The sequence below is a fragment of the Methylobacterium sp. J-118 genome, assembly GCF_057836565.1.
The window spans coordinates 280,222-380,000 of record NZ_JBYQFA010000001.1 but is presented as its reverse complement, the minus strand read 5'-3'; the positions used below and the strand labels follow the sequence as shown (position 1 = coordinate 380,000).

Annotated in this window: 83 protein-coding genes, 1 other RNA gene and 1 pseudogene (2 of these 85 only partly in view); 50 read left to right on the top strand and 35 right to left on the bottom strand. The window is 71.3% G+C overall.

Annotated elements, in window-relative coordinates; all coding sequences use genetic code 11:
• From AC3IF3_RS01775 to AC3IF3_RS01765, 3 genes are all read left to right on the top strand, one after another.
• A protein-coding gene (locus tag AC3IF3_RS01775) for an autotransporter assembly complex protein TamA (RefSeq protein WP_489226975.1) crosses the window boundary here: on the top strand, nucleotides 1-1,718 show its 3' portion. The gene continues 199 nt to the left of window position 1, outside the view; 1,718 of the gene's 1,917 nt are visible here — the last part of the coding sequence; the start codon falls outside the window, past its left edge; it ends in the stop codon at nucleotides 1,716-1,718.
• Entirely contained in the window at nucleotides 1,719-6,074 is a 4,356-nt protein-coding gene (locus AC3IF3_RS01770; RefSeq protein ID WP_489226973.1) for a translocation/assembly module TamB domain-containing protein, read from the top strand.
• Between the two features lie 220 nt (nucleotides 6,075-6,294).
• A complete protein-coding gene (locus AC3IF3_RS01765; protein WP_243968046.1) occupies nucleotides 6,295-6,612 on the top strand; it encodes an HPr family phosphocarrier protein in 318 nt (105 codons plus the stop codon).
• A 6-nt stretch (nucleotides 6,613-6,618) separates the two neighbouring features.
• Here the strand turns inward: AC3IF3_RS01765 and AC3IF3_RS01760 are convergent, their stop codons facing one another.
• The 4 genes from AC3IF3_RS01760 to AC3IF3_RS01745 all read right to left on the bottom strand — a co-directional run bounded on the left by AC3IF3_RS01760 (nucleotide 6,619) and on the right by AC3IF3_RS01745 (nucleotide 10,991).
• Complete coding sequence (locus tag AC3IF3_RS01760) at nucleotides 6,619-7,329, bottom strand: endonuclease III domain-containing protein (RefSeq protein ID WP_489219486.1); 711 nt, start codon at nucleotides 7,327-7,329, stop codon at nucleotides 6,619-6,621.
• Between the two features lie 64 nt (nucleotides 7,330-7,393).
• Nucleotides 7,394-8,242, bottom strand: coding sequence for a hypothetical protein (locus AC3IF3_RS01755; RefSeq protein ID WP_489226971.1), 849 nt, complete (start codon nucleotides 8,240-8,242; stop codon nucleotides 7,394-7,396).
• Nucleotides 8,243-8,348: 106 nt separating this feature from the next.
• Nucleotides 8,349-9,443 carry a CobW family GTP-binding protein gene (locus tag AC3IF3_RS01750; RefSeq protein WP_489226969.1) on the bottom strand — a complete coding sequence of 365 codons (1,095 nt, stop codon included), beginning with the start codon at nucleotides 9,441-9,443 and terminating at the stop codon, nucleotides 8,349-8,351.
• Between the two features lie 60 nt (nucleotides 9,444-9,503).
• Nucleotides 9,504-10,991, bottom strand: a complete 1,488-nt coding sequence (locus AC3IF3_RS01745; RefSeq protein ID WP_489226967.1) for a D-alanyl-D-alanine carboxypeptidase family protein — start codon at nucleotides 10,989-10,991, stop codon at nucleotides 9,504-9,506.
• 256 nt (nucleotides 10,992-11,247) lie between these two features.
• Between AC3IF3_RS01745 and queE the strand changes: the two genes are divergently transcribed.
• The gene (queE, locus tag AC3IF3_RS01740; protein WP_489226966.1) at nucleotides 11,248-11,880 is read left to right on the top strand and encodes a 7-carboxy-7-deazaguanine synthase; all 633 of its coding nucleotides are present in this window, start codon (nucleotides 11,248-11,250) and stop codon (nucleotides 11,878-11,880) included.
• Nucleotides 11,881-11,948: 68 nt separating this feature from the next.
• Here queE and AC3IF3_RS01735 read toward each other — a convergent pair whose 3' ends face one another.
• Nucleotides 11,949-12,863, bottom strand: a complete 915-nt coding sequence (locus AC3IF3_RS01735) for a DUF6925 family protein (protein WP_489226964.1) — start codon at nucleotides 12,861-12,863, stop codon at nucleotides 11,949-11,951.
• A 170-nt stretch (nucleotides 12,864-13,033) separates the two neighbouring features.
• On the opposite strand from AC3IF3_RS01735, the gene rfbC reads away from it, so the two are divergent.
• From rfbC to AC3IF3_RS01695, 8 genes are all read left to right on the top strand, one after another.
• Nucleotides 13,034-13,585: a dTDP-4-dehydrorhamnose 3,5-epimerase gene (gene rfbC / locus AC3IF3_RS01730; protein ID WP_489226963.1), complete on the top strand. Its 552-nt coding sequence runs from the start codon at nucleotides 13,034-13,036 to the stop codon at nucleotides 13,583-13,585.
• Between the two features lie 86 nt (nucleotides 13,586-13,671).
• Entirely contained in the window at nucleotides 13,672-14,721 is a 1,050-nt protein-coding gene (rfbB, locus tag AC3IF3_RS01725; RefSeq protein ID WP_489226961.1) for a dTDP-glucose 4,6-dehydratase, read from the top strand.
• Nucleotides 14,721-15,626, top strand: coding sequence for a dTDP-4-dehydrorhamnose reductase (gene rfbD / locus AC3IF3_RS01720; protein WP_489226959.1), 906 nt, complete (start codon nucleotides 14,721-14,723; stop codon nucleotides 15,624-15,626). The genes rfbB and rfbD overlap by 1 nt, the downstream gene beginning before the upstream one ends.
• Complete coding sequence (gene rfbA / locus AC3IF3_RS01715) at nucleotides 15,623-16,513, top strand: glucose-1-phosphate thymidylyltransferase RfbA (RefSeq protein ID WP_489226957.1); 891 nt, start codon at nucleotides 15,623-15,625, stop codon at nucleotides 16,511-16,513. The genes rfbD and rfbA overlap by 4 nt, the downstream gene beginning before the upstream one ends.
• A gap of 290 nt (nucleotides 16,514-16,803) precedes the next feature.
• Entirely contained in the window at nucleotides 16,804-17,901 is a 1,098-nt protein-coding gene (locus AC3IF3_RS01710; protein ID WP_243968031.1) for an OpgC family protein, read from the top strand.
• Nucleotides 17,862-18,746, top strand: coding sequence for an SGNH/GDSL hydrolase family protein (locus AC3IF3_RS01705; RefSeq protein WP_489226955.1), 885 nt, complete (start codon nucleotides 17,862-17,864; stop codon nucleotides 18,744-18,746). The genes AC3IF3_RS01710 and AC3IF3_RS01705 overlap by 40 nt, the downstream gene beginning before the upstream one ends.
• Nucleotides 18,747-18,800: 54 nt before the next feature.
• The gene (locus AC3IF3_RS01700) at nucleotides 18,801-20,141 is read left to right on the top strand and encodes a lipopolysaccharide biosynthesis protein (RefSeq protein WP_489226953.1); all 1,341 of its coding nucleotides are present in this window, start codon (nucleotides 18,801-18,803) and stop codon (nucleotides 20,139-20,141) included.
• Nucleotides 20,138-21,274, top strand: coding sequence for a GNAT family N-acetyltransferase (locus tag AC3IF3_RS01695; protein WP_489226951.1), 1,137 nt, complete (start codon nucleotides 20,138-20,140; stop codon nucleotides 21,272-21,274). Before AC3IF3_RS01700 ends, AC3IF3_RS01695 begins: the two co-directional genes overlap by 4 nt.
• A 67-nt stretch (nucleotides 21,275-21,341) precedes the next feature.
• Here the strand turns inward: AC3IF3_RS01695 and AC3IF3_RS01690 are convergent, their stop codons facing one another.
• Complete coding sequence (locus AC3IF3_RS01690; RefSeq protein ID WP_489226950.1) at nucleotides 21,342-21,620, bottom strand: hypothetical protein; 279 nt, start codon at nucleotides 21,618-21,620, stop codon at nucleotides 21,342-21,344.
• 110 nt (nucleotides 21,621-21,730) lie between these two features.
• On the opposite strand from AC3IF3_RS01690, the gene AC3IF3_RS01685 reads away from it, so the two are divergent.
• The gene (locus tag AC3IF3_RS01685; protein WP_489226949.1) at nucleotides 21,731-21,985 is read left to right on the top strand and encodes a hypothetical protein; all 255 of its coding nucleotides are present in this window, start codon (nucleotides 21,731-21,733) and stop codon (nucleotides 21,983-21,985) included.
• Nucleotides 21,986-22,044: 59 nt separating this feature from the next.
• Here AC3IF3_RS01685 and AC3IF3_RS01680 read toward each other — a convergent pair whose 3' ends face one another.
• Together AC3IF3_RS01680 and pepN are read right to left on the bottom strand one after the other, a co-directional pair.
• Nucleotides 22,045-24,390, bottom strand: coding sequence for a PAS domain-containing sensor histidine kinase (locus tag AC3IF3_RS01680; RefSeq protein WP_489226947.1), 2,346 nt, complete (start codon nucleotides 24,388-24,390; stop codon nucleotides 22,045-22,047).
• Between the two features lie 175 nt (nucleotides 24,391-24,565).
• On the bottom strand, nucleotides 24,566-27,178 hold the full coding sequence (pepN, locus tag AC3IF3_RS01675) for an aminopeptidase N (RefSeq protein WP_489226945.1): 2,613 nt from the start codon (nucleotides 27,176-27,178) through the stop codon (nucleotides 24,566-24,568).
• A 240-nt stretch (nucleotides 27,179-27,418) separates the two neighbouring features.
• On the opposite strand from pepN, the gene AC3IF3_RS01670 reads away from it, so the two are divergent.
• From AC3IF3_RS01670 to murD, 9 genes are all read left to right on the top strand, one after another.
• A complete protein-coding gene (locus AC3IF3_RS01670; protein ID WP_489219469.1) occupies nucleotides 27,419-27,859 on the top strand; it encodes a VOC family protein in 441 nt (146 codons plus the stop codon).
• Between the two features lie 44 nt (nucleotides 27,860-27,903).
• Nucleotides 27,904-28,302, top strand: an RNA gene (gene rnpB, locus AC3IF3_RS01665) — RNase P RNA component class A.
• 431 nt (nucleotides 28,303-28,733) lie between these two features.
• Nucleotides 28,734-29,810 carry a 16S rRNA (cytosine(1402)-N(4))-methyltransferase RsmH gene (gene rsmH, locus AC3IF3_RS01660; RefSeq protein ID WP_243968020.1) on the top strand — a complete coding sequence of 359 codons (1,077 nt, stop codon included), beginning with the start codon at nucleotides 28,734-28,736 and terminating at the stop codon, nucleotides 29,808-29,810.
• Entirely contained in the window at nucleotides 29,807-30,220 is a 414-nt protein-coding gene (gene ftsL / locus AC3IF3_RS01655) for a cell division protein FtsL (protein ID WP_243968019.1), read from the top strand. Before rsmH ends, ftsL begins: the two co-directional genes overlap by 4 nt.
• 66 nt (nucleotides 30,221-30,286) lie before the next feature.
• Nucleotides 30,287-32,107 carry a peptidoglycan D,D-transpeptidase FtsI family protein gene (locus tag AC3IF3_RS01650; RefSeq protein ID WP_279598332.1) on the top strand — a complete coding sequence of 607 codons (1,821 nt, stop codon included), beginning with the start codon at nucleotides 30,287-30,289 and terminating at the stop codon, nucleotides 32,105-32,107.
• Between the two features lie 10 nt (nucleotides 32,108-32,117).
• Nucleotides 32,118-33,578, top strand: coding sequence for a UDP-N-acetylmuramoyl-L-alanyl-D-glutamate--2,6-diaminopimelate ligase (locus tag AC3IF3_RS01645; RefSeq protein ID WP_489226943.1), 1,461 nt, complete (start codon nucleotides 32,118-32,120; stop codon nucleotides 33,576-33,578).
• 16 nt (nucleotides 33,579-33,594) lie between these two features.
• Nucleotides 33,595-35,061 (top strand): UDP-N-acetylmuramoylalanyl-D-glutamyl-2,6-diaminopimelate--D-alanyl-D-alanine ligase, encoded by a 1,467-nt coding sequence (locus AC3IF3_RS01640; RefSeq protein ID WP_489226941.1) that lies wholly within the window; start codon nucleotides 33,595-33,597, stop codon nucleotides 35,059-35,061.
• A gap of 77 nt (nucleotides 35,062-35,138) precedes the next feature.
• A complete protein-coding gene (gene mraY / locus AC3IF3_RS01635) occupies nucleotides 35,139-36,224 on the top strand; it encodes a phospho-N-acetylmuramoyl-pentapeptide-transferase (RefSeq protein WP_243968016.1) in 1,086 nt (361 codons plus the stop codon).
• A 134-nt stretch (nucleotides 36,225-36,358) separates the two neighbouring features.
• Nucleotides 36,359-37,723, top strand: a complete 1,365-nt coding sequence (murD, locus tag AC3IF3_RS01630) for a UDP-N-acetylmuramoyl-L-alanine--D-glutamate ligase (protein WP_489226939.1) — start codon at nucleotides 36,359-36,361, stop codon at nucleotides 37,721-37,723.
• A 22-nt stretch (nucleotides 37,724-37,745) separates the two neighbouring features.
• Here the strand turns inward: murD and AC3IF3_RS01625 are convergent, their stop codons facing one another.
• Complete coding sequence (locus tag AC3IF3_RS01625; RefSeq protein ID WP_489226937.1) at nucleotides 37,746-39,344, bottom strand: gamma-glutamyltransferase family protein; 1,599 nt, start codon at nucleotides 39,342-39,344, stop codon at nucleotides 37,746-37,748.
• A gap of 170 nt (nucleotides 39,345-39,514) precedes the next feature.
• Between AC3IF3_RS01625 and AC3IF3_RS01620 the strand changes: the two genes are divergently transcribed.
• Entirely contained in the window at nucleotides 39,515-41,050 is a 1,536-nt protein-coding gene (locus AC3IF3_RS01620) for a cation:proton antiporter (protein ID WP_489226935.1), read from the top strand.
• 407 nt (nucleotides 41,051-41,457) lie between these two features.
• Here AC3IF3_RS01620 and gshB read toward each other — a convergent pair whose 3' ends face one another.
• Nucleotides 41,458-42,414, bottom strand: coding sequence for a glutathione synthase (gene gshB, locus AC3IF3_RS01615; RefSeq protein WP_489226933.1), 957 nt, complete (start codon nucleotides 42,412-42,414; stop codon nucleotides 41,458-41,460).
• Nucleotides 42,415-42,460: 46 nt separating this feature from the next.
• Nucleotides 42,461-42,748: a hypothetical protein gene (locus AC3IF3_RS01610; protein ID WP_243968011.1), complete on the bottom strand. Its 288-nt coding sequence runs from the start codon at nucleotides 42,746-42,748 to the stop codon at nucleotides 42,461-42,463.
• A 442-nt stretch (nucleotides 42,749-43,190) separates the two neighbouring features.
• On the opposite strand from AC3IF3_RS01610, the gene AC3IF3_RS01605 reads away from it, so the two are divergent.
• The 3 genes from AC3IF3_RS01605 (at nucleotide 43,191) to AC3IF3_RS01595 (ending at nucleotide 46,302) form a co-directional block, all read left to right on the top strand.
• Nucleotides 43,191-43,400, top strand: coding sequence for a hypothetical protein (locus AC3IF3_RS01605; protein WP_243968010.1), 210 nt, complete (start codon nucleotides 43,191-43,193; stop codon nucleotides 43,398-43,400).
• A 118-nt stretch (nucleotides 43,401-43,518) separates the two neighbouring features.
• Nucleotides 43,519-44,268: a hypothetical protein gene (locus tag AC3IF3_RS01600; protein ID WP_489231212.1), complete on the top strand. Its 750-nt coding sequence runs from the start codon at nucleotides 43,519-43,521 to the stop codon at nucleotides 44,266-44,268.
• Between the two features lie 1,074 nt (nucleotides 44,269-45,342).
• Nucleotides 45,343-46,302: a helix-turn-helix domain-containing protein gene (locus AC3IF3_RS01595; RefSeq protein WP_489226931.1), complete on the top strand. Its 960-nt coding sequence runs from the start codon at nucleotides 45,343-45,345 to the stop codon at nucleotides 46,300-46,302.
• 244 nt (nucleotides 46,303-46,546) lie between these two features.
• On the opposite strand, the gene AC3IF3_RS01590 is transcribed toward AC3IF3_RS01595, so the two are convergent.
• Genes AC3IF3_RS01590 through AC3IF3_RS01580 form a run of 3 tightly spaced genes read right to left on the bottom strand, consistent with a single transcriptional unit; the run spans nucleotide 46,547 to nucleotide 50,146 of the window.
• Nucleotides 46,547-47,173 carry a DUF1254 domain-containing protein gene (locus AC3IF3_RS01590; RefSeq protein ID WP_489226930.1) on the bottom strand — a complete coding sequence of 209 codons (627 nt, stop codon included), beginning with the start codon at nucleotides 47,171-47,173 and terminating at the stop codon, nucleotides 46,547-46,549.
• Nucleotides 47,161-47,844 (bottom strand): DUF1214 domain-containing protein, encoded by a 684-nt coding sequence (locus AC3IF3_RS01585; RefSeq protein WP_489226928.1) that lies wholly within the window; start codon nucleotides 47,842-47,844, stop codon nucleotides 47,161-47,163. The genes AC3IF3_RS01590 and AC3IF3_RS01585 overlap by 13 nt, the downstream gene beginning before the upstream one ends.
• Before the next feature lie 4 nt (nucleotides 47,845-47,848).
• Nucleotides 47,849-50,146: a transglycosylase domain-containing protein gene (locus AC3IF3_RS01580; protein ID WP_489226926.1), complete on the bottom strand. Its 2,298-nt coding sequence runs from the start codon at nucleotides 50,144-50,146 to the stop codon at nucleotides 47,849-47,851.
• 248 nt (nucleotides 50,147-50,394) lie between these two features.
• On the opposite strand from AC3IF3_RS01580, the gene AC3IF3_RS01575 reads away from it, so the two are divergent.
• The gene (locus AC3IF3_RS01575) at nucleotides 50,395-50,886 is read left to right on the top strand and encodes a YcgN family cysteine cluster protein (RefSeq protein ID WP_243968055.1); all 492 of its coding nucleotides are present in this window, start codon (nucleotides 50,395-50,397) and stop codon (nucleotides 50,884-50,886) included.
• Nucleotides 50,887-50,899: 13 nt separating this feature from the next.
• Here AC3IF3_RS01575 and AC3IF3_RS01570 read toward each other — a convergent pair whose 3' ends face one another.
• The 6 genes from AC3IF3_RS01570 to AC3IF3_RS01545 all read right to left on the bottom strand — a co-directional run bounded on the left by AC3IF3_RS01570 (nucleotide 50,900) and on the right by AC3IF3_RS01545 (nucleotide 54,961).
• Nucleotides 50,900-51,577: an NrsF family protein gene (locus AC3IF3_RS01570; RefSeq protein WP_489219457.1), complete on the bottom strand. Its 678-nt coding sequence runs from the start codon at nucleotides 51,575-51,577 to the stop codon at nucleotides 50,900-50,902.
• Nucleotides 51,577-52,134, bottom strand: coding sequence for a sigma-70 family RNA polymerase sigma factor (locus tag AC3IF3_RS01565; protein ID WP_243968054.1), 558 nt, complete (start codon nucleotides 52,132-52,134; stop codon nucleotides 51,577-51,579). Before AC3IF3_RS01565 ends, AC3IF3_RS01570 begins: the two co-directional genes overlap by 1 nt.
• A gap of 110 nt (nucleotides 52,135-52,244) precedes the next feature.
• On the bottom strand, nucleotides 52,245-52,964 hold the full coding sequence (locus AC3IF3_RS01560; RefSeq protein ID WP_489226925.1) for a DUF1223 domain-containing protein: 720 nt from the start codon (nucleotides 52,962-52,964) through the stop codon (nucleotides 52,245-52,247).
• Nucleotides 52,965-53,032: 68 nt separating this feature from the next.
• Nucleotides 53,033-53,827, bottom strand: a complete 795-nt coding sequence (locus AC3IF3_RS01555) for a creatininase family protein (protein WP_489226923.1) — start codon at nucleotides 53,825-53,827, stop codon at nucleotides 53,033-53,035.
• A 105-nt stretch (nucleotides 53,828-53,932) separates the two neighbouring features.
• On the bottom strand, nucleotides 53,933-54,466 hold the full coding sequence (locus AC3IF3_RS01550) for a protein phosphatase CheZ (RefSeq protein WP_243967998.1): 534 nt from the start codon (nucleotides 54,464-54,466) through the stop codon (nucleotides 53,933-53,935).
• A 111-nt stretch (nucleotides 54,467-54,577) separates the two neighbouring features.
• Nucleotides 54,578-54,961, bottom strand: coding sequence for a response regulator (locus tag AC3IF3_RS01545; protein WP_091719055.1), 384 nt, complete (start codon nucleotides 54,959-54,961; stop codon nucleotides 54,578-54,580).
• A gap of 300 nt (nucleotides 54,962-55,261) precedes the next feature.
• On the opposite strand from AC3IF3_RS01545, the gene AC3IF3_RS01540 reads away from it, so the two are divergent.
• Nucleotides 55,262-56,248, top strand: coding sequence for a bifunctional riboflavin kinase/FAD synthetase (locus AC3IF3_RS01540; RefSeq protein WP_489226922.1), 987 nt, complete (start codon nucleotides 55,262-55,264; stop codon nucleotides 56,246-56,248).
• Nucleotides 56,249-56,311: 63 nt separating this feature from the next.
• Nucleotides 56,312-56,530, top strand: coding sequence for a DUF2093 domain-containing protein (locus AC3IF3_RS01535; protein ID WP_161393655.1), 219 nt, complete (start codon nucleotides 56,312-56,314; stop codon nucleotides 56,528-56,530).
• 3 nt (nucleotides 56,531-56,533) lie between these two features.
• Here AC3IF3_RS01535 and lpxK read toward each other — a convergent pair whose 3' ends face one another.
• From lpxK to AC3IF3_RS01520, 3 genes are read right to left on the bottom strand one after another with little or no spacing between them, the layout of a single operon-like run.
• On the bottom strand, nucleotides 56,534-57,517 hold the full coding sequence (gene lpxK, locus AC3IF3_RS01530; RefSeq protein ID WP_489219452.1) for a tetraacyldisaccharide 4'-kinase: 984 nt from the start codon (nucleotides 57,515-57,517) through the stop codon (nucleotides 56,534-56,536).
• Nucleotides 57,517-58,848 carry a 3-deoxy-D-manno-octulosonic acid transferase gene (locus tag AC3IF3_RS01525; RefSeq protein ID WP_489219451.1) on the bottom strand — a complete coding sequence of 444 codons (1,332 nt, stop codon included), beginning with the start codon at nucleotides 58,846-58,848 and terminating at the stop codon, nucleotides 57,517-57,519. Before AC3IF3_RS01525 ends, lpxK begins: the two co-directional genes overlap by 1 nt.
• Nucleotides 58,845-59,630 carry a lysophospholipid acyltransferase family protein gene (locus AC3IF3_RS01520; protein WP_489226921.1) on the bottom strand — a complete coding sequence of 262 codons (786 nt, stop codon included), beginning with the start codon at nucleotides 59,628-59,630 and terminating at the stop codon, nucleotides 58,845-58,847. The genes AC3IF3_RS01525 and AC3IF3_RS01520 overlap by 4 nt, the downstream gene beginning before the upstream one ends.
• 289 nt (nucleotides 59,631-59,919) lie before the next feature.
• Here AC3IF3_RS01520 and AC3IF3_RS01515 point away from each other — a divergent pair.
• Nucleotides 59,920-60,417 (top strand): annotated as a pseudogene (locus AC3IF3_RS01515) (VIT1/CCC1 transporter family protein); the annotation flags it as partial.
• A 77-nt stretch (nucleotides 60,418-60,494) separates the two neighbouring features.
• Nucleotides 60,495-61,403, top strand: a complete 909-nt coding sequence (locus AC3IF3_RS01510) for a metallophosphoesterase family protein (RefSeq protein WP_489226919.1) — start codon at nucleotides 60,495-60,497, stop codon at nucleotides 61,401-61,403.
• Nucleotides 61,404-61,454: 51 nt separating this feature from the next.
• Here the strand turns inward: AC3IF3_RS01510 and AC3IF3_RS01505 are convergent, their stop codons facing one another.
• Nucleotides 61,455-61,616 carry a hypothetical protein gene (locus AC3IF3_RS01505; RefSeq protein ID WP_243967991.1) on the bottom strand — a complete coding sequence of 54 codons (162 nt, stop codon included), beginning with the start codon at nucleotides 61,614-61,616 and terminating at the stop codon, nucleotides 61,455-61,457.
• 307 nt (nucleotides 61,617-61,923) lie between these two features.
• Here AC3IF3_RS01505 and AC3IF3_RS01500 point away from each other — a divergent pair, with 307 nt between their 5' ends.
• On the top strand, nucleotides 61,924-63,318 hold the full coding sequence (locus AC3IF3_RS01500) for an amidase family protein (protein ID WP_489226917.1): 1,395 nt from the start codon (nucleotides 61,924-61,926) through the stop codon (nucleotides 63,316-63,318).
• A 22-nt stretch (nucleotides 63,319-63,340) separates the two neighbouring features.
• On the opposite strand, the gene AC3IF3_RS01495 is transcribed toward AC3IF3_RS01500, so the two are convergent.
• The 4 genes from AC3IF3_RS01495 to AC3IF3_RS01480 are packed head-to-tail and all read right to left on the bottom strand — an operon-like array spanning nucleotide 63,341 to nucleotide 70,116.
• On the bottom strand, nucleotides 63,341-64,483 hold the full coding sequence (locus AC3IF3_RS01495) for a M20/M25/M40 family metallo-hydrolase (protein WP_489226915.1): 1,143 nt from the start codon (nucleotides 64,481-64,483) through the stop codon (nucleotides 63,341-63,343).
• The gene (locus tag AC3IF3_RS01490) at nucleotides 64,480-65,952 is read right to left on the bottom strand and encodes a M81 family metallopeptidase (protein WP_489226914.1); all 1,473 of its coding nucleotides are present in this window, start codon (nucleotides 65,950-65,952) and stop codon (nucleotides 64,480-64,482) included. Before AC3IF3_RS01490 ends, AC3IF3_RS01495 begins: the two co-directional genes overlap by 4 nt.
• Before the next feature lie 31 nt (nucleotides 65,953-65,983).
• The gene (locus tag AC3IF3_RS01485; RefSeq protein WP_489226913.1) at nucleotides 65,984-68,575 is read right to left on the bottom strand and encodes a penicillin acylase family protein; all 2,592 of its coding nucleotides are present in this window, start codon (nucleotides 68,573-68,575) and stop codon (nucleotides 65,984-65,986) included.
• On the bottom strand, nucleotides 68,572-70,116 hold the full coding sequence (locus tag AC3IF3_RS01480) for an acetolactate synthase large subunit (RefSeq protein ID WP_489231211.1): 1,545 nt from the start codon (nucleotides 70,114-70,116) through the stop codon (nucleotides 68,572-68,574). The genes AC3IF3_RS01485 and AC3IF3_RS01480 overlap by 4 nt, the downstream gene beginning before the upstream one ends.
• A 207-nt stretch (nucleotides 70,117-70,323) precedes the next feature.
• Between AC3IF3_RS01480 and AC3IF3_RS01475 the strand changes: the two genes are divergently transcribed.
• Together AC3IF3_RS01475 and AC3IF3_RS01470 are read left to right on the top strand one after the other, a co-directional pair.
• Nucleotides 70,324-71,925 carry an ABC transporter substrate-binding protein gene (locus tag AC3IF3_RS01475; RefSeq protein ID WP_243967985.1) on the top strand — a complete coding sequence of 534 codons (1,602 nt, stop codon included), beginning with the start codon at nucleotides 70,324-70,326 and terminating at the stop codon, nucleotides 71,923-71,925.
• 5 nt (nucleotides 71,926-71,930) lie between these two features.
• Nucleotides 71,931-73,322: an amidase gene (locus AC3IF3_RS01470; RefSeq protein ID WP_489226911.1), complete on the top strand. Its 1,392-nt coding sequence runs from the start codon at nucleotides 71,931-71,933 to the stop codon at nucleotides 73,320-73,322.
• A gap of 103 nt (nucleotides 73,323-73,425) precedes the next feature.
• Here the strand turns inward: AC3IF3_RS01470 and AC3IF3_RS01465 are convergent, their stop codons facing one another.
• Complete coding sequence (locus tag AC3IF3_RS01465) at nucleotides 73,426-74,130, bottom strand: sigma-70 family RNA polymerase sigma factor (RefSeq protein WP_489219444.1); 705 nt, start codon at nucleotides 74,128-74,130, stop codon at nucleotides 73,426-73,428.
• A 316-nt stretch (nucleotides 74,131-74,446) separates the two neighbouring features.
• On the opposite strand from AC3IF3_RS01465, the gene nthA reads away from it, so the two are divergent.
• The 3 genes from nthA to AC3IF3_RS01450 are packed head-to-tail and all read left to right on the top strand — an operon-like array spanning nucleotide 74,447 to nucleotide 76,070.
• Nucleotides 74,447-75,094: a nitrile hydratase subunit alpha gene (gene nthA, locus AC3IF3_RS01460; RefSeq protein WP_489219443.1), complete on the top strand. Its 648-nt coding sequence runs from the start codon at nucleotides 74,447-74,449 to the stop codon at nucleotides 75,092-75,094.
• Nucleotides 75,091-75,750, top strand: a complete 660-nt coding sequence (gene nthB / locus AC3IF3_RS01455; protein ID WP_489219442.1) for a nitrile hydratase subunit beta — start codon at nucleotides 75,091-75,093, stop codon at nucleotides 75,748-75,750. The genes nthA and nthB overlap by 4 nt, the downstream gene beginning before the upstream one ends.
• Complete coding sequence (locus AC3IF3_RS01450; protein WP_243967979.1) at nucleotides 75,747-76,070, top strand: nitrile hydratase accessory protein; 324 nt, start codon at nucleotides 75,747-75,749, stop codon at nucleotides 76,068-76,070. Before nthB ends, AC3IF3_RS01450 begins: the two co-directional genes overlap by 4 nt.
• Here the strand turns inward: AC3IF3_RS01450 and AC3IF3_RS01445 are convergent.
• Both AC3IF3_RS01445 and AC3IF3_RS01440 read right to left on the bottom strand, forming a co-directional pair.
• Nucleotides 76,058-76,933 carry an MBL fold metallo-hydrolase gene (locus AC3IF3_RS01445; RefSeq protein WP_489219441.1) on the bottom strand — a complete coding sequence of 292 codons (876 nt, stop codon included), beginning with the start codon at nucleotides 76,931-76,933 and terminating at the stop codon, nucleotides 76,058-76,060. The genes AC3IF3_RS01450 and AC3IF3_RS01445 overlap by 13 nt on opposite strands.
• A gap of 57 nt (nucleotides 76,934-76,990) precedes the next feature.
• Nucleotides 76,991-78,001 (bottom strand): SDR family oxidoreductase, encoded by a 1,011-nt coding sequence (locus AC3IF3_RS01440; protein ID WP_489219440.1) that lies wholly within the window; start codon nucleotides 77,999-78,001, stop codon nucleotides 76,991-76,993.
• 181 nt (nucleotides 78,002-78,182) lie between these two features.
• On the opposite strand from AC3IF3_RS01440, the gene AC3IF3_RS01435 reads away from it, so the two are divergent.
• From AC3IF3_RS01435 to AC3IF3_RS01415, 5 genes are all read left to right on the top strand, one after another.
• The gene (locus AC3IF3_RS01435) at nucleotides 78,183-78,434 is read left to right on the top strand and encodes a hypothetical protein (RefSeq protein WP_243967975.1); all 252 of its coding nucleotides are present in this window, start codon (nucleotides 78,183-78,185) and stop codon (nucleotides 78,432-78,434) included.
• A gap of 149 nt (nucleotides 78,435-78,583) precedes the next feature.
• Entirely contained in the window at nucleotides 78,584-81,997 is a 3,414-nt protein-coding gene (locus AC3IF3_RS01430; protein WP_489226910.1) for an acyl-[ACP]--phospholipid O-acyltransferase, read from the top strand.
• A 152-nt stretch (nucleotides 81,998-82,149) separates the two neighbouring features.
• Nucleotides 82,150-82,365 carry a hypothetical protein gene (locus tag AC3IF3_RS01425; protein WP_489226909.1) on the top strand — a complete coding sequence of 72 codons (216 nt, stop codon included), beginning with the start codon at nucleotides 82,150-82,152 and terminating at the stop codon, nucleotides 82,363-82,365.
• A 90-nt stretch (nucleotides 82,366-82,455) separates the two neighbouring features.
• On the top strand, nucleotides 82,456-84,642 hold the full coding sequence (gene pbpC, locus AC3IF3_RS01420; RefSeq protein WP_489226908.1) for a penicillin-binding protein 1C: 2,187 nt from the start codon (nucleotides 82,456-82,458) through the stop codon (nucleotides 84,640-84,642).
• Nucleotides 84,643-84,784: 142 nt separating this feature from the next.
• A complete protein-coding gene (locus AC3IF3_RS01415; RefSeq protein WP_489231210.1) occupies nucleotides 84,785-85,828 on the top strand; it encodes a cytochrome-c peroxidase in 1,044 nt (347 codons plus the stop codon).
• 19 nt (nucleotides 85,829-85,847) lie between these two features.
• Here the strand turns inward: AC3IF3_RS01415 and AC3IF3_RS01410 are convergent, their stop codons facing one another.
• A complete protein-coding gene (locus AC3IF3_RS01410; protein WP_489226907.1) occupies nucleotides 85,848-86,291 on the bottom strand; it encodes a hypothetical protein in 444 nt (147 codons plus the stop codon).
• Nucleotides 86,288-87,121: a nucleotide-binding protein gene (locus tag AC3IF3_RS01405; RefSeq protein WP_489226905.1), complete on the bottom strand. Its 834-nt coding sequence runs from the start codon at nucleotides 87,119-87,121 to the stop codon at nucleotides 86,288-86,290. Before AC3IF3_RS01405 ends, AC3IF3_RS01410 begins: the two co-directional genes overlap by 4 nt.
• Before the next feature lie 1,056 nt (nucleotides 87,122-88,177).
• On the opposite strand from AC3IF3_RS01405, the gene AC3IF3_RS01400 reads away from it, so the two are divergent.
• Complete coding sequence (locus AC3IF3_RS01400) at nucleotides 88,178-89,230, top strand: hypothetical protein (RefSeq protein WP_243967968.1); 1,053 nt, start codon at nucleotides 88,178-88,180, stop codon at nucleotides 89,228-89,230.
• 25 nt (nucleotides 89,231-89,255) lie between these two features.
• Here the strand turns inward: AC3IF3_RS01400 and AC3IF3_RS01395 are convergent, their stop codons facing one another.
• A complete protein-coding gene (locus tag AC3IF3_RS01395) occupies nucleotides 89,256-89,969 on the bottom strand; it encodes a MarC family protein (RefSeq protein ID WP_489226904.1) in 714 nt (237 codons plus the stop codon).
• 107 nt (nucleotides 89,970-90,076) lie between these two features.
• A complete protein-coding gene (locus AC3IF3_RS01390) occupies nucleotides 90,077-90,811 on the bottom strand; it encodes a class I SAM-dependent methyltransferase (RefSeq protein WP_243967964.1) in 735 nt (244 codons plus the stop codon).
• A gap of 140 nt (nucleotides 90,812-90,951) precedes the next feature.
• On the opposite strand from AC3IF3_RS01390, the gene gloB reads away from it, so the two are divergent.
• The 7 genes from gloB to odhB all read left to right on the top strand — a co-directional run.
• Entirely contained in the window at nucleotides 90,952-91,728 is a 777-nt protein-coding gene (gene gloB, locus AC3IF3_RS01385; RefSeq protein ID WP_489226902.1) for a hydroxyacylglutathione hydrolase, read from the top strand.
• Nucleotides 91,729-92,022: 294 nt separating this feature from the next.
• Entirely contained in the window at nucleotides 92,023-92,655 is a 633-nt protein-coding gene (locus AC3IF3_RS01380; protein ID WP_489231209.1) for a TetR family transcriptional regulator, read from the top strand.
• A gap of 404 nt (nucleotides 92,656-93,059) precedes the next feature.
• A complete protein-coding gene (gene mdh / locus AC3IF3_RS01375) occupies nucleotides 93,060-94,022 on the top strand; it encodes a malate dehydrogenase (RefSeq protein WP_489226900.1) in 963 nt (320 codons plus the stop codon).
• Between the two features lie 114 nt (nucleotides 94,023-94,136).
• Entirely contained in the window at nucleotides 94,137-95,333 is a 1,197-nt protein-coding gene (sucC, locus tag AC3IF3_RS01370; RefSeq protein WP_489226899.1) for an ADP-forming succinate--CoA ligase subunit beta, read from the top strand.
• A gap of 2 nt (nucleotides 95,334-95,335) precedes the next feature.
• Complete coding sequence (gene sucD / locus AC3IF3_RS01365; RefSeq protein WP_489226897.1) at nucleotides 95,336-96,220, top strand: succinate--CoA ligase subunit alpha; 885 nt, start codon at nucleotides 95,336-95,338, stop codon at nucleotides 96,218-96,220.
• Between the two features lie 170 nt (nucleotides 96,221-96,390).
• On the top strand, nucleotides 96,391-99,381 hold the full coding sequence (locus AC3IF3_RS01360; RefSeq protein WP_243967957.1) for a 2-oxoglutarate dehydrogenase E1 component: 2,991 nt from the start codon (nucleotides 96,391-96,393) through the stop codon (nucleotides 99,379-99,381).
• A gap of 92 nt (nucleotides 99,382-99,473) precedes the next feature.
• Nucleotides 99,474-99,779: the 5' portion of a 2-oxoglutarate dehydrogenase complex dihydrolipoyllysine-residue succinyltransferase gene (odhB, locus tag AC3IF3_RS01355; protein WP_489226895.1), read on the top strand. Its footprint extends 1,014 nt past the window's final position; 306 of the gene's 1,320 nt are visible here — the first part of the coding sequence; it begins with the start codon at nucleotides 99,474-99,476; its stop codon lies off the right edge, out of view.

The window sequence follows — 99,779 nt, the reverse complement described above, 5'->3', positions numbered from 1 at the left end:
CGGACGGGGAGGGGCTCCTGCGCCGGGCCGAGACGGACCGACCCAAGCTCACCGACGTCCTGTCGGGCTACGGCTATTACCAGGGCACCGTGGCGATCCGGATCGACAGCGCTCCGGTGACCGATCAGGCCGCCCCGGCGGTTCGCGCCGCCGAGGCGTGGCGCAACCGCGGGCTCGTGCCGGTCCGGATCGCCGTGGATCTCGGCCCCCTCTATCACGTGCGTCGGATCGTGGTCCGCGACCCCGCGGGACGACCCTTCCCCGAGGACGTACTGCCCGCGCGGATCACGCGCGTCGACGCGGACGGTCCGGCGCGTTCGGCCACGATCCTGGCGCGCGAAGCCCGGATCGTCGATCAGTTCCGGGGCCGGGGGCATCCCTTCGCCAAGGCGATCGCCCGCGACCCGGTGGTCGACGACACGGCCCACGTCATGGACGTGACCTTCACGATCGATCCCGGCCCGGTGGCCGGCCTCGGTCCGGTGGCTGTGAGCGGTGCCCCCGGTATCGATCCGGCCACGATCCGCTCCTTCATCTATGCCGAGCCGGGCGACCCGTATTCACCGCAGGCGGTGGCGGCGATCCGCCGGTCGGTCGCCCGCATCGAGGGGATCGGCGGCGTGCGCGTCCGGGAAGCCGCCGCCCTCGACCCCGACGGCAACCTGCCGCTGTTCGTCGAGCTGAGCGAGCGGGAGCGCAACCTCATCGGCGTGTCGGCGCGCTACTCCACGGTCGATGGGCCGGGGGTGCGGGCCTATTACGCCAACCGCAACCTGTTCGGCGGCGGCGAGACCTTCCGCCTCGATGCCGACATCTACTATCTCGGCCTCGGCAACGACCCGTTCGCCACCCAGCGCAAGATCGCCGGGATCGGAACCAACGGCTTCGGCGGCCGCCTCTCGGCCACCTACGTGCAGCCGGCCCTGTGGGGCAGCCGCAACGATCTGCTGGCCAACGCCTTCGTCACCCGCGAGGTGCAGCAGAGCTATCTGGTCGATGGCGGCGGCGCCTCGGTGGCGATCCGGCACCGGTTCTCCGACACGTTCGCGGCCCAGATCGGGCTCGACGGGCAGGCGGGTCGCTCGAAGGATGCGCTCGGAACCGTCAACTACCGGCTGATCGGCGTGCCGGCTTCGGTGACCTACGATTCCACCGACAGCCTCCTCGATCCAACCCGCGGGGTGCGGGCGATCGCGTCGCTCGCCGCCTATCCCGGGGCGATCTCATCCCCCGGCATCCTCGTCGCCAAGGCGCAGGGCTCGACCTACTACGCCTTCGACGACGAGGCCCGGTACATCCTGGCCGGGCGGGTCGGATTCGGTTCGGTCTCCGGGGCGCCGCTCGGCGAGATCCCGGACAATTTCCGGTTCTTCGCCGGCGGCGGCGGCTCCGTGCGCGGCTATCCCTATCGCACCCTCGGGCCGATCGGGCCGTACAACCTGCCGATCGGCGGCCGCAGCCTGCTGGAGGCGTCCGTCGAAGCCCGCATCAAGGTCACCGACACGATCGGCGTGGTGCCGTTCTTCGACGCGGGGACCGCCTTCGCCTCCGCGCTGCCGGATTTCAAGGAGACAATCCGGAAATCGGTCGGCATCGGCCTGCGCTACTACACCGGGATCGGCCCGATCCGCGCGGATCTCGCGTTCCCGCTCGATCCCTACAAGGGCGGCCACGTGCGTCCGGCGGTCCTGTATCTCAGCCTGGGGCAGGCATTCTGAATGGCGGATTGCAGCGGGCGGGACGGAGCGCGGCGGCCGGTCTTCGCCCTCGGGCAGGGGCTGGGCGTCATCGGCGCGCTGGTCTGGCTCGCCGTCCTGCTCGCCGGAACCGTGACGCGCACGCACGCCGACGCGGGCGACAAGTCCGTGCTCGGCGGCCTCCTGTCCCGGGCGCTGTCCACGCCGTCGTCGCGGGTGGCGATCGGCGCGGTCGACGGCGCCCTGTCGTCTGACGCCACCATCCGGGACGTCGCCCTGAGCGACCGCGACGGCGTCTGGCTGAAGCTCGACAAGGCGCGCATCGTCTGGCGCCGCCTGGCCCTGCTCTCGGGACGGCTGGAGGTGGACAGCCTGGAGATCGGGCGCCTGGAGGTGCTGCGGCGGCCGATCCCCGGACCGACCCCGCCGGAGGCCAAGCCGGACGGCAAGCTCCTGCCGGATTTCCCCGTGAAGGTCGAGATCAAGGGCTTCCGGCTCGCGGAACTGGTCCTCGGTGAACCGGTCGCCGGGCAGGCTGCCCGCCTGTCCACAGAGGGGCGCGCCCGGCTCGGCGCGGCGAGCGAGGGGCTGGACCTCACGGCCCGGGCGCAGCGCCTCGACGCCGCCGGGCGCTTCCTGCTCAGCCTGCTCTACGTGCCGGCTGGCGACCGCCTGGAGCTGAAGGCGAACCTCGTGGAGCCCGCCGGGGGCCTGCTCTCGAAGGCCGCCAACATTCCCGGCACGCCGCCGATCGATTTCGACCTCGACGGGACGGGCACGCTCGACGCGTGGGCCGCCAAGCTCGATTTCGCCGCCGGTCCGGAGATCGGCGCGAAGGGCGGTGCCAAGATCTCGCGGATCGGCGCCGAACGGCGGCTCGCCCTCGACCTCGCGGCGCGCATTGAGGGCCTGGTGCCCGGTCCGGCCGCCGCGGTATTCGCGGGCACCACGCAGCTCGCGGGCGGGTTCGCCTTCGCTGATAGCGGCGCCTTCCGGATCGACCGGCTGGACCTGACCTCCCGGACCGCCAAGCTCACCGCCGGGGGCAGCCTCACCGCGGACCGGGTCGCGGACCTCATCCTCCAGGCCCGCGCCCTGCCCACCGAGGGCGGCATGACCCGGGCGGGCGAAGCCGAGATCGCCAAGCTCACCTTCGACGGCAGCCTCAAGGGACCCATCGCGGCGCCGACCATCCGCGGCGGCCTCGACGCGGCCGGCCTGCGCGGCCGCGACTCCGCCCTGGATCGGATCGAGGCACGCCTGGACGTGGCGCCGCAGGGCGATCCGACTGCGCGGCGCTTCGCCATCGCCGCGGACGGGAAGGTCGAGGGCCTGCGGCTGGCCGATCCGGCCCTGCGGCGGGCCGTCGGAAGCCGGGCACAGCTCACGCTCCGGGCGGCGGCCGGGCCGGATGGGGTGATCGATGTCGCGACGCTCCGGCTCGACTCCGAGACCGCCCGGGCCGGCTATGCCGGCCGTATCGGGCAGAACACGCTGACCGGTACGCTGGATGCGGTTGTCCCGGATCTCGCGGTGTTCTCCGGCCTCGCCGGGCGCGGGCTCGCGGGTTCCCTCGACGCCAAGGCGCGGCTGAGTGGCGACCCGGCCCGGAAGGCCGTCGCCGCCGATCTCACCGTCGCCACGACCGGCCTCGCGACCGGGATCGCGGCGGCCGACCGGGTCCTCGGCCGAACGCCTTCGCTGCAGGGGCGGGTGTCGCGCTCCTACGACGGGTATGGGTTCGATCATCTGCGCCTGGAGGGGCAGGGCCTCTCCGCCACCCTCCAGGGCGAAGCGACCTCGGAGTTGGCCGATGTCGGCGGCCGCCTCGAGCTCCGGAGCCTCGCGGATCTGGACAATCGCCTCACCGGGCGCGCCGGCATCGACGCGCGCCTCACCGGTTCCCTCGAGCATCCGGACCTCGCGGCGACGCTCACGGCGCCCGCCGCCACGGCCGACGGCAAGCCGATCCGCGACCTGCGGGTCGAGGCCCTCGTCAAGGATGCGCTTCTGGCGCCGGACGGCAGCGTTCGGCTCTCCGGCACCGTGGCCGGCAAGGCCCTGACCGGCGATGCCCATGGCGCGCGCGTGGGACCCGACTGGGCGCTCGACCGGCTCGCACTGAACCTCGGCTCGGTGGCGGTGGCGGGCAGTGCTACGGTTGCGGCCGAGACCTGGCTTTCGGCCGGATCGCTCACGGTGCGGGCTGCCAGCCTTGAGGATATCGCGCCCCTCGCCCCGGAACCGATGGCCGGCCGCCTCGACGCGGCCGTGACCCTCGCCCGCGACGGCGGTCGCCAGGATGCGGCGATCCGGGCGACCGGCGCGGGCCTGCGCTACGGCACCTACGCCCTGGCGCGGCTCGATGCCGACCTGAGGGGCCGCGACCTGCGCGCCCATCCGATCCTCGACGGGCGCCTGGAGGCCGACCGGCTGCTCGCCGCCGGCCAGCAGATCGACGCCCTCCGCCTCGTCGCCGACGGCAGCCCCGCCTTCAGCGACGTCACGCTGACCGCCAGGGCCCGCGGCTTCGGCCTCGACGGGGCGGCCCGCATCGTTCCGGCCGACGACACCCGCATCGAGCTCAAGGCTCTCTCGGCCGCCCGCGGAAGCGACCGCTTCGCCCTGGCCGGACCGGCCGTCATCACCCTCAGGGACGGCGGCGCGGTGATCGACGGGTTGACTGTCGCGGCGGGCTCCGGCCGGATCTGGGTGACGGGCCGGGCCGGGCGCGACCTCGACCTGCGCGTGGCGATCCGGGCGCTGCCGCTGTCCCTCGCCCGGATCGCCGCACCGGATCTCGCCCTGTCGGGGAGTCTCGACGGGGAGGCGGACCTGCACGGGCCGGCGGACATGCCGGAGGGCCGCTACGCCCTCACGGTCTCGAAGCTCACGGCGCCGCAGACCCGGCAGGCGAGCCTGCCGCCGGTGGATGCCAGCGCCCGGGGCACGTTGGCCGATGGGCAGGCGAGCCTCGACGGCCGGGTAACGGCGGGGCGGGGCGTCGCCCTGACGGTGGCCGGCCGGATCCCGGTCGAGGCCGGTGGCGCGCTCGACCTCCGTGCCAAGGGCATTCTCGACGCGGCGCTCGCCAACTCCCTGCTCAGCGTCGGGGGCCAGAGCGTCGCCGGGAAGGTCGCCATCGATGGCGGCGTCACCGGCACGCTCGCGGCCCCGCGGGCGCAGGGCGCGGCAACCCTGACCGCCGGCAGCTTCACCGATCCGCTCAACGGCATCCGGCTCACCGAAATCGAGGGGCGGGTGACCGGCCGGGGCGACAGCCTCGTGGTCGAGCACCTGACCGCGGCGACCCGCAACGGCGGCCGCGTCTCGGTGACGGGCCGCGTGGCGCTGGAGCCGGATTTCCCCGGGCAGTTCCGCGTCCTCGCCGACAGGGCCGAACTGGTGTCGAGCCCGCTGATGACCGCCGTGTCGAGCCTCGACCTCACCCTCGCCGGCCCGCTGGCGCGGACGCCGCGGATCTCCGGCCGGGTCGACATCGCGTCAATCGATGTCGCCGTGCCGGACCGGCTGCCCGCGACCGTGCGGCCCCTGCCGGGGGTGCGCCACGTCAACACGCCGCCGGAGGCGCGCGCACGCCTGGCGCAGCGGGCCGGACCGCGGGTCGCGGCTGCGCCCGGGCGGAGACCGAAGAAACCCGTTGTGCCGTTCGACGCCACACTCGACGTCGCGGTCGATGCCCCGAGCCGCATCTTCGTGCGCGGGCGCGGCATCGATGCCGAGCTCGGCGGCGCCCTCCGGGTGACCGGCACCTCGCTGGCCCCCAACGCGGTCGGCGCCTTCGCGATGCGGCGCGGTCGCCTCGACCTCGTCGGGCAACGTCTCGACTTCAGCCGCGGACGGGTCAGCTTCGCGGGCAGCCTGACGACCCCGGACCTCGATTTCGCCGCCGAGACCAAGGCCGGCGACGTGACCGCCCGCGTCGCGGTGACCGGGCCGGCGGACGCGCCGCAATTCGCCCTGACCTCCGATCCGGTGCTGCCGCAGGACGAGATCCTGTCGCGTCTGCTGTTCAAGAAGGCGGCGGGCGGATTGTCGCCGTTCCAGGCCCTGCAGCTCGCGCAGGCCGTTGCCCAGCTCTCCGGCGGCGCCGCCGGTCCGGACGTGTTCGAGCAGGCGCGCAAGGGCCTCGGCCTCGACAGCCTCGACGTCTCCACGGGGTCCAGCGGCGGCCCGGCGCTCGGCGCCTCGCGCTACATCTCGGACCGGGTCAGCGTCGGCGTGAAGGCCGGCGCCAAACCCGCCGACACCGCGGTCGGGGTGGATTTCGACGTTACCCGGCGGATCAAGCTGAAGGGCGAGGCGGGCAGCGACGGCCGAACCAGCCTCGGCGTCGGCGCCGAATACGAGTGGTGAACGGCCGCCGACACCGCACCGCGCCTCATCGGCGGCGCTGATCCCGCGGTCCTGGCGCATCCGGACTTATCGGCCCGGAGCGCGGTCCGCCGTCTCCAGCAAAACGCGATGCGAATCAAAACGGTAGCGCCCCGTGCCGGTTCCGCTATCCGGAGCGATGCGCTAGCGTGGTCACAAGCGGCTTCGACGACCGCGGATCGGGCGGGACATATTACGGGCGATGGACGACCTTTTCGAGACGGATGACGATCCCCCGGTTCCGGAGGGCGGGATCCTGCGCAGGCTGCCGATCATCAACCGGCGCGGCCTGCACGCCCGGGCCTCCGCCAAGTTCGTGCAGACCGTGGAGCGCTACGATGCCGCGGTTACGGTGACCCGGGCGGGCGAGACCGTGGGCGGGCGCTCGATCATGGGGCTCCTGACCCTGGGCGCCGCCATGGGGACGCAGATCGCCGTCACTGCCGTGGGGCAGGACGCCGAAGCCTGCCTCGACGCCATCGCGGCACTGGTCGCCAACCGGTTCGGCGAGGACGAGTAGGCGCGCTCAGGTCGTCTTGCCCGGCCAGGTGCACAGGTCCGAGACCGGGCATCGTGGGCAGGCGGGTTTCCGGGCCGTGCAGGTATCGCGGCCGTGACGGAACAGCCAGACATGGGCGCCGTCCTTGAACCGCTCCGGCACGATCCGGGCGAGACCGTCGGCGACCGCATCGACGGTAGCACCGGGGGCGAGCGGGATCCGGTTCGAAACCCGGAACACATGGGTGTCGACCGCGATCACCGGCTCGTGGAAGGCGAAGTTCGCCGTGACCTCGGCGCTCTTGCGGCCGATGCCCGGGAGGCGGCGCATGTCGATGGACCTGGGCGGCACGGCGCCGCCGAACTCCGCGATCAGGGCCGCCGACAGCTTGACGATGTTGCGCGCCTTCGAGGGCCCGAGCCCGACCGGCCGGATGATCTCGGTGATCCGGGCCTCGCCCAAAGCCACCATGCCGGCGGGATCCCGGACTTCCGTGAACAGCGCCTCCGCGATCCGGGCGACCGTCGGGCCGGTGGACTGGGCGGAGAGCAGGACGGTCACGAGGAGGCGATACGGGTCGCTGCGGTCGAAGCCGGCTTTCGGATCCGGGTCGGCCTCCGCCAGCCGCGCCATCACGGCCGCGACCCGATCGGCATCATGGCCGTCGGACGATCCCTCCGGCGCGGCGCCGACGCGGCGCGGGGTCGATCGGAGGCCGTGAAGGGTGTCGCGCGCCATGCCGGGCAGCTAGCGTTCGGATCGGTGCCCCGACAGGCCCGGCCGTCCGCGGCCGATTGACCGTTCAGGCCCGCCGCCAGGGCACGGAGGCCGCGCCGGTCCCGAGATGGAGCGTGCCGGCGACGATCGCGCCGGCCCGGCGCAGGAACTCGACCCGCAGGGCGCCCCGCCGGGCGAAGAGGCGGCTGACCACACGGACCAGGGACGCCTCCGCCGGATCGGCGATGATCGGCCGCTCCGCCGTGCGGGCGTCGAGCGTGAGAAAGGTCTCGACCGCGTCGCGCACGGCGTCCGGCGCGGTCACCGCGTGCATCTCCGAGGCGGGTGCCTGCCAGCCCACGGGGCGGACACCCATGAGGCGCTCCGACGGAACCGGCCGGGACCACGCCCGACGGCTCGCCGCGAGGGCGGGACGGTTCGCCACCGGGATCCCAACGGGCTCGACCGCGCCGACGAGGCGGATCGAGCGGCGCAGCGCCGCGAGCCGGGCCCGCAACGCCCGATCGACGGCCTCCGCGGCGGCCTGCTCGACCAGGGCGGCGGCTTCGGATTCGACCGGCTGCCAGGGACGGGCGCCACCGCCCCAGACCGGATGCGGCATTGCCAGCGGCACCACGCCGTGCAGTGCCTCGCGCCCGGTTTCGACGTCGCGGCTCCACGCGAGGGCGACCGCGACCCGACGGCCCGCGGGACGGTGCTGGGCGAGCGGCAGCAGATGATCGGGGTCGCGGAGCGGATCGATCACCGCGTTCCGGACCAGCATGGCCCGCCACGCGGAAATTGCGTCCGCATCCACGCCACCGGGGCGGTGGAGATCGACCCGCATCACCGACGGCCGATCCGGGGCCTGCGCGGGACGCGGCTCGGGCCTCCCGGACAGGCCGCCCTGTATCACGGTGAAGCGTGGCGCCATCGCGTGTCCTGCCTCTCGACGCTTCGTCCCATATCGGGACGCATCGGCGCCTCCGAAGCGCCGCTCGGGGCGCACGCTTCAAAGCCGATGCCGCGCCGGTGCGGCGTCAGGGACCGGGGATCGCCAGGGGATTGTCGGTGAGCGCGGCGGCATCCGGGGCATCGACGCGCGGGCGGCCGAGGAACGCGTCCCACAGCCGCTGGACGAAGGCGGGGTCGAGGTCCCGCAGGATCAGCACGAGCCGGGACGTGTGGTCGGGATCCGGCCAGGCCGGGAGGGTCAGGGGGGCGTGGAACACGTGCTGGACGCCGTGGACCACCAGCGGCCGTTCGGGATCGTCGGCGAGCGCCACGATGCCCTTGAGCCGCAACAGCTTCGGCCCGTGGCCCGAGCGCAGCAGGTCCATGAACATCTCGAAGGCGGGACGCGGTACGGGCGCCGCGCTCGTCAGGCAGACGGCCTGGATCGACGCATCGTGCCGGTTGACCTCGGGATCCCGGTGATCCGCCTCGGCCCGGATTGCGTCGCCGAGCCATGCCCGCACGTCCGCGCCCTTGCCGTCGAGGCCGAACAGCCCGCCGAGCAGCACCTCGGCGGGGGCGTCCGGCGCGACGATCGGGGCCGCGGGGTTGAGCGCGGCGAGGCGGGCGCGGATCCCGGACACGTCGTCCGCGAGATCGGCCTTGGAGAGGACGATGCGGTCCGCGACCGCCGCCTGCCGCACGGCCTCGGGATGGGCGTAGAGGGTTGCCGAACCCGTGACTGCATCGACCACGGTCACCACGGCCTGAAGCCGGTACCGGAGCACGAGATAGGGATGGTAGATCAGCGCGTGCAGGATCGGCGCCGGATCGGCGAGGCCGGTGGTCTCGATGATCACGCGGCGGAACGGCCGGATCCGGCCGTTGTCGCGCTTGCGCAGCAGATCCTCCAGGGTCGCGATCAGGTCGCCCCGCACCGTGCAGCACAGGCAGCCGGCGCCCAGGAGGATCATGTCCTCGTCGACGGTCTCGATCAGCAGGTGATCGAGACCGATCGCGCCGAACTCGTTGACGATCACCACCGTGTCGGCGAGCGCCGGATCGCGCAGCAGCCGGTTCAGCAGCGTGGTCTTGCCGGCGCCGAGGAAGCCGGTGAGCACCGTGAGCGGGATCGGCTCCGGGCGTCGCGGATCGGGGACGGGCGCAGGGCTGGATGACATGAGCGTCGAGGTGGGGTTTCCCGGCACCCGCGGCAACGCGGCGGGGCAGGACAGGGGCGCCTATTCGTCGGACGCGGCCTTCTTGGCGGCCGGCTTCTTGGCTGCGGCCTTGGCGGGAGCGGCCTTATGGGCGGCGGCTTTCGGCGCAGGCTTCGACAGGCCCTTGCCGGGTTTGGCCTCCGGCATCGTCGGTGTCTCCACGGCGGTGTAGGCGCTCGCCGCGTGGGGGAGGGGATGGGCCGCCTTCGCGGCGACCTTGGCGGCCGGGGTCTTGGCCGTGGCCTTGGCCGCCTGCGCCTGTTCCGCGCGCGCCGCGCGGGCCTGCTTGGCCGCCTCCAGCGCCGCGAGGCGCCTGGCCTTGGCGGCTTCGAGCTTGGCGGCCCGGCTGTTGGCGACGGCGGCCTTCTGCTCGGCCTCCTGCGCGTCTATGATCTGCTGACCCTCGGCCGGGTTGCGGCCGATCCAGACGGCGATCGGCTGCAGGGGCGCCCGCGGCGGCAGGCTGCGCGCACGCAGGGCCGGGTTGGAGAAGGCGGCGAGCGCCAGGGCCGGCGAGTTCGCCGCGGCCCCGCCGATCAGCTGTGCCGCGGAGCCGGGGGCATTGAGCGCGCCGGGCCCGTCCTCGATCGCCGGGGGCTTCTTGCCGCCGCAGACGAAGGGACGCATGTCCGGCGGCGCGGAGAGCGCTGAGGCCGGCAGCGCGTCCAGCGTCGGGCTGGTCCAGCCGGCACTCTGGGCGAAGGCGTAGTCGAACAGGTCGGCGGCCTTCACGTCGCGCTCGCGCGGGCTCGGCTGCCCCATCACGATGGTGACGATCCGCCGGCCGTTGCGGGTGGCTGTGGCCACAACGTTGAAGCCGCCCGAGCAGATGAAGCCGGTCTTCATCCCGTCGGTGCCGGGATAGCGCCCGAGCAGGCCGTTGTGGTTCGCCATCACCGCACGGCCGAACTGGATCGCCGAGATCGAGAACAGGTCGTGGGACTCCGGGAAGTCGCGGATCAGCGCCCGGGCCAGCACCGCCATGTCGCGGGCCGAGGTCCACTGGCGCGGATCAGGCAGGCCGTTGGGATTGTACCAATGGCTGTCGTGCATACCGATCCGCTGGGCGGTCTCGTTCATCAGGGTGGCGAAGTTGTCGATCGAGCCGCCGAGGTTCTCGCCGATCGCGTAGGCGATGTCGTTGGCCGACTTGACCATGATGATCTTGAGGGCGTTGTCGAGGGTGAGCTGTGTCCCGGGCTTGAAGCCCATCTTGGAGGGCGGCTCGGCGGTGGCGGCGGCCGAGATGGTGATCATCGAATCGAGCGAGACCTTGCCCTGCCGCACGAGGTCGAGGGCGACGTAGGTGGTCATCAGCTTCGTGATCGAGGCCGGATACCAGGGGTCGGTCGGCGCTTGCGCGTAGAGCACCTTGCCCGAATCCACGTCGGCGACGAGGATCGGTACCGTCACCGCATCCGCCGCGCGGATTCCGGCCAGGCTCGCTCCGAGCACACCTGTCAGCGCCGCAAGCCCGACGGCGAGACGCCGGAAGAGAGAAGAGGACATTCAGGCCCGACTCGTCAGAGGATCGCCAGGATCGACGCCGCCAGGCGCCGCTATTCCGGCCGCGGGCCGGAGGGAGGCGCAACCCGGGCAGCCGAATTCGACCGCCGCGCTGCATCTCGGCATCAACGAGGGCACCGTGGCAAGAGCAAGGCGAGAGCGCACCGGGACCCTGCGCGGCGTGGTTGTCAGTGGTCCGGGACGCGCGCACCGCCTATCTGCGGAGCGTGCGGCGCGCGAGACGGTGGCTGGAACGGCAGTGAGTTACGCGGTCAAGGAAATCTTCCACACCCTTCAGGGGGAGGGCGCCCAGGCGGGTCGCGCGGCGGTGTTCTGCCGCTTCGCCGGGTGCAACCTCTGGTCCGGGCGCGAGGCGGACCGGGCCGCGGCGGCCTGCCGATTCTGCGACACGGATTTCGTCGGTCTCGACGGGGAGGGCGGCGGGCGCTTCGCCGACGCGGCCGCCCTCGCCGCCTCCGTCGCGGCGACCTGGCTGGGCGGTCCCGAGAACCGCTACGTCGTCTTCACCGGCGGTGAACCGCTGCTCCAGCTCGACGCGCCCCTGATCGAGGCGGTGCACGCGCAGGGCTTCGAGATCGCCATCGAGACCAACGGCACGCTGCCGGCCCCCCCCGGCATCGACTGGATCTGCGTCAGCCCGAAGGGAGCCAACCCCCTCGTGCAGCGGACCGGCCACGAGTTGAAGCTCGTCTATCCGCAGGTGGATGCCGACCCCGCGGACTTCGTCGGCCTCGATTTCCGCCACCGCTTCCTCCAGCCCCTGGACGGGCCGGGCCGGATCGCCAGCACCGAGGCCGCGATCGCGTATTGCCGGAGCGACGCCCGCTGGCGCCTCTCGCTCCAGACCCACAAGATGATCGGGATTCCCTGAGCTTCGGCGGTGCATCGGGCCGTCCGGCCACGCCATGCCAGCCGGAGCCCCGGACGAATCTCGGGACATCAATCGCCCATGGCCGCGCGCTGGGCCGAGGCGGCCCGGATCGCCGAGCGCGCGAACCGTCCGTTTGCCGCAGCCGGGTCGGGGGTCTCGCCGGACAGGACAGCGGTCCGGAGGGCGGTGAGCCCGGGATCGCCCCAGTCCGCAAGGAGGCCCCCGAACGCCCGGTGACGCGCCGCGTCGAACGGGATCGGCCGGCCGGTCCCGTCCTTGGCGGGATGGGCCGGGTGCAGCGCCCCGATGGGCACCCAGCCTTTCGGGATCGGCGCAGTGGCGGCGTGCGTGCGCCGCAGTCGAAGCAGCTTCGGCAGGATATGGCTGTGCGGCCCGGGAACGGCGATCCCGCCGGGCGGCGGGATCGCCGTGTAGACCTCGATCCGCCCGGCGCGGGCGAGGAAGACCCGGTGCGGGCTCGATGCGGCGAGGGCCGCGACGACCGGATTGTCCGGCAGCAAGATCGGCCGACCGGCCCCGGCGCGGAGCCGGTCGATCAGGGCCGGATCGGTCACGCGCACACAGGCATCGGCCGCCGCAAGTCCGAGGCCGAGATCGAACAGGATCCCATCGCGATCCTGCGGACGGACTGCGGCGGCGTCGGGCCCCAGCTCGGTCAGCACCGCGCGCTGCCCCATCGCGCAGGCCGCCGCCGGCAGGCAGAGCGCGACCGCCTGGCTCCATCCGCTCGCGAAGCCGGTCTCGTAGGCGACGGGCCTGAGATCCGATGGCGGAGCGAGCGCGACCGCGCCGCGGTCCGTTGCGCACCCGAGGCGGCCGTCATCGAGGGGCCGCGCCGGCTCGCCGGGATCCCGGCGGAAGACCGCGATGGCGCCGTAGCTGCCGAGACTCCAAGTGCAATCCGGGTCGGCAAGCTGCAACCGCAACAGGGTCGGCAGGGATTGCCCCGATCGGCCCCTCATCGGTTTCCCCGCGTTCGGCATCGTAGGCGCTACGCCTTGACATGGCCCGCGAATGACCGGAAGTCGCGGGTCGATCGTCGCGGTAGAGTTCGGCGACGCGGGCGCCCGGCTGGGAACGAGCAGCGCGAAGACGCCCGCCGCGCCACGGGACCCGCGGGAAGGGCGCTGGTATGGACGTCATCGAGACCGAGATCCCGGACGTGAAGCGCATCGTGCCCAAGCGCCTGGGCGATGCGCGCGGCTGGTTCTCCGAGACGTTCCGGGTGGACGCGCTGGGGCGGGCCGGCATCGCCAACACCTTCGTTCAGGACAACCAATCCTTCTCGGCCCCGCAGGGCACGATCCGCGGCCTTCACTTCCAGATCGCCCCGCGCGCCCAAGCCAAGCTCATCCGCGTGCTGCAGGGCGCGATCCTGGACGTGGCGGTCGATATCCGCAGCGCCTCGCCGACCTTCGGCAGGTTCGTAGCCGTGACCCTCGACGCCAAGACGGGCACGCAGCTCTTCATCCCGCACGGCTTCGCCCACGGCTTCTGCACCCTCACGCCCGACGTGATGGTCGCCTACAAGGTCGACGACTATTACAGCCCCGAGCACGACCGGTCGCTCGCCTGGAACGATCCCGAGATCGGGATCCCGTGGCCGGTCTCGGGCGATGGTGCGATCCTGTCCGACAAGGACCGCCGCGCCCCCCGGCTCACCGAGCTCGGGCGCGCCTTTTGACCGGCCAAGCCGTAATTTTGTCACGGCGCGCAGCCTTCTGCTGCCCCGCCATCCCGTTTCCGACCCGTCCGAGGAGGTAATCCGCCATGCGCATCCTGGTGACCGGAGGCTGCGGCTTCATCGGCTCGGCGCTGGTGCTGCACCTCGTCGAGGATCTCGGCCACGAGGTCTGCACCTTCGACGCGATGACCTATGCGGCCAATCCAATCTCCCTGGCGCCGCTCGCCGACAACCCGCGCCACCGCCGGGTCGAGGCCGATATCTGCGACCGCGCCGCCGTGCAGACGGCGTTGGCCGAGTTCCGCCCCCAGGCCGTGATGCACCTCGCCGCCGAGAGCCACGTCGACCGCTCGATCACCGATCCGGGCGCCTTCGTGCGCACCAACGTGATCGGCACCCAGACGATGCTGGACGGGGCCCGCGGGTATTATGAATCCCTGCCGGAGGCGGACAAAAAGAGCTTCCGGTTCCTCCACGTCTCCACCGACGAGGTCTACGGCTCGCTGCCGCCGGATGCGTTCTTCACCGAGGAGAGCCGCTACGACCCGCGCTCGCCGTACTCGGCCTCGAAGGCGGCCTCCGATCACCTGGCGCGGGCCTGGCACGAGACCTACGGCCTGCCGGTGCTGGTGACCAACTGCTCCAACAATTACGGGCCGCGTCACTTCCCCGAGAAGCTGATCCCGCTGATGATCCTCAATGCCCTGGAGGGCAAGGCGCTGCCGGTCTACGGCGACGGCCAGAACGAGCGCGACTGGATCCACGTCGAGGACCACGCCAAGGGCCTCGTCGCCGTGCTGGAGCGCGGCCGGGTCGGCCAGACCTACCTGCTCGGCGGCCGGGCGGTGCGCAACAACCTGGCGGTGGTGAAGGCGCTCTGCGCGGCCTTCGACCGTCTGCGCCCGGAGAACGCCCCGCACGAGAAGCTGATCAGCTTCGTCGCCGACCGCCCGGGCCATGACCGGCGCTATGCCATCGACTGCACCAAGGCCGAGACCGAGCTCGGCTGGCGCCCGCAGAAGACCTTCGAGCAGGCGCTCGAGGCGACCGTCGCCTGGTACCTCGACAACGAGAGCTGGTGGCGCCCGATCCGCGAGGGCCGCTACAAGGGCGAGCGCCTGGGGCTGAACACCTGATGGAGGTCCTCGTCCTCGGCGGCGGCGGCCAGGTCGGCACCGAGCTGCAGGCCCTGGCCTGGCCGGACGGCATGTCGGTGCACGCGCCGAGCCGCACCGCGCTCGACATCACCGACCCGGCGGCCGTGGCGGCGGCGCTCGATAGCCGCGCGTACCGGGTGGTGATCAACACCGCTGCCTACACCGCGGTCGACAAGGCCGAGTCCGAGGTTGTGGCGGCGTGGCGCCTCAACGCGCTGGCCCCGGCGATCCTGGCGGCGGCGACGGCCGAGCGCAAGATCCCCCTCGTCCACGTCTCGACCGACTACGTCTTCGCCGGCACGAAGCCGGACGGGGCCTACGCCCCCGACGCCCCCATCGACCCGCAGAGCGTCTACGGGGCCAGCAAGGCCGCGGGCGAACTCGCGGTGCGCACCGCCAACCCGCGCCACGCCATCGTCCGGACCGCCTGGGTGGTGAGCCCGCACCGGGGCAACTTCGTCAAGACGATGCTCCGGCTCGCCGGCGAGCGCGACGCCCTGACGGTGGTCGACGACCAGCACGGCTGCCCGACCTCCGCGGCCGACCTCGCCACCGCCCTGGCCACGATCGCGCAGCGCATGGCGACCGACGCGCAGGCGCCCATCGGCACGTTCCACTGCGTCAACGCGGGCGACACGACGTGGCGCGGCTTCGCCGAGGCGATCGTCGCCGGCGGGGCCCGGCGCGGCGGCCGCTCCATCCCGGTCGAGGGCATCCCGACCGCCGCCTATCCGACCCCGGCCCGGCGGCCGGCCAATTCGCGCCTGTCCACCGACAGCCTCACGGCCGCCTACGGCATCGCCCCGCGGCCCTGGCAGGCGGCGCTCGACGACATCCTGAACCGGCTCGTCGGGCCGGTTCGCGAGGGAGTATCCAAGCCATGAAGGGCATCGTTCTGGCCGGCGGCTCCGGTACGCGGCTGCACCCGGCCACGCTGTCGATCAACAAGCAGCTCCTGCCGGTCTACGACAAGCCGATGATCTACTATCCGGTCTCGGTGCTGATGCTTACCGGCATCCGCGAGATCCTGATCATCTCGTCGCCGGAACACCTCGACAATTACAAGCGCCTGTTCGGCACCGGCGAGCAGTTCGGCCTGCGATTCTCCTATGCCCTGCAGCCCCGGCCGGAGGGCCTCGCCCAGGCCTTCGTGATCGGCCGCGACTTCGTCGGCACCGACGACGTGGCGCTGATCCTCGGCGACAACCTGTTCTTCGGCGCCGGCATGGGCGCGTTGCTGGCGCGGGCCGCGGCGCGCAAGCAGGGGGCCACGGTCTTCGCCTACCACGTGGACAATCCCCAGGCCTACGGCGTGGTCAGCCTCGACAAGACCGGGCGCCCGACCCGGATCGTCGAGAAGCCGCAGAACCCGGATTCGACCTGGGCGGTGACCGGCCTGTATTTCTACGACAACCAGGTCCTCGACATCGCCGCCGACGTGAAGCCCTCGCCCCGCGGCGAGCTGGAGATCACCAGCGTCAACGAGGTCTATCTCGAGCGCGGGCAGCTGCACGTGGAGCGCATGTCCCGCGGCTATGCCTGGCTCGACACGGGGACCCACGACAGCCTCCTGGAGGCGAGCGAGTTCGTCCGCACCCTCCAGCACCGCCAGGGGCTTCAGGTCGCCTGCCTGGAGGAGATCGCCTATCTCCAGAACTTCATCACCCGCGAGCAGCTGGTGGCCCGCGGCGAGATGTTCGCCAAGACCAATTACGGCCAGAACCTGCTGCGCCTCGCCCGGGAGAGCGACGACGAGCGCGCCCTGCGCTGATCCCGCCCGTCCGGTCGGCACAACCCGCGGGCGCGCGTTGTGACATGGGGAAGGGACGTCTGACCCAGCGCCCGGCGAGCGGGCCTGTCGTGAGAGCGACCCCCGCACCGTGACCCGGCGGACCCTTTGTCCCCGATGGCGGCGCGTCACGCGGGTGTGACCGCCCCGCTTGGACCCGCCGCGCGGTCTCCCGCTTTGTTCGCCTTTGCAGACCCGACGCGGCGCCGTATCAGGGTCCGCGAACCCGCCGCCGCCGCGCGGACGCGTCGAACCCCGGAGCCGCCGCCCCGATGCGGGACCCCAACGCGATCGACTTCTGGCGCGGTTTCGCCCTGGTGACGATCTTCATCAACCACATCCCGGGCAACACCTTCGAGCGCTACACCTTCTCACAATACGGCATCTCGGACGCCGCCGAGCTGTTCGTGTTCCTGGCGGGCTGGTCGATCGGCATCGCCACCCGGGGCCGCGACGGGGTTCCGGAGCCCCCCGGCAAGAGCGTGGTGCGGCTGCTGGCCCGGACCGTCGAGGTCTACCGGGCGCAGCTCACCGTCATGCTCCTGGCGCTGGCCATCATCGCGGGGGCAGCCCTCCTGCTCGACAATCCGCTGATCCTCGAATGGCACAATGCCGGCGGCTTCTTCGCGGATCCGATCCAGTCGGTCTGCGGCATGGCGCTGCTGACCTACCAGCTCGGTTTTTTCAACATCCTGCCGCTCTACGTGCTGCTGATCGGCGTCGCGCCGGTCTTCGTGCTGGTCGGCCGCGTCAGCCTCGTCGCGGCCCTGGTCCTGTCCGGGGGACTCTACGCCGCCAGCCTCGTCTTCGAGTGGAACCTGCCCTCCTGGCCCGGGGAGGGGGACTGGTTCTTCGATCCCCTCTGCTGGCAGGTGCTTCTGGTGCTGGGCTTCGTGCTGCAGCGCTGGAACCTCCGCTCCGACGTGCTGCGCCGCTGGTCGCGCCGCTTGTTCCCGGCCGGCATCGCCATCGTCGTCGCGGGGATTGTGCTTTCCGTGGCGGAGATTCGGCCGGATCCGATGCTGGTGCCGTCGCCGCGCCTGCTGTTCACCTTCGAGAAAACCTACCTGACCCCGGCGCGGCTGGTGCATTTCCTGGGGGTATTGTTGGCGTTTGCCCCCCTGTACGCATTGCTCGCCCCCCGCCTTGGCCACATCGTGGGCTATCTCACGCAGCTGGGACGAAACTCCCTGGCTGTCTTCTCAATGGGCTCGATCCTGAGTCTGATCGGACAGCTCGTGCGTTTTCAGACCGGCGGCGGCCTGCTGATCGACATGCTGGTCGCCGGCACGGGTGTGATCGGGCTGGGTTTCACGGCATGGTTCGTCGAATGGCGTACCCGCAACAGGTCTCCGAGGCCGCGCCCGTGAGCCCGGCCGCGCGCGCCGGGCGCGCCGCCCGTCCGAGGCTGTCCCTGATCCTAAGCCTGCTCCTCGCCGGCCCGGCGCAGGCGGAGCAGGTCGCCGATCCCGGGGCGGGCGAGCCCGGACTGTCCCAGGAATGCCGGGTGCCGGGCGCGCAGCTCTACGCGGCGGCGCAACTGGGGGCCGTCAAGGCGGCCCTGGCCGAGAACCGGCCCCTGAAGCTGCTGGCGATCGGCGGCTCCGCGGCACCGGGAGCGTCGGCCTCCTATCCGGCCAAGCTGGAGGCTGCCCTGGAACGGGCGCTGCCGAAGGTCGACGTGGTGATCGATCATCGCGGCCTCCCGGGCGAGGTCGCCTCCGGGGCCGCCGAGCGCCTGCGCACCATGGTGGTCGAGGCCGAGCCCGATCTCGTGATCTGGCAGGTGGGCACCCACGACGCCATCGCCCGCGTCGATGCCGAGGCCTTCGAGGGGGCGCTCACCGAAGCCGTCGCCTGGATCCGGTCCCACGGGATCGACGTGGTCCTGGTCGACCCGATCTACACCGCCAGCATGGCCGCGGACGTGGATTACAACCGGATCGTCGAGGCGGTGCGGACTGTGGCGACCCAGCAGCAGGTGCCCCTGGTGCGGCGCTACGAGGCGCTGCACTACCTGTCGAGCCGCAGCGACCGGGGCGAGGGCCACATGCTCGGTCGCCAGTTCCGGCTCAACGATCTCGGCCTGCGCTGCATGGCCGAGCACGTGGCCCTGACCATCGTCACCTCGCTGGCGCGGACCGAGGCGCCCCCGGAGCCCAAGCCCGATCCGGCCGCACCGCCCTTAACCGGGCCGCAAGGCGCGCCGGGCTAGACCGACAACCAGAGGTCGGCCTCCCGCCGTCCGAGGCCCGGCGCGGAGCGCGTAGTGTCAGCCATGGCTCTCCCCGCCCGCGCGGTCCGGCGCCTGCGGGCCCTGCGCGGCGGCCCGCAGCGGATGGCGCTCACGGTTTTCGCGATCCGGGTCGGTTCGGCCGGCTTCGCCTACGTCTCCCAGGTCCTGGCGGCGCGGCTGATGGGCTGGGAAGCCTACGGCATCTTCGCCTCCGTGTGGGTCTGGACCGCGATGCTCGGCCACACCCTGACCCTCGGCCTGTCGCAGGGCGCCTGCCGATTCGTGCCGGCCGACCAGGCGCAGGGGGATCTCGACCTCGCCCGCGGCTACATCCGCGCCGGCGCGCTGGTGACCGGCGGGGCGGCGCTGGCCGTCGCCGGGCTGGGCGCGGCCCTCCTCCTGCTCGAACCGGGCCTGTTCGCGCCGGCCTATCGCGCCCCGATCGCGGTCGCCGTCTGCGTGATGCCGCTCTTCGCGCTCCAGGATTATCTGGAGGGCGTGGCGCGCAGCCAGAACTGGATCGGCCTCGCCATCGCGCCCCCCTATCTCCTGCGCCAGACCCTGATGATGGCCGGCATGATCGCGGCGATCCTGCTCGGAGCGCCGCCGCGCGCGGAGGTGGCGATGGCCTGCATGCTCGCCGCCGCCGCTGCCGCGACCGCCCTTCAGGCCGGCCTGCTCGCGGCGCGGCTGCGCCGGGACTTGTCGTCCGGACCGCACCGCTATCGCTGGCGCTCCTGGCTCGGCACGAGCCTGCCGATCGCCGCCATCGATCTGGCCAATGCCGGCTTCACCTTCGTCGACGTGATCGTGCTGGGCGCCCTGGTAAGCCCGGCCGAGGTCGGGATCTACTTCGCCGCGACGCGGATCCAGCAATTCGTGGTGTTCGTGCATTTCGCCGTCAGCGCCGCCACGCTCCAGCGCTACAGCGCGGCGCAGGCCGGGGCGAACCGCCTCCTCCTCGCCGAACTCGTGCGGCGGCAAGCGCGGGTGACCGCGGCCGCGACCGTGGCGGTCGGCGGCGCGATCCTGGCCGCCAGCCCGTTTCTGCTCGCGCTGTTCGGCGCGGGACTCGCGGGCAGCGTCCCGATCCTGTGCGTCCTCGTGTCCGGCAGCGTCGCGGCGACCCTGTTCGGTCCCGGCGAGGACCTCCTCACCATGCTGGGCGGCGAGCGGCTCTGTGCCGGAATCACCGCGGCGTCCCTCATCGCCGCCGCGGGCCTGTGCCTGATCCTGGTGCCGCCCCTCGGGGCGCTCGGCGCCGCCGTGGCGGTGGCGCTCGCCTCCGTCGTGCGGTCCGGCCTGCTGGCCCGCGCCGCCGGGCGGATCCACGGCCTTCCGACGCCGGTCTGGATCGCGGGAGCCGTCCGATGAACCGGACCAGCGCCGTTCCCGCGACGTCCGACCTGTCGATCGCCTGCTCGACGGCCCCCGAGGCCGAGGCTTGGGACGCGCTGTTCGAGGCCGCCACCGCCCCACATCCGCATTTCTCGCGGCACGTCATGGCGGCCCACGCGACCGCCGGCCTGCTGCCGGCCGCTCTGCGCTACGTCACCGTCCGGCGGGCAAACCGCCTCGTCGCGCTCCTGCCCTGCGTGCCGACCCGCGACCTCTCCGGTCTCGGCGGCCGGGTGCTGCGGCCGTTCCTCTCGCCCTTCGTCACCGCCACGGCACCCCTGGTGGCTGACGGGCCTGAGCGCGCCGCCGACGTCGATGCCCTGGTGACCGGCCTCGCGGCGGCCTCCGGCGGACGGGCCTGGCGCTGGCCGCTGCTGCCAACCGGGGAGGGCGCGGTGCCGGAGCTGCTGGCGGCCATGCGCGCGCGCGGCTGGGCGATCGGCACGGTGGCGGCCTTCGAGCGCCCGGTCATGGACCGCCGGGCCGATCACGACGCCTTCCTGGCAGGCCATCCGAACCGGTCCCGGTTCAAGGATCTGCGCCGCCGCGCCCGGCGGCTCGCCGAGGCCGGCGTCGTCGCCTATGAGAGCGCGACGGCCGGCGCCGACCTGGACCGCCTCCGCGCGGCGTTCCTCGACCTCGAACGCGATGGCTGGAAGGGTCGGGCCGGCACCGCCATGGCCTGCCGCCCCGAGACCGCCACGCTGGCCCACGCCCTATTCGCGGACGCGGCGGGCCCGGTCGGCATCCGGGCCGACGCGCTGACCCTCGACGGGCGTCCCGTGGCGGTCAGCCTCGCCCTGACCGGCAAGGGGACCGCGACCCTGCTGAAGACCGCCTACGACGAGGCCCTGCGCAGCCACGCCCCGGGGCTGCTCCTGGAGGACGAGATCGTGCGCGCCTGCCACGCGACCGGCTTCGCCGACCGCCTGGATTCGGCGACCCTGGACGGATCGGCGCTGGAGAGCCTCTATCGCGACCGGACCCCGGTGGCCGAGATCATCGCGCTCCCGCCGGGCAACCACGCGCTCTCCCTGGAGCGGCGCCTGCGCCTGGCCCGGTTCGAGCAGGAGGCGCGCGTCGCTGCCAAGCGCGTCCTGAAGCGCTGAGCGGCGGTACCGGATCGTCCGCCGCGGTCGTCGCCAGTCCGCCCGAAAGCCCCACGCGGATCTGCGCCTACCAGGCCCTGTTGGGACCCTCGACCCGGTCGTACACCCCATGGCCGGTCCGGGCGCGGTAGGCGCGGCCGGCGATCTCACCGGGGGTCGGCGGCGTGCCGGGCTGGGCGAAGGTCGTCTCCGGCCGGTAGGCCGGCCCCCAGCCGATCTCCTCATCGCCCGCCGGATCCTTGCCGGGGAACCCGGTCACGTAGCCGGTGCTCTGCGCGAGCGCCGGGGCGGCGGCGAGGGCGAGCAGGGTCGCGAGGGTGAAGCGCAGCGCTGTCCTGGATCGCATCGATCGACATCTCCGTGCATGATCCGCGGAACGGATCGTCTGCGGGGTCAACCCCGCTCCGACGCGCGGGTTGTCGAGGCGCGCAGTCATTTCGCGGAGGCGCGGGCGTCATGGAAGACTGGAAGGCGGCCCTCAGGGCCGAATTGCGGGCCATGGAGATCGCCACCGGCGAGGCCGCTTCGGCCCAACTCCCGGAGCTGCTCCGTCGCCTGCGCCGGCATCAGGCGGGGCTCGACGGCAATCCGATCCTCGCCCTGTACAGGCGCTGGCGCATCCGGCGGCTCGCCCGCGCCGTGGCCGATGCGCGCTGGCACATGGAGCAGGGGCGCGCCGCGCGCCTCGGAGGCCTCGATCCGCGGCCCTGAATCGGCGTCCCGAATGGTCCGCGCGGCGTTTGCGAAGACGCGAGGCGCGGGCCCCGGCATTACGCCGCGACGGGCGATCCCGCGCGCCGGCCCGTCCGCGGAGCCTCGGGTGCGCGCGCGCTCGGCCTGGTCGATGCCGTTCGATCGGCGATCACGGCGGGCAGGCGCACGAGGACGATGGTGCCGACCGTCTCCTCGGAGCGGATGCGGAGTGATCCGCCATGCAGCTCGACCATCGAGCGCGTGATGGCGAGCCCCAGGCCCGATCCCTTGTGGCTCCGGGTCATCTGCGCCTCGACCTGCGTGAACGGCCGGCCGAGCCGGGCGAGGTCCGAGCGCGGGATGCCGATGCCGTTATCCTCGATGAACAGATGCGTGCTGGCGCCCGCTCGCCGTACGCGCAGGGCGACGCGGCCCCCGATCGGGGTGAACTTCACGGCGTTCTGGACGAGGTTGGCGAGGATCTGCTGCATGGCGCTCGGATCGGCCAGCAGGTCGAGCCCGGGCGGCACGTCCACGCTCACGGTGATCGCCTTCTCCCGGGCGGCCGCCGCCATCGGCGCCAGGGCGGACGACACCGCATCCTCGGCCGAGATCGCCCGGGGGCTCAGCCGCACGCGGCGCGCCTCCAGTCGGGCCATGTCGAGGATGTCGTCGATCATCGAGAGGAGATGCGATCCGCTCTCGCGGATGTCCCGGCAATATTCGGTGTAGCGGGGGGTGCCGAGCGGGCCGAGCACGGCGTTCTCCATCACGTCGGCGAAGCCGATGATGGCGTTGAGCGGCGTACGCAGCTCGTGGCTCATATTGGCCAGGAACTCGGACTTGGCCTGGTTCGCCGCCTCGGCGACGGCCTTCTGGTCGAGGTAGCGCTCGGCGAGGTCGGCGAGCTGCTGGGTCTGGAGTTCCAGCGTCCGGCGGGAGCGCTTGAGATCCTTCACGGTCTCGATCAGCTCGCGCTCGGAGGCCTGGAGCTGCTCCTGGTGGCGCTTCAGGCTGGTGATGTCGGTCCCGACCGAGACGTAGCCGCCGTCCTTGGTGCGCCGCTCGCTGATCTGGAGCCAGCGGCCATCCGCCAGCTCGGCCTCGAAGGTCCGGGCCGCCATGCCGCCGAGCGCCATGCCGACCTCCGGCGATTCGCGCCGGACCTGGGGCAGCACGCCCCGCCCCATCACATCCGTGTAACTCTGGCCGGACCTGGCATCCTCCGGGCTCAGGGCGTGCAGGTGACGAAATTTCGAATTGCACAGGACCAGCCGGTTGCCGGTATCCCAGAGGACGAAGGCCTCCGAGATGGCCTCGACGGCATCGCGCAGGCGCATGTCGGCCGCCGCGTTCGTCTCCTCCAGGGCCCGCTGCTCGCTGATGTCGGTGGTGATGCCCACCAAGTGCTGGCTGCCGTCGGCGGCGTTGACCACGACCTCGGCGCGGGCGCGGAACCAGACATAGGCCCCGTCGGCGCCGCGCATGCGGAACGCGTGGTCGATATGGGTCTGGTTGGCCGCGACGCCCCGGGCGAGGCTGTAGAGATCCCCGTCGTCGGGATGGACCAGGCCGTTGACGTCGCCGAAGGAGAGGTACTCGTTCTGCCGCTGGTAGCCGAGCAGGCCGTACATCGAATCGGACCAGTAGATCCGGCCCCGGGCCACGTCCCAATCCCAGAGGCCGCAGGCGCCGCGGCGCAGGGCCGTCTCGAGGCGGCCGTGGATCTTCTCCCGGGCGCGGTCGGCCCGGGTCGCCTGCCGGGTCTGCAATCCGTAGGCGAGGCTGACGCCGAGGATCACGAGGGCCGCGGCGGCGATCAGGACGATCTGATCGCGGGTGCGGGCGCTCCAGCCGCGCAGCAGCGGCTCGATCGGCTGGACCACGGCCACCTGTCCGAGACCGCCGGGCAGGCTGTGCATGGCGGCCAGCACGGTCTCGCCCCCCGGGAGGTCCAGGGCGATGGTCCCGGCGCGCTCGCCGAGCCCGGACAGGGGCTCGCTCGCGCCGAGCACCTGGGACAGCGTCTGAAGGTCGGCCGGGAGGGGCGGATGGGACGCGACGATGCGGGTATCGGGCCGAACCAGCAGGAGGCGCCGCCCGGAATGCCGCGCGCTCTCCGGCATCAGACTGCGCAGGTCCGTCGCGAGGATCCCCGCGGGACCGACGGCCCGGGCGGCCAGGCGCGCGAATTCCTCGACCTCGACCTTGGCGACCGCCAGGATCTCGGCACGCTGGCCGCGGATGTGCAGCGCCGCCAGCCCGATCAGGCAGGCCAGGAACACCGCCAGCGTCCCCGGCACGGCGAAGCGCAACCAGCGCTCGGGCTGACCGAACCGCGACTCCGGTGCGCGGGCCGGCCAGGAGACGGCCAGAGTCGAGTCCGCACGCGCGGAGAAGGAAGCGGAAGCCGCCTCCGGCATGGCCGAACCTCGTCCGTGGGAACAACGACCCGAACGGAGCCCCGCTCCCCGAATCTATGTGAATACAATCACCCTGGGGGGCGGTTTGTCCACGGCTTTTTTACCATACGGCCTTGACGAACACCCCGTGTTGCAGCCGTGCCGGAGAATCGATTTCTACCGCAGGTTCAAGTGCTTAGCCATCTTCCAGGCTACGCGCGAGGATGTCGGCGCTGTCCCGGGACAGGCCGGGGATCGCCTTGATCCCGTTGAGCATTTCGACGGCTTTGGCGGCGCGCGATTTTTCCAGCCGGCGCCACGATCCGAAGGCCGTGAGCAGGCGCGCGGCAACCTGTGGGTTGGTGGAATCGAGTGCCGCGACGGTCCGGGCCACGCAGGAAAATCCCGCTCCGTCGCGCCGCGCGAACTGCGTCGGGTTGCCGAACGCGAAGCTGCCGATCAGGGCGCGCACCCGATTCGGGTTGGTTAGGGTGAAGGCCGGGTGATCCTGCAGCCGGATCATTCGGTCCAGCGTTCCGGCTTCGGGGATCTGGGCCTGGATGGCGAACCACTTGTCGAGGACGAGGGGCTCGTCGGCGTAGCGCGCGGCGAAATCCGCCAGCGCCGCCTCGCGCTCCGCCCCGGGGATCAGCGCCAGGGTCGCGAGGGCGGCGAGGCGGTCGGTCATGTTGGTGGCGCTCGCCAGGCGCTCCGCGGCGCGCGCGGCGCCCGCCGGCGGATCGCCCGCCGCGATCAGGTCGAGGGCGGTGTTGCGGAGCGAGCGGCGCCCCGCCGAGGCGGCGTCGGGGCTGTAGGGCGCTCCCGCGACCGGCGCCAGGGCGGCGTCGATCCGTTCGAGGCGGGGTCGAAGCGTCCGGCCGAGATACACCCGCAGGTCGGTGCGGGCCCGGTGGATCGCGTCGGGGTCGACATCGGCCGGGAGGGCGTCGGCAGCCTCGCCCTCGCTCGGCAAGGCCAGGACGAGGGCCGCGAAGGCCGGATCGGCCAGGGCCTCGCCGTCGAGGAAGCGACCCAGGGCCTCCGCGAAGGCCTCCATCCGGCCGGTGTCGGCGTCGAGGATCAGGCGCAGGGCGACATCCTGCGCCGCCTGCCAGCGGTTGAACGGGTCGCTGTCCTGCGCCAGCAGCCGCATGCGCTGCGCGTCGGTGAGGGCGAGATCGAGGCGCACCGGCGCCGAGAAGTCCCGCAGCACCGACGGCACCGGCTCCTCGGTGACGGCCTCGTAGACGATCTCGGCCTCCGGGCGGTCGAGGACGTAGACGCCGTCCTGCACCTGCGCGCAGGTGGCGCCGGACAGCGGCCCGGCCGCGCCGACGAGGCCGAGCGCCACCGGGATCACCAGGGGCGGTCCGTCCGCGCCGGGCAGGCTCTGCGCCAGCCGCAGGGTGTAGCGCGCCGCCTCGGGATCATACCGGCCGGAGACCGACAGGCGGGGCGTGCCGGGGCGCTCGTACCAGCGGGCGAAGGCCGCGAGATCGCGCCCGGTCACCGACGCGAAGGCGGCCAGAAAGTCCTCGACGGTGGCGGCGCGCCCGTCATTGTCGGCGAAGTAGCGGTCCATGCCGGCCCGGAACGCCGCCGGGCCGATCAGGGTGCGCAGCATCCGGACGATTTCCGCGCCCTTGTCGTAGACGGTTGCCGTGTAGAAGTTGTTGATCTCCGCGTAGGCCCGCGGCCGTACCGGGTGGCGCAGCGGCCCGGCATCCTCGGGGAACTGGCGCGCGCGCAGGGACCGGACCTCGGCGATCCGGTGCACCGGCCGGGACCGCATGTCGGAGGAGAATTCCTGGTCGCGAAAGACCGTCAGGCCCTCCTTCAGGCAAAGCTGGAACCAGTCCCGGCAGGTGACGCGGTTGCCCGACCAGTTGTGGAAATACTCGTGGGCGATGATCGCCTCGATGGCCGCGTAATCCCCGTCGGTCGCCGTCTCGGGGCTCGCCAGAACGTATTTGTCGTTGAAGATGTTGAGGCCCTTGTTCTCCATCGCGCCCATGTTGAAGTCGGACACGGCGACGACGTTGAACAGGTCGAGGTCGTAGGCGCGGCCGAAGGCGGCCTCGTCCCAGGCCATGGAGCGGATCACGGCATCGAGGGCGTAGTCCGCCCGAAGCTCCTTGCCGGGCTCGACATAGACCGCGCAGGTGACGGCGCGTCCCTCGGCGGTGGTGAACCGGGTCTCGACCATCCCGAGGCGGCCGCCGACCAGGGCGAACAGGTAGGCGGGCTTCGGGTGCGGGTCGTGCCAGACGGCGAAGTGCCGGTCGGCGCCGACCGGGCCGGCGTCGATCCGGTTGCCGTTGCCCAGCAGCACCGGCGCCTCGGCCCGGTCCGCCTCGATCCGCGTGGTGTAGACCGCCATGACGTCGGGGCGATCGAGGAAGTAGGTGATGCGGCGGAAGCCGTCGGCCTCGCATTGCGTGCAATAGACGCCGTTCGAGCGGTAGAGGCCCATCAGCCGGGTGTTGGCCGTGGGGTCGACCTCGGTGACGAGGCGCAGGGTGAAGGGCCGCCGGGGCGGAGCGAGCAGGCTGAGGCCCGACGGGGACACCGTGTAGGCGTCGCTCGCGGGTTCCGCGCCGTCCAGGGCAAGGGACACCAGCCGCAGGTCATCGCCGTCGAGGATCAGCGGCGCCCCCGGGACACCCTCCGGGTTCGGGCGCAGCGCCAGCGTCGCGTCGATCCGGGTGGCGTGCGGGTCGAGGCGGATGTCGAGGTCGACCCGGTCGATCAGGTAGTCGCTCGGCCGGTATTCCTCGAGGCGGATCAGCGGCGGCGTCTCGGTGCGCATGCGTCTCTCACTCCGGGTCTGGATCGGGTCCGTTCTGGTCCCTCGCGGCGCCCGGCGCAACGCGGTCGCACGGGCGTCCACCCGGCGCCCCCGGTCACGGCGGGCTGCGGGCCCGGTCTACCCGTGCGCCGGCCCGCGCTCTAGCTAGCAGCGCGACCGGCCGCCGCGGGCGCGCCCGGTCGTGTCCGTTTCTCGGGGGGCGTCGCGACGGCCCCCGCCGCAACAGAGGCAGTGCCGCCGATGGAATACCTGCACACCATGGTCCGGGTGGCCGATCTCGACCGGGCGCTCGCCTTCTACGTGGATACGTTCGGCCTCCAGGAGGTGCGCCGGATCGACAACGAGAAGGGCCGCTTCACCCTCGTCTTCCTGGCAGCGCCGGGGGATGCCGCCCGGGCGACGGAGACGAAGTCGCCGCTCGTCGAACTCACCTACAACTGGGATCCGGAAACCTACTCGGGCGGGCGCAATTTCGGGCACCTCGCCTATCAGGTCGACGACATCTACGCCTTCTGCGCGCGGCTCCGGGACAAGGGCGTGACCATCAACCGGCCCCCGCGCGACGGCCACATGGCCTTCGTGAAGTCGCCGGACGGCATCTCCATCGAGATCCTCCAGAAGGGCGGCGCGAAGGAGCCGCAGGAGCCCTGGGCCTCCATGGAGAACACCGGCTCCTGGTAACCCACCTTGACCCGGGCGGCGGCGCGGGCGCATCTGCCCGCGGATCAGCCGGCCGGGCGGCCGCTCCGGGTGCTTCGGCGTCCGGGGAGGAAAGTCCGGGCTCCATGGAGAGACGGTGCCGGATAACGTCCGGCGGGGGCGACCCCAGGGACAGTGCCACAGAGAGCAGACCGCCCCGGACGCGTCCGGGGTCAGGGTGAAAGGGTGCGGTAAGAGCGCACCGCGGACGCGGCAACGCGGACGGCATGGCAAACCCCACCGGGAGCAAGACCGAATAGGGGCGGCGCGCCCTTCGCGAGAAGGGCAGGCCGGCTCTCCAGGCCAGTCGCCCGGGTTGGTTGCTCGAGGCGGTCGGCGACGACCGTCCCAGAGGAATGGCCGCCACGTCGGGGCGCTCCGGCGCTCCGGCCCTACAGAACCCGGCTTATAGGCCGGCTGATCCACCACCGACAAAAAGCGACGCGGCTGCAAGGCCTTGTCGCGGGTCGGCGGCCCGGCTGCGGGACCGCCCGGACCGGATGGCGCGGAGGCCGAATTTCCCGCGCGGCAAAAACCTTCGGTTAACCTTGGCGGGGTCAGATCGGTCCGCGCGGCAGCGCCAAGCGCGTGCGTTGACGATCCTCCGAGGCCCATGATACCCGGCATCCTCCCGTCAACGGCGCGTATCGGATCGCCGGGCGCAACTTGCCTTCGAGCAGGTCCCGTCCGTGCGCGGCGTTTTGCGCATGTCGCATCCGGTGCCGTTCCCGTCACGCGCGCCGCCCTCGGGCGGCCCGGTACAGGGCACCATGAGACGCACGAGCCGCATCAGCGCCCGGAGTTCCGGAGCGCTCCGCCATCCCGCCCCCGATCGCGCCGCCGCGCCGAGGCGCCCATGAACCGGCGACGTCCCTCGACCGCTTTGCTGACCGCGGCGCGCCAGGGCTGCGCGGAGCGGGAACCCACAGCCCCGCCGCACATCCCGGTCCTGCTCGACGCGGTGACGGACGCCCTGCGGACCGAGGGCGGCCTCGCGGTCGACGGCACCTTCGGAGCCGGCGGCTATACCCGCGCGCTGCTGGAGCGCGATCCGGCCCTGCAGATCCTCGCCATCGACCGCGACCCGACCGCGATCGCGGCCGGCCAGGCGATGGCGGCCGCGTTCCCCGGACGTCTCCGGCTGATGAACGGGCGCTTCGGCGATCTCGACGCCCTCCTGGTCGAGGGGGGCGAGGCGCGGGCGGATCACGTCGTGCTCGACATCGGCGTCTCGTCGATGCAGCTCGACCTGCCCGAGCGCGGTTTCTCGTTCCGCCACGACGGCCCCCTCGACATGCGCATGGGTGGCGATGGCCCGAGCGCCGCGGACCTCGTCAATGAGGCCGAGGAGGTGGTTCTGGCCGACATCATATATCATTACGGCGAGGAGCGGCGCTCGCGGGCCGTGGCGCGGGCGATCCACGAGGCCCGCCGCCGCGGCCGGATCGAGACGACCGCGCAGCTCGCTGAGTTGGTCGCTGGCGTCGTCCGGGTCGAGCCCGGGAGCCACATCCATCCGGCGACGCGGACCTTCCAGGGCCTCAGGATCGCCGTGAACGACGAACTCGGCGAGCTGGTGCGCGCACTGCACGCGGCGGAGCGGGTGCTCAGGCCCGGCGGGCGGCTCGCCGTCGTGACGTTCCATTCCCTGGAGGATCGGATCGTCAAGCAGTTCTTCGCCGCCCGTAGCGGTCGCGCCGGACAGGGCTCGCGGCACCTGCCGGGCACGCCCGTGGAGACGGTGCGCAGTTTCGATCTCGTGACCAAGGGCCCGGTCCTGCCGGGCGAGGCCGAGACCGCGCGCAACCCGCGCGCCCGCTCGGCCAAGCTCCGTGCCGCCGCGCGCACGGAATCCGAGGTGCCGGAGCCGCTCGCGGCCCTGACCGCCCTGGCGAGCCTTCCCGAAGCCGCCCGCGGGGGCCACCGTCGATGATCCGCCTCCTGAACCTCCTGGCGGTGGCCGGGCTCGTCGCCTCGGCGATCTACGCCTACTCGATCAAGTACGACACGCTCTACCAGGGCGCCCAGGTCTCGAAGCTGCAGAGCGCGCTGCATTCCGAGCGCCAGGCGATCGCGGTGCTGCGCGCCGAGTGGCAGCTCCTGACCCGGCCGGACCGGCTTCAGGCGGCCGTCGACAAGCATCTCGACCTCGTGCCGATCGGCACGAGCCACCTGGCGCGCCTCGCGGACCTGCCCGCCCGGCAGGAGCGGGGCGACGAGATCGGCCGGCTGCTCGCAGCGACGGCGACGCCCAAGGACAAGGGTGCCGTCGAGCCGCGCACCACCGGTGCGATCACCCGCACCGTCACCACGACCCGCACCCCGACGACGGCTTCGAGGTAGTCTCCCGTGTCCGATGACGCCGACCTGATTCCCGACGAGGCCGCCGTGTCGACGCACGAGGCCGCCTTGCTCGAGGCCGCCGCCCTCGCGCTCGCCGCCACCGCCCCGCGCGCGCTCCCCGAGGAGGCGCTCGCCCCGGAGCCGCGCGCCGACCGCACGAAGGCCTTCGTGCGCAGCATGTTCCGGCTGGCCATCGAGCGGTCGCACATGCGCGTAGCCCTGGTCGGGCTGGTCTTCGTCGCCGTGTTCGGGACGATCTCGGCCAAGCTCCTGATGATGGCGATCTTCGGGGATCCGCCGAGCCAGGAGCACCGGGTCGCGGCGGCGTCGTCCACGGCCTTCCGGCCCGACATCGTCGACCGCAACGGCGAGATCCTGGCCACCGACATCCGCACGGTCTCGGTCTTCGCCGAGCCCGGCAACATCTACGATAAGGACGAGGCGGTGGAACTCCTCACCGCCGTGCTGCCGGAGCTCAACGCCTCCGAGCTGCGCGCGAAGCTGTCCTCGCGGAAAGGCCGCAGCGGCGCGGGCTTCGTCTGGGTGAAGCGCGAGTTGACGCCGAAGCAGCAGGCCGAAGTCCACCGGCTCGGGATTCCCGGCATCGGCTTCCTGCCCGACCACAAGCGCGTCTACCCGAACGGCGTCGCCGCCGCCCATATCCTGGGCGCGACCAACCTCGACGGCATCGGCATCGCCGGCATGGAGAAGTACATCGACTCCACCGGCCTCCAGGCGCTCAACAGCTTCGGTCTGGTGAGCAAGCAGGCCGACCTGAAGCCGGTGCAGCTCTCCCTCGACCTGCGCGCCCAGTTCGCGGTGCGCGACGAGCTCGCCTGGGGCATCGACCACTTCAAGGCCAAGGCCGGCGCCTCGATGATCCTCGACGTGAAGACCGGCGAGGTCATTGCCCTGGTCTCGATGCCGGATTTCGACCCGAACGACCCGAAGGACGCGCTCTCCCCCGACCGGATCAACCGGATGAATGTCGGCGTCTACGAGATGGGCTCGACCTTCAAGGCGATGACCCTCGCCATGGCGCTGGATTCCGGCAAGTACAACGTCAACTCGACCTTCGACACCCGCGGCGGCGTGCTGAACTGGGGCCGCCAGAAGATCCACGAGTATCACGGCACCAACCGGCTGATCACGATGCCGGAGGTGTTCACCCACTCGTCGAACATCGGCTCGGCCAAAATGGCTCTGGGCGTGGGCGTGCCCGGCCACAAGGCGTTCCTGAAGAAGATGGGCCTGCTCGACCGGCTGCGCACTGAGTTGCCCGAGAGCGCGGCCCCGATCGTCCCGTCGCGCTGGAGCGAGATCAACACGATCACCATCGCCTTCGGCCACGGCATCGCGGTGGCGCCGATCCAGGCCGCGGCCGCGGTGGCGGCGATCGCCAACGGCGGCGACCTGATCACCCCGACCTTCCTGAAGGCGAACCCCGACGACAAGGCGCGGTCCACGCACGTCCTGTCGAGCCAGACCTCCGAGGCCATGCGCTACATCATGCGGCTGAACGCCTCCGAGGGCTCGGCCAAGAAGGCCGCGATCCCGTACTACTTCGTCGGCGGCAAGACCGGCACGGCCGAGAAGGTGATCGGCGGCCGCTACATCCACAACCGCCTCTTCACCACCTTCATGGCGGCGGCGCCGATGAACGACCCGAAATACCTGTTCGTCACGATCATGGACGAGCCGCAGGGTCTGCCCGAATCCGGCGGCTACGCCACCGCGGCCTGGAACGCGGGCGTCGTCACCGGCAAGGTGATCGAGCGCGTGGCGCCGATCCTCGGCCTGCCGCCGCAATTCGAGCCTCCGGTGAGACCGTTCCCGCAGATGGTCAAGCTCAACGCCTACCACGTCAACCAGCTCGGCGGCCCGTGATGGTGGTGTCGTGAGCGCCCGGCTCGCCGAGCTCTTCCCGGAAGCCTCCGGCGCCGCAAGCGACCTGGCCGTGTCGGGACTGACCGCCGACAGCCGGCAGGTCGCCTCCGGCACGGTGTTCGTCGCCGTGCCGGGCACCAGGGCCGATGGGCGCCGCTTCGCCGCGCAGGCGGCCAATCGCGGCGCGATGGCGGTGGTCGGGGAGGGCGGACGCCCCGCGGATCTACCTGATTCAGTCGCCTGGGTCGCCGTATCGGATGCGCGACGGGCGCTGGCGCTCGCCGCCGCTCGGCTCGCCGGGGTGCAGCCGGAGACCGTGGTGGCGGTCACCGGCACCGCGGGGAAGAGTTCGGTCGCCGATTTCGTGCGCCAGATCCTGGCGCGGCTCGGGCGCGACGCGGCGAGCCTGGGCACCGTCGGGATCGTCACCAACCGCGGCGCGCACTACGGCTCGCTGACCACCCCGGACCCGGTGACCCTGCACGAGACCCTGGCGCGCCTGGCCCGCGAGGGCGTCACCGACCTCGCCATGGAGGCCTCCTCGCACGGGATCGAGCAGCGCCGCCTGGACGGCGTGCGGCTCGCCGCGGCGGGGTTCACCAATCTCGGCCGCGACCACCTCGACTATCACGCGAGCATCGAGGAATATCTCGCTGCGAAGATGCGGCTTTTCACCGAACTTCTACCCCCGGGCCGTCCGGTGGTGGTCAACGCCGACGGGGCCTATGCCGACCGGGTGATCGCCGCCGCGCAGCGCGTCGGGCGGCCCGTCCGCACGGTCGGCCGCAACGGTCGGGACCTGCGGGTCGAATCGGTCCGGACGGAGGGATTCGCCCAGACGGTCCGCATCGCCTTCGACGGCCGTGACCACACCCTCCGGCTACCGCTCGTCGGCGAGTTCCAGGTCGAGAACGCCCTGGTGGCGGCCGGCCTCGCGCTGGCCACCCCGGCCGGCGCGGCCGATCCCGCCGGCGTCTTCGCGGCCCTGGACCATCTCACCGGCGTGCCCGGCCGCATGGAACGGATCGGGGAGGCGCGGGGCGGCCTGTGTCTCGTCGATTACGCCCACAAGCCCGAGGCCCTGGAGAGCGTTCTGACGGCCCTGCGTCCCTTTGCGTCCGGCCGCCTGGTGGTGGTGTTCGGCTGCGGCGGCGACCGCGACCGCGGCAAGCGCCCGCTCATGGGTGCCATCGCCCATCGGCTGGCCGACACGGTCATCGTCACCGACGACAACCCGCGCACCGAGGAGCCCGCCTCAATCCGCGGGGCGATCCTGGCGGCGGCCCCGGGCGCCGAGGAGATCGGCGACCGGGCCGAGGCGATCCGGAATGCCGTTCGCCGGCTCGGACCCGGAGACGTGCTGGTCGTCGCCGGCAAGGGTCATGAAACCGGCCAGATCGTGGGGGATCGCACCCTGCCGTTCTCGGATCACGCGGTCCTGCGCGCCGCCATCGCCGACGCGGCCGCTTGACGGCGACGGGGGGATCATGACCGCACTCTGGACCTGCGAGGAGCTGGAAGCCGCCACCGGCGGGCGCCTGATGGGCGCGGTCCGGCCGATCGGCGGTGCGTCGATCGATACCCGGACGCTCCAGCCCGGCGACCTGTTCTTCGCCATCCGGGGCGAGGCGCGCGACGGCCACGACTTCGTCGCCGGAGCAATCGGGCGCGGCGCCGGCGCCGCGGTGGTGCGCGCGGACCGCGCCGCGGATCTCGCGACGCACGGCCCCCTGCTGGCGGTGCCGGAGGCGGGCGACGATCCGGTCCTGACGGCGATGGCCCGCCTCGGGGCCGCGGCCCGCGCCCGGACGAGCGCGCACGTGGTCGCGGTGACCGGCTCCGTCGGCAAGACCGGCACCAAGGAGGCCCTGCGCCACGTCCTGGCCGATCAGGGCGAGACCCACGCCTCGGCGGCCTCCTACAACAACCACTGGGGCGTGCCGCTGACGCTCGCCCGGATGCCGGCCCCCACGCGCTACGGCGTGTTCGAGATCGGGATGAACCACGCGGCCGAGATCGTACCGCTCGCCGCCCAGGTCCGGCCCGACATCGCGCTGATCACCACGGTCGAGCCCGTGCATATCGAGCATTTCGCCTCGCTCGCCGCCATCGCGGACGCCAAGGGCGAGATCTTCTCCGGGCTCCGGCCGGGCGGCGTGGCGATCATCAACCGCGATGCCCAGCATTTCGAGCGGCTCGTGGCACACGCGCTTGCCTCCCGGGCCGGTCGGGTGATCAGCTTCGGCGAGCACCCGCAGGCCGACGTCCGGGCCCAGCGGATCGTGCTCCGCCCCGACCTGTCGGTGGTGGACGCGGTGGTGATGGGCCAACCGGTCACCTACAGGCTCGGCACCGCGGGCCGGCACACGGCGCTGAATTCGCTGGGCGTCATGGCGGTGATCCACGCGCTGGGCGCCGATCTGGCCCGGGCCGCCCTCGCCCTCGGGGCGCTGACGCCGCCGGTCGGGCGCGGCGAGCGCACCGCGCTGGCGATCGGCGGCGGCACCGCCTACCTGGTCGACGAGAGCTACAACGCCAACCCCGCCTCGGTGCGGGCGGCGCTGGCGACGCTCGCCGGCATCGAGACCGGCCCGCGCGGGCGCCGCATCGCGGTGCTCGGCGACATGCTGGAACTCGGGCCCGCCGCCCCCGACCTCCATCGCGGCCTGGCGGAGGCGATCGAGGCGGCACGCATCGACCTCGTCTTCGCGGCCGGTCCGCTGATGCGCCACCTGTTCGAGGCCCTGCCGGTGAGCCGGCGCGGCGGCGTGGCCGACGCCGCCATCGATCTGATCGAGCCCCTCGCCGGGGTCCTGCGCCCCGGCGACGCCGTCATGGTCAAGGGATCGAACGGCAGCCGCATGGGCCGGATTGTCGAGGCGCTGAAAGCCCGCTACGCGGTCGATCCGACGCGGCGCGCCGATGTCGAGATCCGCACGGCCGCCGCCCCATGATCGGCACTCCCGAGCGTCCGGGACGTTCGGTGCCGCCTCCCGAAACCCGCGACTGAACAGAGGGGCCGAGCGCCCGGATGCTGTACCTCCTCTCGGAACTGAGCGGCACCTTCACGCCGTTCAACGTGTTCCGCTACATCACCTTCCGCACCGGCGGCGCGCTGTTCACGGCGGGGCTGTTCGTGTTCTGGTTCGGGCCCTGGATCATCTCGCTCCTGCGCCTGCGCCAGGGCAAGGGCCAGCCGATCCGCGAGGACGGGCCGCAGACCCACCTGCTGACCAAGCGCGGCACGCCGACCATGGGCGGCCTGATGATCCTGGCGGGCGCGGTGGTGGCGATCCTGCTCTGGGCAAACCCCCGCAACCACTACGTCTGGGTGACGCTCACCGTCACCCTCGGGTTCGGGGCGATCGGCTTCTACGACGATTACCTCAAGGTCACGAAGCAGTCACACAAGGGTTTCTCGGGCAAGTTCCGGCTGGCGCTCGAGGCGCTGATCGCCATCGCGGCCTGCACGATCATCTCGATCTACTCGCCCGCGGCCCTCCAGAACCAGTTGGCCTTCCCGGTGTTCAAGGACGCGCTGTTGAACCTCGGCTGGTTCTACGCCCTGTTCGGGGCCTTCGTGATCGTCGGCGCGGGCAATTCCGTGAACATGACCGACGGACTCGACGGGCTCGCGATCGTGCCGGTGATGATCGCCTGCGGCACCTTCGGGTTCATCGCCTACCTCGTCGGCAACTCCTTCACGGCGAGCTACCTGCAGGTGAACTACGTCCGCGACTCCGGCGAACTGGCCGTGGTCTGCGGCGCGGTGATCGGGGCCGGCCTCGGCTTCCTCTGGTTCAACGCGCCCCCGGCCCAGATCTTCATGGGCGACACCGGCTCCCTGGCGCTCGGCGGCCTGCTCGGCACCATCGCGGTGGCGACCAAGCACGAGATCGTCCTGGCGATCGTCGGCGGCCTGTTCGTCCTGGAGATGATGTCGGTGATCATCCAGGTCGCCTCATTCAAGCTCACGGGCAAACGGGTCTTCCGCATGGCGCCGATCCACCACCATTTCGAGCAGAAGGGCTGGAAGGAACCGCAGGTCGTGATCCGCTTCTGGATTATCGCGGTGATCCTGGCGCTCGCCGGGTTGGCAACACTGAAGCTGCGCTGAGATTGTGTGCTATTCGACCGGCGGAGATCGTTGATCCCACTCAGGTCCTCATCCTGAGGTGCAGCCGCGAAGCGGGTGCCTCGGGATGAGGGATGGGATCGGCCAGATGCCGTCATCGCGTTCCGAGCCTCACCATGATTCCCATCACCGTTTTCGAAGGCAAGACCATCGCCCTGTTCGGGCTGGGCGGCTCGGGGCTGGCCACGGCCCATGCGCTGAGGGCCGGCGGCGCCGAAGTGATCGCCTGGGACGACAACGCCGACAGCCTCGCCCGCGCCCGGGACGCGGGGATCGAGACCCGGGACCTGCGCGAGGCCGACTGGTCCGGCCTCGCGGCCCTCGTGCTCAGCCCCGGCGTGCCGCTGACCCATCCCGAGCCGCACTGGACCGTCCGGCTCGCCCGCGACGCGGGGGTGGAGATCGTCGGCGACATCGAGCTGTTCTGCCGCGAGCGCCGGGTGACCGCGCCGGGGGCCCCGTTCGTGGCGATCACCGGGACCAACGGCAAATCGACCACCACGGCCCTCGTCGCCCATGTCCTCGCCCAGGCCGGCCGCGACGTCCAGGTGGGCGGCAATATCGGCACCGCGATCCTGTCGCTGGCGCCGCCCGATGCGGGACGCGTCCACGTGATCGAGATGTCGTCGTTCCAGATCGACCTGACGCCGGGCCTCGATCCGAGCGTCGGCGTGCTGATGAACATCACCCCGGACCATCTCGACCGCCACGGCACCATGGAGCAGTACGCGGCCATCAAGGAGCGCCTAATCCGCGGCGCGGATCTGGCGGTGGTCGGCATCGACGATGCCCCCAGCCGGGCCATCGCCGACCGGCGCGGCACCGACCTCGTGCGCGTGCACGTGCCCCATGGCGACGTGCTCTGTGCCGACGCCCTGACCGTGCGCGACGGCATCGTCCGCGAGCCGGACGGCACGGCGCTCGCCGACGTGAACGGGATCGGATCGCTCCGGGGCGCGCACAATTGGCAGAACGCCGCGGTGGCGGTCGCCGTGGCGCGGGCGCTGGGCCTGCCGCTCGACGCGATCCAGGCCGGGCTGAGCTCGTTCCCCGGCCTGCCGCACCGGATGGAGGAGGTCGGACGGCGCGGGCCCGTCCTGTTCGTCAACGATTCCAAGGCGACCAACGCGGATTCCACCGAGAAGGCGCTGACCGCCTTCCGGGACATCCACTGGATCCTCGGCGGCAAGCCGAAGGACGGCGGTATCTTCCCCCTGGTCCCGTATTTCGAGCGGGTCGCCCACGCCTACCTGATCGGCGCGGCCTCCGATGCCTTCGCGGCGACCCTGGAGGGGGCCGTGCCCTATACCCGCTGCGAGACGCTGGACGTGGCGGTCCCGAAGGCCGCCGAGAACGCCGCCGCCTCGGGCGCCCCCGAGCCGGTGGTGCTGCTCTCGCCGGCCTGTGCCTCCTACGATCAGTTCCCGAACTTCGAGATCCGCGGCGACAAGTTCCGCGAGCTGGTGCGGGCTCTGCCCTGAGGGCAGCCCGCCCCAGGCCGGCTCAGAAACCCAGCGCCCCACCGTCCGAACGCGGATCGTGGGTGGCCTCGATCCGCCCGTTCCGCGCGTGGCGGACCAGCATGCCGGCATGGCCCAGGGAGTCGATGTAGGAGCCGCCAAGCTCCTCGATCTCGTGGCCCAGGCGCCCGAGGGCCGCGATGCAGGCCGGGTCGAATCGGTCCTCCACCTTCACGCTGAGCGAGGGCGCTCCCCAGGTCCGGCCGTAAAGCAGGCGCGGGGCGTCGACGGCGTCGGCCACCGACATCCCGTAATCGGCGTAGCGGCTGAAGATCTGCGCCTGGAATTGCGGCTGGCCGTCGCCGCCCATGCTGCCGTAGCTCATCACCCGGCCGTCATCGAAACAGGCCAGCGCCGGGATCAGGGTGTGGAACGGCCGCCGACCGGGCTCCAGCGGGTTCACCGCCTCCGGGTCAAGGGAGAAAGACATGCCCCGGTTCTGCCAGCAGATGCCGGTGGCCGGCAGCACCGTGCCGGAGCCGTATTCCCAGTAGACCGACTGGATGTAGGAGACGGCGAGCCCGTCCTTGTCGATCGCCCCCATCCACACCGTGTCGCCGTGGCCCGGATCGGGGAGGGGCACCCGGGCGGCGCGGCCCATGTCGATCTGCGCCGCCTCGCGGGCCAGGCGCTCGGGCGTCAGGAAGGCGGCGGGGTCGTGCCGCAGGCGGCCGAAATCCGTCACCACCCGGTCGCGGATCGCGAAGGCCCGCTTCGTCGCCTCGATCAGCCCGTGGTACTGGGCCGTGCTCTCCGCCTCGGCGATGGTCAGGCGGTCGAAGATCCCGAGGATCAGGAGCGCGGCCAGCCCCTGGGTCGGGGGCGGGAAGTTGTAGAGCGTCGCGTCGCGGCGCCGGATCGAGAGGGGCGCCCGCTCGACGGCCGCGTAGGCTTCGAGGTCCGCCCGGGTCACCGGCGCGCCGAGGCGTTCCAGGTCGGCGCCGATCTCCCGGGCCACGTCACCGCGGTAGAAATCGTTGAGCCCCGCATGGGCGAGCTGCTCCAGGGTCGCGGCGAGGCGCGGCAACGCCCGGGTCTCGCCCGCCGGATAGGGCTTCCCGTCCTTCAGGAAGGTCGGGGCAAAATTCGGGGCGTCGTGGAGCGTGTCGAGTTCCTGGGGCACATAGCGCGCCTCGGAGGGCGAGACCGGGACGCCGTTGCGCGCCTGCCCGATCGCGTCGGCGAGCAGCGTCTCCAGGGGCAGCCGGCCGCCGAGCGCCCGGGCTAGGTCCAGGGCGAGGCGCCAGCCGCCGACCGCCCCGGCGACCGTCACCATCGCGTCGGGGCCGCGGGCGGGGATCGCGTCGTAGTCCTTCTCGCGGTAGCGCTGGATCGTGGCGAGGCGCCCGGCCGGGCCGCAGGCCTCGATGCCGCGCACCCGGCCGCCGCGCTCCCGCACCAGCCAGAACCCGTCGCCGCCGATCCCGTTCATGTGCGGGTAGACCACCGCGATCGAGGCCGCCATCGCCACCATCGCCTCGATGGCGTTGCCGCCCTGGGCGAGAACGGTCTGGCCGGCCTGCGCGGCGAGGCCGTGGGGGGCGGCGACGGCCGCGGAGGTGAAGACGGGGGTCTCGGGCATCGGCGGTCCTGTGGTGTCCCAGGCCAAGGGTTAGGCGAGCGCGCGGGTCCTGCAAAGACCGTCGTGGTGGCCCGCGCCCCGGTCCGGGCGGTCGCCGCAGGCGCAACGCCGCCCCACGCGGCCCGCCGGCGAAATCGGGAACGGTCCCGCGCGTCGCCTCTTTCAGCAGCATGCTGATCTTCGAGTGGGTCGTCGGCGTCCTGTTCGGCGCCGTCCTGTTGGCTGGCCTCGCGCGCCGGCTCGGTGCGCCCTATCCGGCCTTCCTGGCCCTGGGGGGCGTCGGCCTCGCCTTCGTCCCGGGGGTGCCGAATCTGCGCCTCGATCCCGAACTCGCCCTCGCCCTGTTCCTGGCGCCGGTGCTGCTCGATGCCGGGTTCGACGCCTCTATCCGGGACCTGAAGGAGAATTGGCGCGCCGTGTTCGGGCTGGCGGTCGGCGCCGTCGCGGTCACGACCGTCGCGGTCGCGGTGGTGGCGAAGCTGATCGTGCCGGATATGCCGCTCGCCGCCTGCCTCGTGCTCGGCGCCGTGGTCGCCCCGCCCGACGCGGTGGCGGCCTTGGCGGTGCTCAAGCACGCGCCGATGCCGCACCGCCTCGCCACGATCCTGCGCGGCGAGAGCCTGCTCAACGACGCCGCCTCGCTGCTGATCTACCGCCTCGCCGTCACGGCCGCGATGGCCGGCACCTTCCACCCGGCCGAGGTGGCGCCGGCGTTTCTCCTGGGCGTGGTGGCAAGCCTCGCCGTCGGGCCCGTCCTCGGCATGATCTTCGTCGCCCTCACGCGGCGCATCACCGACCCGGCGAGCGCGATCGTGATGCAGTTCGTCGCCGCCTTCGGGATCTGGCTCGCGGCGGAGCGGCTGGACCTCTCCGGCGTGCTCACCATCGTCACCTTCGCGGTGACGGTCGCCCGTCGCGCGCCCGGCGTGACCGCGCCGCGGGCCCGGGTGATCTCCTACGCGGTGTGGGACACGGCGGTGTTCGTGCTCAACGTCCTGGCCTTCGTGCTGATCGGCATCCAGATCGATCCGATCAGGGACCGGCTGACCGGCGCGGATGCCTGGCAGGCCCTGATCCTCGCCGGTGCGACCTTCGCCACCGTAGTGGTGACCCGCCTTGCCTGGGTCCTGCCGACCACCGGGATGCGCGGCCTCGGTCTCAGGCAGGCGGGCGCGCCGGCGCGTCTCGGCCCCGGCCTCGCCCTGTCCTGGGCGGGCATGCGCGGGATCGTCACGGTGGTGGCCGCCCTGGCGCTGCCCGCCGCCTTCCCGCACCGGGACCTCGTGGTGTTCACCACCTTCTTCACCGTGCTGGGCACCCTGATCGTCCAGGGCCTGACGCTGCGCCCACTCCTGGCGTACCTGAAGCTGGAGGACGACGACCCCGTGGGACGCGAGACGGGGCGCGCTCGGGCCGCAGCCTATAAGGCCGCCCTCGACTCACTCGCCGGAGCCGAGGACGAGCCGGCCACCGACGCCCTGCGCGCCGAATTCCGCGCGGCCCTGGCGGAGGCCGAGGAGCACGAGGAGGGCCGTGCTCCGGAGAGCCTGCCGGCGGATGCCGCGCGGCGCCACGCCGTCGAGGCGGCCCGCGACGCGGTGCTGGCCCTGCGCCGCCGCGGCCGCATCGGCGACGACGCCTATTACCTGCTGGAGGGGGAGTTCGACTGGGCCGAGCTCAGCGCGACGCCGAAGGCGGAGACGTGAGCGCGGCGGACGGATCACAGTGTTTGGACATCTTCATTAAAGAACGGGCGTGAACGGCCCCGCTGCTCTCCCCCCTCTGCGGGCTACCGGATCCACACGTCGGGTTTTGTATCGCTCCGGCTGGACTTTAGACCAAGCTCCAGAGATGACACGCGCCCTCCCTCCCCCTCTGCGGGGGAGGGACATGCGATTGTATCCGACCGCTGCCCTCTAGCGTCGAAGATGTGTGCATCCGGTAGCCCGCCTGGGAGAAGGACGCATCGCGGTCCGCGACAGCACCTGTTTCTCAAACCTGTGTAGCCCGTAGCCGCAAGGGGGAGGAGAGAACGTCTCGGCCAGCGATGTGTGACCATCGCAGCTCCGCGGGGGAGGGGGTGCGCCGAGACGTCTCCGGGAGGGCGCTTCGATCACACGCCCTTGCGCGCCGTGATCCGGGATTCGATCGCGTCCCAGACCGCAACCGAAAGGTCGGGGCCGCCGAGACGCTGGATCGCCCGGATGCCGGTGGGGGAGGTGACGTTGATCTCGGTGAGATGGCCGTCGATCACGTCGATCCCGACCAGGATCAGGCCGCGGCGCGCCAGTTCCGGACCGATCGCGGCGCAGATCTCGCGCTCGCGCTCCGTCAGCTCCGAGGCGGAAGCGGCACCGCCGCGGACCATGTTGGAGCGGATGTCGTTGGCCGCCGGCACCCGGTTGACCGCGCCCATGGGGACGCCGTCGACCAGGATGATGCGCTTGTCGCCCTCTGTCACCCGGTCGAGGTAACGCTGCACCACCCAGGCCTCCCGGAAGGTCGTGGCGAACAGGTCGAACATGGAGCCGAAATTCGAGTCCTTCTCGGTGACCTTGAACACCGCCGCGCCGCCGTGCCCGTGCAGCGGCTTCATCGCCACGGTGCCGTGCTCCAGCCGGAACGCCTCGATCTCCGCCTTGTCGCGGCTGATCAGGGTCGGCGGCATCAATTCGGGGAAGTCGAGGACGAACAGCTTCTCGGGGGCGTTGCGCACCTCGAAGGGATCGTTGACGACCAGCGTCTCCGGGTGGATCCGCTCCAGCATGTGGGTGGCCGTGATGTAGGCCATGTCGAAGGGCGGATCCTGGCGCATCAGCACCACGTCCGCCTCCGCGAGGTCGATCCGCTCCGGGGGCGCCAGGGTGAAATGCGCGCCCTCGACATCCTGGACGGTCAGCCGCTCGACCCGGGCGGTGACGCGCCGGCCCTGCATCGAGAGCCGGTCCGGCGTGTAGTGCAGGAGGGAATGGCCCCGCCGCTGGGCTTCCAGCAGCAGGGCGAAGGTGGTGTCACCCGCGATCCGGATGTTCTGGATCGGGTCCATCTGAACCGCGACGGTCAGGCTCATCGATAACGCCCCTCGCCGGCCGCGATCGTCTCGATCGGATCCGTGCTCAATCGTCGGACAGCGACTTGCTGCCGGTACGCTTGTCGTAATCCCCGATGGCCGAACGGCACTCGGGCGACAGGCGCTTGCGGTTGCGCGTCATGCACTTCTCCGCGTCCGGGCTGTTCGGGTCGACGCCGGCGCAGAGGCGGAAATAGTCGTTCGCACAGCCGAGCTGTAGACCCTGGTCCTCGCGTTGGGCGTGGGCCGGGCCGGCGGCGAGCGCGAGCAGCGCCAACGCGGCCAGCCCGCGGCGGCGGACAGCGCGCAGGGATCGTTCCGGAACCAGTCGCATTCAGCGGTGTCCTCAAATTTCGTTCGGGCGGAGGACCGACGCGGCGATCCCCTCCACAGGCATCCGGCATATCGGTCGCGCCGGGCGGTAGGCAAGCGTCGGAGGTTCACGGGGGTTCCGCGCGCCGACGTCGCGGCCACGCTTCGCCGGAGTGTTGCCGCCGGGCCGCATCGCCCGAGCGTCGCTCCGGACGATGGCATCCTCACAAGAAACGGCCCCGCCCGGGATCGGGCAGGGCCTCAAGTCGAAGGGAGGAAACGCCCGCCATGGGCAGATCCGTCTTCGCAATTCGCGCGCCAACCTGTCCGGAGGGTCGAATTCCGGTGCATGCGCCGGAAAGAGTCCGTTAACCACCCCGTGTTGGATTGCCCTCGTAGCCCTTGCCGACGCCCTCCGCAGGGCCCGGGCCGGACGCTCGGACCGCCGACAGGAGCCGGAGACCATGAGCCTTTTCAAGCCGCAGGAGACCGACGACAGCCCGTGCGTCGCCATGACGGGCCGGACGCGCGAGGCCGCCCCGGCCGCGGACACGATCGTGATTCCTTTCCCCGGCCCGGAGGCGCGGAAAGCCTTCCGGATCCCGCGCTCGGACGAGCGGCGCGGCGAAATCCTGCTGTTCCTCGGCGTGCGCTACGAGCGCCTCGCCTCCTGACGGCATCCCGACGATGCCCGAGCGGCGACGCGCCGTGTCCGCCAACGCCCCGAGGCCGGTCCGACAGGGCCGCGTCCGCCGCGCATCCGCAGCGGCCCGGCTTGTGCCCGCTGGCGTGATGCTGGCGCTGCTCGCCGCCTGCACGCAGGGCGGCGATTTTGGCCGACCGCGGACGGGGGTGCGGAACGGTCTCATCGACACGACCGGCAGCTTCAGCACCCATGACCGCGGTCGGCTCCTGCTCGATTCCGGGCTCACCGACGACGAGCAGGCTTTGCGCGACCGCGCCTGGCGGTTCGTGCAGCCGGCAAGTTCCTTCTCGGCCTTCCAGGACCTGCTGCTCGGCCTCGCCAGCGCCCACGCGATGCCGCCGGCCTGGCGCTTCGAGGAAGTCGGCGCCTATTACGATACGCTGACCGCCGAGCCGTCGCGCTCACCGGTGTCCCGCTACCGCCAGCTCGGCGACGATGCCACGGCGGATGCCCGCCTGATCCCGCTATTCACGGCGCTGGCCGCCCGGGTGATCGACGCGGACGCCGCGCGCCTGCGCAGCCTGCCCTTCGCCAAGACCCTCGAAGCCGCAGACGTGCGGGACGCCGCCCAGCGCGTCGCCGAGAACCGCTGCCTGATCGCCTGGGTGCGGCTCGAGGCCGGCCTGCGGCTCGCCCGCTACCGCTTCGCCCTGGAGCACCTGTTCGCCGCGGCGCCGGCCCCGGACTCGGTCTCGGCGGAACGGTCCATCCTGATGCTGGCCGCGCGCCGGAACCTCCTCGATCCGCTCCTCCCGGCCGACGCGGCCGCGCGCTGCGGGCTCGGACCGGTGCCGTTGCCGGTCGCACAGGCGGGGCCGCTGGTTGTGAAGGACTGAGCGGCTGCGGGCGGCGTTGCCGGTGTGGCCGCGAGACGAAGGTCAAGCGTCTCGCATCTCCGGACGCCGTCACCGGCAGGCCTGCCGCTTCGGCTGGATTTCAGCGGGTCGGCGTCCGAGCGAAACGGCAGCGCGGCGGACGTTGCCGCTCCGCCCGCTCGCGACCCCCTGCGGCATCCGCGAGCGTGCGCATGCCGGCCGCCCGATGAAACGGAGACTTACGACCGGAACGGCTTGTTTCACGGACGGATAATCTATCGGACTCTGAGGACGAAAGCGCGGATCACGGCCGCCATCGACCAGGATCCCGCGCTCAAGAAAGTCGAAAAACGACAGGCAGGAGATACAGGCGATCGAGCCCGAATGCTCCGAGCGTCTCGCCGGCGCTAACAGACATTTTATAGATCGCGCCGAGCCGAGACCGATTGTTGATATATCAGTTATGAACCAACATCGATTCACTTGAGCAAACTATGCCGCGCCATGGAATTTTACTAAATATATAAAAAAGGTACTATTGCAAGCAACATAGAATACGAACAATCAATTATCAGCCTGAACAGGAATCGATGCCACACACTTTGTCATGTTGATTTCATGGCTCGGCGGATTGCTTTTAACGCCCTTCCGACCCACCGTCGCTCATGCCAATTGTTGCAATACAGCCCACTTCAAAGAGATCACTCCCATCTCTGGCTATCGGCTGCCAAGTTCAATGAAGTCTGAATCGCGCGGTGCGCTCGACCTGATGTCGGGTGGAGTTGTCGTGTCTGAACCGAGAGGTCTTGAGATCCTATGCTTGGGGTGTATACGCTGATCTGCCGAGGGCGGATTGCTCCTAACACTTCGCGATAGACACTCCTCAGGTTGCGACCGACCGCCCAACACCAAACCTGAACGAGCTAACTGGTATCTGGCATATCTCACAATGGTGCGAGCCCGACGACGTCACCTGTGCTTTCGCGCATGAAATCTGACCTGAAAACTTCTGCAAGCAAGGGTCCTAGGCGCAGACTTGCTGACATCGCGTCATTCGCCAACTGTAAATATATCTTCAAATAAAAATATCTACCTATGAAAACAGTGTTTTCCACCGAGGGGCTTCATCCCCGGAACACCTTCAAAGCCTGGAAAGACAAGATTTCCGAGCTCGGCGCGACGGTGGAGCAGCAGCGCCTCGACGACAGCGTGTTCGAAGCCAAAATGGCGGTCGCCCGCGTCGGATCCATCGCGATGAACCGCAGCACGATGGGCGCCGTGCGAAACGAGGCGACGACGTGCCTGATTCCGCGTCACGGCGACGACGGACTTGTCATGGCGACCTTCACGTATGCCGGCCGGGCGACATCTTGCCAGGACGATCGGAGTTCTGTGCAACGGAAGGGTGATCTGGTGGTGATCGACCACCGGCCAACGGTGCTGACCACGAGCAGAGGCTCAGACTGCCTCGTTCTTCAGATACCACGCACGCGCCTGGAGAGCGTCCTCGGTCCGACCCGGCTCTACACATCGTTGACCGTGGGGTCTGAGTTCGCCTCCACGAGCCTAGCCTTGACGTTTCTGAACGAGTTGATCCAGGTGGGGCATCAGATGACGCCTGACGCGGCCGACCGCATGGCGTCGATCGGCGTGGACCTGATCGTCGCCAGCATCGCCGAGCGGATAGCGCGGGAGGTGCCCCAGCCGCTCTATGGCACCGTCGTTGTCCAGCGGGCCAAGGCCTATATCGAAGCGCACTTGAGCGATCCGACCCTCGACCCACCGCAGCTGGCCGCCGCGGTCGGTGTGTCGCTGCGTCGGCTGCAGCAATTGTTCCACGAGCGCGGGCAACACATCTCCGACTGGATCTGGAAGCGCCGGCTGGAGGTGGCGGCCACGCGCTTGGCGGACCCGGGCTGCGCCCATCTGCCGATCGGAATGCTGGCCTACGGAAGCGGTTTCACCACCCAGGCCCATTTCTCCCGCCGCTTCAAGGACCAGTTCGGTCTGTCGCCCAGCGACTTCCGGCTTGCGAAACGTTTGGACGGCGCGTAGATCGCCGCGCCGCCCGGCGCGCGAGCATCGTCCCGACAGGTGGCCTCCGGCTTTCGGAAAAAAGACGATGCGGAAGCAAGGACCTCCGGCATCGTGCCGGTTCCGGTATCCGACAGGATGCGGCAGGTCCGTTTCCGCCGCGCGCGCCCCAAGGTCCGGTTCGAGGACGCTCTGACGGCCAACGATAGGCCCGACACGGGGCGACCACAGCCGGTCAACAGGACGAACCCGTGCCGCGGTCCCGCTACCGCCCCGCACCCTTGCCGGACGAATCCTTGCCCGTTGGCTCGTCCGTCGGCGTGTCGGTGGTACACGACACGGCCTGCACCGCGGCGTTCGCGGCGGGCCGCTGGCTCGGCAGGCCGGCGATCACCCGCACCACCACGAAGCCGCGCGTGTCCGGCGCGACGATGCGCACGTCGCGGCTCGGATCGTTCTCGTCGTCGTCGGCCAAGGCCTCGTCGTACTGGGCGCGGGTGAGGATCACGAGGTCCAGGGCACCGCGGACCGCCGCCTGGTCGGTCACCGCGTAGAAGGCGCCGCGGCGGGCATGGGCGGCGAGCGACAGGGACAGCAACCCGGTCCGCGCCGAGACGCGCATCGGCCCATCGGACAGGTCGTAGGCACAGACGCCCACCGCTACGGCGGGATCCGGGATCGGCAGCCACGCCTCGGGCGGGGAGGGGTCGTCGCCGGTGGCCACCGTGTAGATCGACTGGGGGTGATCCAGGCTCTCGCTGGTCCCGGCGCGCGAGATGGCATCCTTCTCCGACAGGACCGGGATCGCCAGGATCGCCGCGATATGGACGATCCCGGCCAGCACGAGGCCGAGCAGCGTGGCGTAGACGACGCGCAGGCTCACGACGCGCATCCCAGGCGGGTGATGGCCGGCACCGCGTTCCGGTCGAGGGATCCGACGCTGGCGGCCGCCGGCGTGTCGTAGAGGCGCAGGGCCAGCCGGACCGGACCGCGCGCCCGGGGGCTCGGGAGCCAGTTGCCGGGCTGGACGTCCGGCGCCAGCACCACTGCGAACCGCCCGTCGGCCGTGCGCAGCACCTCCGTGGAGGTGAAGCCCTCGCGCAAGGCCGGGCGGCCGGGCTCGCGTGAGCCGCGGCCGGCGACCGTGATGGTCCAGGCCCGGGCGGGGGGCGTTCCGCCGCCGATCCGATAGGTGCAGGTGGCGTCGAGCGCCTGGCCGGCATCGTCCACCGACGCGGTCATGAGGAGTCCCTCGCCCACCGCCAGGGGGATCTCGCCCCGGCGGGCATTGACCGCGCGGGTATAGGGATCGGCGGAGGCGGCGCCGGCCCGCGGCCACGCCGTCCAGGCGCCGACCTGGACCCCGCCGAAGGGATAGCCGCCGCGCGTCGCCCAGTCGGCGCTGGCGACCCCGAGCACGCCGCCGAGCCCCAGGGCATAGACGGCGAGCCCGGCCACCGAACTCTTGCGCCACAGGGTCCGGACGAACCGGATCGCACCGCCCTGCGGCGCCCCGTCGGACGCAGCGGCGCGGCCGACCGGCGCAGAAATCGCGCGCCTCATGCCGTCACCGGACCTCGACGAAGCCGGCGGGCGCGCGGACGCCCTCGGCCACGGCCCGGGGCCGGGCCGACGGTATGCCCGAGGCACGATCGTCGGGCTTGCGGCCGCCCTTCGGCGCGTCGCCGGTCCCGGATCGCGGCGCCGGCTCCGCGCCCGGGACGCGCTCCACCGTGCGGAACAGCCCGTTCAGGCCGTTGATCACCTCGAAGGAGCGGCGCGACAGCTTGCCGTAGGCGCTGGCATTGGGGTCGATCGGCGCGGTTGGCCCGCCGGAGGCCTGCTGCTGGGCGGCCCGGGGGCTCTCTTTCAATCCTGGCAGGGGCTTGATCTCGATGCCCTGGTGGGCGGGCTCCATCACGTCGTGCCAGGTCTGGGCCGGGAGCGAGCCGCCGGTCAGCTTGTTGGTCGAGGTGTGGTCGTCGTTGCCGAACCAGACCGCGCCGACGTAATTGCCCGTGTAGCCGACGAACCACGCGTCCCGGTAGGCGTTCGTGGTGCCGGACTTGCCGGCGACCTTCATGCCCTCGAGCTGCGCCCGCTTGCCGGTGCCCTCCTCGACCACCTTGTTGAGCATGAAGTTCATGTCGGCCACCACCTGGGGCGACAGCACCCGCTCGGGCGCCTCGTCGGCGTGGCGGTAGATCACCTCGCCCGAGGAGTTCTTGACCTCCATGGCGGCGTAGGGCTTGGCCTTGAAGCCACCGTTGGCAAACACGGCGTAGCCGGCCGCCTGGTCGATCACCGTGACCTCGTCCGAGCCGATCGGCATCGAGACCGTGTCGATCAGGTTCGTGGTGATGCCCATGCGATGGGCGGTCTCGATGATCTTGGCACGGCCGGCCTTGGCGGCGCGGGCCTCGTGGGTGATCCCCATGCCCTTGCCCAGCGCGATCGAGATCTTGATCGGGATCGTGTTGATCGACTTCGCCACGGCGAGCCACATCGGTACCCGGCCGGAATAGGAGCGGCCGTAATTCTGCGGGCACCAGTTGCCGATGCAGACCGGGCTGTCGACCACGATCGTGTCGGGCTTGAACAGGCCAGAGGCCAGGGCGGCGGAATAGACGTAGGGCTTGAACGAGGAGCCCGGCTGGCGGAGCGCGTCGGTGGCGCGGTTGAACTGGCTCTCGCCGTAATCCGCGCCGCCCACCATGGCGCGCAGCGCCCCGTCCGGATCGAGGATCACCATGGCGGCCTCGTCGACGTCCAGGGCGTCGCCGGATTTGCGCAGCGTGTCGGCCACGACCTCGTCGGCCCGCTTCTGGATGGCGAGGTCCAGCGGCGTCTTGACCGTGAGGACGCGGTCGCTGCGCAGCTTGCCGGCATCGGCCATGGCCTTGATCTCGCCGAAGGCCCAGTCGAGGTAATAGTCGGCGGTGATGTCGCGGGTGCGGGTGACCGGCGTCGCCGGGTTGCGGAGCGCCGTCTGGATCTGGCCCTCCGTGACGAAGCCGGCCTCCACCATGTTGTGCAGCACGTCGGCCGCGCGGGCGCGGGCCGCGGGCAGGTTGACGTGCGGGGCGTATTTGGTCGGCGCCTTGAACAGGCCCGCCAGCATGGCGGCCTCGGCAAGGCTGATGTCCTTCAGCGGCTTGCCGAAATAGTAATCCGCCGCCGCTACCGCGCCGAAGGTGCCGCCGCCCATATAGGCCCGGTCGAGGTAGAGCTTCAGGATCTCGTTCTTGGTGAGGTGGCTCTCCAGCCAGAGGGCCAGGAACGCCTCGTTGATCTTCCGCTCCAGCGACCGCTCGTTGGTCAGGAAGAGATTCTTGGCGAGCTGCTGGGTGATCGAGGAGCCGCCCTGCGTGCCGTTGCCGCCCTTCGAATTGTTGACCAGCGCGCGCAGGGTGCCGATCGGGTCGATGCCCCAATGCTCGTAGAAGCGCCGGTCCTCCGTGGAGACCAGCGCCTTGATCATGATGTCGGGAAACTCGTCGAGCTTGAGCGAGTCGTCGTGCTTGATGCCGCGCCGGCCGACCTCGGTGCCGTAGCGGTCGAGGAAGGTGACGGCGAGGTCCTGCTGCTTCAGCCAGTTCTCGCTGGTCAACTGGAAGGCGGGCTGCGCGAAGGCCAGCAGCAGCACCGCGCCGCCGGTCCCGATGGTGACGCCCTCGCTGGTCAGATCGAGGAGGACGCGCTTCCAGCCGCGCACGGCGAAGCGGCCCGTGAAGCGCCGGAAGCGTTCGTAGGCCTCGCCGGTGGACTGGCCGCCATCGTACAGGCTGGCATTGACCCAGGCATCGAACGCGAGGGCGGCGCGTTCGAGGCGGACCTTGATCTCGGTGAGCGTCGGCAGGCGCACGATGTCGGACCCGGCTTGTCGAGAGCCTTCGCGGCGGATGGTCGAGCGTCCGCACCGCAGGCGTGGATCCCGCGGCCGGGGCACCGCACGGCATCGACCTCCATAGCAGGATCCGCAACCGCGGGCGAGGCTCTGTGCAGGCTCGCGAATCGCCGCGGCGGGCACGCGGGGCGATCCGGCCGGCCCCGCTTGCCCCGCTGGTCCGGCTCGGGCAGAGAGACGCGCCTCCCGATCGAGAGACGATGACCATGCCGAAGCCCGAGGCGGCGCGCCGCGGGGCAGCCGAGCCGTTCTGGCGGACCAAGACGCTTGAAGCCATGACCCCATCGGAGTGGGAAAGTCTGTGCGACGGCTGCGGCCGGTGCTGCCTCCTGAAGCTCGAGGACGACGATACCGGCGAGGTTCACCACACCGATATCGGCTGCACGTTGCTCGACGGCCTCACCTGCCGGTGCCGCGATTATCTCCACCGCCAGAAGCGGGTGCCCGACTGCGTCCGGTTGACGCCGGAGGCGGTGCGGACGATCCCCTGGCTGCCGCCGACCTGCGCCTACCGGCTCGTGCGGGACGGCGAACCGCTCTATCCCTGGCATCCCCTGGTCTCGGGCCGGGCGTCGAGCGTGCACGAGGCCGGGATCTCGATCCGCGGCCGCCTCGCCGGCCACGAGGAGGAGTTCACCGAGGACGAGTTGCCGGATCGGATCGTCGATTGGCCAGCGGCCGATCCGACGGCCGACTGACGCCTATCGCCGCTCAGTCGAGGCCGGCACCGCGGCCGAGCAGCCGCCCGCCGGCGAGCCCGTTCAGGGCGATGACGATGGCGACCGCGGCGGCGTGGATCAGCAGATCCGTCGCAGTGGCATCGTGCGGGTGCACCGGCATCAGCAGCGCCGCCGCCGCGGCCGCCACCGCGAGCCCCCCGAGCGCCGCCGTCAGGTTCGGCCGCAGCGGGCAGGCGCGGCGCAGCATCACCACGATCAGCACCGACAGCGGCACCGAGACGCAGATCAGGAAGCTGAAACAGCCCGCAACTGTGTGGGCGCCCGGAATGTCGGCCCCTGGGGCGATCCAGTCGCGGAGGCACCCCATCCCGCTGGCACCGATCCAGAGAGCCAACGGCGGCAGCGGCAGCAGCGCCCATCGTCCGGAGCGGCCCGGCACGCTCGTCGCGAAGGCCGCGTAGGCGGCGGTGACCGCCGTGGCGACGGCGCCGAGGGCCGCCAGGGCGAGATCCGGCACGTGCATGCGCAGCATGAAACTCGCCGTGTCGACCTCCGCGGCCAGGAGCAGCCCGACCAGCAGGGCCGCGGCGAGCCACAGTGTCGCGCGGATCGCCGGCGCGGGCAGGGGCCGGACCGGTTCCAGGCGGCCGGCGAGCGCTTCGACGAGCCGTTCGTGACGGGAGGGGTCGTAGCCGGCGCGATCGGCCATCACTCCGTCTCCCGCGTCAGGCTGATCCGGAGCGCCTTCAGCGCCCGATGCAGATTCACCTTCAGCGCCCCCTTGGTCCGGCCGGTCAGCGCCGCGGCCTCGTCGAGCGACAGTTCGCGCAGGCCGAGATGTTCCACCGCCTGCCGCTGCCCCTCAGGCAGGGCCGCCACCGCGCGGGCCAGGGCGGCGGCGCGGTCCCGCGCCTCCAACCCCTGTCCCGGAGGCGGCCCTGGATCGACCTCCGCCTCGTAGGACAGGGGGTCGTTGACCTCCCGCGGCCGCCGGCCGGCCCGGCGCAGCCGGTCGATCGCGCGGCGCTGGGTGATGGCCCGCAGCCAGGGCATGAACGGGCGGCCGGGATCGTAGCTCGCCCGCGCCCGGTGGACGGTCATCAGCGCATCCTGCACGACATCGTCCACCGCCTCGCCGCGCACGCCCTGCGCCCGGGCGATCGCCGACACCACGGGCAGGCAGGCTTTCAGCAGCGCGCGATAGGCGGCGGTATCGCCGCCCTGTGCCGCGGCCATCAGCGCCGAGAGTTCGTCTTCGAGCACCATCCGGGCTCCGCCGCCGTTCCGTTCCCCGGCTCGCGCCGCATCTTGCGCCTGCTCGGTGCCCAACGCCAGCGACCAGCCGCGCGGAGCGGGTCCGGCCGGCAGGGTGAGGATCACCGCAGGGCCTCCCGCTCGGCGCCGGTGCCGGGGGTGCCGAGGCGCGCCGCACCGAGGATACGGCCGTCCTCCGCCTGCAGAAGCACGGCGGCATTCTCGCCCTCGGGACGCGCCGCCGGGAAGGTCGCGGCGCCCCCCGACCAGCGGCCGAGATCGTGCAGCGAGCGGACGACGTTGGCTTGCGCGATGGTCTGCCCGGCATTCTCGCCGCGGAGCACCCGGGTGGTGTGGCTCGGATCGAACCCGATCAGCAGGACATGCGCCGTGCCGGTCCCGGGGCCGACCCGCGCGACGATCCGGTCGCCGTCCCGGGCCAGCGCCACCGGGATGCCGGGCCCGGCCCCGCGGGCCCGGGCGATCGCGCCGCGCAGCGCCGCCTCATCGGATCCGACGAGGCCCACCTGCCCGTCGATCACGGCCTGCGGGGTGTAGCTGGAGCCGCCGAAGCGGGCGGCGTAGGCGTCCTGGCGCGCGGTCGCGGCCGGCAGGGCGTAGGGGTCGCGCCAGTTCAGATGGTTCCAGTAGGTGACGTGGAACGCGAGCGGCAGAACGTCGGCGCGCTCCTGGGCGAGCCGGCCGATCAGCGCCTCCGCGGGCGGGCAGGACGAGCAACTCTGCGAGGTGAAGAGCTCGACGATCACGGGCCGCTCCGCCGCCGCGGCCGGGCGGAGGGCGACGCAGAGCAGGGCGACGGCGAGCGAGGCGAAAGGGCGCATGGCCTGAACTCCCATACGCCGACGGGTCGAGCCGGCGCATCGGTCCTTTCGGCCCGCGGCGGCGGCGGTTACGCGACCCCGGGCCCGTCGAGCTCGAACGCGTCCACGTCGCGCAGCAGCGCCACGAAGGCCTGCGCCCCGTGGGCCAGGGCCGCGCGCCCAGCCTCGGCGGTTCCGAGCCGCGCATCGCCCATCGCGCCGGAGGGATGGAGATCGCCGGCCTTCCAGGCGAAGGCGGCGGGGCGGCCGGCGCGCAGGTAAGTGAAGTCGCGGACCATCGCCAGCGATCGCGGCGGAAAATCGGCGATCCGGTCGGCCCGCACGAGATCCGGCCGCAGGGCCAGCATCAGCGCGGTCTCGACGCCGCCGGCATGGATGCCGTGGGCGATCTCCCCCTCCGGAAACAGGCCTTCCGGATAGCCGAACCGCGCCCAGGCGGTCGTCACCGCCACCATGCCGCAGCGCGCCCGCAATTCCGCCGCCACGAGGTCGATGATCGCGCTGTTGCCACCGTGGCTCGTGACGATCACGAGCTTGCGACAGCCGGCCCGGTGGAGCGCAACGCCGATCCCTGTCCAGGCGGCCAGCGCCGTCCCGGTGTCGAGGGAGAGCGTTCCCGGGAAGGCATCGTGCTCGTCGGACTTGCCGACGGCCTGCACCGGCAGGAGCAGCACGTCGAGATCTGCGGGAACGATGTCGCGAACGGCGGCGAGGTAGCCCTCCGCGATGACAGTGTCGGTTGCGAGCGGCAGGTGCGGCCCGTGCTGCTCGATGGCGGCCACGGGCAGCACCGCGACCGCGCGCCGCATATCCCGGCGCGCCAGTTCCTCGGTGGTGAAGTCGGACCAGAGCCGCGCCGCCATGCCTGTCGGGGCCTCCTCCCCGCCGCCGGGGGGCGGCAGGTCACCGGAGAGGCTCTACCCGGCCCGGGGCCGCCGAGTCGACGGACATGCGTTCGGCGAGTCGGGTCAGCCGAAGAGCGCGTCGATATCGTCCTGGGACGGCACCTGCTGATCGGCCTGGGGTCCGTGGAGCATCAGATCCTCCGCCCGGGCGCGGCGGGCACGCTCGGTCGGGTCCATGGAGGCGGTATCGCGCGCCTTCACGGCGCCGACGAACCGGGCGAGCCGCTGCTCGAACAGCCGCAGCGATTCGACCACCTTGGCGATCCGCTGACCGGTGATGTCCTGGAACGCGCAGGCCTCGAAGATCGTGTTGATGCGTTCCTCGACGGCGTCGCGGTAGCCCGGCCCGTCGGGCAGCCCGAGCATCGCCTCGGCGGCTTCCATGATCGTGTTGGTGGCACCGGCCGTCGCCGCAACGACGCTGCCGAGTTCCTCATGCGCCATGGGGATCCGGTCTTGGCTCATCTCGTTCGCCCGCAGCGCACCGATCTCCTCGCGCAGGTGGGCGATGTAGTCGGCGATCTCGCTCAACTCGGCGATCACGGCCTGCGGCTCCCGGAGCCGCGATTCGGCCGGCCGCGCGACGGCTAACGACATGCTGTTCTCCTCAGAGCGGAAACCGTCCTGCCGGGCCTCGCCGCGCTTGGTTGTCTTCCGAGACATCGACGAGCCGGCCGGACGGGGCGGGGAGCGTTGCATCGGTCCCGATCAGCTGCCGCAGACCGCCTCGATCTTCGACTTCAGCGTCGCGGCGTTGAACGGCTTGACGATGTAGTTGTTCACGCCGGCCTTCTTGGCGGCGATGACGTTCTCGGTCTTCGATTCCGCCGTCACCATGATGAACGGCGTCGTCCGAAGGTTTTCGTCGGCGCGCACATGCCGGAGCAGCTCGTACCCCGTCATCGGCTCCATGTTCCAATCGGAGATCACGAGACCGTACTTGCGGTCCTTGAGACGGGCGAGCGCCTCCGTGCCATCGGAAGCGTCATCGACCTCCTCGAAGCCGAGCTGCTTCAAAAGATTACGAATGATGCGAACCATCGTCTGATAATCGTCAACAACGAGGATCGGCATGCTCAAGTCGAGAGCCATCGAACAACTACTCCGTATTGCCCGGCGGGAAGCCGCGGCGGCTCCCGGAAAGTTTAACGCTTCGCTAAGGCTGCAATTTAGCTGCGCTGCACGGCATTTTAAATAGCGCGTGCGCATTGCGAAGCCGTTAATCGACACCGCCGACGCATGACCCGGCTCGGTGTTGCGTTGCGGCACCCCCTCGCTTGACCCTCCGGGCACCTTTCGGCAGGGTCCCGGCCGCGTCGGGCCCCTCGCGGGCATGGCAGGCGACCTCACCCGACCCCACCCCGACCCTTCCCAGCATCCGACTCCCAAACGATGGCCCCAGGCGACGACACGGCGGCGCGGTCCTTCACCATCTGCCGCCCCGACGCGCCGGTGCCGCCGGCCCTGACGGGGGCCGTGGCGGCGATCGGCAATTTCGACGGCGTCCATCTCGGCCACCGCGTGCTCGTGGAGAGCGTGCGGGCAGCGGCCCGCGAGGCCGGCCGGCCCGCCGTGGTCCTGACCTTCGAACCGCATCCGCGGGCCTATTTCACCCCGGACGCGCCGATGTTCCGCCTCACCGGCCTCGCCGCCAAGGAGATCGTGTTCGCGCGCCTCGGGCTCGACGGCCTGATCGTGCGCCGGTTCGACGGGGCGCTGGCCGCCACCGGCGCGCGCGCCTTCGTGCTCGATTTCCTGGGGGGGTCGCTCGGCCTGTCCGGGGTGGTCGTCGGCCACGATTTTCATTTCGGCCGTGGCCGCGAAGGCACGCCCGCGATCCTGGCCGCGCTGTGCCGGGAGGCGGGCATGAGCTGCCACATCGTGGCGCCGGTCGCCCTCGGAAGCGAGGCCGAGCCGGTCTCGTCGAGCGCGATCCGCGCGGCCCTCGCCTCCGGGGACGTCGCCCGCGCCAACAGCCTCCTCGGCTATCGCTGGTTCGTCCTCGGCCCCGTCCGCCACGGCGACAAGCGCGGCCGGCAACTCGGCTTCCCCACCGCCAACGTGATGCTGCCCGATTGCGGCCTGGGCCACGGGATCTACGCGGTGCGGGTGCGCCTGGAATCGGGACGGTTCCGCGACGGCGTTGCCAGCTACGGCCGCCGCCCGACCTTCGACGACGGCGCGCCGCTCCTGGAGACCTACCTGTTCGACTTCTCCGGCGATCTCTACGGCCAGGAGATCGCCGTGGAATTTGTCGGATACATCCGCGGGGAGGAACGGTTCGCGAGCGCCGACGCCCTGGTGGAGCGCATGCATGTCGACGCTGCGGCGGCTCGGGCCGTTCTGGCGGGCGACCAGACCCGGTCCATGCTGGGCTGAGCCCCCGGGGGCATCGCGGCCGGCGCCGATCGTGTAGAAGGCCGCAACGAGCAGGAGGCGGACGTGCTGGGTCGTTACGAGCGGGCGAACAACGGCGAAGCGGTGGTCGAGTATGGCGACGGGACCATGCGGGTGGTCAAGCCCGGCAGCTTCGTGCGCTGCGCCGTGACCGGCGAGCCGATCCCCCTCGACGCTCTGCGCTACTGGAGCGCCCTGCGCCAGGAGGCCTATGCCTCCCCCGAGGCGATCCTGAAGCGCCTCAAGGAGACCGGCCGGCCCTGACCGTCACGGGGCGGGTTCGAGCGCGCGCCGCAGCAGCCGGCGCAGGGTCTCCGGGTCGTCGAGGACGAGGCGCACGCGCAGCACGCGCACCCGGGCCGCGAAGCTCGGGGGCAGGCGCGCGGCGTCCTTCTCGGTGGTGACGAGATCGGCCCCGAGCCGGAGCGCCTCCCCGGCCAGGGCCGTCAGCTCCGCGTCCCGATAGGGGTGATGATCCGGGAAGGCACGGCGCCCGGCGATCACCGCGCCCGCTTCGGCCAGCGTCGCGAAGAACTTGTCCGGGCGCCCGATCCCCGCGAAGGCGAGGCAGCGCCGCCCCGCCAGCGCCTCCGACTCCCGGACCAGGCGCGCCCGGAGGATTGGCAGGCCCCGGCTCTCCGCCGCCCGGGCGATCCCGTCGCCCGGCGCGCCGTCGCCGATCACGATCAGACCGCCGACATGCGGCCATTGCCGGGCCAGCGGCGCGCGCAGCGGGCCCGCCGGGACGGGCAGCCCGTTGCCGAGGCCGACGGCCGCGTCGATGACGGCCAGGCTGAGATCCTTGGCGAGGGACGGGTTCTGCAGCCCGTCATCCATCACGATGGCATCGGCGCCGAGGTGGCGGCACAGGGCGGCCCCCGCCGGGCGGTGGCGCGACACCACCGTCGGCGCCCGGCGGGCGAGGAGCAACGGCTCGTCGCCGACCTCCGCGGCGGCGTGCCGGTCGGGGTCGACCCGCACCGGACCGGCCGTCCGGCCGCCGTAGCCGCGGGACAGGAAAGCCGGGCGACGGCCGAGTTCGGCGAGCAGCGCCGCGACCGCCAGCGCCGCGGGGGTCTTGCCGGCGCCCCCGAGGGTGAAGTTGCCCAGGCACAGGACCGGACACCCCGCCAATACCCCCACCCGATCCATGCGCCGGGCCGTGAGCGCCCCGTAGGCCGCCCCGACCGGGGCCAGGACGCGCGCCCACGGGTGATCCGGCCCCGCCTGCCAGAAGCCCGGGGGCCGCATCAGGCCCGCGCGAGCGGGCGCACGCGGCCGCCGCGGTCGAGGCGCTGCAGCTTCATCTGGGCGACGAACGGATCGAGTACCGCGAGGGTGCGGGCCACCGCCCCCTCGAACGGCCGCAGGGCGTCCTGCCCGGCCCGCGCCATGCCGGCAAGCCGGGCCCGATCCCCGAGGAGTTCACCCACGATCGCCGCGAGCTCGACGCCGTCCTGCACCGCCACGGCCCCCCCGGCACGGTCGAGGGCCTGATAAACCGCCCCGAAATTCTCGATGTGCGGGCCGTGCAGCACCGCCGTATCGAGGCGCACCGGCTCGATCGGGTTCTGGCCGCCCCGCGGGACCAGCGATCCGCCGAGGAACCCCAAGGGCGCGAGCCGGTAGAACAGGCCCAGCTCGCCGATCGTGTCGGCGACGTAGATGTCTACGGAGGGATGGGGCCGCCCCCCGGCCGAGCGCCGGGCGCTGCGCAGGCCCAGCGTGGTCGCGCACGCGACGACCTCCTCCCCCCGGACCGGGTGCCGCGGGGCGATCAGGGTCAGAAGCTGCGGGAACCGCTCCTTCAGGAGCGCGTGCGCGTAGGCGATCATGGCCTCCTCGCCGGAATGGGTGCTCGCCGCGATCCAGATCGGCCGCCCGGCCACCATGGCGCCGAGATAGGCCAGTTGCTGCGGATCGGCCGGCGGCACCGGCGCGTCGAACTTCAGGTTCCCGGCGATGCTCACCCGCGGCGCGCCCAGCTTGGCGAAGCGTTCCCCGTCCTCCTGGGTCTGGGCGAGGCAGATGGCGATCCGCGACAGCAGCGCCTTGGCGGTGCGCGGGCAGCGCTCCCAGCCGCGGAACGAGCGCGCCGACATGCGGCCGTTGACCAGGATCAGCGGGATCTCGCGCTCGTCCAGCGCCAGGATCGTGTTGGGCCAGATCTCCGATTCGGCGATGACCGCGAGGTTCGGTTGCCAATGGTCCAGGAAGCGCCCCATCCAGCGCGGCGCGTCGAGGGGCATGTATTGATGGACCGCGCCGACCGGCAGGCGGGCGCCGATCAGCTCGGCGGCCGCCCGCGTGCCCGTGGTCACCAGCACGGAGAAGCCGCGGCCGATCATGCCCTCCACGAGCCCGATCAGCGACAGCGATTCGCCGACGCTCGCGCCGTGCATCCAGGCCAACGGCCCGACCGGGCGGGCCCGGCCGGGCAGGCCGCGCCGCTCGGAGAGGCGCAACGGATCCTCCTTGCCGCGCTGGGCCCGCCACGCCAGCAGCCCGGTCAGCGCCGGCTCGCCGATCCGCAGCCCGGCCCGGTAGACCTGCAGGGGCAGGGTCACGGACGGGCGCCTCACGCGGCGTCTCCCATCGGCGCCGACGCGGCGGCCGGCGACGCCGCGCGGTAGAGCGCCGCCCGGTCGGCGCGTCCGACCATCGCGTAGGCGCGCGCATGGACCCGGTCCATCTCGGATTCGACGAAGCGCCGGAGGCTCTCGAAGGCCTCCCCGGCGCTGTCGCGCGGGACATAGATCGGGTCGCCCAGGACGATCGCGCCGCGTCCGAAGGGCAGGCCGAGGCAGGCGCGGTCCCACGATCGGAAGCGCAGATGCCGGCTCGTCACGACGGCGGCCGGGACGATGGGCCGTCCGGAGAGGCGCGCCAGGGTCAGGATCCCGGCATCGCACCGGCGCGAGAGCTTCGGCACGTCCGCGCTGAAGGCCACTGATTCGCCGTCCCTGAGCGCCCGCAGCATGGCCCGGAGCCCCTCGGCCCCGCCCTTGGCGCGAACGTCGGTCGCCCGGCTCCGGCCTCGGGCGCCGGAGGCCCGGATCACGCGCACGCCGAGCCGTTCCAGCGCGATGGTGTTGATGTTGCCGTCCGCATTCCGCGAGATGATCGTGGCGACCCGGTCGCTCGGTCGGCGCATGAACGGCATCATGATGTGTTGGCCGTGCCACATGCCGGCGATGAGCGGCGTGCGCGCGTCCATCCAGGCGTCGACCCGCCCGGTCGGCGTGCCGCCGGCCTGGATCGCGAAGCGGTTGGTCCGCTGCACCAGCCGCAGATAGGACGCCGCGAGGCGACCGAGCGCGCGCTGCACGACGGGGTGACGCAGGAAACGTTTGCCGAGGCTCATGTCATGCCCGGGATGGCCGAACCGCCATCGCCCGATCGGTTCCGGATCGCAATCGATCGCGCATGATCTAGCCCCCGCGCCTGAGACGAAACAATCGGCCTGGATCACAACCTGTGAGAGCGGCGTGCCTGGGTCGCCGGTCGCTCGGGCGCCGCCGATGCTCCCGTCGCGCGGCGAAAACACGGCGAGATGCCTTGTTTAGATTTATTCCAGCCTATAGATTGGAATCAGTCTAGAAAGGAATTTCGGAATGGCAGCCGTTCTCGAGGATACCGCCGCGTTGGCCGCGGATGCGCGTCGCGCCTTCGTCCTGCGCTACGTGCAACCCGGCCTGGCCGGCCTGATCGACGGCTCGGTCTCGACCCTCGCGCCGATCTTCGCGGCGGCCTTCGCCACGGGACACAACGGCGCGACGTTCCTCGTCGGTCTCGCGGCTTCCGTGGGCGCCGGGATCAGCATGGGCTTCACCGAGGCCCTCTCGGACGACGGCAGCGTCACCGGCCGCGGCGACCCGTGGATCCGCGGCCTCGTCTGCGGCGTGATGACGACGCTCGGGGGCCTCGGCCACACGCTGCCCTACGCGATCCCCGACACGCTGCCTGCGGGCTGGCCGAATCCCTTCGTCCTGGCCACGACCCTCGCGGTGCTCGTCGTGGTGGTCGAACTCATCGCCATCGCGGCGATCCGCACGCGGTTCATGGCGACGCCGTTCTGGCGGGCGGCCATGCAGGTGATGCTCGGCGGCGCCCTGGTGCTCGCGACGGGGATCCTCATCGGGAGCGCTTGACGGCGCTGCCCGCGCCCGCGATGCCGGGGCCGTATTTTCAGGGCCGCTCCCGGCCGACTCGCGCGTGACCTCCGGCGTTGACCTTCCGCCTCGCCCACCTCAGCGACCCGCATGTCGGCCCCCTCGGCCGGGTGCGCCTGCATCAGCTCATCGGCAAGCGGGCCACCGGCTATGCCAACTGGCGGCGCGGCCGCTCGCGCAGCCACGACATGGCCGTGCTCGAGGCCCTCGTGGCCGACCTGAAGATGCAGGGGGCCGGGCACGTCGCCTGCACCGGGGACCTGTGCAACATCGGCCTGCCGAGCGAGTGGGAGACGGCGCGCACCTTCCTGGAGGCGCTGGGCACGCCCGACGCGGTGAGCTTCGTGCCGGGCAATCACGACGCCTATGTCCGCGGCTCCCTGGAGGGACTGCTCGCCGCCTGCAGCCGCTTCACCAGCGACGATTCGGGGTCGTGGGGCCGCTTCCCCTATCTCAGGCGGCGGGGGCCGCTCGCGCTGGTCGGTCTCTCCAGCGCGATCCCGACGAAACCGTTCGTGGCCACCGGACGCCTCGGCGCGCCGCAACTGGCCGCGGCCGAGGTCCTGCTCCGGGCACTCGCCACTGAGCCGGGCCGGCCGTTCCGCGTGGTCATGATCCATCACCCGCCGCAGCCGGGGGGCGCCGCGCCGGGGCGCGAGCTGAAGGACGCGGCGGCCTTCACGGCGATGATCGGGCGCGCCGGCGCCGACCTGATCCTGCACGGCCACAACCACGTCATCAGCACGGCCGCCATCCCGGGTCCGGACGGCCGCGCCGTGCCGATCGTCGGGGTCCCCTCGGCCTCGGCCCGGGCGGACGGGCACGGGGCACTCGCCGCGCGCCGGGCCTCCTACGTCCTGTACGACATCGACCGGGCCGGGGACGGCTATACGCTGGCGGCCCGGCGCCGGGGCCTCGGCGCGGAGGGGGCGATCTGCGATCTCGGCCCCGTCGATCTGACCTGATTCGTCCGACCGGCGCATCGGTCGCGCCGGCCCGTCGATCGGCAGCCCCGATCAGGCGCCGGCGGCCGTCATATTGGTGCGCTGCTGCCGGGTGAGGCTGGCCTCGTAGCGCTCGGCCTGGAGCCGGGTCAGACCGCAGATCAACGCGAGTGTCCCGCGATAGACCGTATAGGTGCCGTCGTGCGTCGGCTTGACGCGAATCACCTGTGCCATGGGTCTCTGCCTTCGCTGGAGGTGGGTTGCCGTGGACTGAGGAGAGCGATCCTTTTTTCGGATTGATCGGTCGAACGCGCGAACAGACGGCAGGTTAGCTATCGTCGTCGCGGTAGCAAGGGCTCGATACGGATGAATGCTTAGGTAATTCTGCTGCAATGCGGCAAACCCTTGCCGATACTGGCGATCCGCGGATGCGCAAAAATGCGGCGGCTGGCCTGCATATTGAATAAGGTGGCCACACCCCGCGTTCGCCCCGAATCGCAGGTCGGACCCGGCCCTTCCGGGACGTTCCAAAGGATACCCCATGCAGCTCTGGCGTCTGACGGCGACCGACCTCGCGGCCCTGATCCGGACCGGCCAGGTCTCGGCCCGGGAGGTTGCGCAGGCGGCCCTCAATCGCCTGGATGCCGTCAACGGCCGGATCAACGCCGTGGTCGAGCACCGTCCGGAGGAGGTGCTGGCGCAGGCCGACGCGGTCGATGCCGCCCGGACCCGGGGCGAAATCCTGGGGCCGCTGGCGGGCGTGCCGGTGACCGTGAAGGTGAACGTCGACCAGCGCGGCTTCGCCACGACGAACGGACTGCGCCTCCAGCGCGACCTCGTCGCCGTGGAGGACAACCCGGTCGTGGGAAATCTCCGTCGCGCCGGGGCAGTGCTGCTCGGGCGCACCAACACGCCCGCCTTCTCGCTGCGCTGGTTCACCACCAACCAGCTGCACGGCGCCACGAAGAACCCGCGCGATCCGGCGCTCACCCCGGGGGGCTCGTCGGGGGGCGCCGGGGCGGCGGTGGCGGCCGGGATCGGCGCGCTGGCCCACGGCACCGACATCGCCGGGTCCGTGCGCTACCCGGCCTATGCGTGCGGGGTCCACGGGCTGCGTCCGAGCCTCGGCCGGATCCCGGCCTGGAACCCGACCGCGCCGGAGCGCGGGATCGGGCCGCAGCTGATGGCGGTGTCGGGGCCGCTCGCCCGCAGCATCGCGGATCTGCGCCTCGCGCTGGAGGTCATGGCGGCCCCGGATCCGCGCGACCCGTGGTGGGTGCCCGCGCCCCTCGGCGGTCCGGCCGTCCCGCACCGGGTCGCCCTGTGCGTGCGGCCCGGGGGCCTCGCGGTCGTTCCGGAGGTGGAGACGGCCCTGCGGGAGTCGGCGCGGCGCCTGGCCGAGGCCGGCTGGGCGGTCACGGAGATCGACGACACGCCGCCGATCCGGGAGGCGAGCGCGCTGCAGCTCCAGCTCTGGCTGGGCGACGGCTTCGCGGCCCTGTGTGCCGCGGCGGAGCGGGAAGGCGATCCCGCCGCGATCGGCCTGCTGGACAGCTTCCGGCCGCAGGCCGAGGCGATGACCCCCGACGCGATCGCAGCGGCGCTTACCCGGCGGGCCACCTTGGCCCGGGCCTGGTCGCTGTTCCTCGCCGAGAACCCGGTCCTGCTGGTACCGGTCTCGGCCGAGCTCCCGTTCCCGGACGGGCTCGACTGCACGGGCGATGCCGGAATCGCCCGGGCCTTCGAGGCGAACCTCCTCCAGGTCGGGCTGGCGCCCCTCGGCATCCCGGCGCTCACCGTCACCACCGGTCTCGTCGGCCGGACCCCCGTGGGCGTGCAACTCGTGGCGGCCCGCTACCGGGAGGACCTGTGCCTTGCCGCTGGCGCGGCCATCGAGGCGGCCGGCGTGCCCGAGATGCCGGTCGATCCGGCCTGACGCCGGGGCGTAGGGGCAGGGCTCAGGCCTGCCCGCCCGGGCCGAGATCGGCCAGCAGAGCCGCGAACAGCCGTGCCCGCTGCGGTAGGGTCTCGATCAGGACGTGCTCCTCCAGGGTGTGGTAGCCCTGGCCGAGGGGCCCGAGACCGTCGAGGGTCGGGATGCCGTTGGCGCCGGTGAAATTGCCGTCCGAGCCGCCGCCGGCGCTGCGGTGGGGCAGGGGCTGGCCCAAGGCCTCGCTCAAGGCCCGGGCCCGGGCGTAGAGGGCCAGGCAGCCGGCATCCGGCTCCCAGACCGGGCGGGTCACGCCCCGGGTCACCGTGAAGCGGACCCCGTCCTCCTCCCCCGACAGGGCCAGCATCCGCGCGACGCCGCGGTCGAGATCGGCCTGGCGCTTGGCCATGCTCAGCGCCTGCCCGCGGCAGAGCGTCGGAACGCAGTTCACCCACTGGCCGCCGGAGACGATGCCGGTGGAGACGGTGCAGTCGCCATCCGACAGGGCGTCGATGGCGAGGATCATGCGCGCCATCGCGCGGATCGCCGAGCGCCCCTCGTGGGGCGCGGATCCGGCGTGGCTCGGGCGGCCTCGGGCCTCCAGGTCGAAGCGCGCGATGGCGTAGCGGCCGGTGACCACGCCGTTCTCCGGCTGGCCGGGCTCGGGGACCAGCACGAAGGCGTGGCGGGCGGCCTCGGCCTCGATCAGGTCGCGGGTCGAGGGGCTGCCGACTTCCTCGTCGCCGGTGAACAGCACGGTCACGGGCAGCGGCGTCTCGACTCCCGCCGCCGCGAGCGCGCGGATCGCCGCCAGCGCGATGACGTTGCCACCCTTCATGTCGAGGATGCCCGGCCCGTAGGCGCGATTGCCCTCGATCCGCCACGGCAGGCTCCCGAGGGTGCCCACCGGATGCACCGTGTCGAGATGGCCGAGCACCAGGATGCCGGGCACGTCCCGCCGCGGGTGCGGGAAGCGGGCGCGGACGCAGTCGCTCAGGCCCATCCGGCCGGGAATCGTCTCGACCTGGGCCCCCGCGACGGCGAGGTCGCGGGCGGCGAGGCCCATCATCCGGTTGACCGCGGCCGCGTCGTGGGTCGGGCTCTCGCATTCGACCCAGGGGCGCAGGGTCGCCAGGATGTCCTGGGCCTCGACGGGCAGATCCGGGATCATCGGGCGGCCTCCGCGGCGAAGGGATCGGCGACCCGCGGCCAGTAGGCGCCGGATCGCTTGGTGTAGGGAATCGCGCCGTAATCCGGCGGGACGGCTCCGGGGGCCGCCACGTAGCGCACCGCGCTCGCGATGGGCGCGAAGGCGGCGTAGAAATGCTGCATCGACTTCACCACGACGATCCGCTTGTCGGCGAGGGTCAGCCCGAGCCCCGTGAAGGCGTCCGGCGCGAAGGCCTGCTGGCGCCTGTGGGTCAGCACCACGTGGATCCCGTTAGCCTCGACCCAGGCGGCGGGGCCGAGATGGGCCCGGCCGCCGCTGAGGCCGGTCTGGCTGTGATCGTCCGAGAGGCCGCGCACGGTGATCCGCAGGTCGACGGGATCGCCCGAGGTCACGCCGCACTTGCCGCCGATCCGCAACGTGAAGGTCGCCCCGAGCCCGGCCTCGTGGCAGATGCCGACCGCGCCGGGATCCCAGATCAGGCCGAGCGCCACGTCCTTGACGGCGCGCTCCGCGAGGCGGGCCAGGATCGCGGTGTTGTCCGAGGGCGCGCCCGCGCCGGCATTGTCGGCGAAGTCGGCGAGCACCATCGGGCGCGGGTCGGTGGAGGCCAGCGCCGCGTCGATGGCCGCATCGATGCTGTCGCAGCGGCTGGCCGCCGCCTCCCGCATCGCCCAGACGGCGGCGGCGAGGTCGTCGGCCAGGGCCTGGGCCTTGGCGGCATCGCCGTCGGCGACGACGAGCATCTTGGCGCCGACATCGGGCACGTCGCCCCACGGGAAGCCGTGCCCGAAGGAGACCGACAGGATGTCATCCCTCCCTTCCAGCGATTCCATCCGGCGGACGAAGCCCGCGACCGGCTCGCGGCTGGTGCGCCACATGTTGATGATCCGGCAATCGGCATAGGCCATCACGGGCCGGATTTCCTTTGAGACGGTCCGGATCACCAGCGGATAGAGATCGCGGGCGCGGTCGACGATGTCGGTGTGCGGGTATTCCTTGTAGATCACGATGACGTCGGCGTTTCGCCTCATCGTCTCGGTGAGGTGGCAGTGCAGGTCGAGTTCGACGCCGATCGTGGTGTCCGGCCCGACGAGGGCGCGAACCCGCTCCAGGGTGTCGCCCTCGCAATCGTCGTAGCCCTCGGCCCCCATGGCGCCGTGCATGAACAGCAGCACCGCGTCCACCGGCATCGCCGCCTTGAGGTCCGCCAGCAGGGCATCGCGCAACTCTTCATAGACGTCCCGGAGCGTGATCCCGCCGGGCTGGGCGAAGGTCGAGAGGCTCTCGATCACGCTGTGCCCGTCAGCCTCGGCCATCGTGCGCCAGGCCTTGAGGCCGATATTGCTGAGGCTCGGCGGGTTCCGCGTCCCGTCCCGGCGGGCGTAGTCGGCGCGGAAGGCGGCACGGCCGGTGGGCAGCGGCGCGAAGGTGTTGGTCTCGGTGGCGAGGCCTGCGATGAAGATCTTCAAGGTCCTGTCCCGTTCGGTCCCCGCCGCCGGGTCAGGGGGAGCCCGGCGTCAGGGTGATGATGGTCTCGGTCGCCGCGTCCACGGCCGCGCGGCCGTAGAGCATCGGCACATGGTCCTGACGCCTCCAGATCGGGGCGAGGTCGGCGTAGTGCGGGCTCTCGGGATTCCCCGACTGGCCCGGCACGTTGATGAAGACCGAGCGGTCCCAGTCACCCACATCCACGACCATGCGGAACGAGGCGCCGTGGGTGAGCCGGAACGTGTCGGTCCGGTACTCCGCGTGCATGACCGATGCCGCGGACCCGCCCACGGGCAGCGGACCGACATCCCAGGCCGGATCGGGCCTCACGGCGGTGAGGGGATGGGCGAACAGGGCGTGATGCAGGCGGCCCCAGGACCAGCCGGCATCGCGGGCGGTCGTCTCCACGGATTTCCCTCCCCCCTCTGCGGGGGAGGGTGGCCCGCGAAGCGGGTCGGGAGAGGGGAGCGACGGCGCAGAACAGGGCTGCGCCCTGCCCGCCGCGTGCGCCTCTTCCGGAAGCCGGGTTCCCCTCTCCCGACCCTCGCTGACGCGAGGGCCACCCTCCCCCGCAGAGGGGGGAGGGAGGGTGCCCACTGCATCCACAGTGAACCGCCCCATCGGATCCGGCCCCAGCCGGTCCAGGCAGTCCCGGAACGCGGCCCGGAGGGCGTCCGCCAGCAGCGCATCGCGGGTCACGGGGTCGAGGCCGGTTTCCAGCCGCTCGATCAGGCTCTGGGTGTCGCCGGGCGGCAGCAGGCGGCGCGTCTCGGCATCGGGCGCGAGCGCCTTGAGCAGGGCCGGGCGCAGGTGATGCACCCAAAACACCTCGACGAGGGCGGCCGCGGCGGAATCCGGGTGCAGCCCACCGTCGAACGGGGCCAGCAGGGCTCGGGCCGCAGCGAAATCTGGATTCACTGCCGCCGGCAGCGCCCGGATGAGATCGGCGAGGCGCAGGGCCGGTTCGGAGAAGGCATCGCCCTGGAGGGCCTGCGAATCCGCGAGGCTGTGGCGCGTCTGGCCGCCGAGCACCGCCCGGATGCGGCGGGCCCGCCAGGGCTCGGCCCATTCGAACCCGACCTTCCGCGCCTCGGCCGGATAATCCGGCGGCAGGTTCATCTCGTTGGCGGTGGCGAACCAGCCCGCCTCCGGGTCGATGCTCCGGGGCAGGGTGTCCGGGTCGTGGAACCCGGCCCAGTCGTAGCGGCCGTCGCCCGGGACCGGCAGCAGCCCGTCATGGGCCGGGCGGACCGGTGCCTTGCCGGCCATGAACCACGCGATCCGGCCCGTGGCGTCGGCATAGAGCTGGTTCACCGAAGGCGCCGACCAGTAGCGCAGGGCCGCGCCGAAGGCCTCGGGGCTGGTGGCGCCGAGATAGGCGAGGCTGCCGAGATAGGCGGCAGCGCCGGGCTCGGACCAGACGGTCCGCAGGGCGAAGGCCAGGCCCGGTGTTTCGCGGATGACCGGCCCGTGCCGGGTGAAGCCCAGCACCACGGTCTCGTCCGGCCCGCCGCGCACCGGAATGTTCTCCACGTTGCGCGCGATCCGCTCCCAGCCGCCATCGTACCTGTAGCGGTCCGGATCCGCCGGATCGGTTTCGCAGACAAAAAGATCCTCCTGGTCCATCGGCGCGATGGTGAGGCTGAACGCGGCCTGCCCATTGTGGCCGATGGAGATGCCGGGGAGCGCCGGCTCGCCGGCCCCGATCACGTCGAGCCCCGGGGCGGTGAGATGGACCGCGTAGCGCAGGGAGGGCTGCAGGTAGACCCGGTGCGGGTCGCTCGCCAGGATCGGGCGGCCGGTCTCGGTGCGGGCGGGTCCGACCACCCAATTGTTCGAGCCCTCGGCCGGCTCCTTCGGGACGGCGCGCTTCCCCCGCGTGACGGCGCCGTGCGCGTCGACCTTGGACCAGTCCGAGGCCTCGTCGCGGGAGGCCGCCATCCGCTCAGGGCTGAACCCGACCGTGGCGGTGGCCAGACGAAACGCGTCCAGGAGATCGTCCGGCCAGGCGGCAGCGTCGATCCCGCCCGGCACCACCGGATCGTGCGGTGGGCTGATGCGCTTGCGCAGGTCGTCTGCGGCGAGACCGGCCTCCCGGGATTCCGCGCGGGCCAGCACCTTGGCGCGGGCGACCTCGGAGAGGACGTTGCGCACCAGCCCGTGGCTGCGGATGCGCACCACGTCCTCCGGTTGCCAACGGGCGGGGCGCGTATCCGTCAGGGCGAATTCCGGCGGCCGCAATTCCGGCCGGGCCTCGGTGAGCGCCACGTAGGCGTTGAGCCCCTCCACGAAGGCGGTGACGATGGCCTGCGTATCCTGTGGCCCGTAGGCGGCCCATTCGGCGGCCATGTCGCCCCGGTAGAGGAACAGCCGGGCGGCGCGGTCCTGGGCGAGGTAGCCGGGCCCGAAATCCGCCGCCAGCAGGCCGAGGCCGCGCTTGCGCCAGAGGTCGAGCTGCCAGAGCCGGTCCCGCGCCGCGTTGAAGCCCTGAGCCCGGAAGGCGTCGAGGGCGGTCCCCGCCCGGATATGCGCCAGCCCCCAGCGGTCGACGCGGATCTCGACCGGGCCTTCGAGCCCGGGGAGGGCGTACTTGGCCCCGCTCACAGGGCCACTTCGATCAGGTGCGGGCCCCTGTTGGCCAGCGCGTGCTGGAAGGCGTCGATGAAGTCGGGCAGCGTCTCGACGCGTCGCGCCTCGACCCCGAAGCCCTTGGCGAGGCTGACCCAATCCACCGCCGGATCGTCGAGGCTCAGCATGCCCAGCGCCTTCGGGCCGGGATTGTGGGCGCCGACATTGGCGAGTTCCGCCCGCAGGATCGCGTAGGAGCGGTTCGACCAGACCAGCGTCACCACGTCGAGGCGCTCGCGCGCCTGAGTCCAGAGCGCCTGCACGGTGTAGAGGCCGCTGCCATCGGCCTGGAGGTTGATGACCTTGCGGTCCGGGCAGGCGATGGCCGCGCCCGTGGCCATCGGGATGCCGAGCCCGATCGAGCCGCCGCTGAGCTGGAGCCAGGTATGGGGCGCGGCATCCCGGGTGAGGGCGAAGAAGTTGCGGCCCGTGGTGATCGACTCGTCGCAGATCACCGCGCCCTCCGGGATCAGCGCGCCGAGCACCTGCCCGATCGTGTCCTGGTCGAGGGGCCCGGAGGCCGGGAGCTTCGGCCGCGGCGCCACCGGGACGGGCTCGGCGGGCGGAGCCGCGACGGCCTCGGCCAGCCGCTCCAGGGCGTCGATCTGGTCCTCCTCTGGGGTGGCCAGGGTGATCGTCGTGCTGCCCTCGGGGGCGAGCAGGCTCGGCTTGCCGGGATAGGCGAAGAAGCCGACCGGGGGCGTCGCGCCGATCAGGATGATGTGCCGAAACTCCTTCAGGGCCGCGATGCCCTGGTCGATCGGGTAGGGCAGGCGCTCGATCGGCACGGTGCCGGCACCGCGGTCGATCCGGGAATTGGAGGTCATCGCCATCAGCGTCGCGCCGGTCCTGCGGGCGATCCGGTCGGCGATCACCCGGCCCTCCCCACGCACCGCCCGGTCGCCAAGATGCAGCAGCACCGGCTCGCCGCTCCGGAGCGCCGCGACGGCCGCCGCGACCGCGTCGTCGCCGGCCTTCGCCCGCTCGGGGACCGGCGGCACGGGGGCGGGGCCGGTGCCGGGATCCCAGGCGGTATTGGCCGGGAGGATCAGGGTCGCGACCTGCCCCGGGGCGGTGCGGGCGGCCGCGATGGCGGCGGCGCCGTCCGGGCCAATCTCGGCGGCGCTCATCCCGGTCCGCACCCAGGACGACATCGGCCGGGCCAGCCCCTCGATGTCCGAGGTCAGCGGCGCGTTGTACTCCCGGTGATAGGTCGCGTGTTCGCCGACGATGTTGACGACCGGGGTGCGCGCCTTCTTGGCGTTGTGGAGGTTGGCGAGGCCGTTGGCGAGGCCCGGCCCGAGGTGGAGCAGGGTCGAGGCCGGCGTGTCGGTCATGCGGGCGTAGCCGTCGGCCGCGCCGGTGGCACCGCCCTCGAACAGGAACAGCACGCAGCGCATGCCCTCGACCCGGTCGAGGGCGGCGACGAAATGCATCTCGGAGGTGCCGGGATTGGTGAAGCAGACCTCGACCCCGCCGGCCACGAGGGTCCGGACCAGGCTCTCGGCCCCGTTCATCGCGCTTGGAATCCCATCGGTCACGGGCGGCTCCCTCTCGGTCCGGCCGGCGCGGCCGGCGACACGCATTTTTTATTATCGTGGCGCAGCCGACGCGCCGCGCAAGGGGCGAGGCCTGACACCTCCTCTTCGCCCGACGCGGGGACTATGCCGGGGGCTGGCGCGGGATTTGCGGTTGGCGCGCCGCGACTTCGACGATGGGATCCGATGACATTTCGCCACCTGATTGCAGCCGCCCTGGTCGGTCCCGTGGCCCTGGCCGGCCCGGCCAGCGCCGAGAGCGTGCTGCGCATCGCCATGACCGCCACGGACATCCCGACGACGACGGGCATGCCCAATAACGGCTTCGAGGGCATGCGCTTCCTCGGCTACCCGATCTTCGAGGGGCTGGTGCAGTGGGACCTGACCAGCACGACCAAGCTCGCGGGCATCGTTCCGGCGCTCGCCGAACGCTGGGAGCAGGACCCGACCGACAGGACGATCTGGACCTTCCACTTGCGCCAGGGTGTCAAGTTCCATGACGGCACGCCGTTCAACGCCGACGCGGTGATCTGGAACCTCGACCGCTACTTCAAGAACGACAGCCCGCAATTCGAGGCACAGGGTGCCGGCATCTCCCGGGCCCGGGCGCCGCTGGTCGGCAGCTACAAGAAGATCGACGACGCGACCGTCCAGATCACCACGACGCAGGTCGCGTCCTACTTCCCCTACATGGTGGTCTACCTGCTGTTCACCGCGCCGGCCTCCTTCGAGAAGGCGGGCCGCGACTGGAGCAAGGTGGCCGCACTTCCGGCGGCCGGAACCGGGCCGTTCAAGATCACCCGCGTCGCCCCGCGGGAGGCGGTCGACCTCGCCAAGTACGACGGCTACTGGGATCCGAACCGGATGGCCAAGGTCGACCGGGTCCGGCTGCTGCCGATCCCCGAGGCCAACGCCCGGGTCGCCGCCCTGCGTTCGGGTCAGGTCGACTGGATCGAGGTTCCGGCCCCCGATGCCATCCCGTCCCTCAAGCAGGCGGGCTTCACCATCACGACGGGCTCGTACCCGCATGTGTGGCCCTACATCTACAACATCGGCGCCAAGGACAGCCCGCTCAAGGACGTGCGCGTCCGGCAGGCCCTGAACTACTGCGTCGACCGGGCCGGCATCGTCGAGCTCCTGAACGGCACGGCGGAGCCGGCCGCGGGATGGCTCAACGACAAGGATCCGAATTTCGGCTCGCCGAAGAATCGCTACACGTTCGACGCCGCCAAGGGGAAGGCTCTGCTGGCCGAAGCCGGCTACACCGACAAGAAGCCCCTGAGCCTCAAGGTGATGATCTCGTCCTCCGGCTCGGGCCAGATGCTGCCGATGCCGATGAATGAGTATCTGCAGGAGAACCTGAAGCAGGCCTGCAACGTGGAACTCAGCTTCAACGTGGTCGAGTGGCAGGTGTTGCTCAATTCGAGCCGGGCACTGCCGGATGCGCAGAGCCTCCAGGGCTCGATGGCGCTCAACGTCTCCTCGCCCTCCTCCGATGCCAGCGTGATGGCGCGCTACTTCGCGGGTGACCGCTTCCCGCCGAACGGCTTCAACTTCCCCACCTGGAAGGACGATGCGTTCGACGCCGCCCTCAAGGCGCTCGCTGAGACCACCGACGCGAAGGTGATCGACGCGCAGACCACGATCGCCCACGAGAGGCTGGTGGACAATCCGCCTTGGCTGTTCGTCGTCCACGACCTCAACCCCCGCGGGATGTCCAAGAAGATCCACGGCTTCGTCTCACCGCAATCCTGGTTCGTCGACCTCACCCGCGTCAGCGTGCAGTAAGTCCGATGCCCGATCTCGATCCCGTCCACGCCTCCGCGTCCGAACTCGCCGGGGCGATCCGGTCCCGAGCCCTGTCGCCGGTCGATGCGGTCGACGCTTTTTTGGGCCGGATCACGCAGCTGGAGCCGAAGCTCCAGGCCTTCACGGAGATCTTCTCCGCGGATGCCCGCCTCGCCGCAGAGGGGGCGGACCGGGCGATCCGGTCGGGCCACGCGGTGGGGCCGCTCCACGGCGTCCCGGTGGTGCTCAAGGACCTGATCGACCTGGAGGGCCGGATCACCATGGGCGGCTCGGCCGCCCACCGCGCCCGCCGGGCCGAACGCACCGCCACCGTCGCCCGGCGGCTGATCGCGCAGGGGATGATCGTGCTGGGCAAGACCCACACGGTGGAGTTCGCCTATGGCGGCTGGGGCACCAACCCGCATCTCGGCACGCCCTGGAACCCCTGGGACCTTGAGGCGCCGCGCACGCCGGGCGGATCGAGCAGCGGCACCGGCGTTGCGGTAGCCGCCCGGATGGCGCCCTGGGGCCTCGGCACCGATACCGGCGGCTCCGTGCGCCTGCCGTCCGCCTTCTGCGGCCTCACCGGACTGAAGGTGACGGTCGGGCGCGTCTCGACCTGGGGGATCGTGCCGCTCTCGACGACGCTCGACTCGCCCGGTCCGCTCGCCCGCACGGTGGAGGATGCCGCGCTCCTCTACGAGGCGATCTCCGGCCCCGATCCCCTGGACCCGACGACCCGCGGCATCCCGCCGGACTCCCCCTGGCCGACGCTCAACCGCGGGGTGCGCGGCTTGCGCCTCGGCCGCATGCCCGCGATCGAACGGGAGGGCGTGGCCCCCGACATGCTCGCCGCCTACGACGCGGCCCTCGATCTGCTGGCCGGGCAGGGGGCCGAAATCGTGGACGTCACCCTGCCGTTCCGGTTCAGCGACTGCGTGGCGATGAGCGGGATCACCAATGCCGAGGCCTACTTCGTCAACGGCGCCCTGGCGGAGGATCCATCCGCGCCCCTCGGCGACGCCGTGCGGGCCCGGATCCTGGCCGGCGCAACGGTTTCGGCCCAGGACTACCTCGCCACGCTCCACCGCCGCGCCGCGATGAAGCAGCTCTACGCTGCCGCCCTGGACGGGATCGACGCCCTGCTGACGCCCACGACGGAATCCGCCGCCGTCCCGCTGGCCGTTGTCGAAGAGGCGCACCTGCCTTCGCGCTTCACCCGGTTCGGCAACCTGCTGGATCTCTGCGCCCTGGCCCTGCCGAACGGCTTCAACGCCGACGGGCTGCCGCTCTCGCTCCAGATCGTCTGCCGCGGCTACGAGGAGGCGATGGCGCTCCGGATCGGGCAGGCCTACCAGCGCGCGACGGAGTGGCATGTGCGCCGGCCGCCGGTGTGAGACGGGCGGGACCTCCGGCCCCGCGTGTCAGCGGCTGAGCAAACCCCAGACCCCCGCAAGACAGCCCGAAGAATGTGAGATTCGCGAAGAGCCGGGGCGCCGTTCAGGCCGCGGGTGCCTGTCCGGCCACGACACCGCCGAGGGTGCCGAGCAGCGACGACCGGGCCCGGCTGACCCGGCTCTTCACCGTGCCGACCTGGCAGCCGAGCTTGCTCGCCGCCTCCTCGTAGGTGTGGCCCTCGGCGCCGACCAGCAGCAGCGCCTGCCGCTGCGCAGCCGGCAGGCCTTCGAGACGCGCCCAGACCACCTTGAGGGTGCTGGCATCCTCCTGATCGGCGAGGCTGGTCATCTGGCCCGCATGCGTCCCGTCGACATCCTCGATCTCGCGCCGGGTCTTGCGCAGGTCCGAGTAGAACTGGTTGCGCAGGATCGTGAACAGCCACGCGGTGAAGTTCGTCCCGGGGCGGAACCGCTGCTGGTTGGCCCAGGCCTTGACGAAGGTCTCCTGGACGAGATCGTCGGCCCGGTTGACATCCCCCGCCAGGGACAGGGCGAAGGTGCGCAACGCCGGCAGCGCCTTGATGATGTCACTGCGGAAATCGAAGGCCACGGTCTGGCCGTGCGCCGCCACCGCCGCTTCGAAGCGCGCGACGAGGTCGTCGAGCTGTGTCGGCAGCGGCTCCTGCTCGACCAGCTTGAAATAGTCCCGGATCGGCAGGGCGAGGTGCTGGCCGATGGCCGTGGCGTAGCCCGTCGCTCCCCGGGGGCTCTCGGTCTCGGCCGGCGGCGTCGCAGCGTCGTCGATCATGAACGTGTCCTGATCCCTGGTACTGGTATACTGGATTCGCTCTAACCTAGGTACCGGTGGAATTATGAACCGTTACCAAACGCTACGGTCAGTATCGGTGGATACGACCAGCACGCCGGCGGGCACGGACATTGGTATTCACCGCCGTTCCGACGGATCGCATCAGGAAAATAATCAGGCGGATCAAAGGATTGTCGCGGCGCCCCGCCGGCGTTTGCACTTCGATCCCTGCCCCGATGGCGGGCCCCGAAACCGCGTTCCGGGGGTGGCAGAGGGGCGTCCGAGGGTGCACACTGCACCCTGCGAGGAGGGCGGGATGAGCCATCGACACGCGGATCACGATCACGTGCACCACGGCAGCGACCTCACGCCGATCGAGGCGCGGGTCCGGGCGCTCGAATCCCTGCTGACCGAGAAGGGCTACATCGATCCGGCGGCCCTCGACGCGCTGGTCGAACTCTACGAGACCAAGGTCGGTCCGCATCTGGGCGCCCGGGTGGTGGCCAGGGCCTGGAGCGATTCCGCGTTCCGGGCGCGGCTGCTGGATGACGCAACGCCGGCAATCGCCGAACTCGGCATCGGCGGAAGGGGCGGCGAGCACATGGTGGTGGTCGAGAACACCCCCGGGACCCACAACCTCGTCGTGTGCACCCTCTGCTCCTGCTACCCCTGGCCGGTGCTCGGCCTGCCGCCGGTCTGGTACAAGGCGCCGCCCTATCGGGCCCGGGCAGTGATCGACCCCCGGGGTGTGCTGGCCGAGTTCGGGGTGACGCTGCCGGAGACCACCCGGATCACCGTCTGGGATTCCACCGCCGAGACCCGCTACATGGTCCTGCCGATGCGGCCCGCGGGGACCGAGGGGTTCTCCGAGGCGGCGCTCGCCGCCCTGGTTACCCGCGATTCCATGATCGGCACAGGGCTGCCCGAGGGGATCCCAGCCGCACCAGCGGGCAGACCGGCATGAACGGCGCCCAGGATCTCGGCGGCGCGCAGGGCTTCGGGCCGGTGGTGCCGGAGCCGGACGAGCCGGTGTTCCACGCCGACTGGGAGCGGCGCGTCTTCGCCATGGCGCTGGCCATGGGCTTCACCGGCGCCTGGACCCTCGACGGCAGCCGGGCCGCCCGGGAATCGCTGCCGCCGGCGGAGTACCTGTCGTCGAGCTACTACGCGATCTGGCTGAAGGCCCTGGAGAGGCAGGTCGCCGCCGCCGGCCTGGCCACGCCGGCCGAGATGGCCTCCGGAACGGCCGCGGCGCCCGCCGGGGCCGTCGCCCGGGTCCTGGGCCGCGACGGCCTGGAGGCGCGCTTCCGGGCCGGCTTCCCCAGCAGCCGCGTTGCGGACGCCCCCGCGCGGTTCGCGGTCGGCGCGACCGTGATCGCGTGCAACATGCACCCGACCGGCCATACCCGCCTGCCGCGCTACGTCCGCGGCCGGCGGGGCCGGATCGTCCGGGTCGACGGCGTCTTCGTCTATCCCGACACCAGCGCCCACGGGCTGGGGGAGAACCCGACCTGGCTCTACACGGTCGCCTTTGCCGCGCAGGACCTGTGGGGCGAGAGCGGCGACCCGGGCGGCCTCGTCACCGTGGCGGCCTTCGAACCCTATCTGGAGCCCGCGTGAGCGATCCGGCGCCGAGTACCTTCGCGGCCCCCTGGGAGGCCCAGGTCTTCGCCCTGGTGGTTTCCCTGCGGGAGGCCGGGCTGTTCACCTGGTCGGAATGGGCGGACCGCCTGGGCCGGGCGATCCGTCCCGCGGACGCCCCCGAGCAGGCGGCCGATTACGGCGCCTGGCTGGCGACCCTGGAGGCGATCCTGGCCGAGCGCGGCGTGGCGGGGCCCGAGGGCGTCGCGGCGCGGACCGCGGCGTTCCAGCGTGCCGCCGCGGCGACACCCCACGGCCAGCCGATCCGCCTCGAGAACGACCCCCTCTACCGGCCCTGAGACCGGAGCCCGTCGAGGGGCACCGGCGCGGCGTGGGACCGGCCGCTCATGAGCTGGTCGAGCAGCGCCAGAACCTCCGACCGGCCGCAATTGCGCGCGGGCTCGAAGGGCGTCCAGGTCTGGACGAAGTCCAGCCGCTCGAACACGTCGCGGTAGCGACGCAGCTCGCTCAGGGTCAGCGGCACGCCGCGCACGAAGGCCTTGTGGGCCGAGATCGTGACCGCCCGGCGGAAATCCGCCGGGTCGAGTTCGAACTTCAGCGCGTCGCCGCAGAAGCAGATTTTTCGCGACCTGTCGTACAGGATCGCATGGCCGTCGAAATGGCCGGCGGTACGGTGCAGCTCCAGGCCCGGCAGGGGCTCCAGGAAATCGTCGTAGGGCCAGCTCACCTGCAGGGCCGCGCTCCAGGTGAAGTCGGCCGCCGGCAGGCACAGTTCCGGGTCGAACCGGTCCTGGAGCTGCGTCAGCGCCCCGTAGGCATGCGGGTGCGAGGCCGAGAGCACCGCCATACCGCCGAGCCGGGCGATCTGGTCGAGGGCGGCCTCGCTGAAGACCGGGCAGGCCTCGAAGCCCATATTCCCGTGCTCGGTCTGGATCAGGTAGCCGGAGGGGCCGATGCCGGAGACCGGCTCGTTCCAGAAGCGCCACACGCCGGGCTCCAGCTCCTGCCAGTGACAGGGGAACGCGTCCTGTGCCTCCCGGGCGGTCCGGAACCGCCAGCCGTCCTGCGGCACCACGTGACGGGCGTCGAGGCACATCGGGCAGGCCGCCGGCGTCTCGAAATGGCGCTGCCAGAACCCGCAATTGTCGCAGGTATAGGCGGGGAGCTTCAGGGCCCCCGCGAAGGGCAGATAGCCGGGCATCGACGCGAACCTTTCTCGGGGCGGCTCATCTAACAGTCAGCGCGCGCGAATGCAGCCTCACGACCGGTCCGGCAGACGGCGTGCCGAGCGGGCGGCGTGGACGGTGCCGGCGAGCCCGATCAGCGCGAGCCCGGCGAGGCCCCCGACCACGAGGTCGCGGGTGCGGCTCGTGCAGAACTCGGTCCGGCTCCCCTTGGTCCGCCCGGAGAACCGGCCGTCGATCCCGACAGCGCCCGGGACGGCCTCGTAGAGGTTGCCCTCCATGTCGGAAATGGTCTCGTCGGAGAGCTGCGCCGACCACATGGAGGCCGCCTTGCGGTCGGCAAGCGCCGGCGCCAGGGCCTGGGCGGCGGCCATCATCATCGAAGAGCGCCCGACCCAGACCTCCCGGCGCGGGTGCTCAACCGCGTACAGGATCGCCTCGGCGCAGAGCCGCGGATCGAAGACCGGGTCCGGGGCGTATTGCCGGTGCCCGGTGTGGTTGCGCGCCCAATTGAATTGGGGCGTGTTCACGGCCGGCAGGTAGACCACGCTGAGGCTGACATCGACCTTGTCGTGGATCAGCTCGCAGCGCAGGGCGTCGGTGAAGCCCGACACCGCGAACTTCGCCGCGCAATAGGGGGCCTGCAGCGGCGCCGCCCGGATCGCGAGGCCGGACGAGACCTGGATGATCGCGCCGCGGTTGCGCCGCTTCATGAAGCGTAGGGCGGCGAGCGTTCCGTAGACCTGGCTGAGATAAGTGGTCTCGGTCACCCGGCGGTACTCGTCCGGGGTGATCTCGTCGGCCGGGCTGACCACGGTCGACATGGCGTTGTTCACCCAGGCGCGGATCGGGCCGAGTTCGGTCTCCACCCGCCGGGCGGCGGCGTCGACCGCGTCCGGATCGGCGACGTCGGCGCCGATCGCCAGAACCGGTCGGCCGTAAGCGGCGAGGGCCCGTTCCGCCGCGGCGAGACGGCCCGGATCGCGGGCGATCACCGCCACCGACCATCCCCGGGCGGCGAAGCGATGCGCCGTCGCGAGCCCGATCCCGGCCGTGCCGCCGGTAACGACCGCAACCCGTGCCATACTGACCTCATCACCACCGAACGATCGAACCGGCAACACGGGGCAGCGCGCTCGGTTGCGCCGCGGTACCGGGCCGCAACGTCACGGGGGCCTCGATTTCCGATCCGGGGACGCAACGTCCGAGTCCGGCCGCTGTTGACTGCGTGTATTGCGTCATGCCGAACCACCGAGGGTCGAAGCCATGCGCACCGGACGACGCTTCTCCCTTCCGATCGATCCCTGGCCGCAGGCCTCCCTGGCCGAGCGGACCGCCGTCGGAATGGTCCTGACCTTCCTGCTGCTCCCGCCGGCCTGCGTGGCGGGCGCCGCGCTCGTCGTCGGCACGGCGCTCGCGGCGCATATCCACTGGTCCTACGACCTCGGCGCCTCCCTGCGCGCCTTCGTCGGCCGGCACACCGGGGCCGTCCTTGGGCGACACGGCCGCAAGACCTGACGGCCGGTCCCACCGCGTATCGCATCGGGCCGGGTGCCGGCCCACACGGCGCGAGGGCGCGCAGGCCGGGTTCGCTGTGCGTTCCCCTCGGTCCGATTTGACCTGACCGTCCCTGGTGGGCCAGTCAGGTTCGGAACCGAGAGACCGCCATGTTCCGTACCCTGATGACTGCGCGGCGCTTCGCGCCGCTGTTCTGGTGCCAGTTCTTCTCGGCGTTCAACGACAATTTCCTGAAGAACGCGCTCGCCTTCCTGATCCTGTTCGGGGTCGGCGGCGAGGCGGACGCCCATGCGGGCGTCCTGGTGACGCTGGCGAGCGCCGTGTTCATCGGGCCGTTCTTCATTCTGTCGGGCCTCGGCGGCCAATGGGCCGACCGCTACGACAAGGCGCTGATGGCGCGGCGGCTGAAGTTCGCCGAGATCTTCGCGGCCGGCACCGCCGTGCTCGGCTTCCTGCTGCATTCCGTGCCGATCCTGTTCGTGGCGCTCGGCCTGTTCGGGACGATCGCGGCCCTGTTCGGCCCGATCAAGTACGGGATCCTGCCCGATCACCTGCGCCGCGAGGAGCTGCCGGCCGGCAACGCCCTGGTGGAGGCCGCGACCTTCCTGGCGATCCTGCTCGGGACGATCGCCGCCGGGGCGGCCTCGGCCCTGGGCGGATCCGGCCTGCTGTTCGGCGCCCTGGTGATGGGCTTCGCCGTCCTGTGCTGGCTCTCGGCCCGGATGATCCCGGCGACCGGGGAGGGGGCGCCGGACCTGCATGTCGACCGCAACATCGCCCGCTCGACCGCCTCGCTGCTGAGGGACCTCTGGGCCGACACGCGCCTGTGGCGCGGCTCGCTCACGGTGAGCTGGTTCTGGCTCGTGGGCGTGGTGGTGCTGTCGCTGCTGCCCGTGCTGGTGCGCGGCGCCTTCAACGGCACCGAGACGGTGATCACGCTGCTGCTCGCCCTGTTCTCGATCGGCATCGCCCTGGGCTCGGGGCTCGCCTCGTGGCTCGCCAGCGGCCGGATCGTGCTGCTGCCGACCCCGGTCGGCGCGGTGCTGATGGGCCTGTTCGGCCTCGACCTCGCCTGGACGATCGGGCACCTGCCCCCGCCCCCCGCGGATGCCATCGGCCCGGTCGATTTCCTGCGGACCGGCGAAGGCCTGCGCACCGGCCTCGGCTTCTTCGGGCTCGCGGTGTCGGGCGGCCTCTACATCGTCCCGTCCTTCGCGGCCGTGCAGGCCTGGGCGGAGAAGGCGATGCGCGCGCGCATCATCGGCGCGGTCAACGTCGTGACGGCGGCCTTCATGGTGGCCGGGACCCTGGCGCTGGCGGCCTTGCAGGCTGCGGGCCTCTCGATCGCCAGCCTGCTCGCGGTGGTGGGTGTGCTGAACCTCGTCGTCGGCGCGATCGTGTTCGCGACGCTGCCGACGAGCCCGTTCCGCGACGCCCTGTCGATCCTGTTCCGGGCCTTCTACCGGCTGGAGGTCCGCGGTCTCGACAACGTCGCGGCGGCCGGTCCGAACTGCATCCTGGCGCTCAACCACGTCTCGTTCCTCGACGCGCCGCTGGCCCTGTCGCTCCTCGATCAGGAGCCGGTCTTCGCGGTCGACAGCGGGATCGCGCAGCGCTGGTGGGTGCGGCCGTTCCTGCACGTCACCAAGGCGATGCCCCTCGACCCGACCCGGCCGTTGGCCACGCGGACGCTGATCAACGCCGTCAAGAGCGGCGAGACCCTGATCATCTTCCCCGAGGGCCGGCTCACGGTCACCGGCAGCCTGATGAAGGTCTATGACGGCGCCGGGCTGATCGCCGACAAGGCGGGGGCGATGGTGGTGCCCGTGAAGATCGACGGGCTGGAGCGCACCGCCTTCTCGCGCCTGTCGCGCCGGCAGGTCAGCCGCCGCTGGTGGCCCAAGGTGACCGTCACGGTGATGCCCCCGGTGCGCCTGACGGTGGACCCGGCGCTCAAGGGCAAGGCCCGGCGCCAGGCGGCCGGCGCGGCGCTCTACGGGATCATGTCGGAGCTGCTGTTTCGCACCGCCGACATCGACCGCGGCCTGATGGCGGCGCTGATCGAGGCGGGCGAGCGCCACGGCTGGCGCCGCAACGCCGTGGAGGATCCGGTCACCGGCCGCCTGACCTACGGCCGGCTGGTCCTCGGCGCCAACGTGCTCGGCCGCAAGCTCATGCCGCTCGTCCCCGAGGGCGGCCGGATCGGCGTGATGCTGCCCAACGCCAACGGCGCGGCGGTGACGCTGTTCGCGCTGGCCTCCGCGGGCCGGGTTCCGGCGATGATCAACTTTTCGGCCGGGCCGGCCAACGTGCTCTCCGCCTGCCGGGCGGCGCAGGTCGACAGGATCCTGACCTCCCGGGCCTTCATCGAGAAGGGAAGGCTCGGCAGCCTCGTCGAGGCGATCAAGGGCCAGGTCGCGCTGGTCTACCTGGAGGACGTGCGGGCGACCATCACCACGCCGGACAAGATCCGCGCCCTGCTGGCCGGCCGGAAACCCCTGGTGCCGCGCGCGGGCGAGGATCCGGCCGCGGTGCTGTTCACCTCGGGCAGCGAGGGCACGCCGAAGGGCGTGGTGCTCGCCAACCGCTGCATGCTGGCCAACGTCGCGCAGGTGGCGGCCCGGATCGATTTCGGCCCGATGGACAAGGTGTTCAACGTCCTGCCGGTGTTCCATGCCTTCGGCCTCACGGCCGGGCTGGTCCTGCCCCTGGTCTCGGGGGTGCCGGTCTATCTCTACCCGTCGCCGCTGCATTACCGGATCGTGCCGGAACTGATCTACGGCTCGAACAGCACCGTGCTGTTCGGGACCGACACGTTCCTGACCGGCTACGCCCGGGCGGCCCACGCCTACGACCTGCGCTCGCTCCGCTACGTCGTGGCCGGCGCGGAGGCGGTGAAGGAGACGACCCGGAGGACCTGGGCGGAAAAATTCGGCCTGCGCATCCTGGAGGGCTACGGCGTCACCGAATGCGGGCCGGTGGTGGCGCTCAACACGCCGATGTTCAACCGCTTCGGCACGGTCGGCCGGATCCTGCCCGGCATCGAGACCCGCCTGGAGCCGGTGCCCGGGATCGACGAGGGCGGCCGCCTCTCCCTGCGCGGGCCCAACATCATGCTCGGCTACCTGCGGGCGGACAAACCCGGCGTGCTGGAGCCCCCGCCGGGGGGCTGGCACGACACCGGCGACATCGTGGCGATCGACGCGGCGGGCTTCGTCACGATCAAGGGCCGGGCCAAGCGATTCGCCAAGGTCGCCGGCGAGATGATCTCGCTCGCCGCCATCGAGGCGCTCGCCGCCGAGCGCTGGCCGGACCGGGCGAGCGCCGTCGCGGCGGTGCCGGACCCGCGCAAGGGCGAGCGCCTGATCCTGTTCACCGAGGAGAAGGGCGCCACCCGGGCCGACTTCCAGAGCTTCGCCAAGGGCCGCGGCGCCTCGGACGTGGCGATCCCGGCCGAGGTGGTGGTGCTGGACGCGATCCCGCTGCTCGGCAGCGGCAAGGTCGACCACGTGGCCGTCGCCAAACTCGCCCTGGAGCGCGCGAAGGAAACCGCCGCCGCCTGAGAGCGGCCTCGCCCGGCCCGCATCATCCAAACAGGGGATGCGGGGCCCCCGGCGTTCCGCTCGTATCACGTATGCAGTTCCGACTCGCTCCACCGACGCAATCGCGTCGTCGGAGCGGATATCGTCGGCGGTCGCATCGAGAGGGGCAGATCATGGCGAAGGACAGGCGCATTCCGGCTTGGCTGGCCAGGCGGACCTATTTCAAGCGCATCGAGCGCTGGTCGAAGCCCGGAAAGCCCCGCCCGGCCCTCCTGACGCGCGAGACCGAGGTGCCCCCGCCTCCGTCCAACGTGGTGCCCTTTCCGGTCCGGCCGGATCGGCCGGATCGACCCGACCTCCCGGATCGGCGCAGCGTCAACATGGCGTAGGCCTCCACCGTCTTCGGACCGGGCTTGTCCGCGGCGCGGGAATTGGGAATCCTGCGCGCGGGACCGGCGGGTCCGGAACCTGGAGGACACGTGCCGCAGGACTGGCCCGATCCCGGCGGAGGCGCGCCGTGGCCCCGGCGCTCGGGGGCGCGCCTCGGCCTCGCGGCGGCGGTCGGGCTCGGCCTCCTCGCGACCGGCATCGGCGCGGTCTGGACCTATGCCATCGGGCTGCCGCCCCTGGACCTCACGGCCGCGGCGGCGCGCTCGACCGTGGTGCTGGACCGATCCGGCACGCTCCTGCGCCCCTTCGCGACCGCGGATGGGCGCTGGCGGCTGCCGGTCACCGCGGACGCGGTCGATCCGCGCTTCCGGGACATGCTGCTCGCCTACGAGGACCGGCGCTTCGCCAGCCATCACGGCATCGATCCGGTGGCCGTTCTGCGCGCCGCGTATCAGTGGCTGACGCGCGGGCGCATCGTGTCCGGCGGCTCGACCCTGTCGATGCAGGTGGCGCGCCTGGTCGAGCCGCGGCGCGCCCGCTCCCTCGACGCGAAGTTCCGCCAGATGATCCGGGCGGTCGCGCTGGAGCGGCAGCTCGGGAAGCCCCGCCTGTTCGAGCTCTACCTCGCGCTGGCCCCCTATGGCGGATCGATCGAGGGCGTGCGGGCCGCGAGCCTCGCCTATTTCGGGCGGGAACCGGTGCGCCTGACCGCGGCGCAGGCCGCCCTCCTGGTCGCCCTGCCACAATCCCCCGAGACCCGCCGGCCGGACCGGTTCCCCGGGCGTGCCCGCGCCGCCCGCGACCGCGTCCTGGACATCGCCAGCGCTCGGGGCGTGCTCACCGCAGCGGAGGCCGAGGCCGCCAAGGCCGAGCCCGTGCCGACGGTGCGAAAACCCTTCCCGATGCTCGCTGCGCACGCCGCCGAGGAGGCCGCGGCGGCCGATCCCGCCGCCCCGGTGATCCGCCTCGCCATCGATGGGCGCCTGCAGGAGCGGCTGGAGGCGCTCGCCGCCGAGCGTGCGTCTGCGGCCGGCCCGGACCTCTCGGCCGCGATCCTCGTCCTTGACAATCGCTCCGGGCACGTCCTCGCCCAGGTCGGCAGCGCCGGCTACTTGGACGCGTCGCGGCGCGGCGCCATCGACATGACCCTGGCGGTCCGCTCCCCCGGCTCCGCCCTCAAGCCGTTCGTCTACGCCATGGCCTTCGCGGACGGGCTGGCACATCCCGAGACGCTGCTGGAGGATCGCCCCCGGCGGTTCTCCGCGAGCTATGCCCCGGAGAATTTCGACCTGACCTTCCAGGGCACGGTCACGGCCCGGCGGGCCCTGCAGCTGTCGCTCAACGTGCCGGCCGTCGAGCTGATGGAAGCGGTCGGTCCCGCGCGGTTCATCGCGCGGCTGCGCGCGGCCGGCGCCGGGATCCAGCTCCCGCGCGAGGCGGCGCCGGGCCTTCCGGTGGCGCTGGGCGGCCTCGGCATCACGCTCACGGACCTCGCGCGCCTCTATGCGGGGCTCGCCCGCGGCGGCACGCTGCCGGACCTCCAACGCCGGCTCGCGCCGGACGTGACGGCTCCGAGCCCGTGTCCCGAGGCGCCCGCCTGTGTCGGGCCGACCGCCCGGGCGGCGGAGGGGCCCGGGCACCGGATCGCCGAGCCCGTGGCCGCCTGGTACGTCGCCGATATCCTGCGCGGGACGCCGCCGCCGGAGAACGCCCTTCCGAACCGCATCGCCTACAAGACCGGCACTTCCTACGGCTACCGCGACGCCTGGGCCGCCGGGTTCGACCGCCGCGTGACGGTGGTGGTCTGGGTGGGGCGGCCGGACGGCGCCGCCGTTCCGGGCCTCGTCGGCCGGACCGTGGCGGCGCCGATCCTGTTCGACGCCTTCGCGCGCCTCGGGATCGAGCCCGAGCCGGTTCCGCGCCCGCAGGACGCGGTGGCGCCCGGGCCCGGCGGCCTGCCACCGCCGCTCCGGCGCCTCGGTCCGGAGACGGCCGACGCCCAGGGTCCGGCCCTGCGCATCGCCTATCCCCCCGACGGTGCCCGGATCGACGTCGGCCTGGGGACGGATTCACAGGGCGACGCTTCGGGGTGGCCGGGGCTCGCCCTGGAGGCGCTCGGCGGCGTGCCGCCGCTGACCTGGCTGGTCGACGGTCAGCCGGTCCTGCAGACGCTGCGGCGCCGCGCCGAGTGGTTTCCAGGAGGGGCCGGCTTTGCGCGGATCACGGTCCTGGATTCGACCGGCGCGAGCGACAGCGTTGCGATCCGCGTCGAATAGCCGGACCTCATCGACATCGTCACGGAAGCTTGGCCGTTCCGAAGTTTTTCATGCAAAAACAAATGCCCGGGCCGATTTATTCATGCGGAGATTCATACGTCATCAACGAAGGGCGGTTTAATCATGCCCCGAGAGGTCGATGATGGCGTGGAAGGTCGGCGCCGCGGTCGCGGTGGTTCTCGGGTTCGTCGGCGTCGGAGCCGGCAGCGGCAGCGGTCCCGATCCGCGCCGCTCCGGCTGGCGCGACGGCTATCGGCCGCCCGCAGAAATCCCGTTCCCGGCCGAGAATCCGTATACGGCCGCCCGGGCCGAGCTCGGCCGACGCCTGTTCTTCGACCCGATCCTCTCCGGCGATCGGACCCGGTCCTGCGCGACCTGCCACGTCCCGGACCTCGCCTGGGCCGATGGGCGCGCCCGGGCGGCGACGCGTCAGCAGGGCGATATGGACCTGCGCACGCCGACGCTCATCAACGTCGCCTGGCAGGATGGGCCCCTCGGCTGGGACGGCAAGTTCCCCACGCTCGAATCGGTCTCCGCGATGCCGATCACGGCACCGGGCAACATGAACCTGCCGATGGCCGAGGCCCTGACGCGGCTCTCCGGCGATCCGGACTACGTGGTGGCCTTCGCCGGCGCCTTCGCGGATCCGGCAATCACCCGCGAACGGCTGGAGGCGGTGCTCGCCACCTTCGAGCGCCTGATCGTGACCGCCCCGACACCCTTCGACCGGTGGATCGCTGGCCAGGAGGACGCGATCGGCGATCCGGCCAAGCGCGGGTTCGACCTGTTCAACGGCCGGGCCGGCTGCGCCAGCTGTCATTCCGGCTGGTCGTTCACCGACAACTCGTTCCACGACATCGGGGTCGGATCGGGAGCCGATATCGGGCGCGGACGCTTCAAGCCGACATCGGTCGCCCTGCAATACGCGTTCAAGACGCCGACCCTGCGGGAGATCGGGCAGCGCGGCCCCTACATGCACGACGGCTCGGTACCGAACCTGGAGGCCGTGATCGATCTCTACGACCGGGGCGGGATCGAACGCCCGAGCCGCGCCCGAGCGATCAAACCGCTCCATCTTACCGGCGCGGAGCGGGCCGATCTCCTGGCGTTCCTGGCGACGCTGTCGGCCCGCACGGAGCGCGACCTCATGACCGCGTCCTTCGCGGCCCACCCGCCGGCGCCCTGACATCGCGGCGAACCGGGTCTCAGCGACCGATCTCGGATCCGCGCTGGCCGCGGCCCGGGCTCCGCTGCTCGCAGGCCTCCAGCGCGGCGGCGAGGCGCGTCTCGTTGGCGGCGGCGCCGTTGGACAGGGTCACGACCGTCCCCAGGGTCCAGGCGCCGGCGAATAGGCCGAGGGCCACCACACCCAGCAGCACGTAGGCCATCAGCCTGTTGCGGCGCAGATCGGCCTTGAGCTGCTGGATCAGGTCCCGGTTGTCTTCGGCGAGCGTGTTCCGCGCGACCACCAACTCGTTGTACATGTTGGTGATGGCGTTGGTCGACATGTACACCAGGAGCAGGTGGACGACGAAGTCGTCGTCCGTCGTGGTGTTCAGGGCGGCCGCGATCCGCACGGCGAGCTGACGCTCCCAGGGCTGGAGATCGCGGCCGTGGACCGACCGGTAGAACCGCTCGAGGTTGGTCACGGCCGGAGCGCATCCCGCCAGGCCGTATGGAAGTTGCGCCGAAGGCGGCGGCCCTCCACGCGCAGGCGCATGGGCGCCGTGTTCGCCAGGAACTGCCAGGTCATGTGCTGCACCCGCAGCGCCTCGATCAGGCGCTCGCCGATCCGCTCGATCTCGATGACGCGGAAGTTCGGCTGCTTGCGCAGAGCCTTCACGAGGTCCGACGATTCGAGATAGTCGAAGTTGGTCGCCTGCGCGGTGTTCTTCGCCAGGATCGCCCGGTCGCACTCGATCAGCATCGGGCGGAGTTCCTTGAGAACCTCCAGGGCGGTCGGATCGACGGCGCCGGCCGCCACGACGACGCTGAGGCGGATGTTCGCCTCCCGGCAGCTCTCGACGATGATCTCGGCGCAGCGCCGGGTCGTCTCGGTGTCGCCGGCCGGGAAATCGACCACCACGAAACGCTCCGCGGTCTCGATCACGTGCTCGATCATGTCCTGGCACAGGGTCGGGTCGACGCGGCCGGTGCTGTCCTCCGCGCGCAGGCGCTGCTTGACGCAGGAGATGCCGGTCCGCCGTGGCAGGAAATTGTCGCTGCCGGGGCTGGTCTCCTGCATCAGCGCGGTGTGGAAGTGCCGGTTGGCCGGGTCGGTGTCGATCGCCAGGACCGGGCCGACCTCGGCGCAGAGGTCGGCGACCTGAAGCGCGATGGTGGTCTTGCCGACCCCGCCCTTGCCGCCCAGGCAGAGGACCAGGACTTTCGCCGCCGAGCCCAGAAGGTCGCGCTGGATCTCCTGGATCTCGTCCGGGCTGTACCAGGCCGGAACCTTGATCTGCGTATCGTCGCTCATGGGATAGCTCCTTGCTGATGGGGCAGGGCGGCCTCCGCGCGCCGGGGCGCCGGGGACCGGTCCTGCGGGGATGTCAGGATTGACGCGATGCGCCCGGGCCCGCGGGCCGCCTGCGCGGGGTCGAGCGGGTCATGCGGGCCTCCCGGGCCGCGCCCGAGGCGGCCATCGCCGCTCTCGATGATTCGCCCCGCGGGCCGGCGGGGGAGGGACGAGCCGCCCTATGCCGGTCACCGGGAGGTCGCTGACGGGAGCCGGCTGGGGGATCCGGCCGGGCAATGGCGCTGCATTGGGATGTCGCGCGGCCTTCACGGGCCGCGCGATGCGCCGGGCGTCGAAATGGCGTCCCTCCGCGCGGCGTGCACACGATCGCTCCGCCCCTGTCGACAGCGGCCCGGCCGGAGGTTTTAACCCGCGCAAGTTTATCTGGCCCAAGTTCATCTCGCCAACGTTTAAGTTCGGCCAAGATCCCGTATGAGGCCGCATACCCTGCGAGCTCCGTGATCCCGTCTCCGAAGGCTGTTTCCCGCTACAGCCTAAACATTAACGAATCAATCTCGGCATTTATTTGCTGCTTATTACTCAAACTTGGTCGACATAAGCGTCTTAAAACAAAATTCACTCGCCCAAAATTCGAACTGACGTACAGAAAATATCTGAATATCGTACGAATAGCCATGTTGAAGTTGCGGTGACGCGCGGCCGAGCGCCCGGATCAGGGCGGACTTAATCGGATCCGTGGTCGCGGGGCGTCTCTGAGGCGGACGATGGCCGGGCCTCGGACGCCACCGGCACGATGAAGCGGTCACGTGGGGAGCCGACGAGCGGGACAGCCCGGACCGGCGCCGGGACTTCGGGGGGTCTGGTGCGAGCCCCCGAGCGCGCCATCGCCGCCGCTCCGACGCGCGGGGCAGCGATGGCGGAATGCGAAGCTACCTAAGCAGAATCCACAGCGTTAACCGTCCACTCACATTCGTTAACAAACCATTGGCTAAAATCCGACGGAGATATTTAAGTAGTCCGGTAACCACGGTGTCGTTGCGCAGCGACGAGGGCTCAATGCCAGCATCCAGAAAAACGTCGCGATCGGTCGCCTGCGCCCTCGGCCTCTCGGGGCCCCTGACCCTCGCCGCGACGGGTGCAGCCGAGGCCCATGTCAAATGGTTCTGCGCCTACGACGTGGCCGGGCAGCCGCAGGGCCTCGAGCAGGTGCTCTGTTTGAATTTCGAGTGGCTGACCGGGCTCGCCCTTCTCTGCCTCATGTTCGGATGCTTGGCCGAGGGCACGCCCCTCGGGGGCGCCCTGCTCAACGCCCTCGACCGCGTGACCACGCGGATCCGCATCGACACCGAGCTGCTGGTCCGCGCCACGCTGGGTTTCTTCCTGGTCTCGCTCTTCGACCTCGGCGGCATCATCCTGACCCCGGAGCTGAAGACCGACGTGGCCTGGATCCCGTGGCTTCAGCTCGCGCTGGCGGCCTGCCTGATCTGGCGCCGGACGATGCCGATCACCGGGCTGGGCCTGGTCTTCCTGTTCAGCTACGCCACTGCGCAATATGGGCTCTTCCACCTCGCGGATTATCCGATCTTCCTGGGAATCGCCGCCTACCTGATCGCGCAGGGACTCGGCCTCAAACCCTTCGGGATCCGCCCCCTGGACATCGTGCGCTGGTCCGCCGCGATCACCCTGATGTGGGCGTCCATCGAGAAGTGGGCCTATCCGGAATGGTCGGCGCCGCTGCTCGCCGCCAAGCCGCAGATGACCATGGGCGCGACCCCCGAACTGTTCATGCAGGCCGCCGGCGTCATCGAGTTCACCCTGGCCTTCGCCCTGGCCTGGACGCCCCTGGTCCGGCGCAGCGCGGCCATCATCCTGGCGGCGATCTTCGTCTCGGCGATCGTCGAGTTCGGCAAGGTGGACGCGATCGGCCATTCCGGGATCATCGTGGTGCTCCTGGCGATCGCCGCCGACGATGTCCGGGTTCCGGTGCGCGTGCGGCAGGTACTCCTGGCGCCGGCCTGGTACGGCGCGGCGCTCGCGGCCTTCCTGTTCCTCTACTACGTGGGCCACGCCGCCCTGTTCGGCGGGCTCGGCACGATGCCGGTGATCTGACAGGCGCCCCTCGTGATGCCCGGCCTCATCGCGCCGCCAGAAGCGGTCCGAGCACGTCGGCGAGGCCATTGAGCAGGATCTGCGTGCCGACGCACAGCAGCAGGAAGGCGAACAGGCGCCCGGTCACCCGGGCGCGGGCCGGGCCGAGGAGCGCCACCACCCGGTCGGCCGAGGCGTAGAGGAGGGCCACCGTCCCGGCGACCACGAGGGCCGCCAGCGTCACGCCGAGATAGAAGCCGAGGCGCTCGGCATAGGGCCCGGGCCGGTTCGCCCCCAGGGTGATCGCGACCGCGATCGTGCCCGGTCCGGTGGTGAACGGCAGGGTCAACGGGAAGAAGGCGATCTCCGAGAGAACGCCCGGCCCCTGCTCCGCCGGGGACCCCGGGGCGGCCGCGCCGCGCCCCCCCGAGCCCGACGCCTCGGCCTGCTTGCGCGCCTCCCGCGCCTCCGGCCGATTGAGCTGGGTCCAGGCCGACGACATCACCACCAGGCCGCCGGCGACGCGCAGGGCCCCCAGGGTCACGCCGAAGAAGTTGAGGATCGGCGTGCCGGCCCAGAGGGCGCCGAGCATCACCAGCGCGGCGTAGACGCCGATCCGGCGCGACAGCAGCACCCGCTCGGCGTGGCTGTAGATGCTGGTCACCTGCGCGAAGATGAAGGCGCCGCCGATCGGGTTCACGATCGCGATCAGCCCCGAGAGGGCGAGCAGGAACTGCTGGAGGGTGAAATCGATGCTCATCCGGACCCGTCCGCGTTGCGCGTCCTCCTAAAGCATCGGCCCGAAGGCTGGCCACCGGCTTTCCGCCGACGACGACAGCCGCGACACGCATCGCCGCGGCGCCGGGATCAACCCGGGGCGGGCGCCGGGACCAGGACCCGGGCCGGGGCGAGGCGGCGGGCGCGCCGGACCTGACGCACCGTGATCGGCCGGTAGAGCTGCTTCGTCGCGTCGACCACGTGCAATCCGGCGAAAGGCAGGGACAGGCTGGTGCCGATCCACTCCCAGGCCGGGCCGGTGCGCAGCATCGGCCGCGAGCGCACCGGCGGCATGTACAGCGTCTCGGCCCAGCTTACCGGCGAGAACAGGGTATCGCGCATCAGCCGCCCGAGCTGCGAGCGGCTGTAGGGCTGGCCATGGCCGAAGGGTGTCGCCTCGCGCCGCGCCCAGACGCCGCGCCGGTTCGGCACCACCAGGATCATCCGCCCGCCCGGGGTGAGGGTGCGCCACACCTCCTGAAGCAGCTCTGTGGGGCTCTCGACCGCCTCCAGGGCATGGATCAGGAGGATCCGGTCGACGGCGGATTCGGGCAGCGGCATCATGGTCGGATCGGCCAGCGCCGTGCAGGATCGGCCGCTCGCAGGCCAGTTCACGACACCCTGGCTCGTCGGCATGAAGGCGAGGGTGCGCTCGGCGATGCAGTGGACCGGGCTCAGATACGGCGTGGCGTAGCCGATCCCGAGCACCCGCAGGCCCGAGACCGAGCCGAGGAACTCGTGGAGCGTGCGGCCGACCACGCGATGCGTCGTGCGGCCCAGGGGGCTGGCGTAGAAGGCCCGCAAGCCGTTGACGTCGAGACGCATGGAGAAGCAGGTTACCGAACCGGGAACGGGTGCCGTACTCAATGGTGACCCGGACCGCGCGCGGCAAGCGTGGACGGAACCCGGCCGCTCGGCCACGTGTTCACGGCGGCAGCGTTTGCGCCCCGAGGAGATCCCGTCCGATGGCCGCCGAGACCGAGATCCGCACCTTCCTGTGCCGCAGCGACAATATCGGCGTCCTGATTCGCGACCCCGCCACCGGGGCCTGCGCGGCGATCGACGTGCCCGAGGCCGGTCCGGTCCTGAAGGCGCTCGATGAGACGGGATGGCGGCTCACCGACATCCTCGTGACCCACCGGCACGGCGACCACGTCGAGGGCATCCCGGCGGTGAAGCGGGCCACCGGCGCCCGGGTCGTGGCCCCCGCCAAGGCCGGCGATGCGGTCCCGCTGGTCGATGTCGCCGTCCGGGAGGGCGACACGGTGCGGGTCGGCGGTCTCGAAGCCCGGGTCTGGGAGACGCCGGGCCACTGCGCCGACCATGTCACCTACTGGTTCGCCGAGGCCGGCCTCGTCTGCGCCGGCGACACGCTGTTCACCCTCGGCTGCGGCCGGGTCATGGAGAGCCCGCCCGAGACCCTCTACCGGTCGCTGCGCCGCTTCGACGACCTGCCCGGGAGCGCGCAGGTCTACAGCGGTCACGACTACGTACTCGCCAACGCCCGCTTCGCGCTGGCGGCCGACCCGGACAATTCGGATCTGAAGGCCCGATACGCCGAGGCCGAGCGGGCGAAAACGGAGGGCCGCTTCCTCATCCCGTCGACCATGGAAGCGGAACGGGCGACCAATCCCTTCCTGCGCAGCGCAGTCCCGGCCTTCGCCAAGGCCGTCGATATGCCACCCGAAAGCGACCCTGAAACCGTGTTTGTCGCTTTAAGAGCGTGGAAGAACCGCTTCTGAGGCAGGTGATAACGAGAAAAATTTGTTGCCTTCTCAAGGCAAACTGACACATAGGTGTGTTTAAGCGGTCTTAATCCGCTGAGGTAACCGGGCTCCCGGGGGGAAGCCGTAACGTCAACGCGAAGCGCCGGGACGCTTCAGCCGGTATGATGGGGGTCCGTCTCGCCCTACCACCTGTCCACTTCCCGCCTTCCGCTTCCATTCCTCAAGCCAGAATCGGACGGATGTAAGGAGGAGGCGCTCAGCGCCAAGGCCAAACTCTCCGTCGCCGATGTCGCCGAGTCCGGCCCCCTTCTGGAGGGTGCCGACGCGACCCCGGGAACCCGCCCCCGCGCGCCGGTCGCGGCCGACGTGCGTCTCCTGGGCATCGCCACCGAGCACCTCTCGCGGCTCGGCCCCAAACGCGTGACCGTCGTGGCCGTGGCCGCCGAGGCGGGCATGACCCACGCCAACGTCTACCGCTACTTTCCGTCGAAGGACGCGCTCCTCGACGCGGTGGCGGGCCGCTGGCTCCGCGAAGTCGAGGCGCGGCTCGCCGGCATCGCCGACGCGCCCGACCCCGCCGACGACAAGATCGAGCGCCTGCTCACGGCTTTGGCCACGGTCCAGCGGGACGCGCTGGTCGACGAGCCGAACCTCTTCGCCGTCCATCTCGACGCCACCGTGTCGGCCCGGCCCATCGCCCGGCGGCACCGCGTGCGCCTGCGCAGCCTGGTGGAGCGCGTGGTCGAGGAGGGGATCACCTCGGGGATCTTCTCGGCCCGCGACCGGGAGCGCGCGATCGCCTACATCTTCGACGCCAGCTACCGCTTCACCCACCCCCTGGCGATCCAGCACGATGCCGAAGTGCCCCGCGACCTGATCGAGGCGCGGTTCGGGGCGGTGATCCATGCGATCCAGCGGGTGCTGCGCTCCGGCATTCTCTGACGCCAGCGGCGGAGATCCGACACGGCTGGAGGGCCCGGACGACGCGTCCGGGCCCTTCGCGTCTGCGCCGGGCCCTCGTTGGAACCGCGCCGGGGCAACCGCTGAAATGACAGCCCTTTGGATCTGTCATTCACGCTTCGCGCACCCTCACGGCCAGTGTGCACTGCACCTAAAACCTTCGCGACGTTGAGGTTTCGTCGCGGCGGCCGGGGACATTTCCGGGCGGCTCGCCCGCCTGATAGGCCTCCCGCACGCCCCGCATCGGGTTGAAGCGCCGGTGCTTTTCGGCCACACAGCCGCGCAGATTTCAGAGCGGCGAATCCGGCCTCGTCCCCTGCGGACGGGCGGTCCGGACCTCGCGCGGAAGATCACCGAACTCGACACGCAGCGGAGACGAATCCGACATGGCTCGCAACAAGATCGCGCTCATCGGGGCCGGCCAGATCGGCGGCACCCTGGCTCTTCTCGCAGGCCTCAAGGATCTCGGCGACGTCGTGCTGTTCGACATCGTCGACGGCGTGCCGCAGGGCAAGGCGCTCGACATCGCAGAGGCGGCCCCGGTCGAGGGCTTCGACGCCAGCTACGCGGGCGCCAGCGACTATGCGGCCATCAAGGGCGCCGACGTGGTGATCGTCACCGCCGGCGTGCCGCGCAAGCCCGGCATGAGCCGCGACGACCTGATCGGCATCAACCTCAAGGTGATGCAGGCCGTGGGCGAGGGCATCAAAAGCTACGCCCCGGACGCCTTCGTGATCTGCATCACCAACCCCCTCGACGCGATGGTCTGGGCGCTGCAGAAGTTCTCGGGCCTGCCCACCAACAAGATCGTCGGCATGGCCGGCGTGCTCGACTCGGCCCGCTTCCGCCATTTCCTCGCGGAAGAGTTCAAGGTCTCGGTGGAGGACGTCACCGCCTTCGTGCTCGGCGGCCACGGCGACGACATGGTCCCGCTCACCCGCTACTCCACGGTCGCGGGCGTGCCGCTGACCGATCTCGTCAAGCTGGGCTGGACCACCCAGGAGAAGCTCGACGCCATGGTCGACCGGACCCGCAAGGGCGGCGGCGAGATCGTCAACCTGCTCAAGACCGGCTCGGCCTTCTACGCACCGGCCGCCTCCGCCATCGCCATGGCCGAGAGCTACCTGCGCGACAAGAAGCGGGTCCTGCCCTGCGCCGCCTATCTCGACGGCCAGTACGGCGTGAAGGGCATGTTCATCGGCGTGCCGATCGTCATCGGCGCCGGCGGCGTCGAGCGCGTCCTGGAGGTCACCTTCGACCCGGCCGAGAAGGCGATGTTCGACAAGTCCGTCGCTTCGGTGACCGGCCTGATCGAGGCCTGCAAGGGCGTCGACAGCTCGCTGGCGTAGTTCTGAGCGAATAGCGAATAGGGAGTAGCGAATAGGGCCCCGGCGGTCTGCTCGCTCCACTCGAACTATTCGCTACTCGCTATTCCCTATTCGCTCCTCCCCCACGAGGTCCCGATGAACATCCACGAATACCAGGCCAAGGCCGTGCTGAAGGAGTTCGGCCTGCCCGTCTCCCGCGGCGTGCCGATCTTCAATCCGTCGGAGGCCGAGGCCGCCGCCAAGGAACTCGGCGGCCCGGTCTGGGTGGTGAAGAGCCAGATCCACGCGGGCGGGCGCGGCAAGGGCACGTTCAAGGGCGCCCCCGAGGGCGCCAAGGGCGGGGTGCGCGTCACCAAATCGATCGACGAGGTCAAGCAATATGCCGGCGAGATGCTCGGCCAGACCCTGGTGACGATCCAGACCGGCCCGGCCGGCAAGCAGGTCAACCGCCTCTACATCGAGGAAGGCGCCCAGATCGCCGAAGAGTTCTACATCTCGATGCTGGTCGACCGCGTCACCGGCGGCGTCGCCTTCGTCGTCTCGACCGAGGGTGGCATGGATATCGAGGCGGTCGCCCACGACACGCCCGAGAAGATCCACACGATCGCCGTCGATCCGGCCACCGGCGTCATGCCCCATCACGGCCGCGCGGTCGCCAAGGCGCTGGGCCTCACCGGCGCCCAGGCCAAGGAAGCGGCCTCGCTGACGGAAAAACTCTACGCGGCGTTCGTGTCCAAGGACATGAGCATGCTGGAGATCAATCCGCTGGTGCTCACCGCCGACGGCCACCTGAAGTGCCTCGACGCCAAGATCTCGTTCGACTCGAACGCGCTCTACAAGCACGCCGACATCGTCGCGCTGCGGGATGAGACCGAGGAGGACCCCAAGGAGATCGAGGCGTCGAAATACGACCTCGCCTACATCGCACTGGACGGCACGATCGGCTGCATGGTCAACGGCGCCGGGCTGGCCATGGCGACGCTCGACATCATCAAGCTCTATGGCGAGAGCCCGGCGAACTTCCTGGATGTCGGCGGCGGCGCCTCGGAGGAGAAGGTCACGGCGGCGTTCAAGATCATCACCGCCGATCCGCAGGTGAAGGGGATCCTCGTCAACATCTTCGGCGGGATCATGAAGTGCGACGTGATCGCCAACGGTGTGATCGCGGCCGTGAAGGCGGTGGGCCTTCAGGTGCCGCTGGTGGTGCGCCTCGAAGGCACCAACGTCGAGGAGGGCAAGGCGATCATCCGGAACTCCGGCCTGAACGTGATCCCGGCGGACGACCTCGACGACGCCGCGCAGAAGATCGTCGCCGCCGTGAAGGGAGCCTGACCATGTCGGTGATGATCGACGCCAACACCAAGGTCATCTGCCAGGGCTTCACCGGCAAGAACGGGACCTTCCATTCCGAGCAGGCCCTCAGTTACGGGACCAAGATGGTCGGCGGCACCAGCCCCGGCAAAGGCGGCTCGACCCATCTCGGCCTGCCGGTGTTCGACACGGTGGCCGAGGCCCGCGAGGCCACGGGCGCCGACGCCTCGGTGGTCTACGTGCCGCCGCCGGGCGCCGCCGACGCGATCTGCGAGGCGATCAGCGCCGAGATCCCGCTGATCGTCTGCATCACGGAGGGCATCCCGGTGCTCGACATGGTGCGGGTCAAGCGGGCGCTGACCGGCTCGAAGTCGCGCCTCGTCGGGCCGAACTGCCCCGGCATCGTCACGGCGGGCGAATCGAAGATCGGCATCATGCCGGCCAACATCTTCCGGCCGGGCTCGGTCGGCATCGTCTCGCGGTCGGGCACGCTGACCTACGAGGCGGTGTTCCAGACCACGAATGCCGGCCTCGGCCAGACCACGGCGGTCGGCATCGGCGGCGATCCGGTGAAGGGCACCGAGTTCATCGACGTGCTGGAGCTGTTCCTGGCCGATCCGATGACCGAGTCGATCGTGATGATCGGCGAGATCGGCGGCTCGGCCGAGGAGGAGGCGGCGCAGTTCCTGCGTGACGAGGCCAAGCGCGGGCGCAGCAAGCCGATGGTCGGCTTCATCGCCGGCCGCACGGCGCCTCCGGGCCGGCGCATGGGCCATGCCGGCGCGATCATCTCGGGTGGCAAGGGCGGCGCCGAGGACAAGATCGCCGCCATGGAGGCGGCGGGCATCCGCGTCTCGCCGTCGCCCGCCCGGCTGGGCTCGACCCTGGTCGAGGTTCTGACGGGCTGAGGCCGCGCGCCTGCGTTGCGGCCCTCGCAGGGCCGCGCCTCCCATATGGGAGATACCGAGTGCGACACAGCGGGGCGGTTTCCCGCCCCGTTTCGGTTTGAGGCGATCCGCGCCGCTGACGGAGAGCCGGGAGGGCAGGGACGCTGCCCGCGCGACAGGATGGACGGACCATGGCACGCCAGGACGTGAACGAAGCGCTCCTCGAAACCTCGTTCCTCTACGGCGCCAACGCCGCCTATATCGAGGAGTTGCAGGCGGCCTACGCCCGCAACCCCGCCTCGGTGGATCCGGAGTGGCAGACGTTCTTCAAGGGCTTGGGCGAGGACGAGACCCTCGTCGAGAAGAACGCCGCCGGGGCCTCCTGGGAGAAGCCGAACTGGCCGGTGCCGCTCAACGGCGAGCTGGTCTCGGCGCTGGACGGCAACTGGGGCGCCCTGGAGAAGGCGGTCGGCGACCGGATCGTGGCCCGCGACGCCAAGGAGCCGAAGCCCGGCAAGCCGCAGGACAGCGTCGCCGCGACCACCGGCGTCTCCGTCGAGCAGGCGGCCAAGGATTCGGTCCGGGCGATCATGCTGATCCGCTCCTACCGCATGCGCGGCCACCTGCACGCCAAGCTCGATCCCCTCGGGCTGGCGCCGCGCGGCGACCATGAGGAGCTGCATCCGCAGCATTACGGATTCAGCGAGGAGACCGATTGGGACCGCCCAATCTTCCTCGACAACGTGCTCGGCCTCCAGTTCGGGACGATCCGGGAGATCGTCGACATCCTGGAGCGGACCTACTGCCAGACGCTCGGCGTCGAGTTCATGCACATCTCCGATCCCGCCGAGAAGGCGTGGATCCAGGAGCGCATCGAGGGCAAGGACAAGGAGATTTCCTTTACGCCGGAAGGCCGTCGCGCGATCCTGAACAAGCTGATCGAGGCCGAGGGCTTCGAAAAGTTCCTGGACCTCAAGTACACCGGCACCAAGCGCTTCGGGCTCGACGGCGGCGAGTCGATGATCCCCGCGATGGAGCAGATCATTAAGCGCGGCGGCGCCCTCGGGGTGCGCGAGATCGTGCTCGGCATGGCCCATCGCGGCCGCCTCAACGTGCTGACCAACGTGATGGCCAAGCCGTTCCGCGCGGTCTTCCACGAGTTCAAGGGCGGCTCGGCGTCCCCGGCCGAGGTCGAGGGCTCGGGCGACGTGAAGTACCACCTGGGCGCCTCCTCGGACCGCGCCTTCGACGGCAACAACGTCCACCTGTCGCTGACCGCCAACCCGTCGCACCTGGAGATCGTCGATCCCGTGGTGCTCGGGAAGGTGCGCGCCAAGCAGGACCAGTGGGCCAAGCCCCATATTGAGCGCCGCACGGTGCTGCCGCTCCTGATCCACGGCGACGCCGCCTTCGCCGGCCAGGGCGTGGTGGCCGAGTGCCTCGGCCTGTCGGGGCTGAAGGGCCACCGCACCGGCGGCTCGATCCACTTCATCATCAACAACCAGATCGGCTTCACCACCGATCCGCGCTTCTCGCGCTCGTCGCCGTACCCGTCCGACGTCGCCAAGATGGTCGAGGCGCCGATCTTCCACTGCAACGGCGACGATCCGGAGGCCGTGACCTTCGCCGCGAAGGTCGCCGTCGAGTACCGGCAGAAATTCGGCAAGCCGGTCGTGATCGACATGCTGTGCTACCGCCGCTTCGGCCACAACGAGGGCGACGAGCCGGCCTTCACCCAGCCGAAGATGTACCAGCGGATCCGCAAGCATCCGTCGGTGCTGGAGAATTACGGCCGCCGGCTGGTCGAGAACGACTCCGTCACCCAGGAGGCGCTCGACGCCCGCAAGTCCGAGTTCCGGCAGCTCCTCGACACCGAGCTGGACGTCGCCAACAACTACAAGGCGAATAAGGCCGATTGGCTCGACGGCCGCTGGTCCGGCGTCAAGGCCGTGCACGAGGACGTGGACGATCCCCGCCGGGGCCGCACCGCCGTGCCGGCCGAGACCCTGCAGGAGATCGGCCGCAGGATCACGCAGGTCCCCCCCGGCTTCCATCTGCATCGCACGATCCAGCGGTTCATGGACAACCGCGCCAAGTCGGTGGAGACCGGAACCGGCCTCGATTGGGCGACCGCGGAGGCCCTGGCCTTCGGGGCGACGCTGCTCGACGGCAACCGGGTCCGGCTGTCCGGCCAGGACGTCGAGCGCGGCACCTTCTCGCAGCGCCACGCGGTGGTGATCGATCAGGAGAACGAGCAGCGCTACACGCCGCTCAACGGCATCCGCGAGGGCCAGGCCTCCATCGAGATCATCAACTCGATGCTCTCCGAGGAGGCGGTGCTGGGCTTCGAGTACGGCTACTCCCTGGCCGAGCCGAACGCCCTGGTCCTGTGGGAGGCGCAGTTCGGCGACTTCGCCAACGGTGCCCAGGTGGTGATCGACCAGTTCATCGCCAGCGGTGAGCGCAAGTGGCTGCGCATGTCCGGCCTCGTGCTGCTGCTGCCGCACGGCTACGAGGGACAGGGCCCCGAACACTCCTCCGCCCGCCTGGAGCGCTACCTGCAGGCCTGCGCCGAGGACAATATGCAGGTCGCCAACGTCACAACCCCGGCGAACTACTTCCACATCCTGCGCCGGCAGTTGAAGCGGGACTTCCGCAAGCCGCTGATCCTGATGACCCCGAAGTCCCTGCTGCGCCACAAGCGCGCCGTCTCGACGCTGGATCGCCTGGCGGAGGGCTCGACCTTCCACCGGGTCCTCTGGGACGATGCCGAGGAGGAGGGCGCCCCCAACAAGCTCGTGCGCGACGACAAGATCCGCCGCGTCGTGCTTTGCTCCGGCAAGGTCTATTACGACCTGCTGGAGGAGCGGGAGAAGCGCGGCCTCAACGACATCTACCTGATGCGCGTCGAGCAGCTTTACCCGTTCCCGCTCAAGGCGCTGGCCACCGAGATGGGCCGCTTCCGCAACGCGGACGTCATCTGGTGCCAGGAGGAGCCCAAGAACATGGGCGCCTGGGCCTTTGTCGAGCCTTACCTCGAATGGGTGCTCGGCCAGGCCGGCTCCGCGGTGAAGCGCGCCCGCTACGTCGGCCGCCCGGCCTCGGCCTCCACCGCGGTGGGCCAGATGTCGAAGCACCAGGCGCAGCTCCAGGCCTTCCTCAACGAGGCCCTGGCGGTCTGATCGTTCGGGACCCGGCGGCGACCCCTCCGGGCCGCCGCCTCATTCTCCAGGCCGTCCGGCACGGCCCAACCTATCCGGAAGTGCGAAACGACATGGCTACCGACATCCTCGTCCCGACGCTCGGCGAATCCGTGAGCGAGGCCACGATCGGCCGCTGGTTCAAGAAGCCCGGCGACACGGTCGCGGCCGACGAGCCGATCGTGGAACTCGAGACCGACAAGGTCACCCTTGAGGTCAACGCCCCGGCGGCGGGCCAGCTCGGCGAGATCCTGGCCAAGGACGGCGAGACCGTGGAGCCCGGCGCCCTGCTCGGCTCGATCGTCGAGGCCGGCGCAGCGGCCGGCGGCGGCAAGAAGGCGGCGGCCCCGAAAGCGGTCGCCGAGACCAAGGCGGAGAGC

Bases quoted from the DNA above. Each gene is read 5' to 3' on its own strand.
- AC3IF3_RS01770 (WP_489226973.1), top strand. From the start codon at position 1,719: ATGGCGGATTGCAGCGGGCGGGACGGAGCGCGGCGGCCGGTCTTCGCC.
- AC3IF3_RS01765 (WP_243968046.1), top strand. From the start codon at position 6,295: ATGGACGACCTTTTCGAGACGGATGACGATCCCCCGGTTCCGGAGGGC.
- AC3IF3_RS01760 (WP_489219486.1), bottom strand. From the start codon at position 7,329: ATGGCGCGCGACACCCTTCACGGCCTCCGATCGACCCCGCGCCGCGTC.
- AC3IF3_RS01755 (WP_489226971.1), bottom strand. From the start codon at position 8,242: ATGGCGCCACGCTTCACCGTGATACAGGGCGGCCTGTCCGGGAGGCCC.
- AC3IF3_RS01750 (WP_489226969.1), bottom strand. From the start codon at position 9,443: ATGTCATCCAGCCCTGCGCCCGTCCCCGATCCGCGACGCCCGGAGCCG.
- AC3IF3_RS01745 (WP_489226967.1), bottom strand. From the start codon at position 10,991: ATGTCCTCTTCTCTCTTCCGGCGTCTCGCCGTCGGGCTTGCGGCGCTG.
- AC3IF3_RS01735 (WP_489226964.1), bottom strand. From the start codon at position 12,863: ATGAGGGGCCGATCGGGGCAATCCCTGCCGACCCTGTTGCGGTTGCAG.
- rfbC (WP_489226963.1), top strand. From the start codon at position 13,034: ATGGACGTCATCGAGACCGAGATCCCGGACGTGAAGCGCATCGTGCCC.
- rfbB (WP_489226961.1), top strand. From the start codon at position 13,672: ATGCGCATCCTGGTGACCGGAGGCTGCGGCTTCATCGGCTCGGCGCTG.
- rfbD (WP_489226959.1), top strand. From the start codon at position 14,721: ATGGAGGTCCTCGTCCTCGGCGGCGGCGGCCAGGTCGGCACCGAGCTG.
- rfbA (WP_489226957.1), top strand. From the start codon at position 15,623: ATGAAGGGCATCGTTCTGGCCGGCGGCTCCGGTACGCGGCTGCACCCG.
- AC3IF3_RS01710 (WP_243968031.1), top strand. From the start codon at position 16,804: ATGCGGGACCCCAACGCGATCGACTTCTGGCGCGGTTTCGCCCTGGTG.
- AC3IF3_RS01705 (WP_489226955.1), top strand. From the start codon at position 17,862: ATGGCGTACCCGCAACAGGTCTCCGAGGCCGCGCCCGTGAGCCCGGCC.
- AC3IF3_RS01695 (WP_489226951.1), top strand. From the start codon at position 20,138: ATGAACCGGACCAGCGCCGTTCCCGCGACGTCCGACCTGTCGATCGCC.
- AC3IF3_RS01690 (WP_489226950.1), bottom strand. From the start codon at position 21,620: ATGCGATCCAGGACAGCGCTGCGCTTCACCCTCGCGACCCTGCTCGCC.
- AC3IF3_RS01685 (WP_489226949.1), top strand. From the start codon at position 21,731: ATGGAAGACTGGAAGGCGGCCCTCAGGGCCGAATTGCGGGCCATGGAG.
- AC3IF3_RS01680 (WP_489226947.1), bottom strand. From the start codon at position 24,390: ATGCCGGAGGCGGCTTCCGCTTCCTTCTCCGCGCGTGCGGACTCGACT.
- pepN (WP_489226945.1), bottom strand. From the start codon at position 27,178: ATGCGCACCGAGACGCCGCCGCTGATCCGCCTCGAGGAATACCGGCCG.
- AC3IF3_RS01670 (WP_489219469.1), top strand. From the start codon at position 27,419: ATGGAATACCTGCACACCATGGTCCGGGTGGCCGATCTCGACCGGGCG.
- rsmH (WP_243968020.1), top strand. From the start codon at position 28,734: ATGAACCGGCGACGTCCCTCGACCGCTTTGCTGACCGCGGCGCGCCAG.
- ftsL (WP_243968019.1), top strand. From the start codon at position 29,807: ATGATCCGCCTCCTGAACCTCCTGGCGGTGGCCGGGCTCGTCGCCTCG.
- AC3IF3_RS01640 (WP_489226941.1), top strand. From the start codon at position 33,595: ATGACCGCACTCTGGACCTGCGAGGAGCTGGAAGCCGCCACCGGCGGG.
- mraY (WP_243968016.1), top strand. From the start codon at position 35,139: ATGCTGTACCTCCTCTCGGAACTGAGCGGCACCTTCACGCCGTTCAAC.
- murD (WP_489226939.1), top strand. From the start codon at position 36,359: ATGATTCCCATCACCGTTTTCGAAGGCAAGACCATCGCCCTGTTCGGG.
- AC3IF3_RS01625 (WP_489226937.1), bottom strand. From the start codon at position 39,344: ATGCCCGAGACCCCCGTCTTCACCTCCGCGGCCGTCGCCGCCCCCCAC.
- AC3IF3_RS01620 (WP_489226935.1), top strand. From the start codon at position 39,515: ATGCTGATCTTCGAGTGGGTCGTCGGCGTCCTGTTCGGCGCCGTCCTG.
- gshB (WP_489226933.1), bottom strand. From the start codon at position 42,414: ATGAGCCTGACCGTCGCGGTTCAGATGGACCCGATCCAGAACATCCGG.
- AC3IF3_RS01610 (WP_243968011.1), bottom strand. From the start codon at position 42,748: ATGCGACTGGTTCCGGAACGATCCCTGCGCGCTGTCCGCCGCCGCGGG.
- AC3IF3_RS01605 (WP_243968010.1), top strand. From the start codon at position 43,191: ATGAGCCTTTTCAAGCCGCAGGAGACCGACGACAGCCCGTGCGTCGCC.
- AC3IF3_RS01600 (WP_489231212.1), top strand. From the start codon at position 43,519: ATGCTGGCGCTGCTCGCCGCCTGCACGCAGGGCGGCGATTTTGGCCGA.
- AC3IF3_RS01595 (WP_489226931.1), top strand. From the start codon at position 45,343: ATGAAAACAGTGTTTTCCACCGAGGGGCTTCATCCCCGGAACACCTTC.
- AC3IF3_RS01590 (WP_489226930.1), bottom strand. From the start codon at position 47,173: ATGCGCGTCGTGAGCCTGCGCGTCGTCTACGCCACGCTGCTCGGCCTC.
- AC3IF3_RS01585 (WP_489226928.1), bottom strand. From the start codon at position 47,844: ATGAGGCGCGCGATTTCTGCGCCGGTCGGCCGCGCCGCTGCGTCCGAC.
- AC3IF3_RS01575 (WP_243968055.1), top strand. From the start codon at position 50,395: ATGCCGAAGCCCGAGGCGGCGCGCCGCGGGGCAGCCGAGCCGTTCTGG.
- AC3IF3_RS01570 (WP_489219457.1), bottom strand. From the start codon at position 51,577: ATGGCCGATCGCGCCGGCTACGACCCCTCCCGTCACGAACGGCTCGTC.
- AC3IF3_RS01565 (WP_243968054.1), bottom strand. From the start codon at position 52,134: ATGGTGCTCGAAGACGAACTCTCGGCGCTGATGGCCGCGGCACAGGGC.
- AC3IF3_RS01560 (WP_489226925.1), bottom strand. From the start codon at position 52,964: ATGCGCCCTTTCGCCTCGCTCGCCGTCGCCCTGCTCTGCGTCGCCCTC.
- AC3IF3_RS01555 (WP_489226923.1), bottom strand. From the start codon at position 53,827: ATGGCGGCGCGGCTCTGGTCCGACTTCACCACCGAGGAACTGGCGCGC.
- AC3IF3_RS01550 (WP_243967998.1), bottom strand. From the start codon at position 54,466: ATGTCGTTAGCCGTCGCGCGGCCGGCCGAATCGCGGCTCCGGGAGCCG.
- AC3IF3_RS01545 (WP_091719055.1), bottom strand. From the start codon at position 54,961: ATGGCTCTCGACTTGAGCATGCCGATCCTCGTTGTTGACGATTATCAG.
- AC3IF3_RS01540 (WP_489226922.1), top strand. From the start codon at position 55,262: ATGGCCCCAGGCGACGACACGGCGGCGCGGTCCTTCACCATCTGCCGC.
- lpxK (WP_489219452.1), bottom strand. From the start codon at position 57,517: ATGCGGCCCCCGGGCTTCTGGCAGGCGGGGCCGGATCACCCGTGGGCG.
- AC3IF3_RS01520 (WP_489226921.1), bottom strand. From the start codon at position 59,630: ATGAGCCTCGGCAAACGTTTCCTGCGTCACCCCGTCGTGCAGCGCGCG.
- AC3IF3_RS01505 (WP_243967991.1), bottom strand. From the start codon at position 61,616: ATGGCACAGGTGATTCGCGTCAAGCCGACGCACGACGGCACCTATACG.
- AC3IF3_RS01500 (WP_489226917.1), top strand. From the start codon at position 61,924: ATGCAGCTCTGGCGTCTGACGGCGACCGACCTCGCGGCCCTGATCCGG.
- AC3IF3_RS01495 (WP_489226915.1), bottom strand. From the start codon at position 64,483: ATGATCCCGGATCTGCCCGTCGAGGCCCAGGACATCCTGGCGACCCTG.
- AC3IF3_RS01480 (WP_489231211.1), bottom strand. From the start codon at position 70,116: ATGAACGGGGCCGAGAGCCTGGTCCGGACCCTCGTGGCCGGCGGGGTC.
- AC3IF3_RS01475 (WP_243967985.1), top strand. From the start codon at position 70,324: ATGACATTTCGCCACCTGATTGCAGCCGCCCTGGTCGGTCCCGTGGCC.
- AC3IF3_RS01470 (WP_489226911.1), top strand. From the start codon at position 71,931: ATGCCCGATCTCGATCCCGTCCACGCCTCCGCGTCCGAACTCGCCGGG.
- AC3IF3_RS01465 (WP_489219444.1), bottom strand. From the start codon at position 74,130: ATGATCGACGACGCTGCGACGCCGCCGGCCGAGACCGAGAGCCCCCGG.
- nthA (WP_489219443.1), top strand. From the start codon at position 74,447: ATGAGCCATCGACACGCGGATCACGATCACGTGCACCACGGCAGCGAC.
- nthB (WP_489219442.1), top strand. From the start codon at position 75,091: ATGAACGGCGCCCAGGATCTCGGCGGCGCGCAGGGCTTCGGGCCGGTG.
- AC3IF3_RS01445 (WP_489219441.1), bottom strand. From the start codon at position 76,933: ATGCCCGGCTATCTGCCCTTCGCGGGGGCCCTGAAGCTCCCCGCCTAT.
- AC3IF3_RS01440 (WP_489219440.1), bottom strand. From the start codon at position 78,001: ATGGCACGGGTTGCGGTCGTTACCGGCGGCACGGCCGGGATCGGGCTC.
- AC3IF3_RS01435 (WP_243967975.1), top strand. From the start codon at position 78,183: ATGCGCACCGGACGACGCTTCTCCCTTCCGATCGATCCCTGGCCGCAG.
- AC3IF3_RS01430 (WP_489226910.1), top strand. From the start codon at position 78,584: ATGTTCCGTACCCTGATGACTGCGCGGCGCTTCGCGCCGCTGTTCTGG.
- AC3IF3_RS01425 (WP_489226909.1), top strand. From the start codon at position 82,150: ATGGCGAAGGACAGGCGCATTCCGGCTTGGCTGGCCAGGCGGACCTAT.
- AC3IF3_RS01415 (WP_489231210.1), top strand. From the start codon at position 84,785: ATGGCGTGGAAGGTCGGCGCCGCGGTCGCGGTGGTTCTCGGGTTCGTC.
- AC3IF3_RS01405 (WP_489226905.1), bottom strand. From the start codon at position 87,121: ATGAGCGACGATACGCAGATCAAGGTTCCGGCCTGGTACAGCCCGGAC.
- AC3IF3_RS01400 (WP_243967968.1), top strand. From the start codon at position 88,178: ATGCCAGCATCCAGAAAAACGTCGCGATCGGTCGCCTGCGCCCTCGGC.
- AC3IF3_RS01395 (WP_489226904.1), bottom strand. From the start codon at position 89,969: ATGAGCATCGATTTCACCCTCCAGCAGTTCCTGCTCGCCCTCTCGGGG.
- AC3IF3_RS01390 (WP_243967964.1), bottom strand. From the start codon at position 90,811: ATGCGTCTCGACGTCAACGGCTTGCGGGCCTTCTACGCCAGCCCCCTG.
- gloB (WP_489226902.1), top strand. From the start codon at position 90,952: ATGGCCGCCGAGACCGAGATCCGCACCTTCCTGTGCCGCAGCGACAAT.
- mdh (WP_489226900.1), top strand. From the start codon at position 93,060: ATGGCTCGCAACAAGATCGCGCTCATCGGGGCCGGCCAGATCGGCGGC.
- sucC (WP_489226899.1), top strand. From the start codon at position 94,137: ATGAACATCCACGAATACCAGGCCAAGGCCGTGCTGAAGGAGTTCGGC.
- sucD (WP_489226897.1), top strand. From the start codon at position 95,336: ATGTCGGTGATGATCGACGCCAACACCAAGGTCATCTGCCAGGGCTTC.
- AC3IF3_RS01360 (WP_243967957.1), top strand. From the start codon at position 96,391: ATGGCACGCCAGGACGTGAACGAAGCGCTCCTCGAAACCTCGTTCCTC.